This is a genomic window from Aquimarina sp. MMG015 (assembly GCF_018100855.1).
Taxonomy (GTDB): domain Bacteria; phylum Bacteroidota; class Bacteroidia; order Flavobacteriales; family Flavobacteriaceae; genus Aquimarina; species Aquimarina latercula.
Genome location: NZ_JAGJEB010000017.1, coordinates 1 through 82,774 on the forward strand (window position 1 = coordinate 1; position 82,774 = coordinate 82,774).

73 protein-coding genes and 1 tRNA gene are annotated in these 82,774 nt (G+C 31.7%); 23 read left to right on the forward strand and 51 right to left on the reverse strand.

Features of this window, described 5'->3' with window-relative positions; translation table 11 throughout:
* Window positions 1–282, forward strand: a 282-nt coding sequence (locus tag J8L88_RS21890) for a hypothetical protein (protein WP_211061845.1), incomplete at its 5' end; no start/stop codon positions are given.
* A gap of 168 nt (window positions 283–450) precedes the next feature.
* On the opposite strand, the gene J8L88_RS21895 is transcribed toward J8L88_RS21890, so the two are convergent.
* The 18 genes from J8L88_RS21895 to J8L88_RS21980 form a co-directional block, all read right to left on the reverse strand.
* Window positions 451–1,002, reverse strand: a complete 552-nt coding sequence (locus J8L88_RS21895) for an NIF family HAD-type phosphatase (protein WP_211061846.1) — start codon at window positions 1,000–1,002, stop codon at window positions 451–453.
* A gap of 192 nt (window positions 1,003–1,194) precedes the next feature.
* Window positions 1,195–1,602, reverse strand: coding sequence for a hypothetical protein (locus tag J8L88_RS21900; protein ID WP_211061887.1), 408 nt, complete (start codon window positions 1,600–1,602; stop codon window positions 1,195–1,197).
* A 3-nt stretch (window positions 1,603–1,605) separates the two neighbouring features.
* Window positions 1,606–1,926: a hypothetical protein gene (locus tag J8L88_RS21905; RefSeq protein WP_211061847.1), complete on the reverse strand. Its 321-nt coding sequence runs from the start codon at window positions 1,924–1,926 to the stop codon at window positions 1,606–1,608.
* Between the two features lie 237 nt (window positions 1,927–2,163).
* Entirely contained in the window at window positions 2,164–2,991 is an 828-nt protein-coding gene (locus tag J8L88_RS21910) for a hypothetical protein (RefSeq protein ID WP_211061848.1), read from the reverse strand.
* Window positions 2,992–3,195: 204 nt separating this feature from the next.
* Window positions 3,196–3,546 (reverse strand): hypothetical protein, encoded by a 351-nt coding sequence (locus tag J8L88_RS21915; RefSeq protein WP_211061849.1) that lies wholly within the window; start codon window positions 3,544–3,546, stop codon window positions 3,196–3,198.
* 184 nt (window positions 3,547–3,730) lie between these two features.
* The gene (locus J8L88_RS21920) at window positions 3,731–4,144 is read right to left on the reverse strand and encodes a hypothetical protein (RefSeq protein WP_211061850.1); all 414 of its coding nucleotides are present in this window, start codon (window positions 4,142–4,144) and stop codon (window positions 3,731–3,733) included.
* A 144-nt stretch (window positions 4,145–4,288) separates the two neighbouring features.
* Window positions 4,289–4,756, reverse strand: coding sequence for a hypothetical protein (locus J8L88_RS21925; RefSeq protein WP_211061851.1), 468 nt, complete (start codon window positions 4,754–4,756; stop codon window positions 4,289–4,291).
* A gap of 186 nt (window positions 4,757–4,942) precedes the next feature.
* Entirely contained in the window at window positions 4,943–5,461 is a 519-nt protein-coding gene (locus J8L88_RS21930; protein WP_211061852.1) for an SMI1/KNR4 family protein, read from the reverse strand.
* Window positions 5,462–5,607: 146 nt separating this feature from the next.
* Window positions 5,608–6,084 (reverse strand): hypothetical protein, encoded by a 477-nt coding sequence (locus tag J8L88_RS21935; RefSeq protein ID WP_211061853.1) that lies wholly within the window; start codon window positions 6,082–6,084, stop codon window positions 5,608–5,610.
* A 179-nt stretch (window positions 6,085–6,263) separates the two neighbouring features.
* The gene (locus J8L88_RS21940; RefSeq protein ID WP_211061854.1) at window positions 6,264–6,662 is read right to left on the reverse strand and encodes a hypothetical protein; all 399 of its coding nucleotides are present in this window, start codon (window positions 6,660–6,662) and stop codon (window positions 6,264–6,266) included.
* 229 nt (window positions 6,663–6,891) lie between these two features.
* A complete protein-coding gene (locus J8L88_RS21945; protein ID WP_211061855.1) occupies window positions 6,892–7,830 on the reverse strand; it encodes a DUF2185 domain-containing protein in 939 nt (312 codons plus the stop codon).
* Between the two features lie 172 nt (window positions 7,831–8,002).
* On the reverse strand, window positions 8,003–8,737 hold the full coding sequence (locus J8L88_RS21950) for a hypothetical protein (protein WP_211061856.1): 735 nt from the start codon (window positions 8,735–8,737) through the stop codon (window positions 8,003–8,005).
* Between the two features lie 4 nt (window positions 8,738–8,741).
* The gene (locus J8L88_RS21955; protein ID WP_211061857.1) at window positions 8,742–9,110 is read right to left on the reverse strand and encodes a hypothetical protein; all 369 of its coding nucleotides are present in this window, start codon (window positions 9,108–9,110) and stop codon (window positions 8,742–8,744) included.
* 160 nt (window positions 9,111–9,270) lie between these two features.
* On the reverse strand, window positions 9,271–10,842 hold the full coding sequence (locus tag J8L88_RS21960; protein WP_211061858.1) for a reverse transcriptase domain-containing protein: 1,572 nt from the start codon (window positions 10,840–10,842) through the stop codon (window positions 9,271–9,273).
* A gap of 706 nt (window positions 10,843–11,548) precedes the next feature.
* Window positions 11,549–12,169 (reverse strand): hypothetical protein, encoded by a 621-nt coding sequence (locus J8L88_RS21965; protein WP_211061859.1) that lies wholly within the window; start codon window positions 12,167–12,169, stop codon window positions 11,549–11,551.
* A 10-nt stretch (window positions 12,170–12,179) separates the two neighbouring features.
* Window positions 12,180–13,238: an XRE family transcriptional regulator gene (locus J8L88_RS21970; RefSeq protein ID WP_211061860.1), complete on the reverse strand. Its 1,059-nt coding sequence runs from the start codon at window positions 13,236–13,238 to the stop codon at window positions 12,180–12,182.
* A 3-nt stretch (window positions 13,239–13,241) separates the two neighbouring features.
* Window positions 13,242–13,826, reverse strand: coding sequence for a hypothetical protein (locus J8L88_RS21975; protein ID WP_211061861.1), 585 nt, complete (start codon window positions 13,824–13,826; stop codon window positions 13,242–13,244).
* A 319-nt stretch (window positions 13,827–14,145) separates the two neighbouring features.
* Window positions 14,146–14,616, reverse strand: coding sequence for a hypothetical protein (locus tag J8L88_RS21980; RefSeq protein WP_211061862.1), 471 nt, complete (start codon window positions 14,614–14,616; stop codon window positions 14,146–14,148).
* Between the two features lie 112 nt (window positions 14,617–14,728).
* Here J8L88_RS21980 and J8L88_RS21985 point away from each other — a divergent pair, with 112 nt between their 5' ends.
* Window positions 14,729–15,040 (forward strand): dATP/dGTP pyrophosphohydrolase domain-containing protein, encoded by a 312-nt coding sequence (locus J8L88_RS21985; RefSeq protein WP_211061863.1) that lies wholly within the window; start codon window positions 14,729–14,731, stop codon window positions 15,038–15,040.
* A 206-nt stretch (window positions 15,041–15,246) separates the two neighbouring features.
* Here J8L88_RS21985 and J8L88_RS21990 read toward each other — a convergent pair whose 3' ends face one another.
* A complete protein-coding gene (locus J8L88_RS21990) occupies window positions 15,247–15,486 on the reverse strand; it encodes a hypothetical protein (protein WP_211061864.1) in 240 nt (79 codons plus the stop codon).
* Between the two features lie 307 nt (window positions 15,487–15,793).
* Window positions 15,794–16,927 carry a site-specific tyrosine recombinase/integron integrase gene (gene xerA, locus J8L88_RS21995; RefSeq protein ID WP_247666532.1) on the reverse strand — a complete coding sequence of 378 codons (1,134 nt, stop codon included), beginning with the start codon at window positions 16,925–16,927 and terminating at the stop codon, window positions 15,794–15,796.
* 130 nt (window positions 16,928–17,057) lie between these two features.
* Between xerA and J8L88_RS22000 the strand changes: the two genes are divergently transcribed.
* On the forward strand, window positions 17,058–17,435 hold the full coding sequence (locus J8L88_RS22000) for a hypothetical protein (protein ID WP_118385819.1): 378 nt from the start codon (window positions 17,058–17,060) through the stop codon (window positions 17,433–17,435).
* A gap of 107 nt (window positions 17,436–17,542) precedes the next feature.
* On the opposite strand, the gene recG is transcribed toward J8L88_RS22000, so the two are convergent.
* Window positions 17,543–19,645, reverse strand: a complete 2,103-nt coding sequence (gene recG / locus J8L88_RS22005) for an ATP-dependent DNA helicase RecG (protein WP_027394139.1) — start codon at window positions 19,643–19,645, stop codon at window positions 17,543–17,545.
* A gap of 102 nt (window positions 19,646–19,747) precedes the next feature.
* Between recG and J8L88_RS22010 the strand changes: the two genes are divergently transcribed.
* Genes J8L88_RS22010 through J8L88_RS22020 form a run of 3 tightly spaced genes read left to right on the forward strand, consistent with a single transcriptional unit; the run spans window position 19,748 to window position 23,700 of the window.
* Complete coding sequence (locus J8L88_RS22010) at window positions 19,748–21,865, forward strand: M1 family metallopeptidase (protein WP_233557641.1); 2,118 nt, start codon at window positions 19,748–19,750, stop codon at window positions 21,863–21,865.
* 8 nt (window positions 21,866–21,873) lie between these two features.
* Complete coding sequence (locus J8L88_RS22015) at window positions 21,874–22,767, forward strand: patatin family protein (protein ID WP_118385820.1); 894 nt, start codon at window positions 21,874–21,876, stop codon at window positions 22,765–22,767.
* A gap of 9 nt (window positions 22,768–22,776) precedes the next feature.
* Window positions 22,777–23,700 (forward strand): patatin family protein, encoded by a 924-nt coding sequence (locus J8L88_RS22020; RefSeq protein ID WP_211061865.1) that lies wholly within the window; start codon window positions 22,777–22,779, stop codon window positions 23,698–23,700.
* A gap of 101 nt (window positions 23,701–23,801) precedes the next feature.
* On the opposite strand, the gene J8L88_RS22025 is transcribed toward J8L88_RS22020, so the two are convergent.
* The 10 genes from J8L88_RS22025 to J8L88_RS22070 form a co-directional block, all read right to left on the reverse strand.
* Window positions 23,802–26,666 (reverse strand): PKD domain-containing protein, encoded by a 2,865-nt coding sequence (locus tag J8L88_RS22025; RefSeq protein WP_211061866.1) that lies wholly within the window; start codon window positions 26,664–26,666, stop codon window positions 23,802–23,804.
* Window positions 26,667–27,038: 372 nt separating this feature from the next.
* Window positions 27,039–27,812 carry a hypothetical protein gene (locus J8L88_RS22030; protein ID WP_051336211.1) on the reverse strand — a complete coding sequence of 258 codons (774 nt, stop codon included), beginning with the start codon at window positions 27,810–27,812 and terminating at the stop codon, window positions 27,039–27,041.
* Complete coding sequence (locus tag J8L88_RS22035) at window positions 27,809–28,552, reverse strand: hypothetical protein (RefSeq protein WP_027394144.1); 744 nt, start codon at window positions 28,550–28,552, stop codon at window positions 27,809–27,811. The genes J8L88_RS22030 and J8L88_RS22035 overlap by 4 nt, the downstream gene beginning before the upstream one ends.
* A gap of 78 nt (window positions 28,553–28,630) precedes the next feature.
* Window positions 28,631–28,987, reverse strand: coding sequence for a VOC family protein (locus J8L88_RS22040; protein ID WP_211061867.1), 357 nt, complete (start codon window positions 28,985–28,987; stop codon window positions 28,631–28,633).
* A 79-nt stretch (window positions 28,988–29,066) separates the two neighbouring features.
* Window positions 29,067–29,585 carry a hypothetical protein gene (locus J8L88_RS22045; protein ID WP_027394146.1) on the reverse strand — a complete coding sequence of 173 codons (519 nt, stop codon included), beginning with the start codon at window positions 29,583–29,585 and terminating at the stop codon, window positions 29,067–29,069.
* A 13-nt stretch (window positions 29,586–29,598) separates the two neighbouring features.
* Complete coding sequence (locus tag J8L88_RS22050) at window positions 29,599–31,173, reverse strand: FMN-binding glutamate synthase family protein (protein WP_027394147.1); 1,575 nt, start codon at window positions 31,171–31,173, stop codon at window positions 29,599–29,601.
* A 13-nt stretch (window positions 31,174–31,186) separates the two neighbouring features.
* Window positions 31,187–32,470 carry an amidohydrolase gene (locus J8L88_RS22055; protein ID WP_027394148.1) on the reverse strand — a complete coding sequence of 428 codons (1,284 nt, stop codon included), beginning with the start codon at window positions 32,468–32,470 and terminating at the stop codon, window positions 31,187–31,189.
* A gap of 13 nt (window positions 32,471–32,483) precedes the next feature.
* Complete coding sequence (locus J8L88_RS22060; protein WP_147404308.1) at window positions 32,484–33,020, reverse strand: DsrE family protein; 537 nt, start codon at window positions 33,018–33,020, stop codon at window positions 32,484–32,486.
* 134 nt (window positions 33,021–33,154) lie between these two features.
* Window positions 33,155–35,527, reverse strand: coding sequence for a PKD domain-containing protein (locus tag J8L88_RS22065; protein WP_211061868.1), 2,373 nt, complete (start codon window positions 35,525–35,527; stop codon window positions 33,155–33,157).
* A gap of 189 nt (window positions 35,528–35,716) precedes the next feature.
* Entirely contained in the window at window positions 35,717–36,004 is a 288-nt protein-coding gene (locus J8L88_RS22070) for a hypothetical protein (RefSeq protein ID WP_035085904.1), read from the reverse strand.
* Between the two features lie 275 nt (window positions 36,005–36,279).
* Here J8L88_RS22070 and J8L88_RS22075 point away from each other — a divergent pair, with 275 nt between their 5' ends.
* The 12 genes from J8L88_RS22075 to J8L88_RS22130 all read left to right on the forward strand — a co-directional run bounded on the left by J8L88_RS22075 (window position 36,280) and on the right by J8L88_RS22130 (window position 55,622).
* The gene (locus tag J8L88_RS22075; protein ID WP_027394152.1) at window positions 36,280–38,610 is read left to right on the forward strand and encodes an ATP-dependent helicase; all 2,331 of its coding nucleotides are present in this window, start codon (window positions 36,280–36,282) and stop codon (window positions 38,608–38,610) included.
* 420 nt (window positions 38,611–39,030) lie between these two features.
* Window positions 39,031–42,411: a starch-binding protein gene (locus J8L88_RS22080; RefSeq protein ID WP_211061869.1), complete on the forward strand. Its 3,381-nt coding sequence runs from the start codon at window positions 39,031–39,033 to the stop codon at window positions 42,409–42,411.
* Window positions 42,412–43,178: 767 nt separating this feature from the next.
* Entirely contained in the window at window positions 43,179–44,969 is a 1,791-nt protein-coding gene (locus J8L88_RS22085; RefSeq protein ID WP_211061870.1) for a type VI secretion system Vgr family protein, read from the forward strand.
* A 24-nt stretch (window positions 44,970–44,993) separates the two neighbouring features.
* Window positions 44,994–45,788, forward strand: a complete 795-nt coding sequence (locus J8L88_RS22090; RefSeq protein WP_211061871.1) for a hypothetical protein — start codon at window positions 44,994–44,996, stop codon at window positions 45,786–45,788.
* Between the two features lie 2 nt (window positions 45,789–45,790).
* A complete protein-coding gene (locus J8L88_RS22095) occupies window positions 45,791–47,497 on the forward strand; it encodes a PAAR-like protein (protein ID WP_211061872.1) in 1,707 nt (568 codons plus the stop codon).
* Between the two features lie 37 nt (window positions 47,498–47,534).
* Window positions 47,535–48,767, forward strand: a complete 1,233-nt coding sequence (locus tag J8L88_RS22100; protein ID WP_211061873.1) for a DUF3289 family protein — start codon at window positions 47,535–47,537, stop codon at window positions 48,765–48,767.
* Window positions 48,768–48,881: 114 nt separating this feature from the next.
* Complete coding sequence (locus tag J8L88_RS22105; protein WP_211061874.1) at window positions 48,882–50,441, forward strand: TIGR02594 family protein; 1,560 nt, start codon at window positions 48,882–48,884, stop codon at window positions 50,439–50,441.
* Between the two features lie 2 nt (window positions 50,442–50,443).
* Window positions 50,444–50,968 carry a hypothetical protein gene (locus tag J8L88_RS22110; RefSeq protein WP_170837161.1) on the forward strand — a complete coding sequence of 175 codons (525 nt, stop codon included), beginning with the start codon at window positions 50,444–50,446 and terminating at the stop codon, window positions 50,966–50,968.
* Between the two features lie 88 nt (window positions 50,969–51,056).
* Window positions 51,057–51,224, forward strand: coding sequence for a hypothetical protein (locus J8L88_RS22115; RefSeq protein WP_170837162.1), 168 nt, complete (start codon window positions 51,057–51,059; stop codon window positions 51,222–51,224).
* 65 nt (window positions 51,225–51,289) lie between these two features.
* Window positions 51,290–53,158, forward strand: coding sequence for a hypothetical protein (locus J8L88_RS22120; RefSeq protein WP_211061875.1), 1,869 nt, complete (start codon window positions 51,290–51,292; stop codon window positions 53,156–53,158).
* Entirely contained in the window at window positions 53,158–54,096 is a 939-nt protein-coding gene (locus tag J8L88_RS22125) for a type IV pilus biogenesis/stability protein PilW (protein WP_211061876.1), read from the forward strand. The genes J8L88_RS22120 and J8L88_RS22125 overlap by 1 nt, the downstream gene beginning before the upstream one ends.
* 212 nt (window positions 54,097–54,308) lie before the next feature.
* Window positions 54,309–55,622: a leucine-rich repeat domain-containing protein gene (locus J8L88_RS22130; protein WP_211061877.1), complete on the forward strand. Its 1,314-nt coding sequence runs from the start codon at window positions 54,309–54,311 to the stop codon at window positions 55,620–55,622.
* Between the two features lie 19 nt (window positions 55,623–55,641).
* On the opposite strand, the gene J8L88_RS22135 is transcribed toward J8L88_RS22130, so the two are convergent.
* Window positions 55,642–56,295: a response regulator transcription factor gene (locus J8L88_RS22135; protein ID WP_211061878.1), complete on the reverse strand. Its 654-nt coding sequence runs from the start codon at window positions 56,293–56,295 to the stop codon at window positions 55,642–55,644.
* Entirely contained in the window at window positions 56,282–58,195 is a 1,914-nt protein-coding gene (locus J8L88_RS22140; protein ID WP_051336217.1) for a sensor histidine kinase, read from the reverse strand. The genes J8L88_RS22135 and J8L88_RS22140 overlap by 14 nt, the downstream gene beginning before the upstream one ends.
* A gap of 297 nt (window positions 58,196–58,492) precedes the next feature.
* On the opposite strand from J8L88_RS22140, the gene J8L88_RS22145 reads away from it, so the two are divergent.
* From J8L88_RS22145 to J8L88_RS22155, 3 genes are all read left to right on the forward strand, one after another.
* Window positions 58,493–59,794, forward strand: coding sequence for a cytochrome ubiquinol oxidase subunit I (locus J8L88_RS22145; protein ID WP_211061879.1), 1,302 nt, complete (start codon window positions 58,493–58,495; stop codon window positions 59,792–59,794).
* A gap of 3 nt (window positions 59,795–59,797) precedes the next feature.
* Window positions 59,798–60,835, forward strand: a complete 1,038-nt coding sequence (locus J8L88_RS22150; protein ID WP_118385840.1) for a cytochrome d ubiquinol oxidase subunit II — start codon at window positions 59,798–59,800, stop codon at window positions 60,833–60,835.
* Between the two features lie 32 nt (window positions 60,836–60,867).
* A tRNA-Pro gene (locus J8L88_RS22155) sits at window positions 60,868–60,942 on the forward strand.
* Window positions 60,943–61,068: 126 nt separating this feature from the next.
* On the opposite strand, the gene J8L88_RS22160 is transcribed toward J8L88_RS22155, so the two are convergent.
* Both J8L88_RS22160 and J8L88_RS22165 read right to left on the reverse strand, forming a co-directional pair.
* Entirely contained in the window at window positions 61,069–62,478 is a 1,410-nt protein-coding gene (locus J8L88_RS22160) for a vanadium-dependent haloperoxidase (protein ID WP_211061880.1), read from the reverse strand.
* A 391-nt stretch (window positions 62,479–62,869) separates the two neighbouring features.
* Window positions 62,870–63,238, reverse strand: a complete 369-nt coding sequence (locus tag J8L88_RS22165) for a DUF983 domain-containing protein (RefSeq protein ID WP_108805561.1) — start codon at window positions 63,236–63,238, stop codon at window positions 62,870–62,872.
* A 166-nt stretch (window positions 63,239–63,404) separates the two neighbouring features.
* Here J8L88_RS22165 and J8L88_RS22170 point away from each other — a divergent pair, with 166 nt between their 5' ends.
* Entirely contained in the window at window positions 63,405–64,277 is an 873-nt protein-coding gene (locus J8L88_RS22170; protein WP_211061881.1) for an AraC family transcriptional regulator, read from the forward strand.
* A gap of 82 nt (window positions 64,278–64,359) precedes the next feature.
* On the opposite strand, the gene J8L88_RS22175 is transcribed toward J8L88_RS22170, so the two are convergent.
* On the reverse strand, window positions 64,360–64,716 hold the full coding sequence (locus J8L88_RS22175) for a hypothetical protein (RefSeq protein ID WP_027394167.1): 357 nt from the start codon (window positions 64,714–64,716) through the stop codon (window positions 64,360–64,362).
* Between the two features lie 127 nt (window positions 64,717–64,843).
* On the opposite strand from J8L88_RS22175, the gene J8L88_RS22180 reads away from it, so the two are divergent.
* The gene (locus J8L88_RS22180; protein WP_027394168.1) at window positions 64,844–65,689 is read left to right on the forward strand and encodes an AraC family transcriptional regulator; all 846 of its coding nucleotides are present in this window, start codon (window positions 64,844–64,846) and stop codon (window positions 65,687–65,689) included.
* A 97-nt stretch (window positions 65,690–65,786) separates the two neighbouring features.
* Here the strand turns inward: J8L88_RS22180 and J8L88_RS22185 are convergent, their stop codons facing one another.
* The 15 genes from J8L88_RS22185 to thrS form a co-directional block, all read right to left on the reverse strand.
* The gene (locus J8L88_RS22185; RefSeq protein WP_108805564.1) at window positions 65,787–66,596 is read right to left on the reverse strand and encodes an OmpA family protein; all 810 of its coding nucleotides are present in this window, start codon (window positions 66,594–66,596) and stop codon (window positions 65,787–65,789) included.
* Between the two features lie 67 nt (window positions 66,597–66,663).
* Entirely contained in the window at window positions 66,664–67,104 is a 441-nt protein-coding gene (locus J8L88_RS22190) for a hypothetical protein (protein ID WP_118385842.1), read from the reverse strand.
* 68 nt (window positions 67,105–67,172) lie between these two features.
* Entirely contained in the window at window positions 67,173–68,420 is a 1,248-nt protein-coding gene (locus tag J8L88_RS22195; RefSeq protein ID WP_211061882.1) for a PepSY domain-containing protein, read from the reverse strand.
* 163 nt (window positions 68,421–68,583) lie between these two features.
* Complete coding sequence (locus tag J8L88_RS22200; protein WP_211061883.1) at window positions 68,584–70,914, reverse strand: TonB-dependent receptor; 2,331 nt, start codon at window positions 70,912–70,914, stop codon at window positions 68,584–68,586.
* Between the two features lie 71 nt (window positions 70,915–70,985).
* Window positions 70,986–72,011 (reverse strand): transporter, encoded by a 1,026-nt coding sequence (locus J8L88_RS22205; protein WP_211061884.1) that lies wholly within the window; start codon window positions 72,009–72,011, stop codon window positions 70,986–70,988.
* Between the two features lie 162 nt (window positions 72,012–72,173).
* Window positions 72,174–72,563: a hypothetical protein gene (locus J8L88_RS22210; protein ID WP_091412896.1), complete on the reverse strand. Its 390-nt coding sequence runs from the start codon at window positions 72,561–72,563 to the stop codon at window positions 72,174–72,176.
* 269 nt (window positions 72,564–72,832) lie between these two features.
* Window positions 72,833–74,104: an adenylosuccinate synthase gene (locus J8L88_RS22215; RefSeq protein WP_118385846.1), complete on the reverse strand. Its 1,272-nt coding sequence runs from the start codon at window positions 74,102–74,104 to the stop codon at window positions 72,833–72,835.
* Window positions 74,104–74,571, reverse strand: coding sequence for a Fur family transcriptional regulator (locus J8L88_RS22220; protein ID WP_027394175.1), 468 nt, complete (start codon window positions 74,569–74,571; stop codon window positions 74,104–74,106). The genes J8L88_RS22215 and J8L88_RS22220 overlap by 1 nt, the downstream gene beginning before the upstream one ends.
* An 83-nt stretch (window positions 74,572–74,654) precedes the next feature.
* Window positions 74,655–76,862: a bifunctional (p)ppGpp synthetase/guanosine-3',5'-bis(diphosphate) 3'-pyrophosphohydrolase gene (locus J8L88_RS22225; RefSeq protein ID WP_027394176.1), complete on the reverse strand. Its 2,208-nt coding sequence runs from the start codon at window positions 76,860–76,862 to the stop codon at window positions 74,655–74,657.
* A gap of 138 nt (window positions 76,863–77,000) precedes the next feature.
* Window positions 77,001–78,233 carry a M48 family metallopeptidase gene (locus J8L88_RS22230; protein ID WP_027394177.1) on the reverse strand — a complete coding sequence of 411 codons (1,233 nt, stop codon included), beginning with the start codon at window positions 78,231–78,233 and terminating at the stop codon, window positions 77,001–77,003.
* A gap of 59 nt (window positions 78,234–78,292) precedes the next feature.
* Window positions 78,293–79,102 carry an RNA methyltransferase gene (locus J8L88_RS22235; RefSeq protein WP_027394178.1) on the reverse strand — a complete coding sequence of 270 codons (810 nt, stop codon included), beginning with the start codon at window positions 79,100–79,102 and terminating at the stop codon, window positions 78,293–78,295.
* 225 nt (window positions 79,103–79,327) lie between these two features.
* Window positions 79,328–79,672 (reverse strand): 50S ribosomal protein L20, encoded by a 345-nt coding sequence (gene rplT, locus J8L88_RS22240; RefSeq protein WP_027394179.1) that lies wholly within the window; start codon window positions 79,670–79,672, stop codon window positions 79,328–79,330.
* 140 nt (window positions 79,673–79,812) lie between these two features.
* Entirely contained in the window at window positions 79,813–80,010 is a 198-nt protein-coding gene (gene rpmI, locus J8L88_RS22245; protein ID WP_027394180.1) for a 50S ribosomal protein L35, read from the reverse strand.
* A 68-nt stretch (window positions 80,011–80,078) separates the two neighbouring features.
* The gene (infC, locus tag J8L88_RS22250) at window positions 80,079–80,594 is read right to left on the reverse strand and encodes a translation initiation factor IF-3 (protein WP_255411848.1); all 516 of its coding nucleotides are present in this window, start codon (window positions 80,592–80,594) and stop codon (window positions 80,079–80,081) included.
* Window positions 80,595–80,673: 79 nt separating this feature from the next.
* A complete protein-coding gene (gene thrS, locus J8L88_RS22255; RefSeq protein ID WP_118385847.1) occupies window positions 80,674–82,620 on the reverse strand; it encodes a threonine--tRNA ligase in 1,947 nt (648 codons plus the stop codon).
* Window positions 82,621–82,774: the final 154 nt, after the last annotated feature.

Consider the following 82,774-nt stretch of genomic DNA (forward strand, 5'->3'; position numbering starts at 1 on the left):
GTTATTGTAAACATTGTAATTTTAACGACTATGAATGAAGAAGATTATAAAAATGCAACTGAATTAGCTAAAGTGCTATATGATAGGACTGGCATGTTAATAGAAAACCACCCCAGTATTGTTGAATCAATGGAAATCTACGCTAGAAAATACCATCAATCTAAGTTAAAATTATTGGGTTTACATCCTGTTATTGATTGTACCCACTCCAAGGTATTACGAAGTACCGATGGTTTAAAATATTGTGATGATTGCGGTGAATCTTTTGGATTGGGGGTATAATCTCTAACGTTTAATATATGTGTCGTAGCAAGGCAAAATGTTACCCCACTTTTCAATATTTCCGCGCATTGGTTGCTAACTTTAACTTTCTGCAAGCATTGCGCCTTACCAAAAATACACTAACCATTCGATTCATCACCTAGCTGCTATGATCACATATATGTTGTTCTAAGCCGTTTTTTTATTTTTCCATCCTCTTTTTTCAAAACTTCTCACATTCTGGCTATCTTTTATTGAGTTCAGATATTCAGCAAGAATTTTCAATTCCGAGTCAGTTTGGTCTCCTTCAAAAGCAGTCACATAAACAGCATTTCCATAATTATCTTTTGTTTTTTCAGGAGAATCGTCAATCATCAGTATCCGTTCAATTGGGAAGCCTTTCTTTTTTACTTTTTTAAGTCTTTTTTCGTGAACATATTCGTCAAGTTGATAATCCCTTTTCGTTGTGCAGCGAGTTCTTCCCCAAACAAATTCAAATTCAATATTTTCAGGCTTTATTTTTTCCACTATTTCCTCAACATACTTATCGTCAGCAGAAGACCAAACAGCTAATTTGAAATTAGCACTCATAGATTCCAAAAACCATTCAAGATGCGGTCTTCTATAAACAAAATAATCCGAATATTGAAAGTCAATGTCAATTTCGAGTTTTCGTTCCGTTGCGTGAATTAGAGTTTCATCTAAATCAAGTACTAATAATATTTTGTTTTCAATTTCCAAATTTCGCTAATGGCTTAGAACGTTTAATATATGTGTCGTGGCGGAACAAAATGTTACCTAACCTTGGACACCTCTGCGCAGATTTTATACTTTAATTCAGCTTTAAAATCACTGCGCCATCCTAAATATACAAGAACCAATCGATTAATCCCAAATAAGCCATGATCACATATATCATGTTGGCAACAGTTTTTATTTCAAGATTTTTTCAATCGATTCTCTATCTACTTTTAATGATTTTAGAATGTATTGAGCATATTCCTTATTGGTTTTTTTCATTTCGTCAAATAATTCCATTAAGTCAGATGCGTATAATCTTTCATTAACAGTCATTCCCTCAATTCCGACTAATTTTGAGGTCCCACTCATTACTCTTTTTTGTAAGTCAAACCATTTAAGTTGTCTTTTTATACGTTTAAGAATATCTGCATCATTGTCATTATGAATATCCCTTAAATTGTAATTTGGATTTCTTGGGTCGGTTGTTTTTTGAAATTCATTGATTCCGAGGTTAAATATTGCTTGTCCAAACCTTAAATCATTATCATATTCTAAATAAGTCGAAATTAAATCAATTATTTCTTGGTGTTCTTTTTTCATTATTTAATCAATAGGATTTTCTACTTGACTTATTTCTCTCAAAATGCTTGCAAGCCTGTCAAAATCTACAAATGTTGCAATTCTATCTTTTTCGGATATAAGTTTTCTTAATTCAGTTAAGTCATCCTGTAAATCACCTTGCATAATTTCAGATGCAGAGAACCAATCTTCTGGTTTATCAAATTTATCCCATTTTTCGGTTGGGATTAATCTATAAATGATTGTTTTTAATTCCAATTCGTTATCATCTACGTATTCGGTTTCGAGTTTTTCGATAATCTTTTCAAATAAAACTTTTAGTTCAGAAACTTTTATACTACCCATTTTTTTTAATTGTTGCCAACGGCTCAGTGTATGGAACGTAGCGTATAAAACACACTGCATTTAGAGTTAAGCACAGAGCCAATTTTTTATATTTTGATTTAACTTTTCAGTTTTAAAGCCAAATTAAAAATTTGGCGGACTTTCTAAATATTCACAAACCTTTCGGTTTAGCATTTTCTAGCTATGTTTTATACACCGTGTTGCCCACAGTTATTTTTTCCACATTCTAAATATAAATCAATCTAGTGATTTTTGGGCATTGATTACAATTCCATCTTTTAGCTCAACGTGTAAATACCAATGCAAATATTGACCGTTTTTTTTTGCTGTTCTAAATTGTAGGCTTCGATTACCGTAATATTCATTTGATGTCAAAGGTTTTCCTAAAAGTACTATTAATTCATCTTCAGATTTCCCAATTAACATTTTTTCTGATATAATGTTATCCAACATACAATATCTGACATTTTCATCCTCTTTCCACTCAATTGAACTAAAAGTAGAATGTTTTTCACAGAAAGACTTAAATTCTTGCTTTTTGAAAAAAAAGTATAAGTTATAACTTATAATAATCAACAATACAGAAGAGATTATTATTTTAATCATTCCTATCATTTGTCTTTTATTCTCTATATGATTTGTCTTAGAATTTGATAATAATTTTCGAATCTGAAAGATGCTGGAAATAGTTATAATCAAACAAGATAATAATTGAATAAAAAAGTGAGGAAATCTTGAGGTATAACCATAGCTTAAGTCAGGATATAAAAATTCAATTCTAAAAGCTATTATAATAACAAACCAGAATAAAAAAAGTAAAAAGGGAATCCATAAAATTAAATTCCGTTTGAGTTTATTATCTAAAATAGTTTCTTTTAAGAGAAAAAAAAGTGGTAATGAAAAGATAAGTGACTTGATAAGATAACTTGGAATTGAATAAATATAAACTGATATCTCACTTTTATATCCAAATCCTAAAGTTTTTAAGAAGGAAACAATCAAAACGATATTTGCTAAAGTTCCAAGAAAAAGAACTTTAATGTAGAGTTTCAATATTTTATTCATTCTCGTTTGTCTGGTTTAATTGTGGGCAACGTTTAATATATGTGTCGTAGCAGGGCAAAATGTTACCTTGCTTTTCGATTTTTCTTGCGCATTGGTTGCTAACTTTTACTTTCTGCAAGCATTGCGCCTTACCAAAAATAGACAAACCATTCGATTCATCACTTAGCTGCTATGATCACATATATGTTGTTGTACAGCGTTTTTTTATTCAGATTTTAACTTATTGAACTTGATTTCTACTCTTTCAAAATCGTCTAAATACTCAACATATTTATTGTTGTAGTAGGCTCTTTTGCCAACTACAGGAATTGAGTCATAATAATTGAAATTAATAGAATCTTTTTTAATAACAGCTTTTCCTTTCCATATTTTTCCGGTTGCAATTCCACTTAGTTCAAATTCAAAAGTACTGTCCTTGAATACTGTCAGATGTACGTGCCCGAGAGGAGCTTCTCTATGCGCATAGAGAATAATATTTTCCATATCCGGTTTTCTAAAGCAAGAAGCTAAAGTTATTAAAACTCCAATTAGAATAATTAGTTTTTCAATATTCATAATGATGTACAACGTTTAATATATGTGTCGTAGCAGAGCAAAATGTTACCTTGCTTTTCGATTTTTCCGCGCATTGGTTGCTAACTTTTACTTTATGCAAGCATTGCGCCTTACCAAATATACACGAACCTTTCGATTCATCACTTAACTGCTATGATCACATATATGTTGTTGTAGCCAGTTTTTATTTAAACAGTTTACCGTCCAATTTTAGAAAGTGAGTAATGTCGTCAACAGCGGATTCCGACTTTCCAGCAATAATTTTACTGTTACTCTTTAGACCGCGAGAGATAATTTCCGTAACAGAATTCAAGTCAATTTTTTTATGAAGTCGGGCTATATGTCCAAAACATTCAATTCCACAACCGATTATCCATTCAGATTCTTTCTGAGTGAATTCAATTGATTTTTCCATCGACAAGTTGTAATCTCCACTATTTAAAACAATTGATAAAAGTCCATTTATTAAATCCGATTCCTTGTCCGATTTTAATAATTTGAGTGCGCTTTCAATATCAAATTCCGATGAGTTTTCGTATTTCACAATTTTTCCATTTAATTGGCTACAACGTTTAATATATGTGTCGTGGCGAGGCAAAATGTTACCTAACCATTGACACCTCTGCGCAGATTTTATTCCTTATTCAGCTTTAAAATCACTGCGCCATCCTAAATTTACAAGAACCATTCGATTAATCCCAAATAAGCCATGATCACATCATATAGTGTTATAAGCTTTTTGTTATTTTGGAGATATAACTTTTAAATCGCTCAAATCAGTTTTTACTTTTTTCAGGATTAAAGTTTTTTTGCTTTCCAATTCTGAAATTTTTAAAGTGTCCGATTCCAGTGATAAAATTTTATAATATGGTCTGTTGGATTTATGTATTTTATCATTTAGAATTTTAGAGTCAAATTTAAATCCAATTTCAAGTCGATATTCATAAAAGCAATCTTCTTGAAAAATATAATGCCATTTGGTTATTCTTAGATCTTTACTTTCTGCATTTTTTCTTATGATTAGAGTACTGTCAAGAGTTTTTTCATTCTGTTCATTTGTCAGTTTAAGTTTTCCAATATCAACATTTAATTCTTTATCATTAACCATTTCAATTAATTCCCAAGTTCCGATAACATTCGTTTGTTGAGTTTCTTGAGAAAAAGAAGAGTAAGTTATTAATATTAATAGGCAAAGTATATTTTTAGTCATTTTTTAAATTCTTGCTTATAACGTTTAATATATGTGTCGTGGCGGAACAAATTGTTACCTAACCTTTGGACACCTCTGCGCAGATTTTATACATTATTCAGTTTTAAAATCACTGCGCCACCCTAAATATACAAGAACCATTCGATTAATCCCAAATCAGCCATGATCACATATATAGTGTTGTTGTTAGTTTTTTTCCGACTTTATAGTTTCACTTATAAAATTCAGAACTTCCTCAAAATAACTTTTCAAACTTTCGTGTTCTTCTTCGCCAGGATGCCAATTTGCGAACTTCCAGTATTTCCATTTTCCGTTTGTTGAGTTCGATGGGATTAATAAAAAGTATTGTTCTTCATTTACTCCACCAATTAAGATACTTTTTTCAAGCAGTTCCCCAATATTTTCAACTCCGTCGATACTATAAGTCTCTATTATTTGGCTGTCAATATTTTTTAAAAAGTCAATTTTGTCTAGAAATTCAAAAGTCGGTTCTATATCATTCGGTGCTGAAAATCCATTAGTTATTGAGAGGAACAGCCTGTAATCAGGTGGCAATTCAATTCCGAGTCGTTTTTCGGCTAGTTTTATTTCATAATCTGAAGCAGGTTTAGTACCCAACCATTTCTTTTCGATCTGTTCTTGAGAGAATTCTAAATCTCCTAATTCAATAGCCTTTTCCGATATGTTTTTTAGAATACTATTCATTTTTAATTAACTACAACGTTTATGTATAAGAATAGTTGCGGGTTTGTATGCGAGGATTTTCCGAAGGAAAATCAGACGTTACAAACACGCAACGACCTTTGATTAAGCACTAAATCGCAATTATTTTTATACGGTGTTGTAGCACGTTATTTATATTCATATTTATTCCGCCAAACATTTTCTCCTTTCAAAAAATTAAGTAGTATTTCAGTCATTTGGTCAACTGTTTCTAATGGTTTTACCAATAAAATATGGTCATCGTCTGTCACAAATCCAGAAGCTAATCCGTCATCGCCTAAACTTCCGCTCACGTGCAGAGCTTTGTATCCATTTCCATTTTCATCTTCCAATTGCACAATGTGAAATTCATTCCAATTTGTTGATTTCATTGTGCTTTTTATTATTTCCGCTGTTGCTTTTTCAGATATAGTTTTTGTGGTTTCTCCGTAATTATAAGAGACAGTAAGTTTTAAATCTCGCTTTTCTTGTCGGATTTCAACATTCCGTAATTCAGTCTTATTTTCTGCAATTCCATGTGTGTTTGAATTCCGTTTTGAATTCCAGCTAATCAAAGCAAATATTCCGATTAATGCTAAAACTCCGAAGATTATGTAGGTATTCATTCTTTTCACGTGATTTTGGTTTAATGTGCTACAACGGTCTCGGCTATGATTTCGTTGCGGAAAAATCCGCAGGATTCTTTCCGCCGTAGCCGAAAGATAGCAAATAAGCGTTGAATTCCGATTAGGAATTCAACCGCAATGAATTATAGCCATTGTTGTACGCTGGCTTTATTTCTGCTCTATTCAATTCGTTTATATTTCGCACCTATTTTTAATTTCTCATTTTTACTCTTATAGTATAATTTCAGTCGTCTATCCATAATCTTTATAGTCCAGCTAAAGTCAGTTTTATTTCCATTCCTATATTCAGTCAGAGTATAGAACTTTCCATTTCGAGTAATTTTACCGTTACTAATTTCAGGTTCATATTCCTTGTATGTTTTCCATTCCTTTTTATTATTCATTATCCAAGATTTCCAAGTAAATGTTAAATCAGAATGGATGGTAATTTGTGAAACTTGATATGAATACGTGGAACCATAATTGTGTCCGTGTCTTAAATAAGTTCGATCAGAATTTTGTCCGAATATATTCGACAAGTTAAAAGTCAAGATTAAAATCAGAAAGGTGTATTTCAATTCGGCTTCGTTTTTTTAGCTTGCGTACAACGGTTCGTATAAGAAACGTAGAGCAGTTGATAAGCGATACGTTTCGGATTGGTACTAAGCCAAATATAAATATTTTGCTTTTATCTTTTTTGTTGAAAATGCCAAATTTTATAGTTGGAGACTTTGCAAATAGACACAGGCATTTTGATTCAGCCCAATGGCTCTATGTTTTCTTATACATTGTTAGCCTTAGTTATTTTTATTCAATAATCTCTTCAAATATTCCATTTTCATTCCGCTCAAAACTCGTTCCTATTTCAGAATCGAGGAAGTCAATAAAAGAATCATCTCTTTTTAAAACAGAGCCAATAGAAACTAGACTTATGTTTTCTGAATTTTCCATATATTCATCAGATTCGTCACCTGATAAAATCCTCCAACCAGTATCTACATAATCTCTTTCATCGTCTTTTTCCATTGGTTCTTCTCTGTAGATATAGTTAATAGGTGCATTGTCATATAATACTTTATTGGTAGCAAAACATCTATCATAATATTTATCTACAAGATTAGGTTCAGATAATCCTAAGTCGTGGTCAATTATGTGTTTATATTCAAATTTTATTTCGTCTCCGGCATAGAGTTCGTGTAAGTAAAAAGGATGATTGTCTAATTTCCCGTTGAATTTATCATCTTTGATTTCAGTAATTTCGACCCACATTCTTTCTGCTCCTGGATGTTCTGAATTTGAAGATTCAAATTCAAACGTGAGTTTTACAATATTACCAACCTTAAGATTTCTTAATATTTTTCTACTTGGTTTGTAAAAAGTGTATTTGTTTTCTTTAGCTAATTTTTCTGAATCGGTTAGTTTCCAACTTCCCATTTTGTGTCCAAGTGAGTTGATTCTTCTTAAATCAAATTCCCATTTTTTGTCAAGTTTACAAAGTTTAATCACTTTCCTTACTATGTCAGTTCCTTCTCGGTCAATTATTACAAAATGTTCAACTAATTCAGAAGCTAAATTTTCAAAAGCGATTCCCCATTCATTATTTTCAATCAGTTCAATTCCGCTTTCAAGTTGCTTTTTTATTCCATTTAATATTTCAGACTCTTTTTCGGCTGGTAAGATTTTAGATTCCACGTACTCAAAAAAATCTTTTACTACTTGTTTTCTTTTTTTTGAGTTAAATATCATTTTAGTTTTATCTAATTAAGGCTAACGTCTCGGCTATGGTTAGTACGGGAATTAAAAGTAGTAAACTTTCGATTATGCACTTAGCCAAAACTTTTATTTTGTTTTATCTTTTTCTGTTCTAAAGCCAAATCAAAAGATTTGGCGGACTTAGTTATAAGTTTTAAACTTTGAATTAAGAACTCAAACCCGTATTAACTATAGGTATTGTTACCTGCTGGCTTTTATTCGGACGTGATAAATTTGATAATGCTAAAAGTCCTCCAACTGCTAATATTGCTCCACCAATAAAAGGAAATCCAGCACCAACTAAATCAGCCATATTTGATGAGAACAAAAAAGGTAAACAGAATAACATTCCAAAAATTCCTGCTGTTATTGAAGCAAAAGCTCCAAATTTAGTAACTCGTTTCATATCGAATATTGTTTTTTGTTCAAATTCTGGTTTTAATAATTCAGCTCTTAATTCAGTCAGATTTCGAGTTGCATACTTTTCGATTGTCCATTTCGAAATTCCGATAGATTTCTTTCCTTTTTGAAAGTCCGAGTAAAAAGTCCGCCACAAATCTGGAAGTAAAATTGCTCCGAAAATCAAAATAGCAAATGAAGGAATAGAATAATTTCCATTTCCAACCATAAAAGCTTGCATTCGGATTTCGTCTTCAGCTGTCATCTGGTAATTAAGCAAAACGTGTTTCAAATCGTGACTTTCGTATTTAGGAACTAAATTCAGATTATGGTTGTCAAGACATTCAGCTATTTCTTTTCCTAAAGTTCCGTTTTCGAGATTTCTTAATTCCGAAACCTTTTGTTTATAAGGTTCCATTTCGCTAAAGAATTCGATTATTGAAACAGAAAGGTCAAATGACTGTTTTATTATCTTTCTGGCTATTTTTTGTAGTATGTTCATTTATTTAGCTTTTTAAATTAACGTCAGAATCAAACCATTTATTTCCACAATGTCTGCATTGTCTTGCCTTGGGTGTTCTTGCTAATTTTTGACAATTCGGACAATTATTTAGAAAGATTTCTTCTTTATGTTCCTTTAATATTCGGTTAGCTGTGTCTATTAGGAATTCAGTTTCTCCATTTTTGATTAATTCAAGTGCTTCTTTATCAGAAGTTATTTTTCCTGTGCGTTTATAGATTTTAAATCTTGGTGAATTTTCTGATTCTCCATTAAGTTTAATTAAGGAATTTATATGACGATGAGCAATGTTTTCTTTTTCGTTGAAAAATTGATGATAATAGTTTGAAATATATTTTGCCGTTTCTATGTTCATCGGTTCGTTCAGCTTGCAGGTAACGGTCTTGTATATGAAAAGTTGCGGGTTTTTACGCACTAACTTTTCGGATTATAACTGACCATAAATTTATAAAATTCAATTTCGTTTAAGCACTTAAACCGCTATTTTTTATATACGTTGTTGTGTGTAGTGTTTTCTACTTTTCAATGCCTAACTCTTGATATGTAGACTTTTTTATTTTATGAAATTTATTCCAAACCTTGCTGTATTGCTGACTTATAGAATCATCTCCATTAATTTCTTTCATAACATAATTTGCTTTGTTGAGATAGCTTATGAAATTTCCCCAATCGTAGTGCTTTGAAGGACTATATCCAGTTGGACTGTTTTCGTCTGGCAACCATTTTAAACGTCTTTTAGAACCTAAATGAGTAAATCTTTTATACAATCTAGTTTCGAAAAGTGAATCAGATGGAATGTGTGCTTTTTTTGCAAAATGTGCACCTCTTCTAAATGACCTTTTCATAGTTCTATAGAATTTTGAAAAACCAGCAGTTTTGACTTTTACTTTTGAGCCATCGTACATAAATCCTAAATATTCTAATTGTTTATTAGGGTTGACTAAGTCATTTTCTAATATGCCACCTTTAAAAATTGACTTTTCATTAAATTCATACCTGTAGACGTTAGTTTTTTTTGCTTGAATTTCTAAGTTCGCTTCAACTTCAATTTCTTTTTGAATCAAGTCATAAAAATATTCTTCATCCTTTTGGTCGCAAACAATTATTAAATCATCACTATACCTTTGATAATACGCTTCTTTTGATTTTGACGTAACTTCTGAATATACTCGTTCATCAAAATCAAGCATATAAATATTGGCTAGTGTTGCGCTGATTGGTGTTCCCTGCGGAATTCCTTTTTTTTCCGCTTTATTCAGTTTTTTGCGAACATCTCTTTTATATGGCTTGTCAACTCTTATTAAATCAGTTGCTTCTTCGAAAAACTCATCTTTGTCACAAAATGCAACAACATTTTCGTGTCGCATATTATAGATTTTACTGACTTTTTTTCGCTTTAATACTTTTTTACTTGTGTCATTTGGTCTAAAACGTTCAATTATTAATTTATGCTGAAACCTTTTAAACAATTCGTTTTCATTAACATATTTATTATCAACAAGATTCTTAAATATTGTATAATGGTCATCAGGTAAATTGGTTGTCTCTAAAACACGTTTCCATTGACTATGTAAAATACGATGGTCAAGATTGTCAAAAAACGAAGTTACATCTGCAATAATTATAGAAAGTTTTCGGTGTTTATTTTTTTCAATGAATTCAAATGCCTCGAATGCAAATTCGATATTAGATTTATTCCCACTTTTACCATTTCCGATAGGGATTTTTCTATACGCTACAGCAACAGAGCCATAAGGCTTGTTTTCTAAATATTCCTCATACGCTTTTGTAAGCAGATGACTGTAATAGCTATAAATTATTGAATCTAAATGAGATGGAAAATAAATATGACGTTCTTTCTTGTCGCTTACTGTTCGTTGACGTTTTCCACTATTATTCTTGGGTGCATTTTTTAGCGGTCTATATTTTCGCTGACTTAAAGTTCTGTGCAAGAGTGGCACGAACTTGTGATTTGCAATGTTTTCTGGATTTGCTATATAACTTTTTAACCAAGTCTTGTCTTTTTGACTTGTTAATGGTTTTCCTATATGTGGATACTTTTTAAATTTTAGCCATTCGTCATTCATTGTCAAACATTGATTAAAAAAAAGGATTAGAGTTGGTCGTGGCTCACTTATCGGTAGATACAATCCTGAAGTTGCTTTTCACTTTCGCTATAGGCAACGCCACTCATTGATAGAATAAAGTTCGTATCTTTACTAACACCATCACTTATGACAGTATCGGCAGAAATAGAAACTAAGATTGACCTTCTTACAGTCCTCTCAACAATGCAACTTGTAATAACATTGATGCAGGTTTGCAAGATTGGAATCTCTCTTCACACGTCAGCCGAAGTCTGCGCGTGGAACACTAATGTGCACTTTACATAAAACGTACCTACCAGTCTTGTCCCAACTCTTAATCCTTGACATTCAAATAGTCACAAACCGTACCATTTAAAAATTTACTGAAAAAGTAGTGTTTTTGTGAGATTCTTATGACATACTGTCATTTTAGATGTCAGTTACACAGTATTTCGTAATAAAAGTTGCAAATTTTGAATTCAGACGAGGTGTTCTGACATTACACACAACGGTTTGTGTATGAAACGTAGCGTAAAAAAAGACACTAACTTTTCAGATTAACACAGAGCCGAATTTTTATGTTTTGTTTTTAATTTTTCCATTTTAAAAGCCAAATTTAAAAATTTGGCGGTCTTTGCAAATAAGCACCAACCTCTGAATTTAGGAATTACTAGCTATGTTTTATACACCGTGTTGGCAATAGTATTTATTTTTTTATTATTGGATTAAATGGAATTCCAAATATTCCTTTTTCCATTTCTAATATGATTTCTTGCTTTTCATTAACCAAATCATATTCTTTTTGGGTTAATTTCAATTTGTCGATTTCTCCGTCATACATTTTATTTGGAACTCTTCCCCAAACAGTATTATCCAAATTATCATAACTATCTTTAATCGTTACAATGAATTTTTTAATAATCAATTCATTACTGGACAATCTGTTTGTTTTAAGTCCGAGCATTAAAACTGTATCGGACATCATTGGGTAAATAAGATAACACATAATTCCTATGTAGATAATGTACATAATTTTCCACCATTTTTTTCCGTTGTATTCCGTTCGGTCAAATATTACTAAAACAGCAATCACTATCGATAAAATGATTGAAATCGGCATAATCGATTTCTTGAAATAAGTCATATCGCTTTTCAGATACAATGAAGATTCACTTGGTAAAAAGTAAAAACTGCTTAACGTTAAAATTCCAATAACTACAATTCCAATTATTATTCTGGTTCGTCTTTTCATATTATTGCCAACGTCTCTTGTATGTTGCGTTTGCCTGCCAAAGGCGGCATATGCAATATACAAATTGTTAGGCACTGGGTTTTTGTTAAAAGTTTCTAGCTATCTTTAATTTAGGTGATTCAGTTTGAATAAACCTTTCTTTAAATTCAATTAGATTTAAATTTATAACCCTCGCTAATTCCTCAACGGAGTAATCCAATTCTGTCAGATGTAATTCAACTATATGATTCAAAACAAAAGGTTTTTCTATTGGAAGAGGAATTGGTTCGCTTTTATTCATTCCCCTACGCGAAAAATTAATTTGAAAATTTCTGTATTCTTTGTCATTTAACAGCCCTAAATCTCTTGCTCTACGCACTAACGCACGCATAGATACTTTCCAATACCTTTTTAAATCACCAAGTTTATTGAATGTTAGATTTCTTAGTGAACTTTCAATTTCTTTTCTAGGCATCAAAAATTCTGAAGCAAATCTATCTGCTTGTTCTTCCACCTTTTCTGAATCTATTGGAATGTCGAAGTGCATTATCATATGTCCTAGTTCGTGAGCTAATGAAAATCGTTGTCGGTCATTTGGCATTCTCTCATTTAAATAGATTATATGAGTTCCTTTATCACTTATTGTGGATAGTCCATCAGTTTTTTCATTGAAAAGGTCAGTTTTTATAATTAGTATTCCATTTCGTTCAAGAACGTTTGTTAGGTTCTCAATAGGTCCATTGGGTATTTTTAAAATATACCTTGCCTTTCGGGCTATTTCTTCTGGTGCTTCTTCCGAAGGATCAAAAGTTGGTACCTTATAATCTGGTAACTCAACCGAATCCATCAAAACATCTATATTATTTCTAAAAATTTTAATGTTAGATTCCATTTTAGCCATGACCTTTTTAGGAATCGTAATCTTTTTTCTGTAGTAATAATGGCTTACAGGTGAACTTGGGGTTGATTGATAGAAAAACTGTTTGGGATAATCTAATTCTTTGGCAAGGTCAGTTAAAGTGTCATCATTTATAGTTTGTTCTCCTTTTTCTGCCTTTGATAATTTTCCTTGTGATATGTTCAATCTATTTGACAACTCCGTTTGAGAAAGTCCACGAGACTCTCTAGCTAAAATTAGCATTCTTGGGTTGATATCGTTCAACATACTTTATTGAGCTTTTTTTCTTCTGTTTGCTGTTTTCTTAATTTTTACAATTGGTTGTTCAGATGTTGGTGCAACCATTTCTTTAACTTTTGTTTGTTCTATGTTAGTAATGTTATAAGTGTAAATTATATCTATTGGTGTTGAATAATATTTGAACTCTACTTTTTTAATTTCACTCCAAAAATCGTCAACTACATATGTTAAAAACAAAACATGTTTGTCCAATTGTTGATATTTAATTAGATCATCTTGATGTGTTCTTAAATTCGATACGGGAGATTTTTTGAACATCAAAACATATTTATCGTCTAAAATTCCTATGGAACGTCTTGTGTTTGACAAAGAAGGAATAAAACTGAAACTAGGACCAGAACAATTCTTATTAATAGCGAATGCTATTGCATTATTAAGCATATTTGATTTGGTTGTTTTGTCATAATAATGGTTATTGTCTTTTGAAAAAAGATCAAAACCTTCAAATACACTTGCTGATATCTGCTGAAAAAAATAAGGATTACTAGGTGTCTCAAAATCCGCAGAGTCGAAACTCTTCTTCGTCGGAAAAAATTGAAGTTGTTCAATATTCATTTTTAAACGTATTAAATTACTAACGTAACAAACGTATAAAAATTATTCCAATTCAAATATATTTTTATTCCAAAGTTATTCGTAGGTTATTAACAATTTTTCTTTTTCCTTGTGCCTAACGGCTCGTGTATAAAATCGTAGCGTGTGAAAAGACACTAACTTTTCGTACTAACACAGAGCCGAATTTTTATATTTTGTTTTTAATTTTTCTCTTTTTAAAAGCCAAATTAAAAATTTGGTGGACTTTCTAAATATACACAAACCTTTCGGTTGAGCACTTATTTAGCTATGTTTTATACACCGTGTTGGCAGTAGTTTTTTAATAAAATCCTTTTTTCTTTAGAACTTCTATTACTTTATTATTTTCCTCAATTCTTTTTTGTTTTTCCCTTTCAGTTCTTTCAGGGTCATTTTCGAAAACCTGATATCCAAATTCCCATAAATATTCTAATCCTTCAAGTTTTCCGTCAGGTTTTAATCTTTCGTGTCTACTATTAGTCATTCTATGAACAGCAAAAAAATCAATATAATATTGCTCCTGAGTTCCATAAATTCGAGCCTTAATGTTCCATCCTCCAATTCCTAAATCATAAACTTTGTCGGCCACCATTAACTCTGGAAGACTAATATCTTTTTCAGAAAAGTAATCTGCAAAGCTAACTTTTGCTTTGTTTGAAATTGTAATTCCACTTTTTTTGTTTGATAGAATTTGAGATTCAATTTTATTCTCTTTTGTAGGCTTATTATTTTCTTTGCGATTTGAACCAAAGAGGTTTTTGAGTATTTTCATTTTTTTAGGTTCGTAATTACTGCCAACGGCTGAGTATAAAAGGCGTTTTAATGCCCTTTTATACAGTGTTGTACACTGTTAAGGGCGGATTTGAAATAAAAAACTTGATATTATGAATATAGTAGAATTAGAAAACGAAAGGTTAAAGTGGAGCCTTGAAACATTCACTGAAGCAACGGCAATAAGCTCACTGAGAAAACTTGAAAGCGAGATTGAAGAAATAGAAGCAGACATAAACGAAGGAAAGCAAGTGCCCGAAGAATATGCCGATGCTCTTATGTGCTTATTTGATAGTGCTGGGCGACACGGAATAGGAGTTCAAGAAATATTCTCTGCATTCGCTGAGAAGTTGGAAAAGAACAAAAAGAGAGTTTGGAAGAAAAACTCCGACAACTCCTATTCTCACGTAAAGGTTAGCCCTTAATTGTGTACAACGGTCTAGTGTATGAAACGTAGCGTACAAAAAGACACTAACTTTTCGGATTAACACATAGCCGAATTTTTATATTTTGTTTTTAATTTTTCTATTCTAAAAGCCAAATTAAAAATTTGGCGGACTTTTTAAACAAGCACAAACCTTTCGGTTAAGCACTTATTAGCTATGTTTTATACACCGTGTTGTATGCTGGCTTATTTCCATATTTCCTTGAATACTTTCAGTACATTTTCTTTTAATTCAATCGGAATATTTTTGTTTTTGTCAAAGTCCAATTTCACTTCTCCTTTTTGATTGTGAGTTTGCATTATAAAGTAGCCACTTGTGTCAAATTCTCCGTTGTATTCAGCGTGAATTTGGTTAATCTCTTTATTAAACTTGTCGAGTTTATCCGAATAGTCTTTTCCGTATAAAAATTCGCTTATGTTTTCCATTTAACTGTTTTGTAAATTAAAATGCCTATTAAAATCAGAAATATAATTCCGCAAGAGTATGTCAGTCCGAGAAATAAATCTTGTTGTTTGCACAAGTCAATTCCTGAAACTTGAGAAATACACTCTCCAGATTCCGTTTCATATTTCAGACTTACTCCTGTATTTATAGCCATAAAATAAAAAAGTGGAACTCCAAAAAACGAAAAACAAAGTCCGATTATGTAAAATATTTTTCTCAAAAGTTATTTTTTTTAGCTTGCATACAACAATGTTATAACAGCTATTGCTGTTATATCTCTTTTATCATCTACAAATCTAGAGGATTTTTAATCATTCTAAAAGTATTTGTAGCGACGTGAGTATAAATTTCGGTTGTTTTACTAGAACTATGCCCTAGTAATGATTGTATGTAACGTAGGTCTGTCCCGTTCTCTAGTAAATGCGTAGCAAAACTATGCCTTAACGTATGTGGGGTTATCCTCTTTGTAATTTTAGATTTTTTGGCGGCTTTTTCTATAATTGCTTTTACACTGCTTGCACTGTATGGATTTCCTTTTGGCCCTTCAAATAAATAATGTTTAGGTTGGTATTGTTTGAAATAACTCCTTAAATCTTTTAATACATTAGTAGATAATAATGTATATCTGTCTTTGTTACCTTTTGCATGGACAACCCTGATTACCATTCGCTTACTATCAATATCTGATATTTTTAAATTGAGTAACTCAGTTCTTCGTAATCCGGCAGAATATAATAGACTAACAATACATTTGTGTTTTAGGTTATTGGTATTATTGATGATGGATAAAATTTCATCTTTACATAATACAACAGGAAGTTTTTGTTGTTTTCTAGGTCGTTCTATGGCATAAAACCTATTTGGCATATTAAGAACAATCTCGTAATAAAACTTTATGCTATTTATGGCCAGATTAATATAAGAGTTTGATTTTTTTTCACTTATTAATTTTCTAAGATACCTTCTTATTTCTAGCTCACCAATGTTTAAAAGTTCAATATCCGTATAATAATTAATAAAAGCTTCAAAAGCATTTACATAAGATCTTACCGTATTTTGAGAATAACGTTTTAATAATAGTTTTTGTAAATATTCTTCAGGACAAACTCTGTAGGTGCTTGCTAGCGTTCTATTCTTAAGTGGTTGAATATTAGCAATTGGGTTAGAATGGTTAATCACTTTATCGCTATAAAAATAATTACAATTGATCCAAGCCACACCTCTAAACTTCTCAAAAATTAGATCTATATTTTTTTGATTATTAATGATATAAGGCATTTTAAAATGATTACTCCACCTAGGATTAGGTAGCTCTTTGATTAAAGCCTGGATTATTTTATCCGGATAAAATTGCAAACCAATCATTTTTTGTTGATCAATCATTAAGTGTTTTAAGGTGATGTTTTTACTAATATGTTTCATTTGTTCCAAAGATGTATTGTTTTATAATCAATCACAATATAAGGCATCGAATTAAACGTTTAATAAACGTTTAATTCGATGGATAGGTAACATTTATGGGTTTGAAGACACTATCTTACAAAGGTGTGTTATGGAACGACAGTGTACGTATTGTAAAGAACAAATCGAGGGAAGGGTAGGAAAAAAATTCTGTTCTTCTTATTGCAGGTCTGCTTTTTATTATCAGAAAAATAAAGAGAAAGAATATTCTTTATTTAAAAAAATAGACAAACAATTAAAAAAGAATCGAAAAGTTTTAAAATACTATAATAAAGCTGGGTTAGTAACTATTCGTAAAGAAAAGCTTCTAAAAGAAGGTTTCGATCCTAAGTATTTCACTCATTATTGGAAAAATAATAAAGGACAGGTATACTTATTCTGTTATGAATATGGTTTTTTGACTATTAAGGAGAACGAAAAAGAAAAATATGTGTTAATCCAATGGCAATCATATATGAATAAGGCTTAATTGCGTCAGGGATAGGAATGGCATCCTTTTTTTTAGAGCAGTGTTCTTCGAGAGCCTAAGAATACTGCTCTAAAAAAAAGATATAATGGATAGCCCGCTCGGACGCCCTAGCTAATATAGTTCCAGATATTTTTATGTTTAGCAAGTTGCTGATAAGTAAATAATAGTACTTTATTTTTTTCTAGAGATAATGCTGGGTCTTCTTTTAGAATTTTCATAGCGTAATATCTTGCCGTTTGCAGCACATCATTATCTCTTACGATGTCTGCTATTTTAAGATTAAGAACGCCACTTTGTTGGGTACCCATAATATCACCAGGACCTCTTAATTTTAGGTCTACTTCTGCAATATCAAAACCATCATTGGTGCGTACCATGGTTTCTAATCTTGTCTTACTGTCTGATGATAGTTTATGACTGGTCATTAATATACAAAAACTCTGTTCTGCACCGCGACCTACGCGACCACGTAATTGATGTAATTGTGAGAGTCCGAAACGTTCTGCACTTTCTATAATCATTACACTGGCATTAGGCACATTAACACCTACTTCGATTACTGTAGTAGCAACCATGATATTCGTCTCGCCTTTTACGAAACGTTCCATTTCATAGTCTTTATCTGCAGGTTTCATTTTGCCGTGTACTATAGAGATTTGATAGCTGGGAGTAGGGAAGGAGCGTGCAATACTTTCGTATCCATCCATTAGATCCTTATAATCCAGAGCCTCTGATTCCTGAATCAAAGGGTAGACTACATATATTTGCCTTCCTTTTTGAATCTCTTCGGCAATGAATTTGAAAACTTTTAAGCGATTACTATCATATCGATGTACTGTTTTAATAGATTTTCTACCTGGTGGTAATTCATCAATAACAGAAATATCTAAATCACCATAAAGGCTCATCGCTAGCGTTCTAGGGATGGGTGTTGCTGTCATTACCAAAATATGTGGAGGATAGGTGTTTTTATGCCATAATTTAGAACGTTGTGCAACTCCAAATCGATGTTGTTCATCTATAATCGCTAAACCTAGATTTTTAAATTTTACTTTATCTTCTAAAACAGCGTGAGTTCCGATAAGGATATGTAATGTTCCTTCTTCTAATTCTTGATGGATTTCTCTACGTTCTTTTGCTTTAGAGCTACCCATTAGTAACCGTACATTGATGTCTAATTCTTGGGTTAGTTCTACTATTCCTTGATAATGCTGATTGGCTAAAATCGCGGTTGGAGCCATTAAACATGCCTGAAATCCATTATCTATAGCCAATAACATTGTCATTAAAGCTACAATTGTTTTACCTGATCCAACATCTCCCTGTAACAATCGATTCATTTGGGCACTGCTGCCAATATCTTTTCGAATTTCTTTAATCACTCGTTTTTGCGCATTGGTGAGTTCAAAAGGGAGATGATTGTTATAGAAATTTGTGAAGTAATCACCGACTTCGGTAAAAGGAAATCCTTTAATCTTTTGTTTACGGATTAACTTTTTAGTAATTAATTGTAATTGGATATAGAATAATTCTTCGAATTTTAATCGGTATTGCGCTTTAGCCAATAATTCCTGATTCTTAGGAAAGTGAATATTAAGAATTGCTTCACTTTTATGAATTAATTTTAGTTCTGATCTAATTTCTTCAGAAAGTGTATCATAAAATCGTGCTTTTGTATCCAAAAATAATTGTTGCATCATTTTACTCAGCACTCGATTAGTAATACCCCTATTTGATAATTTTTCTGTTGAAGGATATACTGGTTGCATCATCACTTTCAGATTCTTTTCATGTTCCGAAAGTAATTCCATTTCTGGATGCGGCATACTGAAACCATTATAATACTTAGTTTTTCCGAAAATAACATAAGGCGTATTAAGTTTTAGGTTTTCTTTTATCCATTTATGACCTCTAAACCAGACTAATTCCATTTCTCCAGTATCATCTATGAACTTTGCCACTAAACGTTTTCCTCGTTTTTGCTCTACCATTTTAATGTGAACAATTTTACCAACCATTTGTACTTCTGCAGAAGTACGTTGTAACTCACTTATCTTATAGTAATTCGTTTTATCTATATATCTATTTGGAAATAAGTTTACTAAATCCTGATAGGTATGTACTCCTAACTCAGTGCGCAATAGATCGGCTCTGGATGGTCCAACACCTTTTAGATAATCAATTGGAGTTTGTAAAATATTAGGATTCATTAAAGCGAAGATACTATTAATCATAAAAATCTTCAATGTAAAATTTGTCACATAACCAGAGTAAAATCGTTATTTTGGCAGAACGTTTGATTATTGAATGATATGCGATTTATTTTATGTCTAATTATAAGTGTTGCTTCCATAGGAATCAATGCTCAGCAAGTAGATAGTTTACTTGAAAACACAAAAAAAGAACAATCCTCTGTAGATTTTATAACAGGAAAGGTAAATATATTTCTAGATGCGAATTATAGAAAAGTAGAAGGAAGAGTAATTTATACCTTTCGGATAAAGCAACCTACGCAATCTATTTTTATTGATGCACAAAACATGCGAATTATGAATGTTTTATTAGATGGCGAGAAGATAGATGTAGTATATGATGATAAAAAAATAGAAATCACTTCTGATTTTAAGTTAGGAGCTGAGCAAACTATCGAAATACAGTATATAGCTGCTCCTAAAAAGGCACTTTATTTCTTAAATGATTATCAGGGTAATGATCAAATATGGACGCAAGGACAAGGTAAATACACATCTAATTGGTTACCTAGTTTTGACGATATGAATGAGAAGGTCATATTTGATTTGACAATCAATTATAACTCAAATTATGAAGTAATTGCTAATGGTAAATTAGTTAGCAAGCAAGCGGTAAATGATTCTATCCAACGATGGGAATATGATATGGTACACCCTATGAGTAGTTATTTACTAGCATTGGCTATTGGTAAATATGAAAAAGTGGTGGAAACCTCGGAAAGTGGTATTCCATTAGAAATGTATTATTATCCAGAGGATAAAGACAAATTCGAACCTACTTATAAGCACAGTAAACAGCTATTTGATTTTCTCGAAAAAGAGATTGGATATGCTTTTCCTTGGCAAAATTATAAGCAAATTCCGGTTAAAGACTTTTTATATGCGGGGATGGAAAACACAGGAACAACGATTTTTTCTGATGCTTTTGTAGTTGATAATATTGGTTTCAATGATCGTAATTATATTAATGTAAATGCTCATGAATTAGCTCATCAATGGTTTGGTGATTTAGTTACAGAAACAGAAGGGAAACATCATTGGCTTCAAGAAGGGTTTGCTACGTATTACGCATTGCTAGCAGAAAGAGAAATTTTTGGTGAAGAATATTTTCAGTATAAATTATATGAAAGTGCAGAACAACTTACAGAGCAATCTAAAGCTAATAATGCTACTTCTTTATTAGATCCTAAGGCCAGTTCTCTTACGTTCTATCAGCGAGGTGCCTGGGCACTACACGCTCTTAAAAATGATATTGGTGAAGCGCATTTTAAGGTAACAATTAATAATTATTTAGAGAAACATAAATACGGTAATGTGACCACATCTGATTTTATTACTATTGCTGAAGAAGTAAGTGGCGCAGATTTATCAGAATATCAAAAAATATGGTTGGAAGCAATTGAGTTTCCTTCGCAAGAAGCACTAGATATATTGACAAAGTCTACATTTATTAAAAAATATTTAAATCTTGCTGCAGAGCGAACGCAACCCATTGCGGGCAAATGGGGAACGTTAGCAACAGCTTTAGACTTTCCCATAAACGAATATTTAGGTCAAGAGGTGATCTATCAATTAGAAGGAGATACATCACAAGAAGCATTGGCATTGTTTACAAAAGCATTTGAGACTAATAACATATATGTTAGACAAGCAATTGCCAATACGATGAGTAGTATTCCTAAAAGTTTACAAAAACAGTATGAGTCCTTATTAGAAGATCAATCATATGCTACTATAGAACCGGCACTATACCATTTATGGGCTAATTTTCCTTCGGAGCGAAGTAGATATTTAGAGCAAACTAAAGATATCATTGGATTTAATGATAAAAATGTTCGAATTCTGTGGTTGGTCTTAGCATTAAGTACCAAAGAATATCAAAGCGAGAAGCATCAAGACTTTTATACAGAATTATCAGGGTATTCATCTTCGAAACATCATTTTAGTACTAGAGAAAATGCTTTTACATATTTAGAAAGTTTACAGGCTTTTTCCGACCAATCCCTTATAGATCTTGTTGATGGAGCGGTACATTATAATTGGAGATTTCGAAACTTTTGTAGAAAAGTTTTGGATAACCTTTTGAAGAGTCCTAATTTTCAAAAGAAATATGTAGATTTAAAGAATAATTTGCCGAAGAGGCAACAAGAGTTTTTAGAAAAGAAATTAACCCCATAAACTATGATATGCGTGCATTAGTAATTTCCGGAGGAGGAAGTAAGGGAGCTTTTGCAGGTGGAGTAGCACAGTATTTAATTCAGGATTTAGGAAGGGAATACGACTTATATGTAGGGACATCTACTGGTAGTCTCTTGATTTCTCATTTAGCTCTCGCTAAAATACAAGAGATCAAAGATATATATACTTCTGTTAATCAATCTTCAATTTTTAGAAATTGCCCTTTTGTTATTAAAAAGAAAAGAGGGTACAATGAAATTTCAATTAATCATTTTAATGTATTCCGAAATTTAATAAAAGGTAATAAATCTTTTGGGGATAGTAGAAACCTTAGAGATCTTATTAAGCAATCAGTAACAGAAACGTATTTTCATAAAATTAAACAAACTGATAAGGATGTTATTATTACGGTGACAAATTTATCAACCAATGAAGTAGAGTATAAATCTATTAAAGAGTGTACATATCAGGAGTATTGTGATTGGATATGGATTTCTTGTAATTATCCACCCTTTATGAGTTTGGTAAGGAAAAACAATTGTGATTATGTTGATGGAGGATTGGGTTCGATGGTACCTATAGAAGAAGCTATTCGCAGAGGGGCTACAGAGGTTGATGTGATTGTTCTAGAAACCGAAATTAATTACCTTAATCGCATGCCTACAAAAAATCCATTTACTCTAATAACGAGTATGGTAGATTTTATGATGGATACTATAGAGCATCAAAATATTAGAATTGGTAAATTTATAGCGACTAGAAAAGATGTGGCTATGGATTTATATTACACACCTACAGTATTAACCACGAATTCATTAGTATTTGAAAAAGAGAAAATGAAAAAATGGTGGAAAAAAGGCTATGAATTTGCCAAAGAAAAAAATATATCAAATAGACTATAATCAAAATATATGCGCGCATTAGTCATATCCGGAGGAGGAAGTAAAGGAGCATACGCAGGTGGCGTAGCTCAATATTTAATGCAGGAGGAAGGAAGGAAGTATGATCTTTTTCTCGGAACTTCTACCGGAAGTTTGTTAATACCTCAATTAGCATTAGGAAACATTGATAAAGTATATGATATCTATACCAATGTAAATCAAAGTACTATTTTTAGTGTAAATCCTTTTAGAACCAGAAAGAAAGGTAATCGAGAATTTGTTTCAATTAATTTCTTTAACACGGTTGTACAATTCCTGAAGCGAAAAAGAACCTTTGGAGAAAGCAAGAATCTTAGAAGAAATATTCGTAGAAATTTTTCTGAAATAGAGTTTGAACTTGCTAAAAAAAAGGTGGAAGATATTGTTGTAACAGTATCTAATTTAACAAAAAATACTACGGAGTATAAGTCTATAAAGGATTTTTCTTATGAGGATTTTTGTGATTGGATCTGGATATCTTGTAATTATGTTCCTTTTATGAGTTTAGTAACCAAAAATGGTTGCGAATATGCTGATGGTGGCTTTGGTTCAATGGTTCCTATTAGAGAAGCAATCAAAAGAGGTGCTACCGAAGTTGATGCTGTTATCCTAGAATCCGAAAATATGGAACATAATAAAGTACTAGGTAAGAATCCTTTTTCTTTAATGGTAAACTTGTTTAGTTTTATGTTTGATCAGGTAGAAGGTCACGATACTGTGGTAGGAAAGTTGGCTGCAAAAAATAAAAATGTAGTACTCAATTTATATTATACACCTTCTAAATTGACAGAAAACTCGCTAGTGTTTAATAAAAAATTGATGCGTAATTGGTGGCAGCAAGGATTCGAATATGCAGCCGATAAAGCAAAGCAAGCAGAAGAAAATAAATTAAAAAATATTGATATGGCAGGGTAATTTTCTAGCTGTGTTTATACTATAAGTAAGCCATACTAAGTAAGTCTAAAATAAAGAAACTTAGTATGGCCTAGTTTACATAAGATTATTAGATACTATTGTTAATTTATTGTTTTAATAAATCGATCTACTAATTTATTATTGATAAGTAAGAAGTATAACCCTTCTGGAAGAGAACTAGTATTTAAAGTTTCAGGAATATCAGATCTATTTATGATTGTCTGACCTAAACTATTTACTACTTTTAGAGAATATTTATCTTCTAATGCAGATACTCCACCTATATTTAAGATTTCTCTTGCCGGGTTAGGATATAAGATGATTTGATTTTCTGGTGATTCAATATCGATAATAGATAATGGCTGAATTTCAATATTCTCAGAGAATATGCTACATCCAACATCGTTAAATACTTCTAATGCGTAAGTACCTGTTTCTTCGGCTATGTAGCTAGAACCGGTAGCACCTTCTATTTCTTGGTTATTAAAATACCATTGATATGAGGTATACGGTTCTACCGCCGAAATTTCATTTGTTTCTGCATTAACATTCATTGTTGGTAATGCTGGAGCATCTGAGATACTTATTTCGACTACTGCACGTTCTGTAGTTTGGCATCCACCTAAAGTAGAAATTTCCCAATTATATAGATAGTAGTAAAAGCCTTCTGGCGCAGTGGTTGCAGAACTTCTTTTAATATTAATTACGTTTTCTACAATATAAGGATAGTTAATATTATCATTACTTCTGAAAAGATTTGCCTCTTCAAGAAAACCTATTTCCAAATCTGTTCCTACAGGAATATTCATATTGATATCAATGATACTTTCTCCATCAGGAATATTTATAGTTTTTGTTTCTAGTACAGTTCCAGCCGCATCAATAAGTTGTAATGTTCTGTTTCCAGATCCTTCTGCTATTACTTTCGCTTTTTTAAGGATAATAGGCTGATTTACATCAAAAACTAGATTAAACCCTCCTTGATGAATATCTCCAGAATTAGATGATATGTCTTGTATTCCAGTTACTGCAGATATAATAGGTTCAATAGTTCCTGCTACATAAAATGTTTGGTCTTCTGTAAGATTAGAAACATCTAAGTCAGCACCTGTAGCAATAGCTGTATTACTATCTATAGCGTCATACCATATGTAACCAGAACTACCCGATGCTGTTATAGTGGTGGTATTTCCAGGACATATGGATTGGTTCATGTTTTCTGGTAATGTTGCAATATTGATCGTGATTAAATCTTCTTTGATATTAGTATCTTCCCCTATTGTATTAGTCGCTGTTAGTGAAACCGTATATGTACCGTTTGTCGTATAGGTATGTGTAGGATTCAGTTCTGTAGAAGTAGTTCCATCTCCAAAATCCCAAGAAACCGAAGTAATTGTATTGATAGACGTATTTAAAAAACGTACTTGATCGCAATTTATAGATGCCTCGAAATTAGCAATAGGAGGCTGATTATTGTTTCCGGGAGTATAGGATCCTGAGATTTCGTAAAAACCAACAGAGGAATAATCCGAATACCCATTAGAAACATTTCCTTCTCCAACACCATCGATTTCTATAAAATATGTTCCTCCCGCTAATGTAGCATTAATACTAGCACTAAGACTATTAGTTGGATTAGAGATAGCAAGCTCTTCTCCTGTACCACTAATTATTCTAGCCTGGATATTTAGATTTGGGTAAAATGGATCTGGATCAATATTAAAATTCACTTCGCCACCAGCAGTAATAAAAGAAAATAAATCTTTATCCCCTTTTGTAGAAATTAAGGCTTGATGTAATGATGGATTAACGGTTCCATCTGTACTTACTTGTATAGGTGTGGCTTGTGCTATGTCATCCGAATGGTCATCTTCTTTATATCCAAAACCATTTCTATTTCCTGATATGATTGCCATATCATCTTCTTGTGTAATTGCATTGTCATATTCTCCTTTACTCCATTGTCCAATGGGTCTACTAGCACTCCATCCCATAATTGGACTCCAATCTGCATGACCAGCATAATATTGATTTCCAGGCACACCATCGTGCGATAGGCCTAAGGTATGACCAACTTCGTGAGATCCTGTTTCTCCAGCTGATCTGGTTCCACTATTATATACCCAACATGGGTTATCTATATTGGTATTAGAGAAAGAATTGAGATATGCGACACCTCCGGATCCAGGAGCTGCATCTGTGGTAGGTGTGAAAATACACATCATCCTTTGATTGATTGGAGTACTTTCGAAAGCAGTTCTATCTGTAGTAATATTAATATCAAAAGGTCTGAAATCTTCGGCCATTATTCTCCATATTTCTGTGATTTTAGCATCGCTATATCCTGTTGGTTGTGCATTAATAGTACCTCCATTAACCCACCAGGTATCACTAACTACTTCTCCATCAAAATCTAAATATACGGTATATGCAGATCCAGGAAGACTAGATAATAAAGGTGCTCTAGAAGATGCTTTATTAGTATTAGTTTCTTCTGAAGTTACTTTTTCATAATCTATACAAAGAACTTTATGAATGTCGATTTTTTGAACGAGAACAGTGTTCACATCATCGGAGTAGTATCGATATGCTATTTTTTCTTTGTATAATACGATATGGCCAGAAATGATATTATTTTGTTTTGTAATATGAAATGTAGAAGTATTATCATCATTTATACTTCCAATAATAGAGTATGTATCTGTGTTTCCTTCTGTTTTGGTGATCTTTCCTTTATAGGATATATCTTTTGAAACGTCGAGCGTAATTATGTCAGATTTTTTATTCCAAAAGGTTTGTGTAAAAGTCTTTTCATTTCCCAAATGGTATGATTCATTTTCTTGCGAGAATGCAGTATTATGATAAAAAACACATAGTAGAAATAAACTAAGTATTTTTAAAAAGCTGTGTTGCTTTTGTTTAAAATAATGTTGGTTTTTTGTTTTTAAGAGTGCAATTTTTTTCATTTGACTTGATATTGAATTTGTTGATAATGGTTTGATTCACTTATACAAATGACTCGCTTATCAAGAAAACATAGTCTTCTTGATATTTATAAATACCCGTGCGTAAAAAGGAGGAAGAATGATGAACAGCTTCCAATTAAATATTCTGGTTTTGGACAGCTTGATTAGAAGAGTGTCTGGGTTCTTCTAAGCAAATTCATCAAACACAGGAGTATGTACTATTGTTTTACAGAATAAAACATATGTTTTATAACAAGAAAAAATGTCTTTTAGTATTTATAAACGTATCAAGATTGAAAAAAAGATCATCTTTTTATAGCGTGATTAAGTTAGGAGTGCTTTTTTTATTTTTATGTGCTTTCTTATTGGATTTTATTTTGCACTGATTACTTGAATTTCAGTTTCTTGTATCCAATTTTTTAAAAGATGTTTATTGGTGCTAAGTTCAGAAATGTAATAAACGGAATAAGAAGCAAAAACATCTGAATCTTCAATTCTTTCTATTTCTACTCCTTTAGAATCAATGTAATTTGAATGAATTAGATATAGTTGATCTTTTGTTTTTAGAATATATCCAACATGACTAGTATCAAATCCAATAAAATGAATTCCTTCTGTTAGAGTCGAGTTAATTTTAGAGATATTTTGATCAATAGAATTTTCTGAAATTTTCAAGACTTTAGATTCCACTCCTAAACTTTGTGCTTCATTAATTGGGCTTTGTTGAGCTAGTTTATACCTATTGATATTTACACCAATATGTTTTAGAGTTGTTGAAACAAAATACCCGCAAGCGATTTTCCCTTTCTTCGGGACGGATGTATGTCCTTCAAAAGACCATTCTGTACCTTCCCAAAATGGGATTATTCGATTTACTAAAGAAATTGTGAATAAATTAGATAAGGAATCAGTTGATGATCCCTTGTAATCTAGCTTTTTAGCTTGTATGCTGCTTTTTATTGATTCATAACTTTTGGACGAATCAGTTGCTAATTTTAGTTCTTTTAATGTTTGTATGTATTTGGTTTTTTGTTGATAAGAAGCTCTAGTTGTTTTGTGAGTCTCTTTATGTAAAACTTGTTCCTTGTTTTGCCCTTTGCATCCAAGATGTATAATAATCAATATTCCTAAAAGAGTTTCTTTCATTTTGGATTTATATTATTAATGATCAATATACCCGTTACTTGACTAATATCAAATCCTAAACTTATATTGTTACCATTATTATCTGTAGTGATGTTTGAAGAATTATGATAGTCAAAATTAGCACCCAATTCTAATTCGTTTTGATCAATATTATTATCATTCTCAAGAATTACTATGTTGCCAAAATCATACAATACCCGTATTTTTTTATCACTAAAATATTCTTTACTCTTTGCACCCTTCAATCCTTTCTGTTTGTTGTTTTTTAGCGAAGTATTTTTATTCTTTTCAAATTTAGAAATAGAAAGTACTTTATTGATTTTAAAGATATTTAGATCCGTTAATGAAAAGCTATATTTATTTTTTAGTATTATTTTATTTATTTCGTCCAGTTGTTGTTGGTTTGTTTTTGATTTAAAGATGATATCCCAATAATCCTTTTGTTTAAAATATGATGATTCGGGAGTAGGGAGTAGGGTTTTAGTTATGAATTCATTAATTGTATCCTTTGTGATAATACAAAATCCATATTGAATTTCCATTGGACTATAAGCCCCCATTTCATTTTTTGAAAAACGTGTTTTACATAGTATTTCCCCTTTCTGATTAATTGAAATTGGTATAATACTAGATTCAATAGTAGATGGACCGGTTATGCTTACCATTGAACTGGAAAGTGAAAACATGAATAGCCCAATAAAAAGAATGACAATTTTTGGTATATATAATTTCAAATCCATTTAAAAATAACTTCAATAATATAAAATACAGTTACAACAAGGGAAGAGATAATAATATGCCATTATTTATTCGTTTTTTTAAATAGCTTGACCGAATGTAAGAAGGTTACTATCTGGATCAAGTAAAGAAAACTCTTTCTGTCTCCAAGGTTTAGATTCTAATTTTCCATTCGGGTGGATACTTACATTATTACTTAATAAAGTCTGATATAGTTGTTCTATGTTATTAGTTCTAATATAAACTTGTCCATAATTTTTTTTAGGATCGATTTTTTTAAACTCAAAAAAATGAATTTGAATTTCATCTTTTTCGATCATTAAATATTCATTAAAATTAGTATTCCCAAACTCTTTAAACCCTAATTTATCAATATAGAAATCTTTAGTAACATTTTTATTTCTCATTGGTAGCTTGGGATTAATATCAGTCAACATAATTTTAATGTTTTATATATATGATTTTATTTGTTTCAGGTCAATAGGATATTGATTATATGTGAAATTCTAAATACGATTAAAATAAGTCTTCAACTTCAGTTTTAATAGCAGATAAAGCGGTATCACTAGGCGAACCTTTTTCTATGATCTCTGTTAGGATAAATTCTCTCATTTTATTAGCAGAGTCTATTTCTTCTTTCATTACTGTCTTTCTAATTAAAGCAATAGTTCCATTTTTAGCAGCTTTTACGATATTCCAACATTCATCGGATATGTAAATCTGCTGGGTAAGATTATGGTCAAATTCTTGTTCAATTGTATTTACCAATAATGATTCATAACTTTTTTTATCATCATCTATAGGAGCCGTTCTTAGTAATAGCTTACCAGGAGAAATTCTTTCTAAAAATAAAGCCATGCGCTCATAAGCCTGTAATCTTAAAGGAAGTGCTTGTTTTTGATTTTCTTGATGTAATAAAAACCGTCTTCGCTTTTCTTCATTATCTGTATGCGTTTTGAAATAAAAGAGTGCCAATATCGTAATAAAGAGAGAAGGTATTAGTGAGATTAGTAATGGAATAATTTCGAGATTCATGTATATTGTTTTACTATTTGTTAGTTATTTCTTTATAATTTCCTCCAAGATGAGCGCAATCTTTTAAATCTTGAGTACAAGTAAATTCTACAGGGGTTTTGCTATACTTAAAAGATTGTTCTAAGGTTTTTGTGAGCTCACCATCATCCACATTTACATCAATGTCTTTCATTGTAAATTGAGAAGGATGTTCATATCCAGCCGCGTGGGTTATTTCTATTAGTTCTTTCCGAAACGATTTAAAATATTGCGCCAGTCGATCAGATTTAAGAGGTACGTTTATTCCTTTTTGTAACCACTTACTTTGTGTAGCAATTCCTGCAGGACATTTATTAGTATGACAAATTTGCGCTTGTATACAACCGATACTCATCATTGCTTCTCTAGCTACATTAATACAATCTGCCCCCATTGCAAAAGCCATGGCAGCTTTTGCAGGAAAACCTAATTTACCACTACCGATAAAAACTACTCTATCTGTTAGATTGTGTTTTTGAAATATTTTATAAATAGCACTAAAACCATAAATCCAAGGTAGCGATACGTGATCAGCAAAACTTGGGGGAGCAGCACCTGTTCCTCCTTCGCCACCATCAATTGTAATAAAATCGGGGCCTCTATTAGATTTTACCATTAACTCCGCAAGTAGTTCCCATTGTTCAGTTTTACCAATTGCGGCTTTGATCCCAACAGGTAATCCCGTTTCTGAAGCTATATCCTCAATCAATTGTAATAATTCTGGAACATCTTTAAAAGCTTTATGAGTGGAAGGTGATAAGACATCTTTACCTATTTCTACCCCTCTAATTTTAGCAATTTCTGATGTGATTTTTGCACCTGGGAGTACACCACCTTTACCGGGTTTAGCTCCTTGAGAAAGTTTAATTTCGATGGCTTTTATAAATGGATTTTTTTCAACTAAAGTTTTCATTTTTTCCATAGAAAAGTTTCCATCCTCTGTACGAACACCAAAATACCCTGTGCCAAAATGAAAAACAACATCCCCACCATTACTATGATATGGTGATAATCCACCTTCTCCCGTATTATGATAAGCACCTGCCTTTTTTACTCCATTATTAAGAGAATCAATAGCACGAGCGGATAATGAACCATAACTCATCGCTGAGACATTGATTGCAGATGCGGGGCGATATGGTTTTTTACGTTGATTATATGCTCCCATTACCTTTGCACAAGGTAAAAAGGTTTTATCAAGCTTATTAGGATGATCCGTATTCATCTGAAAAGGAATCATACAATTTTTTATAAAAATATGTTGATGCTGATAAATATCTCGATCAGTACCAAACCCTTCATAGTTGTTTTCATTTTTAGATGAAGCATATACCCATCCTCTTTCAATTCTATTAAAAGGAAGTTCTTCTCTATTATTAGCTACAAAGTATTGTCTCATTTCTGGCCCGATACTTTCCAGAAGGTATCTAAGGTGTCCAACGATAGGGAAATTATGACTAACCGTATGTTTTTTGTTAAAGAATATATCTCTAATCGCAATGAATATAAGAGCGATTAAAATCCACATCCACCAAGATATAGAACTAATAAAATCTAATACAGTATCCATTTAGTAATTAAAATTATTGAGCATTTAAATAATCTAATGTTAATTGCGACATCACTTTTACACCTAGTAATAAACCACTTTCATCAATATAAAAATCAGGTGTATGGTGCGAAGCCGCTTTTTTTTCATCTGGTGATTTTCCTCCTAAGAAGAAGTAAAAACCAGGTACCACTTCTTGAAAATACGAAAAGTCTTCTCCTCCGGTAGTAGCTTTGGATAAAATTACATTTTCTTTTCCAGCAATTCCTTCTATGGTAGGCAACATTTTTGCTACAAGAGCGGGATCATTATAAGTGATAGAAGTATTGTTCTGAAAAGTTATGGTTGCTTCTCCACCATACGCTTTAGCAATAGCAGGAACCATCTCATTCATACGACGTATAATCATTTGACGCATTCTTGGGTCAAGTGTTCTTACCGTACCAATCATTTCTGCACTTTCTGGTATAATATTAAATCGTACACCACTAGTTATTTTTCCTACTGTTATAACTGCTGCTTCATCTACTAAAGGAGATTCTCTACTAATAATAGTTTGTAGACCGTCAATAATTTTTGCAGAAATTAAAATAGGATCAACTCCTGTCCATGGAGCAGATCCATGAGTTTGTTTTCCTTTTACATCGATTACAAAACGCTCTACGGCAGCCATGGTTCCACCTGGTTTGTATCGTATCATTCCTACTGGTGTTCCTGAATTTATGTGAAGTCCAAAGATCGCATCTACATCCGGGTTTTTAAGAACCCCTTCTTTGATCATTAATTTAGCACCACCTTCTTCTCCTGGTGGTGGACCTTCTTCTGCTGGTTGAAAAATAAATTTAACAGTACCACTTATTTTTTCTTTATTCTTACTTAAAACTTCTGCAACTCCCATTAATATTGCAGTATGCGTATCGTGTCCACAAGCATGACTTACACCAACCTCTGAACCAAGAAAAGTAGTTTTTACAGTCGATTTAAAAGGGACTTCTACTCTTTCCGTTACAGGTAATGCATCAATATCTGCTCTTAAAGCGACGACTTTTCCTTCTTTACCACCTTTTAGAATTCCTACAACTCCAGTTTTAGCTACATTTTCTGTTACTTCAATACCAAGGCTTTTTAGATGTTTTGCAATTTTTTTTGCTGTTTCAAATTCTCTATTCGATAGTTCTGGATTTTGATGAAAATCTCTTCGCCATTCTATCACCTTACTTTCTACTTTTTCTGACATAGAATTTATGGAAGGGTCTATTTTTTGCGCCTGTATACCGCAACATAACAGAAGTATGACGATTAGTATGTTGTTTTTCATAAAGTACGTTGAGTTAAAAATTAATGAGTCTAAAATCTTTATTTTGTAATTGCACTAAAGCAGTCATTGCCGATAACGAAAATTTTACTTTTGGATGTGTATCAGATTTAGAAATGTTTCTATGAGCCGCAGTTTGTCCGCATAAAATAACTTGAACTCCTTTTTCTGCAAGTGCAGAAATTAAAGCAGTATTAGGATTATTGATACCAAATTTCGAATTATAATTTTCATCATTTAATATATCATTAGCGGCACTCCCATGTATTACTAACGCAACTTTAAGTTTTTTTACAGATACTCCAGCATGTACGTGCATGTTAAGATATCTGGCAGCTGTATTTATTAAAGGATTTACTTTAGTACTATCATTAAAGGATCGCCCTACATCAAAAACTGCTTTTAAATCATTTGCGAGATCAGTTTTAAAATCTGGGTTCTTAACATCGTATGTTTTACCATATTCTGTAATAATAGTTCCTTTTATGGGTTCTTTTTGACAAAAAAGCATCCCAGGGAGTAAAGCGAGGAGAAATAAAAATGTGTGTTTCAAGCCTAGTAATTTTGGTTTCTAAAGATATTCAAAAATCTATTAAAGGAAAGTTAAAATGCATTTTTGATCATTATGAAACAAAAAAGCATATTTTTATATTTTAAAAATATGCTTTTGATGCTGGCTTAATTTTATTATAGTTTCACGAATTTACCAACAGATTTATTATTTATTAAAATCATATAAAGTCCACTAGATAATTTAGTTAAATCTACTTGAGGCTGTATGATCGTATTCATTACGACTTGTCCAGATGTATTTACAATTCTTATATCTTTTTCGTTAATAGTTAGTCCATCAATGATAAGTATATCTCTTGTAGGATTTGGATAAAAATTGAAAACACTGGATCCTTGACTTAGATTTAATTGAGATAAATCTACTGAGAATATTGATGAAATAGCATTACAGCCAGTTTCATTAAAAACTTCTACACTATAATCTCCTATTTGATCGGGTCTATACTGAGAATCATTAGCTCCAGTTATCATTACACCATTAAAATACCATTGGTATTGTGCATATATTGATTCTACTGTTAGATTTTTGGTGTCCGGAATTGAAAGGGTAGGAGGTTGTGGGTTCTCCTCGACAATTACTTGTATTTCCGTTCTAGTATTTGTTGTACAGTTATCAAAAGACCCTGATACATAATACGTTTGACTTGTTTGCAAAGTATTAGCTTCATACGTTGCTCCTGTATATAATAGATTTCCACCAGTTGGAGCATCATACCATTCAAATTCACTATTTCCGGTAACAGTTAAAGAAGCGGATTCACCAATACAAATACTTTGATTTTCGCCAATTGGTTGTTGCGGAATATTAATAGAAATAAAATCATCTCTTTGTCTAGTATCTTCACCAGCACTATTGGATGTAGTAAGTGATACACTATACGTTCCACTATTGGCATAAGTATGAGTTGGATTCTGTTCTGTAGAAGTGTTTCCATCTCCAAAATCCCAAGAATATGTATTTACATTATTTATTGTGGTGCTATTAAAATTAACTGTAGAACAATTTGTTGCTGCTTCAAAATTTGCTATTGGTGGTTGATTATTATCACCCGGAATATATTTACCAGATATATAATAATTACCGATAGAAGAGTAATCAGAATATCCATTACTTAGATTACCCTCGCCAACACCATCAATTTCTATAAAATACGTTCCAAACGTAAGATCTAAATCAATATTAGCACTAAGACCAGAAGGGTCTGAAGTAGCAATTTCTTCTCCAATACCATTTAGAATACGAGCTTGTATATTAAGATTAGGGTTGTCTGGGCTGGGATTGAAATTGAAGGATACATTTCCTGTTTCAATTACAAAAGAAAAGATGTCCTTATCGGTACGATTATGAATAAAGCCAAAATTTTGATCAGCACTGACATTTCCATCCGTATCTACCAGAATAGGAGTTGCTTCTGCTAGAACATCTTTATGATCATCTTCTCTAAAACCGATACCATTTTGTGATCCAGCGATAATTTCTATATCATCTTGTTGTTGTGTAGCATCATCATATTCTCCCATACTCCAATGGCCTATTGGTTTGCTGGCGCTCCATCCCATTATAGGAGACCATTGTCCGTGACCAGCATAATATTCTTCTCCAGGCCTACCATCATGACTTAGTCTTAATGTATGTCCTACTTCGTGTGATCCAGTTTCTCCAGCGGCTCTTGTAGATAAGTTATATACCCAACAAGGATTATCAGTCCTAGTAGAAGAAAAAGAACCTAAATACGCTACACCACCAGAACCAGGCGCCGCGTCATTAGTAGGAGTAAAAATACACATCATTCTTTTGTTTTGTGGAGCTGCATCATATAAATCTCTTCTAGTAGTTACATTTAGGTTGAAAGCACTAAAATCTTCAGCCATTATTTTCCAAATATCTATTATTTTTTGATCAGAAAAATTTGGAGATTGCGCATTAATTGTTCCTCCACTTACCCAACTTGTTCCAGAAACGACCTCTCCATCAAAATCTAAATAAATAATTCCTGGCGCTCCAGGAAGACTTTCTAATTGGGGAGGCATTCTCGAAGACGTATCATTTTTGTTTAACTGATTTTCTTCTTTAATTGCTTCAAAGTCTATACAAACTAGAGAATTAATATCAACTTCTTTTATGTATACCTTTCCTAGATCATTCGTGAAAATTTCATACCCCGTTTTATTATTTCTAAGCACTAAAGTCCCATCTATTTTATCTTTTGTTTTATATATTGTAAAAGTGGAGAGTTTTTCGTTATCAATACTTCCGATATAAGTAGTTTGATCATCTTGAACCTCTTCTACTTTAGTTGTTAAGGATACAGAAGCATTTTTTGCAGGTAAACTAATAGAAAAACTCCTTGATTTAGTAGTAAGATTTTTAATAAGACCCTCCACATTATCTGCAATTAATTGTGAAGAATTTTGCTGCGCATAAGTAGCAAAAGTATTAATTATAAAAAGGGTTGAGATGAAACTTTTGAGGTAGATTTTAATCATTTTTAGATTTCTTTAAATCATTAATTAGTATAGGTTTATTAGTTTTTTTAGTAAAATGGTTATGCGTTGATTAATAATCAACATAACATCTCTGAAAAGAGTTTATTGTTTGAAAATTGATAAATAAAAACTCTCAATATATCATTAAGAAAATATTGAGAGCTTTCATGGCAATAACACTTAAAATTTTTAAGAGATACTTATTATTCTTTCCAAAGGAATTATTGTAGCTTGTTTTAGAATTACTTCCTTATCAGTAATTCCCCAAATAGTGGTTTCTACTTTTTTTAAACCTTTACTATCAACAAATACAATTCTTACTTTTTGACGCTCTAAATTTCCTAACGATAGTGCTCTTTGTAATTCTAGAATTCTATCTATTTGATCTTTTCTTTTATTAAGGACATCCTCTTTTGGAAATGTTAGGAACTTTATTTGTTCTTTTTCTATAGGCTGGGGATTTATGTTTGGGGACATAGGAAAAAAATTAGGTTAATTTTGGGGTTTGTATAATCTGTTAAGATTATTAATTATGCTAAATATATGTATTTTATCTTACAAAAACTGCATTTAAACGATTTTTTTACTTAAAAAATTATCAATACTATAAGAAATAGGTGTCATTTGATATTTAAATTTGGTTGGAGACAATGTAGGTAAGACGTTGATGACTTGTTTATAAGTATCATTAATATTAGTTCAATAAAATAGATAGTTTACTTAAATTTCGAGGCTTATAAAACATAGAAGACTTGGAAGAATATTTAGCTGGATTGAATGATGCACAACGTGCTCCTGTACTGCAGAAAGATGGCCCTATGATTGTGATTGCTGGTGCTGGATCAGGAAAAACGAGAGTTCTTACTTTTAGAATAGCTTATTTGATGAATCAAGGAGTAGATTCATTTAATATCCTGTCCCTAACCTTTACCAACAAAGCAGCACGGGAAATGAAGAAACGTATTGCTGATATTGTTGGTGCAAGTGAAGCAAAGAATTTATGGATGGGAACGTTTCATTCTATTTTTGCTAAGATATTAAGAATAGAAGCTGATAAATTAGGATATCCATCTAACTTTACTATTTATGATACGCAAGATTCTCAGAGACTAATTTCTTCAGTGATTAAAGAAATGGGATTGGATAAAGATATTTATAAATATAAACAAGTACAGTCTCGTATTTCTTCGTATAAAAATAGTTTGATCACGGTAAAAGCATATTTTCAGAATGCTGAATTAGTGGAAGCAGATGCCATGGCAAAAAGACCGCGAATGGGAGAAATCTATCAGCATTATGTTGATCGATGCTTTAAAGCTGGTGCCATGGATTTTGATGATTTATTACTTAAGACTAATGAATTATTAAACCGTTTTCCAGATGTTTTAGCCAAATATCAGAATCGTTTTAGATATATATTGGTGGATGAGTACCAAGATACAAATCATTCACAATACTTAATTGTAAAAGCATTATCAGATAAATTTCAGAATATATGTGTAGTAGGGGATGATGCTCAAAGTATATATGCTTTTCGTGGAGCAAATATTAATAATATTCTAAATTTCCAGAAGGATTATGATAATGTACAACAGTATAGATTGGAGCAAAATTATCGATCTACAAAGAATATTGTTGAAGCCGCAAATTCTATAATTGACAAAAATAAAACAAAACTTGATAAAGTTGTTTGGACAGCTAATGATCCTGGTCCTAAAATATTAGTAAACAGGTTGTTGACTGATGGGGACGAAGGTCGATATGTTGCAAGTTCTATTTTCGAAAATCAAATGCAGCATCAACTGACTAATGGTCAATTTGCTATTCTTTACCGAACAAATGCACAATCCAGGGCTATGGAAGATGCACTTCGAAAAAGAGATATTAAATATAGAATTTACGGGGGATTATCGTTTTACCAAAGAAAAGAGATTAAAGATGTTTTAGCATATCTTAGGTTGATTATCAACCCAAAAGATGAAGAAGCTTTAAAGCGAGTTATCAATTACCCAGCAAGAGGAATAGGAGCTACAACTGTGGATAAACTGGTAGTAGCTGCCAATCATTATGATCGATCTATTTTTGAAGTTATAGAAAATTTGGATCGTATTAATCTTAAGATTAACAGTGGTACAAAAACTAGACTTGAAAACTTTATGAATATGATCAAGAGTTTTCAGGTAACTAATCAGAGTTCCGATGCCTTTGTGTTATCCGAAATGGTCGCTAAAAATACTGGTTTACTACAAGAACTTAAAAAGGACGGTACACCTGAAGGAATTGCCCGTATTGAAAATATAGAAGAATTGTTAAATGGTATTCGTGATTTTGTTGAAGAACAGAAAGAATTAGCTGACGAGACAGGAACTTTGGCTGAGTTTCTAGAGGATGTAGCGTTAGCTACAGATTTAGATCAAGATACTGGAGATGATGATAGAGTGGCTTTAATGACTATACATTTAGCAAAAGGATTAGAGTTTCCGTACGTGTACATTGTAGGTATGGAAGAGGATTTATTTCCTTCTGGGATGAGTATGAATACCCGATCAGAGTTAGAAGAGGAAAGAAGACTGTTTTATGTAGCACTTACAAGAGCCGAGAAGCAGGCATATTTAACTTATACACAATCTCGCTATCGATGGGGGAAATTAGTAGATGCAGAACCTAGCCGTTTTATAGAAGAAATTGATGATCAATATTTAGAATATATCACTCCAGTCGATACTTATCGTTATAAACCTTTAGTGGATACTGATATTTTTGGCGAAGTTGATAAAAGTAAATTAAGACTTAAAAAACCTGTTTCTGGATCACCTCCGGTTTCTCATAAACCATCAGAAGAACAACTACGTAAATTACGAAAACTAAGACCTGTGTCTAATGGAACAACAAGTACTCCTAAAACAAATCTTTTTGATGGAGATTTAGTACCGGGAACTATTGTAGAACATATGCGTTTTGGAAAAGGGAAGGTTCTTCAATTAGAAGGAGTAGGGCAAGATAAAAAAGCTGAAATTAATTTTGAGAATGGAGGTATAAAAAAGCTTTTATTAAGATTTGCGAAGTTAAAAGTGATAAGTTAATACTCGCATTTTTGTCTTTTAAAATTATAGTATTAAAAGATTTTTATTTGATTGTCACTAGCTTATAGATAGTCTTTAGATATCCTTAAAAACTTGTTTTTACTGGTTTATTAATGTTGTTGTTTTTATAATTTGTTAATTCTTTACTTCAATAATTAAAGAATTTTAAGAATTAGGTTTGTGAGTTAACAAAACAGATTATTTGTTATATTCCTTGCTAATTTTTTAATCATTCTTCATAATTTTAACTCTATAAGAATTAAATATCAACACTCAATCGTTTTCGTGTAAAATCGATTCTTCGATAATTATATTTTCCCGTTTTTTTTTAGAAATATTTATTACAACGTTTGAGTAATTCCCTTATAAAAGGGATGTTTTCTAGAGCGTCTTTTATTAACACACAAACCAAACTTAATTATGAGAAAATTACTCTATTTAGGGGTATTATTGTGCTTATGTATACCTAGAGTAGGTAGTGCACAGTCAGAAAGAAATCTCCCATTTTCTTGGGACAATCTTACAGTTTATTTCCTTATTACAGATCGTTTTAATAACGGAGATACTACTAATGATTCTAACTTTGATCGATTTCAGGATAGTGGAAACAATGAATTGGATTTCCATGGAGGAGATATTTCTGGAGTTACACAAAAACTTGAAGAAGGATATTTTGATGAGCTAGGAGTTAGTGCTATTTGGGTTACACCAGTTGTAGAGAATAGACATGGATTTAATAATCCACCTGCAGATGATCCAGCATTCAGAGATTATCCATATCATGGATATCATACAAATGATTGGACAGCCTTTGACCCTAATTTTACAAGTGCTGAAGATTTTGAAGAGTTTATTGATACGGCACATGATCACGGAATAAGAGTATTGGTAGATATTGTAATGAATCATTCTGGCTATAGAACATATAAGAGTGTAAATGGACAGTTAGAGTTTGTCGATGAAGATTATCCTTCAGATTGGGTACGATTACAATGCGGAACTGAGAATGGAGAGCTTCCTTGTGATGATTTAACAACTCCTCTTTTTGGCTTACCGGATATTAGAACGGAATCCTTTAATACAGTTAATCTTCCGCAATGGTTATTAGATAAGTGGGATGTAGAAGGCAGAAGGCAACAAGAAATAGATGAATTGGATGCATATTTTGCTAGAACAGGGAAACCTAGAGCTCCGAGATATTACTTAATAAAATGGTTAACCGATTGGGTTAGAGAATATGGAATTGATGGATTTAGAGTAGATACCGAAAGACATGTAGGTGTTGATGCTTGGGCTGAGCTTAAAGATGAGGCTGTTTCAGCGCTAAAAGAATGGAAACAAAACAATCCAACTAAAAAATTGGATGATTTAGATTTTTACATGACTGGAGAGCATTCTGGGGTAAATATAATAGGTAATGTTGGAGATCAATTACCAGATGATTTTACCGTAGGAAAATTCAATAGTATGATTAATTTTCGTTCTCCGAAAGAAGCTTATACCGATTTAGGTCAGGAAGAAATATTTAGTTCTTTTGCTGCAAAACTAAATAATAATGATGGTGGTTTTGGTACCCCTGGAGAGTACAACATGATAAGCTATCTGAGATCTCATGACTTTAGTGAATTCTACACGGGTAATATGTTTGAAGGAGCTGTAAAGTTATTATTATCTCCAGGTGGAGCGCAGATTTATTATGGTGATGAATCGGGGCGTCAGTTTTTTAATGCTACAACATATGTGGATGCTGGCTATCGTTCTGATATGAATTGGGATTCTATAGATGATGCCATGTTATTACATTGGAGGAAATTAGGAAAGTTTAGAAGAGAACATATTTCCATCGGTGGAGGTTCACATCAGAAACTAAGTGATGCTCCTTATATTTTTAAGCGTGAATATAATCGTAATGGTCAAAATGATAAAGCATTAGTATTCCAGGGGCAAGATAATGACTTCGAAGGAGCACTTAATGTTTTCGGAATGTGGCCAGATGGAACTGTACTTAAGGATTATTTTTCTGATACAACGGCAACAGTCTCTGGCGGAACTATAACTTTTGGAACAACTTTTGGAATTGTTTTGGTTGGAGAGCCTTTTGACCTTTCAGATTCTGTTACATTATCTGTAAATCCAATTTCAGGAGTTTATACTGATACTGTAACTGTTGAAATGAATGGATCTACAACAGCTTCAGGTTCGGCTACATCTATTTTTTATACTACCGATGGTTCTAATCCTACCGCATCCAGTACTTTATATTCTTCATCTTTTGATATAAGTAATACGACTATTATAAGAGCGATAGCTATCAATACAGAAGGAAATGAATCAGAAGTTATTACACGTAACTATGTAATAGGTGATGGAGAACCGTTTAATGTCTATTTTAAAAAACCATCTAGTTGGTCATCTGCAAATATTTATTTATTTAATCAAAATACTGGAGATGCACTACCTGGATTTCCAGCTTGGCCTGGAGTTATTATGGATAATGTAGAAGATACTCCTTGGCTTACATATAATATAGATCAAGATGTACAGGTTGGTATTGTTTTTAATGATAATGGTGGAGATCAAACAGATGATTTAACAAGATTAACAGAAGGTTGGTATGATAATCAATGGTTTGATAGTTGTCCAAGTGAATGCCCTACTGTTTCACAACCTCCTGTGTTAACAGTTTCTCCTGGTTCTGGTACGTTTAATGGAAATGTAGATATAAGTATGAGTTCTACTAGTTCTGGAGTAATATATTATACCTTGGATGGATCAGTCCCAGATGCTACAAGTACAGAGTATTCAGGATCTTTTGTCATTTCTTCTTTAGGAGTTAATGAATTAAATGCAGTTGCTATAAATAGTGCAGGAAGTTCTTCAGTAATTAATAGAATATATACTATCGAAGATACAGCAGGATATACTGTTAATTTCAGAAAACCAAATAGTTGGGGTGTTGCATATATTTATCTATATGATAAAAATGCAAATACTGCAATTCCAGGGTTTCCTGCTTGGCCAGGAATACAAATGACTCAACTAAGTGATTCTCCTTGGTATTCTTATACAATTGAAGAATCTGTTGAGGTTGGTATTGTTTTTAATGATAACGGAGGATCTCAGACGGATGATTTGTTTAGAACAACAGATGGTTGGTATAATAGCAGTTGGACAGATACCTGTCCTGGAGAATGTCCGGGAGTAATTGTTGATACTTCATTTGATGTTTATTTTAAAAAGCCTTCTTCTTGGAATACTGCTTTTATTTATTTGTATGATAAAAATGCAAATACTTCGATATCAGGAGCTCCCGCTTGGCCCGGAGCAGAGATGAATGAGATTATTGGATCCCCTTGGTATTCTTATGTAATTGATGAATCTGTTGAAGTAGGAATTGTTTTTAATGATAATGGAGGATCACAAAGTAATGACATGTTTAGGACTAGTGATGGTTGGTATGATAATCAATGGTTTGATAGTTGTCCTAATGAGTGTCCATCTGTAGATGATATCAAAGGCTCTTTTTCCGATAAAGTTCCGGGAAATGACTCATTGCAGCTAGTAAAAGCTTGGCCGAATCCTTTTACTGAATCCTTGACATTATCTTTTACCGGAAATATGAATGATAATCGTGTTAGTATAGAAATATTTGATCTTGCAGGAAAGAATACGAATACTACACTTATCAAGGATAACAAAACAAATACAATAACCATGGATACGGCAAACCTTCCTAAGGGGATTTATCTTCTAAAGATAATTTCTAATAAGAATGTGAAGGTGATGAAAATGGTTAAATAGATTATTATTTTATTGAAATAAATAGAAACCTGTTAGGGAATATCCTTAACAGGTTTTTTTTTGATTAAATATCAAGTGTATCTTTAAAATGAGTACTTTTTTTAAGTTAGTAAAGTAATTTTGGAATATTTTTTTAATGATTTAATTGTCTGTTTTTCAGTAGTCTATTGTTGTTGTGTTTGAGTTAGGAAAAGTTTGGCACGCGTTTTGAAAATTACTAAGCAACTGATAGGGCAATAAAAATATCGGTTGAAAAATGTTTATTAATTTAAAAAAAGGAAATCATGACAAATTTTATTTCATTAAAAATCAATTGGAGTATATTAAGAAAGTTTTTACAAGAATTACCAGCGGCTAGTAGTCATGCAATTCATAGATAGACTTTTACCAATTTAAACCCCAAAACAAAATGTATACTACATACTTTTAACAACTGGATATGAATCTATTTTATATCCAGTTTTTCTTTTCTATTGGATTGGGATCAAATAATTTCTCATTTATTTTTTTAGTCTAATTAGTCTTTTTACGGGTAATCCTTATTTTTTTTAGTAACGAACCGTTGATAATCATAGTGGTTTTCAGGGGTATATTTTCACTGAATATCTGGTTGATCTAAGAGGTGTTGTTTTCTAAATTTGGAATAACCAAAAAGAACTATTGTTTATTCTTCGAAACCTAATTTATTGTCATTGAATACATTTAGTTAATAAGAATAATAGCTTGTTACTTTAATTGGTTACACAAATTAATCTTAAAACTCAGCAATGGCACTTCAATCTAATATCCAAATTTTTATTGGGGGAGTTTCTATAAAAGCATTTAAGAAACTTACACTTAAGCAAGAAATAGACGATCATCATTCATTAGAAATTTTATGTCGTAAAGATGTCTTAGAAAAAGTTTCTGATCTTTATGAAGATGAAAGCAATGATTTTTTAGGGCAAACTATTATTCTTTCTATTTCATCATTAGATTCTGTTAATGTTTACAAGGAGTTAAAGTTTAATGGCGTTGTTACAGAAGTAAAGGTGACCAATGGGTTTCATCAATCCATGGGAGATTCTATTTTAATCAATGCTAAAAGCAATTCAATACTTACAGATGATGGACCTCATTATGCATCATTTAGTGACGAAAACCTAACATCCATTCTTACGGATGTTTTTCAGAAATATGATCGTTCAAAATTAAATACTACAATAACTACAAGATTTAATAATCCATTGCATTATTGTGTGCAGCAAGGAGAAAGTAGTTTTCAATTTGCGAGTAGGCTATCCGCTCAATACGGAGAATGGTTTTATTATGATGGCGAAAATTTAATATTTGGAGAACCTCAAAATTCAGAAGAAGTTGCACTAACTTATGGGTTTGATCTTCAAGAATTTTCTAGACGTTTACAGCCTAGATCTAATAGTTATTCTTTTTTTACTAATGATTATCTAAGTAATGAGAAACATGAAGTTGGCACTTCAGAAATTACAAGTTCTATTAATGGGCATAATGGATTTGCTTCGAATAAAAGCAAAGAAATGTTCCCTCATAAAACACAAGTATTTTTAAATACTTATAATGATACTCAAACTAAACAAAGACTTGGTAATTTAGTAAAGGAACAAAAAAAGGCAGAAGAAATTAAACAGGTAATTATTACCGGTAAAAGTGATAATCCTGGTGTTAGTTTAGGAAGAATAGTAAAAATAAAAGAAAAAAATAACGATCAAGGCGTTTATAGAATTATCAAAATAACGCATACAGCAACCGAAAATGGGAAGTATATAAATCTTTTTGAAGGAATTGCAGTAGATCAAGATGTATATCCTAATACAAATATCTTTAAGATACCTAAAAGTGAGACTGAGGTCGCTACAGTTACCGCTAATGATGATCCAGAAGGAATAGGTAGAATAAAAGTACAATTAAATTGGCAAAAACCGCTGGGAGTTTACACGCCTTGGCTTCGTGTAATGACTCCGCATTCTGGAGGAGATAAAGGATTTCATTTTATTCCAGAGGTAGGAGAAGAAGTATTAATAGGTTTTGAGGGTGGAAATGCAGAGAGGCCTTTTGTCATGGGCGCATTGTATAATGGATCTGAGAATCCATCAGGATGGAAAACAGATAAAAACAATGTAAAAGCTATTAGAACTCGAAGTGGCCATACCATTGAATTAAATGATACTGATAAAGGGGAGTTTATTACTATAAAGGATAAGAATGAAAATCTAATTCATATTGATACCGCCAATAATAACATTACCATCACTGCATTGGAAACCATGACATTGAATGCAAAGAATTTTGAAATGAATGTTAAAGAGGATGCTTCATTTAATATTGGTAGAGATACAACAATTTATACAGAGAGAAATTTTGACACCTCTTCTTCTAATCATACAAATACAGTAGAAAGTAAAATGAAAAATACTATCGGAGGTGATTTAATTCAAAATAGTGGTAATGCAGAAATTCAGAGTAAAAGAAATATGAAGATTGCTTGTGGAGCAACAGCTTCTTTTCAAGGCGGAGGAAATGTAAAAATTAGTAAAGGATAAACGTATTTTTTTAACACATAAGTCATGATCCCAAGTAAATATAGATTTAGAACACAAGAGATACAATTAAATATTCCGAAACAAGGAATGAACAAATATTTGATAGAAAGTACAAATTTTATTAATTATTCTGGAGAAATACGTTGTTCTCGGAAGAAAGAAGTTTCTCTTTCTATGGAATACAATGAAGACCAACCATACATTCGTTTTGTAAATGTTGAGATTGAAAATGATAATTTTCAATTCTCTGACGGGTCCTTTGCAATGCAAGATATTATAAAAAGAACAGCTTCGGTTTATAACAAACTTAATTTACAAGTATCTTATAAAGGGCAAATCTTATCCATAGATAATATGGATGAATTACAGGAAAAATGGAGTAAAATAAAAATGTACTTTGAAAGTAAGTATAAAGGAAATCAAATACAGCGTTTCATTTTAAAAACAGAAGCGATATTAAATTCGGAAGAAGAGATTATAAAAGATATTTCTCTATATCATAATTTTGGAGGATTAATAAAATCGATCTATCAAAAATATAGTTCTGATTCTTGTAGTATTACTTCACAGTATTTATCTACAAAATACGGAAAGGTCTCTACAGAAGAGGATGTTTTATTACAATCAGCAAAGGAAACAGAAGATATTCAATTACAATTACAAGCTCATTATCCCAAAAATAAAGAATATGTTTCAGTAAACGGAACTTATAATTTTAAAGGGATACTTGAATCTTGGTTGCAGCGAGCTGTAATTTCTAGTATAGAAAAATATGGCAGACAAGAATATCATAATACCGTTAGTATAATTCAACTATAATAATGGCAGGGCAATTTGTAAAAAATGGAGCTACTTTAAAATGTCCTCTATGTTCTAGTAGCGGTACATTAATCGTATCACATACTCAAGTGCAATTACAAGACACTCCTTGTGCAACAAATGGAGATCGAACTAAGTCTAATCTTGTTTTTGGAGGGGTTTGTAAAAAATGGCGTAAAAGCCCACCGCCTTGTGCAAGTGTAATTGCTCCGACTCAATGGAAGGGAATTGCGACAGATGTAGAAATTGACGGAGAATTTATGTTAATAGAAGATTCTACAATTACCTGTAGTACTGGTGGCGTCGATATTGGTATTGATGATACTGCTCAGATGGATGTTCCAACAGATTTGCCAGATACTGAGAATGCCGTGCTAAAAAAGTTTTTGGTTAATATAAGAAGACCAGATGATTATAAAGGCGAATATGGTTTTGATTGGTTACGAGAAGAATATATTCATCCAATTGAAACTATAGTATATGATAATGGAAGGAATTCTTTTTCTGGACCTTTAAACCAACAACTACCTATATGTAAAAATGTAGAGGATTTAAAGAATGAATATAAAACAAAAGATGTAGTGAATCCGATTACTCCTTATGGAGAAGAGTATTATCCGGCATGGTTATCCATTTTTCCTAATGTCTCTTATAATGGAGTAAATGAGGTAAAGTTAAATATAGAAATAGAAGAGATAGAACCATTAGAAAATGATGCTACTCAAATTATTTTTGAATCAGCTAATGATTCACTTACAGTCACTCCATCGCAAATAAGTTTAAGTGAACTTTTGGGAGAAAAGCAAACTAGGGATTTAGGCACTACTACCAAGATTTTTTACGTAGCTGAAAAAGTAATTACAATAAAATGTGAAGGAAATCCTTTGGAAAATCATGAAGAAATAAAAATCTATGCGGAGTTGGATGGAGAAAAGGAAGAAGTAGGGAAATTAATGATATATCAAAATGATGCTATTGCCTTGATGGAAATTGTAATAGTAGATGTTAGTATCGGAACCCCCCAGAATAAGAGTACGTCTTTTATAAAACCTTTATTAGAGCATTCTTTTTCGCAAGCAATGATTCAACCTGTCGTTATGTCCTTGACAAATTTTGATATTACTTCATTACCCGATGATAATCAAGAGGTATTAGATTTTAAAAACACCTATTTACAAAATTCTGGAATAATCCAAGGAGGTTTAGAAGTTATTGTAGGTTTTGAAGATGCATTTCTTAGTTTGTTTAATCGTTATGGAAACACAGGGTTAACACATAGGATAAATAGTAACCTATCTAAAAAAACGTATATATTTTTAACACCTTTTCAACTAAAACATCCAGATACAGGAGAAGATTTAAGAGGAATGGCTTATATCGGAGATTTTAATAATCCGGCAAATCCAGGATGGGGTAATTCTGTGCTTATGACCCCTTTTGGTCTTTTGGATGACTCTAATGTGATACACGAGTTAGGACATTCATTGTCATTACCGCATACTTTTGAGGAATATTTTGCACGACCATTTACTTTTTATCAGGGTTTTACAGATAATCACATGGATTATTTTAATCAATATCACCCTGATCCTAATACTATTGGAGGTGCAAATCCAAATAAAGAGAATATGCATTCTTTCTTTAAATGGCAATGGGATATTATGAGAGAAGATAAAAGTTTGGTTTATAATAATACCGATATAGAATAAGATTATGTAAAAAAAATACGCTTAAAACCTATGAATCATGTCTGGACAATTTGTGAAAAACGGAGCTACCTTAAGCTGTCCGCTCTGTTCTAGTGATGGAGTGCTTGTTGTGTCACATACCGAAGTGCAATTACAAGATACGCCATGTGCGACGAATGGAGATCGAAACAAATCGAATCTTGTTTTTGGAGGAGTATGCAAAAAATGGAGAAAAAGTCCACCGCCCTGTGCAGGTGTAATTGCTCCTAAACAATGGCAAGAAGTTGCTAGTAATTTAGAAATCGATGGAGAGTTTATGTTGTTAGAAGACTCTACAATTGGATGTGCAACAGGAGGAGTAGATATCGTAATTAAAGATACCGCTCAGATAGATGTTCCTACAGATTTGCCAGAATCTATGCTACAGGATATAGAAGTGCCTTTTTATATAGAACGTTATAGAATACCAGGATTAAATGAAGATGGAAGTGCAATTGCAAATGATATGGCCTACGGTTCAGGAGAACCTAGTACGTTGATTTATTCAGAAGATGAGATACAAGCTTACAAGCAAGAATATGAGCAGGATGGTTTTAATGATACAGAACATATAAAGTTCGCAAATGGAGATAGGGTTACAGATAAAGCAATATATAAGACCGAAGAAATAACAGAAATAAGACCTATTTTATTTAATCTTACTAGGTTGAATTTTGATTTTATGCTTTTTGATGATTTTAGAATCATGGCGTTTCAACTTTCTTCAGGTGCATTAAGAGAAAATATAGCATCCATGATTGATAAGTTTCAAAATAATGAAGGAGGGATTTATGAGAATGCAGAACTTAATCAAGCGGCTATCGAGAGTTCTGCAACAGAAAGATTTTGTGCGGCTTTAGAAAATGACATTACACAACGAATACAGAATAGGGGAGGAAATATTGCGGCAGCAGAAGATACATCTGTAAGATGGCAAAGAAGACCGGGTGCTTCTCCTTCATTTGCTAGAGGAGAAGATAACAATCTTTTTAGAGGGTTAACAATTGCCGTGAATGATGTTTGGAGTTACGAAGTAAGTGTTATTGAATATACTAAAAAAGAAAACGGGTATGATATCAAATATGAGGTGATTTATTGGGATCATTTTGGGTTGGATTTACCGGATATGCAAAAGTTTTATTCACTAGGAGCAGGATTTAGAGGATGGTTTTTCTTGCAACATGTAAGAGGTTACAAACCTTTCTTAACAAAGATAACTTTTGAAAAAGAATTTTTTGTGCCAATTTCCTAATAGGTAAACATTCTTAGAAGGTAAATAAAAAAATAGTTGATATTTTCTAGAAATAAGAGGTGATCTTTTATGATTCTATAGATAAAGAAATATAATATTATATCATAAGAAATTATGGGTGAACATATTCAAGAAGCAATTAATGCAGCACGACAATTGATAGAGGCTCGTTCTAAAAGAATTGAGGAGATTAATCGCAATTGGGCTGATTATGCAAATCAAACAACTTTAGCTACTAATGAAGGAGAAGAAGCCCTACAGGATGCGTATTTTGCTGAGAAAAAAGAACGGGAGGTACCAGCAAATGATTCTTCAGAAACAGAACCTGAAACATATACAGTTGTAAGTGGCGATACTCTTGGTAGAATAGCGAATAGTTATGATGATGTAAGTGTGGAAGATATAGTTCAGGCCAATTCATCGTTAGATTCAGCTGATGAGATTGGTGTCGGAGATATCTTAATTATACCAAATGTAATTCCCATGATTACTGAGGTATATTACAATCCTACAAACATAGTAACTTTGGGTAGTGACACCTATATTGTAGTAAAAGGTTTTGCATTACAAGGTAAAGAAGCGACAATTCAAGTTTTTGAAAAAAGTCCTTTTTTATTAATGGAGGCTGAAGATACTCCGTTGACATTTTTAGAATATGGATCTTTGGATCCAGAAGGAGATGACTTGATCAATGAAAACCAAACAGAATTTAAAGTTCAATTTAATGATCAGGGAGAAGCAATTGTAAAAATACAACTAAGACCAAAAAAGGAGGATCCAGATACAGTTTATTTAGAATGGCAGGAGAAATTTATACCCAAAGAACCCGAAGAAGGAATGACATTGCCGCCTCCGACTCAAGAAGAAATACAAATAATTGAGCCAGAACAACCATTAACTTTCGGAAATGGTACTCCTGGAGAAGATGTATTATCTCCTACGAATCAATCAGCGAATTTTCCTCTTCATGGGGCAAAACCGTCATTACCTCCAATTATAGATTTTTTATGGTTAAAAGTAGAAGTAGCTGGAGATAATGGCACTTATGAAAGACGCTTTCCTGAAGAAAGAGGAGAATATTTTAGATTAGAAGTTAATAAACGTGCTCCTTGGATGGAAATTGCTATTAGAGAAGCAAAAAAGGCGAGAGGCATAGTAGAAGGAATAGAACCAATGTATACTATGGCCAAAAATTACTTGCGTTTTGTAGGAAATCCTTTTGAACCAACAAGTTCGAGAAATGGACCCTGGTGTGCTGCTTTTATGAATTGGTGTATGGAAGAAAGTGGTTATAATTATGCATTAAGCGCTAGTTCTTTAGCCCCAATCCATGAAAATTTTGATAAAAATTTCAAACAAATAGAAGTGCCTGTTTATGGATGCATAGTAGTATATGCGAACATTAGTCAATGGAGAGGTCATACAGGTTTTTTATTTGGAATGGCAACTAATGGCGATTACATCCTTTTAGGAGGAAATCAAGATAATTCTATAAAACTAGCTCCTTACGGAGAATCAATAGGAAGTAAAAGACTTTATGGATTTTATGTCCCAGCTGACTATGAGTTAGGGTTCAATGATCAATTAACGGATAATGACAGAAATATAGACATTTCAAGAATACATACGGAATGGGGGATAATCCCGTCTGAAGATAAACAGGAGGTAGAATGATTATGAAAAATAAATTATACTTGTTTTATTTTTTGATCATAAAATTGTTAGTTAGTTCCTGCACTAACGTAACTATTAATTCGATCATCAGTGAAAAAAGGACAATAAAAAAAGGAAGTATTAAAAATTATCAAAGCTGTATTAAATTTTCAGATAGCTTAAAGGTTAATGAATTTGTTGTTAATTATATTAATCATATTTATAGTAATGATCTAATCGCTTTATCTGAAAAGAATAGTTATCCTTTAAAATTTATAGGTTCTAAAGTTGATAGTAAAGAAGAGTTTTTATTAAAATTCAAAAACTCAAAATCTAACCTTAATTCCATATTCAATATTGAAGTGTTTAATGAAAAAGATATCTTAATAGATTCTATAAGCTCTAAAAATACCGAAATTCTTTATAAAGATGATTTAAAAAACAAAAACTGTAAGGAAGTATTTATAGGCTTTAAAACTGGGTTATACCTAAAAATTAATAAGAGTAATAGTAAATATAAAATAATGGTAATAGATTTTGCTGGGTAAATAACTTTCATAAACTTGAATTAGCGCATTTGTATGAAAGAGGCGATATTTATTAAAGAACAAAATACTAAATAAAAAAATATTTACAGTGGATTTAATGGAAGTGCTAAGAAGTTATGATCCAGTGAGAATGGAAAACAATCTTCTTTTAGTTCCTGTTAAGGCAAATGACCAAGAAATAGAATCAATGACTCTTTACAGATTTAAAGTTAATGAAAATCGTCTAGAATTGAAATCTGTAAATTGTATAGGATGATTAGAAATAAATGGCATCTAAATTTATGAATTATTACATCTATTTGTAATAAAAAGAATATTAGAATGAGTGGACATAAAGAAGGAATTAATGCAGCACAACAATTGATAGAAGCTCGTTCTAAAAGAATTGAGGAGATTAATCGTAATTGGGCTGATTATGCGAATCAAACTACTTTTGCTACCAATGAAGCTGAAGAAGGCCTACTTGACGCATACTTTGCAAAAAGAAAAATAGAAAAGAGTAGAACTGAGAATGTAGGATCTCCTTCTGAACTTTATAAATTTAGAAGTAGAATGACAATTGTTTCTGATGAAAATTATAATAGAATAGTTACAGCAATAACTAATAATTATAATGAAAATTTAGAAAGTCAAGATTTATATACTACAGAAGAACTTGTAGCTTCAGTACTTGAAAATGGTGAGTACCCAAAAGATACAGAACTTTCGGTTCCAGTGATGACAATAGAAGAAACAGAAGAGTTTATAGAAATTAAAAGTGGTGTTTTAGGTAGAGATGCTTATATTTTTGTAAAAGGGTTTGCTTTAAAAGATAAAGAAGCAACTATAGAAATTTTTGAAAGGAGCCCATTTTTATTAATGGAGGATGAAATTCCACTTACAGTTATTCAGTATGATACTATAGAAGCAGAAGAACCAAATGAGAATACAAATAAAACCGAACTAAAAGCTATTTTTAACGATCGAGGAGAAGCTGTTGTAAAAATTAAATTTCGTCCCAAAGTAGAAGATCCAGATACGATCTACAGTGAATGGAAAGAAAAATTTACACCTAAAGAACCTATTAGTCTCCCTCCTCCTTCTGTAGAAGAAATGCAACTAATTACTCCGTCTGTTCCACTAACTTTTGGATCAGATGTGCCACAAATTGGGTCAGAGGTATCTACTAATCCAGAGGATTATCCTCTACCCTCTAATCAAAAGCCGGAATTACCCCCGGTAATAGATTTTTTGTGGTTAAAAGTAAAAGTAAGTGGAGATAAACAGGATTATGATGAGGAGTTTTTAAATGAAAATAACGATTCATATTTTAAGCTTAAGGTTTGTAATTGCGGGAAAAAATATGATGGACAGTTTAGATGCACAAGATATGGTAGAACGGTTAAAGTATATGGACCAATATATAACGGTAGTTACAAATTAAAAGATTATGCTAAATGGAACGAAATAATTTCAAAAGGAATAGTTACTAGTATGGAAAAAGATATATTTATAATTATGTCTCCAAACGAAGGTAATCTTGATTCGGTTCAATCATATGATAGTGAAATAGTTACTGCTGGCGCAATGCAAAAAACAATTAATCCTACTGGACAAGGAGAGTTCCCTATTCAGGTAGCAGAATTTAAAAATTCTAACGCTGAGAAATATGTTTGTCTTTTTGAAAGTTGCGGTTGGACAGTAGAGAATAATACTATGTTCTATAAAGATCCGGATGATCCTAATGCTCAAAAAATTACAGGTAGCGATTTAAAGCGTAAAATAAGGGAGGGCTTTGATGCCTCTACTTTCGGTTCCAGAATAAAATGTAAGCCACTAGAACCTATAGTTAATGCAGTAAATGATAATGATTTTCAAGTAAAACAAATAGAAGATTTTATCTCAAGATTAAGAGATAGGGTTTTGCCAATTGTACCTAGAGGTTATTCTCATACATTAGGTGATTTTTTAATATCACGATTAGGAAGAGCGACCGCTTTAGATCATCATATAAATAGACCTGCATATGTTAGAAATGATCTTGGAGATTCCTTGAATAATTTTTTCGCAAGGAATCCTAATGTGTCTGAGAATCCATTAAATTGGGGAGATAATCATCAGACTTATGAAACTGCAATTTTAGAAGATTATGGAGTAACAAGAAGAGGTACAGATATGGCTGAAAGATTTAACAAAATGAGAAATAGGTAATGATTACTATGAATAATGTTTATAAGCCCTTTGTGATTGTTTTGATTTTGTTAGTTAGTTCATTTTTTAATTGTGCTAGTACAAATAGTTATGAAACCACTTCTAGTTCAGTTTTGAAAGGTAATCAGTATACTTTATCCTGTGAAACTAATAGGTTGTCAACAATTTTAATTCAGAAAGAAATTATAGGAGATGAATTAATTTTGAAACTGATTATAAAAAGAAAAAATAAAATTGTTGTTAAAAAAAATATAGAAATTAACAGAAGTACTTTTGGTTATGATTCCTTACCAGACATTGATCTTGAATGCTCTAGTGGTGGATTTAATATAAATTATACTTTTAGTTTTGGTAATGAGTATATATTATTTAATCATTTTATTGGGGAGGAAGACGCTGATAATTTTTATCTGAAAAAAATAGCGTTTTATGGGAGTAGTAGAAATTCTTTTAGCTTTGAAGGTTCTAAGGTACTAAAAACAATATCAATAAATAACTATGAAATACATACGTTAGCTTCATTAGAATTAAAACCAATTTATTTTAAAGATAATTTACAGACAGTAAATGAGCTAGTATTAAAACCACTTGTAGATAGTCTAAGAGAACGATCTTATTTTGATATTATTGGAAATGAAAAATTATTAACCATTATTACTCGAGAAATCCCTGTTTCAAAAAGCAATTTATTAAGTTATAATCAAATAGAGGGCAATTTAAAAAGGAGAGAACTTTATTCAGAAACAATCTTTTTATCAAAAATTGTTTTACAGAACCATGAAAACTCTCAGTCTTATTTGAATATGGGAGATGCATATTGGAGCTTAAGAAATGAAGAAGATGCAAGAAAGTCTTATGCTAAATATATAGAGTTAATAAATAGTAAAGAACAAAAAACTCAAATTCCCAAGTACATTCGAAATAGATTAAATAATTAATTCAAAATTTGATTTCGAAATTAAACTCATATAGTTTTCGAATTATCTATTTGATAGTGTTTGATTATAATTTTTGAGTGTTATATTAATAAAAACTCAGTGGTTTTCAGGGGATGTTTTTTATGGAAATCATGGATGTACGCGCTAGCCTTATTTCCTACTTTTGATTTAGAGATATCACACAAATAATAAAACTCTTAAAACCAATACCTATGAAGGGCTTATTAACCTATAAAAACCTACTTTTAGTAATGTGTAGTTTGATCATATTTTCTTGTTCTAAAGAAATAGATGGGGCAGATGTTATTTTACTAAATAACGAAAAAGAAATATTAGAATTTACATTTCTCTCATCAGATAATGAAGAATTAGAGATTGATGTTAGTGCTCGTATAGATCAGAATGATAAGATAATATCTGTAGTATTACCATATGGTACTCCAGTTAGAGCATTGAAACCCAATATAAAAGTTTCAGAATCTGCATCCATTATCCAAGGTACAGATATTTTTGTAGATTTTTCCGATCCTTTAAATTATAGCGTGATTGCAGAAGATGGTACAACTTCAGACTATACAGTAAGAGTACGAGTTGTTGCTAGTACAGATCAAGAGATTTTACTTACTATTTTTAATCAAAACCCTGATAATACACTTGGCTGGGATATAACTAGTGACAATGTTTATGCTTGGGAAGGTATCGTAGTTATAGATGAGAAGATAATAGGGTTAGAGCTAGACGAAAAAGGACTTACTGTATTACCTCCAGAAATCTGTGACTTGTTTTACCTTAAAACATTATCGTTAGAAGGTAATATGATTACAGAAATTCCAAGACAGATTGAGGATTTGTCTAATAACTTAAGAGTATTAAATCTCGGCGGAAATCAGATAGAAATAATTCCAGAAGAATTTTTTAGTCTAGAAAAACTAACGGATCTAAGAATGTATACCAATATGTTAGTAGATATACCAGCTGATATTAATAAACTTACAGAACTGAGATATTTGAGTTTGTCTAATAATGCTTTACAAACACTGCCTTCAGAACTGTTTGAACTCTCGGAGTTAAATACATTATTCATTAATAATATCGAATTATTAGAGGTGCCACAAGAAATAACAAATCTATCTAAATTAACTAGTTTAGGAATCTCCTCCAATCAATTAGGATCCATACCAGATCATGTTTTAGAAATAGAAACATTAACTAGGTTAGATATTTACAATGCAGGCATAAGTACTATTCCTGCAGGAATTACAAAACTATCCAATCTAAGAAGACTTCAGTTATCTGGAAATAATTTAGTTGAAATTAATGAGAACGTAGGGGATTTATTTCTTTTAGAAAACCTGTTGTTAAAAACAAATATGATAGAAGAAATACCTGTTAAGCTTAGTAATTTGATAAATTTACAAGTATTGGATATTTCGGAAAATAACATTGTTTCTATGCCAAATGCTGTGTGTGATTTAGTAAATACAGGAACCGAAATTGTAATTGATGCTGGTGTAGGATGTATGTAAAAGGTTTAGATATTAGTCTTTAATCTACTAAACCTAATTTAATAGCATGTTTTGCTAACCCGACGACATTTTTTACATTTAACTTAGAAATCAAACTTGTACGATATCCCTCTATAGTATATTTACTTAAAAATAATTGATCCGCAATTTCTTGAGTAGTGTATTCTTTTGCAATAAGCTGTAATATCTCTTTCTCACGTTTACTGAGATTTATTTCGTTATGCTGTTTTTGCTCAAAAATACTTTTTGTGTAAGCTTCTTTGATACTGTTTGAAAAATAATTAGAACCTTTTAAAATAGTTTCAATTGCTTTAAGAAGCTCTTCTTTTTTAGCATTTTTAGGGATGTATCCATTAACCGCTGCCTGTGTTAATTCATAAATCTTTTGAGGTTCAGATAGCATGCTAACAATAAGAGTTTTAATAGTGGGATGATTTTCTTTGATATAATGATTCAATGCTACACCATCCATTTTTGGCATATTAATATCTAATATTGCTAAATCAATTTGATCAGTAGTATTAATATCTATATACTTCTTAAGATCCAAACCGTTACTAGCAGTATACACAATTTCATAATCAGATTCGTGGGATATGATGCTTAAGAGACCATCTAAGAACATTTTATGGTCATCAGCTACTACTAGTTTATATGTGTTACTTTTTGTCATTTAGTACAATGGGTATTTCAATCCGTATAGCTGTTCCACGATTAATAGCAGAATCAATGTCGATTTTTGCTTTTAATAACGTTAAGCGCTTTTTTATATTTTGTAAACCAATACCATTTGTTTCCTTTTTAGAATCAAAACCAATACCATCATCCTCAAAAATAATTTCTATAGAATCATTATATGCATTAAGACATATTTCAATGACTCTTGCTTTAGCATGTTTAAGAGCATTGGTCATTAGTTCTTGTATAATCCTAAAAATTTCTACTTTTTGATTATCATTAATTGTATTAATTTTCTCTATTGGATGTGGTATAAATGTAATATCCGGATCTGTAACTTTTTCTATAGTATCTATGTATTCTCGTATATAATTGGCAAATGCAGTTTGATTAATTTTTTTTGGAATCAAATTATGAGAAATCTCTCGAACTTGTTGATATGTATTATCTAATTGATCGATAATCGTAGCTTGTGTTTTTTTATCTTTCTCGATGTTAATCATCTGTAATTTTATAGCTGCTATATTTCCTCCAATGCTATCGTGCAGTTCTCTTGCAATTCTATTTCGTTCTTCGTTTTGAGCGATTACATAGGTGTTTGCCAGTTTTAATTCTTGCTCATTTAGAAAAGAAGCAGTTTTCTGGCGATTGATTTCTTCTTTCTGAGCATTATATTTTGTTTTTACTTGTAGTTTTTGATAATATACTAGAAGTAAACCAATAATTGGGATTAGAACAATGATAAAACCAATAATATAAAACCGTCTTAATAAACGTTGTCGTTTTATTTCTGCTTCGCTAGAGAGTTGATCTTCTTTTAAAAGTAAAATTTCCTTTTCTTTAGTTGCAGTTTCATATTTTACTTCTAATTCAGTTATTGTCTTTTTTTGTCTACTATCACTAATAGAATCTTTTAAAGTATGAAAATTGTTTAAAGCTAGATTTGCGGATCTATAATCATCAATTGAAGTGTAAATATTCGTTAGGTTTTCATAAATGTTTTTTTGTATTTCTAAATTTGAGATCAGCTTTGCTGGAGCCAAGCTATTATTTAGTAGGTTAATAGCTTCCTGCGGTTTTCCCAGTGCAGCTATAGCTTTAGATTTGTGTACTATGGCATTGATACTTTTGTCTTTAAAACCATGAAGATCAGCAATCTTTTTACTATCATTAAAATATGCTAAAGCTTCTTCATATTTCTTATTTTCGTGTAAAACATCTCCAATATTTAAAGCTAACGTAGCAGAGGCCTTTGGAGAGGTGTTAGGAGGAATCATTTCATAAGCTTTGAGAAAGAATTTTTCTGCATTGTCATAATCTTTTTTTCTAAAATATACAGCTCCTATATTTATGTAATTAGATGAAATGATTTTTTTATCTGTAGTGGCTGCATTACTTTCTTCAAAAAATTGAATAGATTTATCATAGTTTTCATTATTAGCGTTTAAAATTCCAAAATCAGATTTGACTTTAGTAATCATTTCTATATAATCAATTTCTTCAGAAATCTTAAGACTTCTATATAACATTTCTATAGCTTCATCCATGTTACCGCTTCGTCTAAAACTGGAACCTAATAATCTATATGCTTGTGCTAAATGTTTTTTATTTCTTAAGTGGATTAAGGAGGCTCTTGTGTAATACATAGATGAATCCACAACACCTATGGAATTGAAGTAGCTTCCTAGATAAAGTTTGGCTTTAGATTTTATGGAATCTTGTTGTTCTTTATCTCTAGAAATTTTGGATAAAACGCTATAAGAATAATTAGGATTAGCGTCTAAAGAATCAATAGCACTATCTAATTGTATACTAATCGATTCTTGCCCAATACAAAGAAAAGAATAGCATAATGTTATGCATATAAGTATTTTTCTAATAGATATTATGTCCATTACATTTGTGTAAAATAAATTGGTCTATCCACGAAAATAAAGATTTCAGTGTAAAGTGTTATTAAAGATAAGTGTATTTAAGAAATACTACTTATAATCATCAAAAAGTTATTGAGTTTTATGAGAAGATGTTAATAGATTTATAATGGGTTTGATTTTATGTTTTTTTAATATTTGTAAGCTTTAAAATTTAATGGAAAAAAAAGTAAAAGACTTACTGTTTTTCTTCTTAGAATGGGCTTTGAGTCGTATCTTTATAGAGTAATTAGAATAGCATTCTTTCTCTAAAAATTTTCTATGGAAAACCTTGATGCAGCAAGACTCCAGATGGCATTTACCTTAATATTTCATATTATTTTTGCATGTATTGGAATGGTAATGCCTTTTTTTATGGTGGTGTCACATTATAAGTGGTTAAAAACTAAAGATCAAATTTATTTAACGCTAACAAAAGCTTGGCAAAAAGGAGTGGCAATTTTTTTTGTTACTGGTGCAGTTTCAGGGACTGCTTTGTCTTTTGAATTAGGTTTGTTATGGCCAGAATTCATGAAGCATGCGGGTCCTATTATAGGAATGCCTTTTTCACTAGAAGGGGCAGCTTTTTTTGTAGAAGCAATAGCGCTAGGATTTTATCTATATGGTTGGAATAAATTACCAGAAAAATTTCATTGGTTTACTGGTGTTATAATTGGATTATCCGGAGTCGCTTCTGGAATTTTGGTTGTAGCAGCAAATGGATGGATGAATTCTCCTAGTGGATTTGATTATATAGATGGTCAGTTTTTAAATATTGATCCAGTACAAGCGATGCTAAATCCGGCTTGGTTTACCCAGGCATTACATATGACATTAGCTGCTTTTACAGCAACTGGTTTTGCTGTAGCAGGAATTCATGCGTATCAAGTATATAAAGGAAGAAAGGTAGCACTGCATACCAAAGCTTTTAAAATTGCATTAACATTCGGAGCGATTGCTGCAATATTACAACCAATTAGTGGAGATATATCAGCAAAAGATATCGCGGAGAGACAACCGGTGAAATTAGCGGCAATGGAAGCACACTACAATACAGAAAAAGGTGCTCCATTATATCTGGGCGGTATCGTTGATGCAGATACCCAAGAAGTAAAATATAAAATTGCTATTCCTGGGATGCTATCCTTTCTAGCGTTTGGAGATTTTGATGCTGAGGTTAAAGGGTTGAATGATTTTCCAGAGGATGAACGTCCGAATGTTCCTATAGTGCATTATGCTTTTCAGACAATGGTTAGTATTGGTGGAATATTAATGCTTGCTGGACTGTTATATTTTATTTCTTTAAAAAAGAAAAGATGGTTGAATAATAATAAATATTGGATACTCTTTGTTTTGTTAGCTCCTCTTGGTTTTATAGCCTTAGAGGCTGGATGGATTGTAACAGAAGTGGGAAGACAACCTTGGATTATTCATAAAATAATGAGAACTAAAGATGCGGTGACTCCAATGCCAGGAATCGTTTTTAGTTTCTACACATATATAGTAGTATATCTAGCACTATCTGTTGCCGTTACTTGGTTGATGATTCGCCAAATTAAAGTTCTTAATGCCAAAAATGATTAGTTTATGTTGTATGTAGTATTATTCTTTTTGATATTTTCTTTGTATTTATATGTGGTTTTAGGAGGTGCAGATTATGGAGCAGGGATTGTAGAACTGTTTTCTTCAGAAGAGAATCAAAAAATAACAAAGAAAACAATTTATAGAGTAATGGGTCCTGTTTGGGAAGCAAATCATATATGGATTATCATTATGATCGTCATTTTGTGGATTGCTTTTCCTGCATATTACAATATATTGGTAGTTAATCTACATATTCCTCTAACAATAGTGTTATTAGGAGTTACGCTACGAGGAGTTGCTTTTGTTTTTAGACATTATGATGCGATAATTGATAATTCTCAAAAATTGTATGATGCTATGTTTAAAATATCGAGTTTGATTACCCCGATATTTTTAGGGATGGTATTTGGTGGATTAATTAGCGGTCAAATTCAGCTTTCCGAAGATGTGAGTAATTTAACTTTTTACGAGATTTTTGTAAAACCTTGGTTTAATGCTTTTAGTATTTTAGTGGGATTGTTTTTTGCAGCTTTATGTGCATTCTTATCATCAGTATTGCTTATTGGTGAATCTGAAGATGGAAAAGAAAATATTTATATAAGAAAAGCAGCTATAGCGACCATTGTAGTTTTTGTTATGGGTTTGATAACTTTTATATATGGATATGTCGATGATTATTTTTTTGTAAAGAATTTTATCACAGATCCTTATGCTATTGTATCCATGATAATTTCGGGAATATTATTAATACCTCTTTGGTTTACTATAAAAAAGGGTAGGAGAGTGCTAAGTAGACTTTTTGCTGGATTACAGGTTTTTTTAATTTTACTTGCTGCATTAATATCACATTTTCCTAATATTATTATTAGTAAAAATGGAAGTATAAGCTTATTAGATCAAATAGCTCCTGATAGTGTGATTAATGTACTAGGAATATCATTAATTATTGGTGGAGCAGTTATTCTTCCGGGTTTATTTCATCTCTTGAAATCGTTTAAAATGATTAAAATTTTAGAACAGAATAAGAACCCTTCTCTATAACAAAAGTATTTTTATATTTGTTTCCCAAATTTCGGGTAGTAGCTTAGTCCGGTTAAAGTGCTGGTCTGGGGGACCAGAGATCGGAGGTTCGAATCCTCTCTACCCGACAAAAGAAAATCCAATCATTACTGATTGGATTTTTTATCTCTTCTTTTATAAAAGATCATTAAAACAGAATGCGTAGAAACTATAATATAAGATCAATTTATATTAGAATAAGTTTGAACATATGATTAGTTTCTTAATCGATATCTATTTACTGCATCGGATATTTCATACCCTAAACGATATCCTTCTGTACAATCGATCCTAATATGCACTCCTAGTGGAATTCTTGAAAAAGCATTTTCTTCGGCCATTTCTGTAAATGAATCAAATTGTCTTGGTTGACCTAAGAATTCTGTTCTACCTTCGTGTGTTCGATCCGTGAAATTAGTATCGTTTCCAAACTCATCTATGAATATTCCTGCAGCAGCAGAAGCAAATGTAGAGTGACCAGATGGGTATCCTGGGAATGTAGGGTTTGGCCAAAAAATAAATTTAAATAAGTTTGTTTGATAATCAGGGTTAATGAATTCTTGAATATAAACACTTGGCCGCATTACTAAATACTCATACTTATCAGCCCATGAAGAAACAGCTGCATCATTTAAAGAAAAACCTAGTTTAAGGAGCATAGCTAATGATCTATCATAATCAAGATCGTATTTTTCTATTAATTGATTAGCGATAGCAATTTGTCTTCCAGGAGGACTTACCATTAAACCTTCTACATCATCTGACCAAAATTCTGCGATCCATAATTCTTCATTATTTTCTTCTGTAGCTCTTGTACTTACTGTGTACACTTCATTCATTTCTGCAAAATAATCACTATTTGGATCTGTACTATAATTTAATGGTGGAGGAATACTAGTAGTTTCTTCAGAAGAAATTACAAAAGTTCTTACTTTTCCCCAGTAAGGAAATAAACCACGTTCTGGTTCTGCACTATAGCTCCATAAACCTGGACCAACAGGCGGTTCGTAATCAAGTGGTTGTGGTTCTAAAATTTGTGTTTCTGCTTCTGTATCCGTTTGACTATAAGCAATAACTTGTTCTGCTACGTGGGTTCCCCATTCGATAGAGTTTCTGATATCTCGTCGTCTTAATCTTTGTGAAAGTTGATCTTCATATTCAGATTGTAGTAGGCCTATCTTATTGTCTATAGATGGATCAATGTTATTCATAAAATGATCCATAACAATAGCGTAACATGTGTTTAATGCTAAGTCTAGACTGATATTTCTATCTCTTTCGCGATCATTTATTTGCAATCCATCCAGTCTATTTTCTATAGAACGATATCCTCTCATATCGTGCACAGCAGTTTCATACGCTGCTAAGTGTATATACGCTAAAGCTCTAGCGGTTGCATTAGGTCGCATCCCGAATGCGTATTGATCTAATTCGACCCATAAAGAGTTCCAGTCAGTGATCAAATCGATAGTAGTATCAGATTCATTAGGACCTTTGTTTAGATCATCAATGGTTTCAGTATCCAATGTTTCTGAGTCTATTTCTTCATTGTCATATGAACAAGATTGTATAAAAATAGCCGTAATAGAGAATACTAGTAGTATTCTAAAGTTTGATAGTTTCATAAATTGTATAGTTAATTGTTAGATTAAAAAACCGTGCTCTATCATTTCTGATTGGAGAATACGGCTTTCTAAATATTATTTCGACGTCAAATAATATTTAAAAAAGTAAGTGTCGAATTCTAAAATGATATTTATAATATCTTCACAATGTAGATTGATCCAAAATCAAAATTTCTTTAAATACTTAGCTAAGCGAATTCAAAAGAAATAACTTGATAATTACGACTAATATTGTTGAAGGAAATGGTGCTTTCAGTAGAACGTTTGTAAGTATTGCTAGATGACTTTTTATTTTCTGTGAATGGGTGGTTTTATTCAGTGAAAGCTGTTTTTTTGCAAGTATACCAGCTGTTTACGGGTTGTTGTTTTATGTTGTGTGTTAAACCCGTAGTTATTTGTAACTCATAAAAAAGTTGATCCAAATATTTCTGGATATTCTAAGAATTATAGGAAGAGAAACTATCATAACCACTACAATTATGCAATAGGTAGGTATCAGGTTGATACCAAGTAAAAGATAAGACAGAATAAAGGCGGTACTTGCGAACATAATACCCACTGGATAACTAACATACATAGCTCCATAAAAGAAAGAGGGCTCAATTTTATATTTTGTGTTACAAGAACTGCATCGTTCATTCATTTTTAGCGTGTCCTTAATTAAATATGGGTTTTTCTCAGAATACATACTTTCGTTTTGGCAAACTGGACAAGTGCCTTTTATAATACTATAAGCTTTTGTTCCTTTTAAAAAATTCATATGCTCTTGATTTGTAAGTTAACGACTTTTGTTGTTTGTTACCTTTTCTTAAAATGAAATGATCAATGCTTTTATTTAGATACAAAAATAGTTAAGTATGTGATTTTTTTATTCATAGATTTGTTGCTTATTTTTGTACTTTTAAGACATCTATGTTGATTTTTAAATGATCCCAATATTAAATATAACGCAATTTGACAAGGAAGAATCCTTAACCGATTTTTACAGTAATGATCTTAAAAATCATTTAATTAAAAACAAGAATATCTTTCATAAACCACATAAGCATGACTTTTTCTTATGTGTATTTTTTTCGAAAGGTTCTGGTATACACGAGGTTGATTTTGATTCTTATACTGTAAAGCCGGGAAGTGTATTTTTTTTAATGCCAGGTCAGACACATTATTGGAAATTTCAAGAACAACCAGAAGGGTATATCTTTTTTCATTCTCAGAATTTTTATGAATTTCAGTTTTCTAACAAAAAACTTCAGCGATTTCCTTTTTACTATTCATATAAAAACCCTCCTTATTTGAACTTAACTAAAGAAGAGATGCCCGTAATCAAATCATGTTTCGAACAAATAAATTCAGAATATAACCAAACGTTGGTTTTTAATAAGGATAAAATAGTGAGTCTAGTAGATCTAATTTATATAGATTTATCTCGTTTGTATATTAATAGAAAGACGGAATATTTATCATCAACTCCGACGTATCTAAAAACCCTAGCTTCTCTAGAAGTGATCATAGAACAGTTTTATAAAAATGAAAAATCAGCTAAGTTTTATGCAGAAAAACTAAACATTTCCCCAAAACATTTAAATAGAATTGCAAGAACGACACTAAATAAAACTACAACAGATTTGATAACAGAACGTGTTATGTTAGAAGCAAAAAGGTTAATAGTTCACTCGGATAGTTCCTTATCGTTAATTGGAGAAAGTTTAGGTTATGAGGACTACGCTTATTTTTCTAGGGTATTCAAGTTAAGAACAGATAAAACACCTTTAGAATTTAGAAGAGAATATCGTTATTAAAGTATGGATGTATTAAGATCCAATCAATAATTGATTGGATCTTAATACATATTGCAAGTTTTCTTTATAAAAAGAGTATTTCTTATGCGTGATAATAGCGCTCTCTATAGATTTTATTATCCTTCCATTCTGTTACTACTGTTTGTTCAGAAAGCATTGTGCTTCCATCCTTAAGTTTCAGTTCCATAATAGCATCATAAAAAGAATGATTTCCGTTAACGGCGTAATTTCTAACCTCATATCTAATAAATTCAGAAAGCTGGTTATCAATAAAATCTTGTTCAAATTTTAAATTGAATTCCTTTCCTTTTTTAGGTTTGTCATTGCTTTCTCTTAATTCTACATCATCGTGTAAATAAGTTTCCATTGCTTCGATGAAAGCTCCCTTAGCTAATAATTGATGAACATGTTTTAAATTGGTTTCTATTGTAGTTTCCATATGTATTTTATTTAAAGATTAATTATATATGCAAAGTTAGTCTGGTAATAGAGGTTCTGTAATGATAATTATTCCTTAAGAATGGTAGATTTTTCTTTTTTGATAAAATTTATTTGTTAATTTGAATATGAGATTAGATTATTCAAGTATAAAGGATGAGAGCTCATTTATTCTTACGAATTTTAATTGTTCTTCATCACTAGATTTACTCAGAAATAAAGGGTTATATAAGATTATATGGAGTAAAGATCATGAAGTGAGTTTTCGTATAGATGGATCTCTTATAGAATTACAAAAAGATCAAATTATTTTTTGTACTCCACTTAATGTATTAGAAATAGAAAACAATACGGATGGAATTATTTCGCTGGTATTTAATAGAGAATTTTATTGTATAAGGGATCATGATCAAGAAGTATCTTGTAATGGTTTTTTGTTTTTTGGTTCTTCAGTTCCGCAAATATTATCCCTTGATGAAAAAGAAAAAGTAAGTTTTTCTACGATGTTTGATTCTTTTAGAGAAGAATTTGAAAATAAAGATCAGATCCAAGGAGAAATGCTTCAGACACTTTTAAAAAGGTTTTTGATAAAATCGAGAAGATTAATTAAGGAAGACTTACCAGAATCTGAGATTCCGAATAACCAGTTAGACATAATTAGAAAATTTAATATTCTTATAGAACAACATTTTCGAGAAAAACATCAAGTAGCGGAATACGCAGAGTTGTTGTTTAAATCACCTAAGACACTGTCTAATTTATTTAATAAATACAGTGATAAATCGCCATTGGCAACAATTAATGAACGTATAGTGCTAGAGGCAAAAAGATTGTTGCTATATTCTGATAAAACATCAGAAGAGATTGCTTACGAATTGGGATATAAAGAAGCAGGACATTTTTCTAAGTTTTTTAAGAAACATACTACTATGAATCCAACAGAATTTAAAAATAGAAAACTCACTAATTCATAGTATAAGTTACTAAATTCTTAATCACGATAATTAAAAAGCCCAACTAGTAATTACTAGTTGGGCTTTTTAATTTGTATTATTAGATTCTTTTAAAAGACTAATTTTTCATATTATCTTTAACTAGGTTATAAAACTGATCAAATTTAGGATCAATTATAATACGAGTTATTGTTTCTATACCTTCCGTACCGTATTCACTTTTACCTAAAGATTCCATGCGTTTTGGATCTACTTTATAATCAGATTGAAGTACTCTAACTACTGATGCAGCTTGTCTAGAACTTAAATCCCAATTGTCAATTAGTTTTTTTCCATCAAGCTTTAGTGCATTGCTGTTTCCTTCTACTGTAATAGTAAGATTAGGATTTGCATTCAATGTAGCAGCTATTTTTTCTAAAGTTGGTTTCGCTTTATCATCTACAATATAATTTTTGTCATTTTCTCCAAAAAGAGTTGTATTAGGTAGAATTATAAATATAGTACTTCCGCTAATCTTTATATTATCGCCTCCAATAGCGTTTTTAAATTGACTAAATACAGCTAAATTCGTTGAATCATTAGCAGTAATAGCATCATTAATAACATTTAGTTGTCTATCTTTTGCTTTAATGATTTCTTGAGACGTTTGTAAGTTAGTAGCTTTTTTATTTGATAATTCAGTGAAACTATTCATGTTAGCCAAAAGACTAGCGTTGGTTTCTTTAAGATCAGCTACTTGCGCTTCCATAGTTTTAACCTTAGATTCGCTTACTCTTTCATTCTTTTTGGCTTCTGTGAGCTCTCCTTGGGTGCCTTTTAGTTCTTGTCTAAGCTTATCAATTTCCGCAATTAGGTCTTTCTTTTTTTGTGCATGTACAAACGAATTGGTAAATAATAGTACAGAGGCTAATAAAATAATTTTTCTCATTGGTTTAAGCGATTTGTTGCAGCAGCAAAAATAAAACAATTTTAGAAACTATATGTAGAAAGAAGAATTATGACTTTTTCAAAAGCTTTTCGGCATTAGCAATACTCAAATTAATTTGCTGTTTCAACTTATTAACTTTGATTTCTTCTTCTTGTAGCATTTTCATTTTTGCGGTGAACTTTTCCATGTCATCAACGGTATTTTCTTCACCGTGAGGAAATTTAGAGCTAAAATCACTCATCCAATCCATCATAAAATCATAAGAATCCTTAAGATCTTTTTGTGCTTTTTCATATGGTTTTCCAACGGAAGTGGTATCAATCTTAGGTTCCAATTCCTTTATTAAAGAGCTCATAGATCCCATTTTAGGCATTACTTCATCGTGTACGTCAATTACTTTTTGCATCAAAGCATCGAACTCTTGCTCTTCTTGAGACAATTTGTTACACGCAAAGTTTGTTAGAAGTCCGGTAATTAATATTAAGAAATATATGTTTTTACTTTTCATTGGTCTTGGTTTTTAATAGTTCAAATGTATTACTTTTTTGAATATGTATTATTCTGATATATTATAGATTAGGAAATTTTACGAGATTGTTTTTTTCTTAGGTATTCCATTCCTAAAATTAATAATAGACTTGCTCCAAATAATGGGAATACTAACGATAGTAGTATAAGTAGGATTATAATTCCATATCCAACTTTAAAAGATGAAGGAACTTTTGGAACTCCCCAACTTTTTTTTCGTTTTCTTAATAAATAAGATAGAATGGCTGATACACTCATTATGGTTAACGTGATCGCAGTAAGAAGAATTAACCACCAATTAACGATACCGAACTGACCTTGATGAAACGCCATAAACCACATTCTTGCGCGCATTAAAACTCCTACATCTTTCCAGGTAAGTTTTAGAATGGGTTCACCGGAGTATTGATCAAAATGTATTTTTTGTTGGGTGTTTAAATCAGAAGGATTAAAGTTAGATACACTAAATACCCCTTTAGGTCCTTTAGGAAAACTTACCGTTACCTCACCTGGAAGTTTTATAGTTTTTGCTTTTTGCACCATTTGATCTAAGGTTAATGGTGTTCCAGTAATATTCGATTTTAGTTGATGGCCTCTCCAGGTTGTTGGATATCCAGTATTTGTTAACTTTTGAACGTTTTTGAAATTTTCTCCAAAAACATCTGTCCACGGAAAACCTCCTAGTAAAATCATTACTAATAAAATAGATATCCAAAAACCTGAAATAGAATGAATATCTCTATAAAAAGTTCTACGGTCTAGGTTTGTTCTTGGGATAAAATATCCTTTTAATTTCCATCCTCTTTCTGGCCACCAAACATATAAGCCAGTAAGAATTAAAACAATCATCCAACTTGCAATTAATTCGATGATTTTAGTGCCAAATTTGCCCATTAACAATTCTCCGTGTAATTTTCGAACCGTATGCATATTTGTTTGTTTGGCAATGATCTCACCAGAAACGGTGCCCAAATATGGATTTATGAATAAACTACTCTTACCTCCAAACCTTCCTGAGACAAATTCTGTAGCGTGATTAAGAGATTTTGAGATAACCATTGAGTTTGGTTTTTTGATAGCTGTTTCATTAGCTATCTTCCATTGTTCTTGTAGAGAAATGGGACTATCCGTAATAACTACTTCTTTTATATGTTTCTGTCTCGGAGTCTCATAATCAGATTTAAATAAATAAATAATTCCTGTAATAGAAAGTATTAGAATAAATGGAAGAGATATTAATCCTGCGATAAAATGCCATTTCCAAAGCCATTTATTAAGTTTTGAATTTTTTTTCATGATTGTAGAATTATCATTGGTTGATAAAAAGATCTACTGCCATTATTTTCTATTACCCCACAATAGAAAACAATATGTGTAAACCAATTGTAGAGATGTCGACTCTTTAAACACATATTTACTATGACAGTAGATCATAACTATATTTTAGAAACTTCTGGTTTTAAAAATTATATCGAACTCCAAGATGAAAAGCTCTTGGGTTTCCTATGGTGAAACTATTTTCGCTTCTAAACACGTTATATGAGGCTCTTGCGGCATACAATTCATCAAAAACATTTAAAGCATGCCCCCATATCACAATTCCTTTATAGTTTAATGATGCTCTAAGATTAAAAATAGTATGACCATCATAAGTAGCTGTACTAAAAGAACCATCATCGTTTTCTACTTGATTCTCAAAGCTGGTATTATAACTCCCTACCAGTTCATGTTCTCCTGTTATGCTAAAGCTAATATTTTCAAAATCCTTACGATAAGTAATGGCTGAAGTACCTAATAGACTAGGAGCGGTTTCTCTTTCTGTGTCAGAATAATCAATCCCTGAATCAAAAAAATCTACATATTCATGTTTCGCATAGCTACCATTGTGCGAAATAGATAATTCCTTAAGAATTTTATAAGTAATGCCATATTCTATTCCATAAGATCTAGTTTTACCTGCATTAGTATTAAAGAAATTGTCATCTTCATCTCTAAGTGTGATAAGTGTATTTTTTCCTTCTAAAACATATAAGGCCGCATCTAAAGTAAGTTTTGACGGAATCGAATAATACCCACCAATTTCATAATTATTATATCTACTAGGTTTTATTCCTTGTACCTGATTACGATTTCTATATAGAGTAGAAACTTGTGGAGGGGTAAACCCTTGAGAATAATTAGCATAGATACCCGTTTGGTTCGAAAGGTTATAGTTGATTCCCAGTTTAGGAGTAAGATTGTTAAAATTATCTACGGCATCTTCTACACCTACAATACCATCTACCTGATTGTTATAATCATATTCGAATCCATCGTAGCGAATTGCAGCGGTTACTTTTAGAGGTGCTATAGGTGATATTTCATATTGCAGAAATCCTGCGTAATTAAAAATATCTGCTTCGTAATTTAATATAAAATCTCCTGAGTTGAGAGTAAAGTCTGTATTCCTTCCAGTTTCTGTGTCCACAATAACACTGGTTGTTTCTGCTACGTATTTTTGTGGAGAAAAATCACCTGTGGCGCCTAGTATTAAAGAAGAATTAGCAAAGTTAAAATCTAGCTTATGTTGTATTAAACCTACAAAACTTTTAAATTGATTAGAGTTTATTTCTCCAGAACCAAATCCAGTTAACTGACCTTGGTCTCTAAATTGACGTACTCTATAGGATGGATTTTGATTCATCGTATTATCCCTGAAAACAAAATTAAAAGAGGTTTTGTTACGATCATTCCAGAATTTGTCTAATGTAGTTCTTAGTCTAAAAGCTAGAGCTTCTCGTTCAGTAAAAGTTTGATCACTTTCGAAATTTCCTCCATAATAATCGGACTCACTTAAAGAACCAGTCATATCTGATCTGTAATCTACAATGTCTAGAACTGTTGTCCATTTTGTGGTTGCAGAAAAATCATATACAGTCTTAAATGTAACAGCTAGTTTTTCATAGTCACTATGTTCTATAGGGCCATTTTTTCGTTGTACATAATGTCCTCCTAAATAGAACCCAAATTTGTCACTGGTTCTGTCAGAAACTTCTAATTCATAACGAGTTAATCCAATATCATTGGTCTGAAACCCTAAGCTACCACTAAGATTTTCTGTTGGTTTCTTGGTAATAAAATTAAAACTACCTCCAATAGATTCACTACCGTAAATACTAGATGCGGGGCCTTTAAGTACTTCTATGCGATCATAAGAAATATCATTCATTTCTAATAATGCATTATGATTAAATACAGAGGTAGGTCGTATTTGCAATCCATCTTCCAGGTATAAAAACAAAGCTTTTGTAGAAATAGGTGATCGAACTGCCATAAAATGCTGTTCATTACTCGCTGCTCTAGAAGTCGACATAAAAACTCCAGGAACTTGATTAACTAGTTGATCAATACCAAAAGCTTTTGTCTCTTCTATGTTTTTTGCAGATATAGTAGCGATAGATCCAGGAACATCAGAACGTTTTTGAATTTCCCTACTTGCAGAAGTTACAAAAACCTCTTCTAAAGCAACATTATCAAGAGATAAACGGATAATATTAACACCATTAGTAAGAGAAAATTCTTTAGTTGTATATCCTACAAAGCTAATGGTAACTTGATTTGAATTTTGAAGTGTTATTGTAAAGCTCCCATTAATATCGCTCATTACTCCATTTGTAGTAGTATTAGATGCTATTATTGTTGCTCCTGGTAATGGATTATTAGAATTATCTACAACTTTTCCTTGAAAAGATTGTGCGTAGCTATTAATTCCGTAAACAAGGAATATAGCTAACATTAGTATGTTTTTCATTATATGTAATGTATAGGTAGGATCATCATTCAATAGATAATTACCTAGTTTATTAATTATTAAGTAAGTATTTATAAAGCGTATTGTAGACCTAACGTAATGGTTTCTTTATTTCTTAATTGTACACCGTTCATATTCTGAAATAATGGAATAGCAGCTTCAAAACCAAGACGAAGATTTTTAAGGCTTCCTTTAAAGGCATATAAATTAAAACCTAAACCTGCATTTGCATAAGTCATTCCAGAATTAGCAGTATCTGCTGTAATTACCATCATTGGATTTAGATCTGGATTAATTCCGCTTATTTTATCAATAGCTCCAAATTCGAATCTTCCGGAAAAACTTAACCAATCGGTTGCAGTTATGGCTAACCAATTGTTTAAACTATATTTGTTTCCTAGACGATATTCATTCTCATTCTCACCAACTCTAAGTGTAGTTCTTGCTTGTGTACCAAAAGAAAGAATATTCCATTGCTTTAGATAGGTTAGCGCAATTTCGGTATCCCAAGTTCCACTACCAATTTGCATTGGATATGGCAGTATCACTTTGTTTGGAGTAGAAGCTGGAGTTACATCTTTTTCGTCAATACTACCGGTAGGTATAGATATTCCTATTTGACCGTGTAATTGTTGTTTATTTTTGTTAAAGAATTTATATAATGCTGCAATCTTTGTGTCACCAAACCCAGAAGATTCTGTAGTAAATACTCCATTCATAGCAGTAAGATGATCCATTTCTTGGGATAGATAATTTACCATTGCTATCAAGGTTATTTTATCACTTGGCGCATACATCATTCCTAACATATGCATATTCATTGGCATACTTGTAGGCGTAACCATATATACATCATTAGGGCGTAACGCATTAGAGAAACCTACATTTTCACTGCCTCTGTTAAGGTCTTCCATATTCATATACATGTAGCGATAGCTAAACATGAATTCACCTTTTCCGTGTGTGTGATCTCCCATTACGGATATAGGAGCGTGTCCATCAGGTCTTGATCCTGACCATTTATTTTCTTTGCTTTCTTCCTGCCCAGATATAAATTGTGCTGTCATTATAATAATGACATAGATATATTTTTTCATTTGATAAATGATTTGTAGTTGTATAGCTGTTTATTCAAGAAATTATCACATACAGATATTGTAACTTGATTAAAACAACTTTAAATAAATAATATATAGAGTTGATCAACCTAGAATAATTCTTGGCCGATTTCACTAAAAAAAAGATCACTACTTAAGTGATTAAGAGAAAGAAACTTCTGGTGGGCGATCAATATTATTGGAAACATTTTTAGTGTGTAAGTGAATTGGTTTCCAATTAGAATTATCCTCAAAATAGAATTGAGAGATGTTTTTGATTTGAATTATATTGTCTTCAAAAAAGAGAGGAATAAAAGCTTCTACAATAACCGTTAAAGAACTGTTTTGAGTATCAGAAGTCGTCTTACTCATCTTCATTTGAGTCATTAGATAACATTTTCCGTTACAGTTTAATTTTGGCCTTTCTTTATTAACACAATATTTTTCTACAATGGTGTCAATATTTAACTGATAGTAGAGTACATTACTTATTTCTATTGCTGGTCTTAAAGCAAAAGCAATGAATATTAATATAGAAAAAAAGACTCTCAATTAAGGGTTTTTCAAATTCGCTGCAAATATACTATTCTTCTTAAAAGTAATATAAGATCTACTCTTAAAACTTACTAAAAGTATAGTTAATATATATAGCTAAAAAAGGTTTTGAATTATAATTAATCAACCATATTCCGGAATAGAAAATTTAGGAGGTTAATAAACAAACCGTTTGTATTCGAAGTGAGCTTTTGGCTTTATGAAAAAAAAATCCTCAAGCATTTTACTGCTTGAGGAATATATTTTATAATAATTTATGTGTAAAATTATCTATGAATTGTCTGAGTCCTATCTGGTCCAACAGAAACAATAGTAATTGGTGTTTCTAATTCTTTTTCCAAGAAATCGATGTATTCATTTAACTCTTTTGGAAACTCTGATTTATCAGACATTTTAGTAAGATCTTCTGACCAACCTTTCATTTCTGTATATACCGGAGTTACATTTTCTGGTTCAATATTGTAGGGTAGGTGAGTGATCGTTTCTCCTTTATATTTATAAGCAGTACATACTTTAAGAGTTTTGAAACCACTTAATACATCACCTTTCATCATCATTAATTGAGTAACACCATTAACGTGAACAGCATATTTTAATGCAACTAAATCTAACCATCCGCATCTTCGTGCTCTTCCGGTTGTAGCTCCAAATTCATTACCTACACGGCCCATAGTTTCTCCATCCTCATCAAACAATTCTGTTGGAAATGGTCCGCTTCCTACACGAGTGGTGTATGCTTTAAAAATTCCGAATACTTCTTTGATTTTATTAGGAGCAACTCCTAATCCTGTGCAAGCTCCTGCAGCAGTTGTATTAGAAGATGTTACAAAAGGATATGTTCCAAAGTCTATATCTAATAGAGATCCTTGTGCTCCTTCTGCTAATATTTTCTTACCATCTCTTTGTGCTTGGTATAGGTATTCTTCACTATCAATAAAAGTCAAAGATTTTAAAGTCTCTATAGCTGTAAAAAACTCAGCTTCTAATTCTTCTAAATCATATTCAATTTTTGCATCGTAGAAATCTATCATAGCTTCGTGCTTGTTAGCAAGATTTCTATAACGTTCTTTCCAATCACTTAGTTCTAGATCTCCAACACGGATACCATTTCTACCGGTCTTATCCATATACGTTGGTCCAATACCTTTTAGAGTAGAACCAATTTTTGCTTTTCCTTTAGAAGCTTCGGATGCTGCATCAAGAATTCTATGTGTTGGTAATATTAGATGTGCTTTTCTTGATATAACAAGTTTTGATTTATAATCTAAATTAAACTTAGCAAGATTATCTAATTCTTTTTTAAATATTACTGGGTCAATTACGACACCGTTACCTACTAAATTGATTGCTTTATCATGAAAAATTCCACTTGGAATCGTATGTAATACATGTTTGATACCATCAAATTCCAAAGTATGTCCTGCATTAGGTCCTCCTTGAAATCTCGCAATTATATCATAATTTTTTGTAAGAACGTCTACAATTTTTCCTTTACCTTCGTCTCCCCATTGAAGACCAAGTAATAAGTTTACCGCCATTAGTTTTCTTGATTAGTGGGTTTCTTTTTGGTTCCGTAGAAATATAGTGAGTGATTTGTAATTTCTACGTCAAAAATTTCTTCGATTGTTTTTTTTATGGATTGTATTCTTGGATCACAAAACTCCAGGACTTCACCACTATCAGTTAAAATAAGGTGATCATGTTGCCTGTCGAAATATGATTTTTCATATTGTGCCTGACTTTGACCAAATTGATGTTTACGAACTAGTTTGCAATCTAATAAAAGCTCTATAGTGTTGTAGAGTGTTGCTCTACTAACACGATAGTTTTTGTTTTTCATTTTTATATAAAGTGATTCTATATCAAAATGTTCTTCACTTTCATAAATTTCCTGAAGTATAGCGTAGCGCTCAGGTGTTTTTCTATGACCATTTTCCTCTAGAAAACTAGTAAACACATTCTTAACGATATTCTGATCGTTTTGCGTAGTTGTTTTGGTACTCATAATGCTTAAAAAAGCAAATTTACATTATTTTTTACAAGTTAGAGTCCAAATTATAAATACTTATTAATAAAAAATAGAAAGAATTATTCTCTAATTACTTTATCAATTCCATTTACCTTAGAAAGGTTTTGAATAACTGTTTTTAAGGTGTTTTTGTTTTTAACACCTACAGTGATTTTACCTGTAAATACACCATCATTGGTGTCAAAGTTCATATTATAAATGGCAAGATGCATATTATTGGATATGATTTGGGTCACTTCATTCACAACGCCAATATTATCAATACCATTAAGTCTAATAACGGCTTTAAACACTTCTTGGCTAGAATCTATCCATTTTGCCTGAATAATACGATATGCATAATTGCTCTGTAGTTGTAAAGCATTAGGGCAATCTTTTTTATGAATTTTTATACCTTCATTAACTGTTATAAAACCAAAAACATTATCTCCAGCTATAGGATTACAACAATTGGATAGTTTGTATTCTAGTTTTTCAGAATCCTTACCAAATACTAAAAGATCATACTTAGACGTAATTTCATCTTTATTTACATCTTTGGCATTTCCTCGTCGAATTTTATTTTTAATAAAATTCATGAAGACATTGCTACGCGTAGTAGCAAACTCTTTAATTTTTTGGTTATCAATAGTTCCGATACCAACCCTATAGAAAAGATCTTGACTAGTTTTGAGTTTAAAGTATAGAACCAGTTCGTTAACTACTTTTTCTCCCATGGTTATTTTTTGGGAACGTAGTTTACGTTTAAGAACTACTTTTCCTTCTTCGGCTATCTGTTTCTTTTCATCACGTAGGGCAGATTTAATTTTAGATCTTGCTCTAGCGGTAGTTGCATAATCTAACCAGTTTGAGGAAGGTTTTGATTTAGTAGAAGTAATAATTTCTACTTGATCTCCACTTTTAAGTTCATGACTTAACGGAACTAATTTATTATTTACTCTAGCTCCTCTAGTTCTTAGTCCAACTTCTGTATGTACACTAAAACCAAAGTCTAATGCTGTTGCTCCTTTTGGTAAGGATTTTAAATCTCCCTCAGGAGTAAAGACAAAGATTTCTTTTGCGTACAGATTAAGTTTGAATTCTTCGACAAAATCAACTGCGTTTGTTTCAGAATTTTCTAGTGCTTCTTGTAATCTATTTAACCAGCCATCAAGCCCTTGATCTTGTTTTTCTTCGGTGTTTTTATATTTATAATGCGCAGCATATCCTTTTTCTGCAATCTCATGCATCCGTTCACTGCGTATTTGCACTTCGACCCATTGACTATCAGGACCAATTACAGTTATGTGTAATGCTTCATATCCAGTAGATTTTGGTTGAGAAATCCAGTCTCTTAGTCTAATAGGATTAGGACGATAGTAGTCAGTAACGATCGTGTATATTTTCCAAGCGATGAATTTTTCGTTTTCGATATCATCTGCTTTGTATATGATTCTTATGGCAAATTTGTCATAAACTTCATCAAATGAAATATTCTGTTTCAGAATTTTACGTCTGATTGAAAAAATTGACTTTGGTCTTCCTTTGATTTCATAATCTAAACCTTCTTTATCAAGTCCTTCTTTTATTTTATTAGAAAACCGTTTTATATAAGCATCTTGTTCTTCTTTACTTTCTTTAATTTTCTCTAAAATATCCTTGTAAACTTCAGGTTCTGTATATTTTAATCCTAGATCTTCTAATTCTGTTTTAATGTTGTAAAGCCCTATTCTATGTGCCAATGGTGCATAAATGTATAAGGTTTCCGATGCAATTTTAACTTGTTTGTCAGGACGCATTGCGTCCATCGTTTGCATATTGTGTAAACGATCGGCTATTTTAATGATAATCACTCTTACATCATCATTAAGAGTAAGTAACATTTTTCTAAAATTCTCAGCCTGAAGAGAGATATCCTTATCCTTTTTTAGAGAAGATATTTTTGTTAACCCATCCACAATACGTGCTACAGTCTCTCCAAACATTTGCTCAATGTCTACTAAAGTATATTCTGTGTCTTCAACTACATCGTGAAGTAATGCTGCGGCTATAGAAGTTGCGTCTAGTCCTATTTCACTTGCTACTATTTTGGCAACAGCAATAGGGTGGAAGATGTAGGCTTCTCCACTCTTACGTCTCTGATCTTTATGTGCATCTACAGCAATATCAAATGCCTGCCGTATTAATTTTTTATCGTCCTTACTAAGGTCTCGATAACTAATACGAAGCAATTCCTTGTATTGCTTAGCAATTTGTTTGTTTTCCTGTTCTATAGCGGCTTCGGTCATACTATAAAGTTTACTTTGAAAGCCTGTTTTAATGTGATTGTGTGCTTACTTAACGGTTAAAAATAATTGATTCTAAACATCGAGTAAGAGTTAAAAATACAATTAAGAATTGTAACCACCAAGACTATCTTACCTCATTTATTTGCGTATATTTTTAATCCTTTGTAAAAGAGTCGGATGCGAGTAATGAATAAACACCATTGCTGGATGAGGTGTTAGATTACTTAAGTTGTTTTTAGATAATTTTTTCAAGCTATTTATCAAGGCTTCACCATCATATGTACTTTTAGCATAGTCGTCTGCTTGGTATTCAAAAGCACGGGAAACAACATTCATGATAAGCCCAGTTATCTCAGATATTGGACTGTACAGAATTCCAAAAGCAACTAATCCAATATGAAATGAAGGTATTTCTACACCTAATGCTTCCGAAAGAAGTGGATTCGCAATGAACAAAGATAAAAACCATAACGTTACTCCTGTGAGTAAAATTGATAATAGAAGATTCATTATTACATGACGTTTTTTATAGTGGCCAACCTCGTGAGCTAATACCGCTACAATCTCTTCTTTATTAAGGTCTTTAATCAGTGTGTCGTATAATGTGATTCTTTTTTCACTACCTAAACCAGAAAAATAAGCGTTCGCTTTAGTACTTCTTTTTGATCCATCAATTACAAAAATATCTCTTAATTGAAAACCAACATTATTAGAGTATTCTTGAATTGTATCTCTTAATTCTCCTGGTTCTAAAGGCGTTTGTTTGTTAAATAATGGAACTATCAATTTAGCATAGAACATATTCATGGCTAAGGTGAAAATAGAAATTAATGCCCAAGCATAAACCCAAAAATATTTTCCAGTAATTTCATAAAACCACAGAATTAATGCTAAAAGACCACCTCCAACAATGATCATCATAATAATGCCTTTGATTTTATCGATAAAAAAAGTTTTGATAGTTGTTTTATTAAACCCGAATTGTTCTTCTATAATAAAGGTTTTATAATATGCGGCAGGTGTCGATAAAATGTCACTGCTAATCATTATAATACCAAAAAATAGAAGTCCTACAATAATAGAATTGTTTGAAAAACTTCTTGCTATAGCATCTACCCAAGCAAAACCATCTAAGTAAAAGAACATAAGCATAATGCATAAGGAAACTAAAGAAGATATTAGCTTAAACTTGTAATTCGCTTTTTTATAAGCTATTGATTTTTGATACTCATCTTCAGGGTATACATCAGAGAGTTCATCAGGGATATCGTTATTATAATGTCTGGCGTTTAAAATATCCAGTAAAGAATCTATTAGAAATACTATTACAATAATAGCAATCAATAGTTGAAAGAGCGTGTTTGACGTCATTTTTATAGGTTTGTAGCTTTGGGATTTGTAGGTTTAGTAAGTTAATGATTTTTTAAGTATCACACAACAAAATCACGTTGTCGTTTTGCTTCAAAAATTAGTATTCCTGCTGCTACTGAAACATTCATTGAATCTATAACACCACTCATTGGGATTTTAATATTTTGTGTTGTGTTATTCAACCACTCATCGGTTAAGCCCTTATCTTCTGTACCAACGACAATGGCAGTAGGTTTAGTATAATCTTGTGTGTAATAATTTTCAGAGGATTGTAATGCAGCTCCATATATATCAATACCTTGACCAGTAAGAAAGGAGATAATTTCAGAAGTGGATCCAGTTGCTACATTATTAGTAAATACACACCCAACGCTTGATCTAATTATATTTGGGTTGTAGATATCTGTTCTAGGATTTGCAATTAGAACCGCATCTACTTTTGCAGCATCCGCAGTACGTAATAACGCACCAATATTTCCCGGTTTTTCTGGGGATTCTGCAACTAAAATTAATGGATTTTTTGTTTCAAGTACTAAGTGCTGAAGTGATATTTCTTTGCATTTTGCAATTGCTATAATACCTTCTGTTGTAGATCGATGAGATAATTTTTGGTAAATCTCTAAAGTAATTTCAAATAAATCAATAGGGTCATTAGCTTTTTTTAGAATTCCTGTAATTTCTTCAGAAGTGATAATGGATGGGCAATAATATATATGTTCTATTTTATATCCGCCAGAAATTGAAAGGGAGATTTCTCGTCTTCCTTCAATAAAAAAACGATTTTCCTTTTTACGAATTCTGGATTTTTCCTTAAGCTGATTTAAGAATTTTATTTTTGGATTTTGTATACTGGTAATTTGTTTAAGCATAGAGGCAAATATACTAAGACGAGTGTTAAATGAATTATAGAAAAGGTATTTTTACGAAGCTAAGATTGTAGTGTGTAAGTATGTTAACGTTATATACTAATTATTGGTCAGTCATATAGATAAGGTATTAAATTTTAGTTTTTTAATAGATGCTTTTAGAAATGTAAAAACCCCATCGTAATGATGAGGTTTTTACTATAAGTGAGAAAATATTTTATTTAAAAATTACTTTACTTTTTCTACAATTGCTTTAAAAGCTTCTGGGTTGTTCATCGCTAAATCGGCAAGAACCTTACGATTCAATTCGATATTATTAGCTTTTACTTTTCCCATAAATTGAGAATAAGACATACCGTGTATACGAGCACCCGCATTAATACGAGTAATCCATAAAGCACGGAAAGTTCTTTTTTTGTTTCTGCGGTCTCTATAAGCATATGACATTGCTTTATCAACTGCATTTTTCGCTACTGTCCAAACGTTTTTACGACGTCCGAAGTAACCTTTTGCTTGCTTAAGAACTCTTTTTCTTCTAGCTCTTTTCGCAACAGAATTTACTGATCTTGGCATAATTTTAAATTTTTTAGTAGTAGGCGGTCAATAAATTGACTCTTCGTCTTTTTGCTAATTTGAGTTCTAAATATTAGATCTCTAATTTCTAAAGGCCCAACTCCTGGGTTTGTAATAATTTTAACCTGATTAAAAAGCGATTACTTTAAACGTAATTGTTCTTTAATACTATTTTCATCGCTTTTGTGCACTAACGTAGAGTGCGTTAAAGCTAGCTTACGCTTTTTAGATTTTTTTGTCAAAATATGACTCTTAAAAGCGTGCTTTCTTTTGATTTTACCAGTACCGGTAAGCTTGAAACGCTTCTTAGCACTGGATTTTGTTTTCATTTTAGGCATTGTATCCTTGTTTTTATAATAATCTCACTTATTATCTTTAGAGCTTTTCTTTAAAAAAAGCTTCTTTTTTATTTTGATTTCTTTGGAGCAATGAACATAATCATTCTCTTACCCTCTAATTTTGGCATTTGCTCTACTTTACCATAATCTTCTAATTCTTGGGCTAATCTTAATAATAAGATTTGACCTTGATCTTTATAGATTATAGAACGACCTTTAAAGAAAACATATGCTTTTAATTTAGCTCCTTCACTTAAGAATTTGATTGCGTGTTTTTTCTTAAACTCGTAATCATGTTCATCTGTGTTAGGTCCAAATCTAATCTCCTTTATTGTGACCTTAGTCGCCTTGGTTTTAAGAGCTTTGTCCCTTTTTTTCTGTTCATATAAGAACTTTTTATAGTCCATTATTTTACAAACAGGAGGTACCGCTTTTGGAGAAATTTCTACAAGATCCAATTCTTGCTCTTCAGCAAGTGCCAGTGCTTTTTTGGTTGGATATACACCAACTTCTACATTGTCGCCTACAAGACGTACTTCGTCAACCCTAATTTTGTGATTGATTCTGTGAGCATCTTCTTTAATTACTCTTAGTGGTTTCTGAGACCTTCTTCTTCTTATTGCTATGACTTAAAAATTTAAATTAAACTTAAAATTTATTTTATTATCCGTTAAATGGTTTTAACGTTCTACTTATTTCTTCGGTGATTATTTCAGTGAACTTTTCAATACTAATCGCTCCAATATCTTCTCCACCATGTTTTCTAACAGATATTGTGTTATCTTTTTCTTCTTGCTCCCCCACAATAACAATGTAAGGAATTTTTTTCATTTCTGCCTCTCTAATTTTTTTACCCATAGTTTCATTTCTATGGTCAGCAAGGGCGCGAATTTCGTTATTTTCTAACAAATTTAAAACTTTTTCAGCGTATTTTTCATATTTCTCACTGATTGATAGGACAATAACTTGTTCAGGCATTAACCACAAAGGGAAGTTACCAGCTGTATGTTCTAATAAAATAGCGATAAATCTTTCCATGCTACCAAAAGGAGCTCTATGGATCATTATTGGTCTATGCATTTCGTTATCACTGCCTTTGTATTCAAGATCAAAACGTTCTGGTAGGTTATAGTCTACCTGTATAGTTCCTAATTGCCAACTTCTTCCTAAAGCATCCTTTACCATAAAGTCAAGTTTAGGTCCATAAAAAGCAGCTTCACCACTTTCAATAACATAATCAAGACCTTTGTCTTTTGCAGCACTTATAATTGCGTTTTCTGCTTTTTCCCAGTTTTCAACATCTCCAATGTACTTTTCAGGATTATCAGGATCTCTTAATGATACTTGTGCGGTAAAATTTTCAAAACCTAAAGAACCAAAAACGTATAGAACAAGGTCTATAACCTTTTTGAACTCATCATCTAATTGATCAGGTGTACAAAATATATGTGCATCATCTTGTGTGAAACCACGAACTCGTGTAAGTCCATGAAGTTCACCACTTTGTTCATATCTGTAAACGGTCCCAAATTCTGCGTACCGTATAGGTAAATCTCTATATGACCAAGGTCCACTCTTGTATATTTCACAATGGTGAGGACAATTCATTGGCTTAAGCAAGAATTCTTCACCATCTGCAGGAGTATTTATTGGTTGAAAACTATCTTCCCCATATTTTGCATAATGACCAGAAGTAACATATAATTCCTTTTGACCAATATGAGGTGTTACCACCATTTCGTATCCAGCTTTTTTCTGAGCCTTTTTTAAGAACTGCTCTAAACGTTCACGTAAAGCGGCACCTTTAGGTAGCCATAAAGGTAATCCTTGACCAACCCTTTGTGAAAATGTAAAGAATCCTAATTCCTTTCCAAGCTTTCTATGGTCACGTTTCTTAGCTTCTTCTAATAGTGCGAGGTGTTCTTTAAGTTCTTTTTGTTTTGGGAATGAAGTTCCGTAAACTCGAGTAAGTTGTTTGTTTTTTTCGTCACCTCTCCAATATGCGCCAGCAACACTCATTATTTTAACGGCTTTGATCAAACCAGTATTAGGAATATGTCCTCCTCTACATAAATCAGTAAAAGTATCATGATCACAGAATGTGATAGTTCCATCTTCTAGATTCTCTATCAATTCTAGTTTGTATTCGTTTCCTTCCTTTTTGTATTTAGCGAGAGCATCAGACTTAGAAACGGATCTCATTTTAAATTCATGTTTTCCTCTAGCAATTTCTAACATTTTGTCTTCAATTGCTTTAAAGTCTTTTTCAGAAATAGTTTTGTCTCCTAAGTCTACATCATAATAAAAACCATTGTCTATAGCTGGTCCTATAGATAATTTAACTCCTGGGTATAATTCTTCTAAAGCTTGCGCAAGAACATGAGAGGTAGAGTGTCTAAAAGCTTGTTTCCCTTCTTTATCTCTCCAGGTGAATAAAACCAAATTTCCATCGGTAGTTAGTTCCGTTGAGGTTTCGATAATAGTGTTATTAAATTTTGCCGAAATAACATTTCTTGCAAATCCTTCACTAATGTCTTTTGCGACATCCATAGCAGTGATACTTTCACTGAACTCTCTAACCGAACCATCCGGTAATGTAATCTTGATCATTATTCTTTAAATTATTAAGACACAAAGATAATACGATAATAAAATCCTCACAATAATTAAGGACTAGATTTATCAAAATATTAATATGCTATTGTTTGCTGTAGATGCCAATTTAATAGATGTTTTAAGTTGTTTTATTAATGTGGTATAATAA

Coding starts and splice junctions, on each gene's coding strand:
- J8L88_RS22050 (WP_027394147.1), bottom strand. CDS start 31,173: ATGGATACTGTATTAGATTTTATTAGTTCTATATCTTGGTGGATGTGG.
- J8L88_RS22145 (WP_211061879.1), top strand. CDS start 58,493: ATGGAAAACCTTGATGCAGCAAGACTCCAGATGGCATTTACCTTAATA.
- J8L88_RS22080 (WP_211061869.1), top strand. CDS start 39,031: ATGAGAAAATTACTCTATTTAGGGGTATTATTGTGCTTATGTATACCT.
- J8L88_RS22120 (WP_211061875.1), top strand. CDS start 51,290: ATGAGTGGACATAAAGAAGGAATTAATGCAGCACAACAATTGATAGAA.
- J8L88_RS22180 (WP_027394168.1), top strand. CDS start 64,844: ATGAGATTAGATTATTCAAGTATAAAGGATGAGAGCTCATTTATTCTT.
- J8L88_RS22185 (WP_108805564.1), bottom strand. CDS start 66,596: ATGAGAAAAATTATTTTATTAGCCTCTGTACTATTATTTACCAATTCG.
- J8L88_RS21970 (WP_211061860.1), bottom strand. CDS start 13,238: ATGTTGAACGATATCAACCCAAGAATGCTAATTTTAGCTAGAGAGTCT.
- J8L88_RS22200 (WP_211061883.1), bottom strand. CDS start 70,914: ATGAAAAACATACTAATGTTAGCTATATTCCTTGTTTACGGAATTAAT.
- J8L88_RS22035 (WP_027394144.1), bottom strand. CDS start 28,552: ATGGATTTGAAATTATATATACCAAAAATTGTCATTCTTTTTATTGGG.
- J8L88_RS22175 (WP_027394167.1), bottom strand. CDS start 64,716: ATGGAAACTACAATAGAAACCAATTTAAAACATGTTCATCAATTATTA.
- J8L88_RS22010 (WP_233557641.1), top strand. CDS start 19,748: ATGCGATTTATTTTATGTCTAATTATAAGTGTTGCTTCCATAGGAATC.
- J8L88_RS22205 (WP_211061884.1), bottom strand. CDS start 72,011: ATGAAAAAATATATCTATGTCATTATTATAATGACAGCACAATTTATA.
- J8L88_RS22165 (WP_108805561.1), bottom strand. CDS start 63,238: ATGAATTTTTTAAAAGGAACAAAAGCTTATAGTATTATAAAAGGCACT.
- rplT (WP_027394179.1), bottom strand. CDS start 79,672: ATGCCAAGATCAGTAAATTCTGTTGCGAAAAGAGCTAGAAGAAAAAGA.
- J8L88_RS21975 (WP_211061861.1), bottom strand. CDS start 13,826: ATGAATATTGAACAACTTCAATTTTTTCCGACGAAGAAGAGTTTCGAC.
- J8L88_RS22020 (WP_211061865.1), top strand. CDS start 22,777: ATGCGCGCATTAGTCATATCCGGAGGAGGAAGTAAAGGAGCATACGCA.
- J8L88_RS22090 (WP_211061871.1), top strand. CDS start 44,994: ATGATCCCAAGTAAATATAGATTTAGAACACAAGAGATACAATTAAAT.
- J8L88_RS21955 (WP_211061857.1), bottom strand. CDS start 9,110: ATGAACATAGAAACGGCAAAATATATTTCAAACTATTATCATCAATTT.
- J8L88_RS22040 (WP_211061867.1), bottom strand. CDS start 28,987: ATGTTGACTGATATTAATCCCAAGCTACCAATGAGAAATAAAAATGTT.
- recG (WP_027394139.1), bottom strand. CDS start 19,645: ATGAATCCTAATATTTTACAAACTCCAATTGATTATCTAAAAGGTGTT.
- rpmI (WP_027394180.1), bottom strand. CDS start 80,010: ATGCCTAAAATGAAAACAAAATCCAGTGCTAAGAAGCGTTTCAAGCTT.
- J8L88_RS22085 (WP_211061870.1), top strand. CDS start 43,179: ATGGCACTTCAATCTAATATCCAAATTTTTATTGGGGGAGTTTCTATA.
- J8L88_RS22130 (WP_211061877.1), top strand. CDS start 54,309: ATGAAGGGCTTATTAACCTATAAAAACCTACTTTTAGTAATGTGTAGT.
- J8L88_RS22190 (WP_118385842.1), bottom strand. CDS start 67,104: ATGAAAAGTAAAAACATATATTTCTTAATATTAATTACCGGACTTCTA.
- J8L88_RS22125 (WP_211061876.1), top strand. CDS start 53,158: ATGATTACTATGAATAATGTTTATAAGCCCTTTGTGATTGTTTTGATT.
- thrS (WP_118385847.1), bottom strand. CDS start 82,620: ATGATCAAGATTACATTACCGGATGGTTCGGTTAGAGAGTTCAGTGAA.
- J8L88_RS21980 (WP_211061862.1), bottom strand. CDS start 14,616: ATGAAAATACTCAAAAACCTCTTTGGTTCAAATCGCAAAGAAAATAAT.
- J8L88_RS22135 (WP_211061878.1), bottom strand. CDS start 56,295: ATGACAAAAAGTAACACATATAAACTAGTAGTAGCTGATGACCATAAA.
- J8L88_RS22225 (WP_027394176.1), bottom strand. CDS start 76,862: ATGACCGAAGCCGCTATAGAACAGGAAAACAAACAAATTGCTAAGCAA.
- J8L88_RS21905 (WP_211061847.1), bottom strand. CDS start 1,926: ATGGGTAGTATAAAAGTTTCTGAACTAAAAGTTTTATTTGAAAAGATT.
- J8L88_RS22215 (WP_118385846.1), bottom strand. CDS start 74,104: ATGGCGGTAAACTTATTACTTGGTCTTCAATGGGGAGACGAAGGTAAA.
- J8L88_RS22220 (WP_027394175.1), bottom strand. CDS start 74,571: ATGAGTACCAAAACAACTACGCAAAACGATCAGAATATCGTTAAGAAT.
- J8L88_RS21915 (WP_211061849.1), bottom strand. CDS start 3,546: ATGAATATTGAAAAACTAATTATTCTAATTGGAGTTTTAATAACTTTA.
- J8L88_RS22140 (WP_051336217.1), bottom strand. CDS start 58,195: ATGGACATAATATCTATTAGAAAAATACTTATATGCATAACATTATGC.
- J8L88_RS22045 (WP_027394146.1), bottom strand. CDS start 29,585: ATGAATCTCGAAATTATTCCATTACTAATCTCACTAATACCTTCTCTC.
- J8L88_RS22170 (WP_211061881.1), top strand. CDS start 63,405: ATGATCCCAATATTAAATATAACGCAATTTGACAAGGAAGAATCCTTA.
- J8L88_RS21945 (WP_211061855.1), bottom strand. CDS start 7,830: ATGATATTTAACTCAAAAAAAAGAAAACAAGTAGTAAAAGATTTTTTT.
- J8L88_RS22160 (WP_211061880.1), bottom strand. CDS start 62,478: ATGAAACTATCAAACTTTAGAATACTACTAGTATTCTCTATTACGGCT.
- J8L88_RS22095 (WP_211061872.1), top strand. CDS start 45,791: ATGGCAGGGCAATTTGTAAAAAATGGAGCTACTTTAAAATGTCCTCTA.
- J8L88_RS21925 (WP_211061851.1), bottom strand. CDS start 4,756: ATGACTAAAAATATACTTTGCCTATTAATATTAATAACTTACTCTTCT.
- J8L88_RS22230 (WP_027394177.1), bottom strand. CDS start 78,233: ATGACGTCAAACACGCTCTTTCAACTATTGATTGCTATTATTGTAATA.
- J8L88_RS22195 (WP_211061882.1), bottom strand. CDS start 68,420: ATGAAAAAAAATTCAAAACTTAATAAATGGCTTTGGAAATGGCATTTT.
- J8L88_RS22110 (WP_170837161.1), top strand. CDS start 50,444: ATGAAAAATAAATTATACTTGTTTTATTTTTTGATCATAAAATTGTTA.
- J8L88_RS22105 (WP_211061874.1), top strand. CDS start 48,882: ATGGGTGAACATATTCAAGAAGCAATTAATGCAGCACGACAATTGATA.
- J8L88_RS22025 (WP_211061866.1), bottom strand. CDS start 26,666: ATGAAAAAAATTGCACTCTTAAAAACAAAAAACCAACATTATTTTAAA.
- J8L88_RS21990 (WP_211061864.1), bottom strand. CDS start 15,486: ATGGAAAACATAAGCGAATTTTTATACGGAAAAGACTATTCGGATAAA.
- J8L88_RS22015 (WP_118385820.1), top strand. CDS start 21,874: ATGCGTGCATTAGTAATTTCCGGAGGAGGAAGTAAGGGAGCTTTTGCA.
- J8L88_RS22070 (WP_035085904.1), bottom strand. CDS start 36,004: ATGTCCCCAAACATAAATCCCCAGCCTATAGAAAAAGAACAAATAAAG.
- J8L88_RS22030 (WP_051336211.1), bottom strand. CDS start 27,812: ATGAAAGAAACTCTTTTAGGAATATTGATTATTATACATCTTGGATGC.
- J8L88_RS22100 (WP_211061873.1), top strand. CDS start 47,535: ATGTCTGGACAATTTGTGAAAAACGGAGCTACCTTAAGCTGTCCGCTC.
- J8L88_RS22055 (WP_027394148.1), bottom strand. CDS start 32,470: ATGAAAAACAACATACTAATCGTCATACTTCTGTTATGTTGCGGTATA.
- J8L88_RS21935 (WP_211061853.1), bottom strand. CDS start 6,084: ATGAATACCTACATAATCTTCGGAGTTTTAGCATTAATCGGAATATTT.
- J8L88_RS22065 (WP_211061868.1), bottom strand. CDS start 35,527: ATGATTAAAATCTACCTCAAAAGTTTCATCTCAACCCTTTTTATAATT.
- J8L88_RS21900 (WP_211061887.1), bottom strand. CDS start 1,602: ATGAAAAAAGAACACCAAGAAATAATTGATTTAATTTCGACTTATTTA.
- J8L88_RS21930 (WP_211061852.1), bottom strand. CDS start 5,461: ATGAATAGTATTCTAAAAAACATATCGGAAAAGGCTATTGAATTAGGA.
- J8L88_RS21950 (WP_211061856.1), bottom strand. CDS start 8,737: ATGAACATACTACAAAAAATAGCCAGAAAGATAATAAAACAGTCATTT.
- xerA (WP_247666532.1), bottom strand. CDS start 16,927: ATGAAACATATTAGTAAAAACATCACCTTAAAACACTTAATGATTGAT.
- J8L88_RS22000 (WP_118385819.1), top strand. CDS start 17,058: ATGGAACGACAGTGTACGTATTGTAAAGAACAAATCGAGGGAAGGGTA.
- J8L88_RS21960 (WP_211061858.1), bottom strand. CDS start 10,842: ATGAATGACGAATGGCTAAAATTTAAAAAGTATCCACATATAGGAAAA.
- J8L88_RS22150 (WP_118385840.1), top strand. CDS start 59,798: ATGTTGTATGTAGTATTATTCTTTTTGATATTTTCTTTGTATTTATAT.
- J8L88_RS21985 (WP_211061863.1), top strand. CDS start 14,729: ATGAATATAGTAGAATTAGAAAACGAAAGGTTAAAGTGGAGCCTTGAA.
- J8L88_RS21910 (WP_211061848.1), bottom strand. CDS start 2,991: ATGAATAAAATATTGAAACTCTACATTAAAGTTCTTTTTCTTGGAACT.
- J8L88_RS22235 (WP_027394178.1), bottom strand. CDS start 79,102: ATGCTTAAACAAATTACCAGTATACAAAATCCAAAAATAAAATTCTTA.